Source organism: Streptomyces sp. NPDC055815 (assembly GCF_053616475.1).
Genome location: NZ_JBSHDU010000002.1, coordinates 29,146 through 142,087, shown reverse-complemented (window position 1 = coordinate 142,087; position 112,942 = coordinate 29,146). Strand labels below are relative to the sequence as shown.

The following is a 112,942-nucleotide window of genomic DNA, read 5'->3' as shown; positions in this document are numbered from 1 at the left end:
GCCGGCGGGCGGCGGGTCGGGGATGTACCGCAGGGCGTCCAGCCAGAAGGGCACCAGGCGCTGGGGGTCGGCGCAGTCGATGGTCAGTTGCAGCGTCAGCTCGGGTCGCTCGTCCATGGGACCGAGCCTCGCAGACGCCACTGACAACGGACCCGGGCCGTCGGCCGTTTCACGCCAACAGGCCTGATCCGGTCCGCTGTTCGGCCCCGGCTACCCGTGGGTCGCTTCCTGAGGGAGAATCACTGGGCCCGTGACGATCAAGGGGGAACCGATCATGGCCACCACCGGTACCGAAGCACCCCAGCTCGGGGGAAATCCGCTCCTCGGCTCCCTGCTCGACCTCAAGCAGGACTCCCTGGGCACCTTCCTGCGCGCCCGGCGCGAGCACGGCGACGTCGTGAAGATCACCGCGGGCCCGCCCGGGATCCGCGCCACGCTCTACGGCGTCTTCTCCGCCGAGGGCGCCCAGCAGGTCCTCGCCGGAGAATCCGCCAACTTCCGCAAGGACAACGCCTTCTACCAGGAGATCCGCGAGTCCTTCGGCAACGGCCTGCTGACCAGCCAGGACGAGGACTACCTCCGCCAGCGCCGGCTCGTCCAGCCCCTCTTCACCAAGCGCCGCGTCGACAGCTACGCCGCGGCCGTCGCCGCCGAGATCACCACGCTCATCGGCGAGTGGCAGGACGGCGGCGCCGAGACCGTCGACGTCCTCCACGAGATGACCCGCTTCGCCCTGCGCGCCGTCGCCCGCATCCTCTTCGGCACGGACGTCGACGCGGCCGTCGAGATCGTCGAGCGCAGCTTCCCCGAGCTCAACGGCTATGTGCTGAGCCGTGGCTACGCCCCGGTCAAGGTCCCGCGCCACTGGCCGACCCCCGGCAACCGCAAGGCCGCCGCCGTCCACCAGGCGCTCTACGAGGTCTGCGACCGCATCATCGCCGAGCGCCGCGCCTCGGGCCGGGCCTCCGCCGAGGGCGACGACCTCCTCACCCTGCTCGTCGAGGCGGAGAGCGCCGAGGACGGCAGCTTCGACGCCACCGAGCTGCGCGAGCAGGTCCTCATCTTCCTCCTGGCCGGGCACGAGACCACCGCCACGTCCCTCGGCTTCGCCCTCCACCTGCTCGCCAAGCACCCGGAGGTGCTGAAGCGGGCCCAGGAGGAGGTCGACCGGGTCCTCGGGGGCCGTACCCCCGGCGCCGCCGACCTCGACGCGCTGCCCTATGTGACCCGGGTCCTCAAGGAGACCATGCGGCTCTACCCGGCCGCCCCGGCCATCGGACGCCGCGCCGTCGCCGCCACCGTGGTCGACGGCGTCAGCATCCCGGCCGGCGCGGACGTCGTGGTCGCCTCCTGGGTCACCCACCGGCACCCCGCCTACTGGGAGGACCCGGAGCGCTTCGACCCGGACCGCTTCACGCCGGAGGCGGAGGCGGCGCGCCCCCGGTACGCCTGGTACCCCTTCGGTGGCGGCCCGCGCGCCTGCATCGGCCAGCACTTCTCGATGCTGGAGTCGGTGATCGCCCTGGCGATGATCCTCCAGAAGCACGGCCTCGGAGCCGTCGACACCGAGGTGCCCGTCGGCTCCGCGATCACCCTCTACGCCACGGGCCCGGCCCGCTGCCGCCTGCTGCCGCGCTGAGCGAGGCGGGAGCGGCCCGGCGCGGGGCCGCTCCCGCCGCCCGCTACGGCCCGGTCGCGACGACGACCGTCGCCCACCACTCCTCGGAGGTGACGACGCGCGGCTTCATACCGGCCGCGGACATCACCGCGAGGGCCGTCTCCGCCTGCCGCTCGCTCGTCTCCACCAGCACGTGCCCGCCCGGCGCCAGCCACTCCGGCGCCTCGGCGGCGACCCGCCGCATCACGTCGAGCCCGTCCGCGCCGCCGTCGAGCGTGACGTGCGGCTCGTGGTCGCGGGCCTCGGGCGGCAGCAGCCCTATCTCCCCGGTCGGTACGTACGGCACGTTGGCGACCAGGACCCCGACCCGGCCGCGCAGCTCCCGCGGCAGCGGTGCGAAGAGGTCCCCCTCGTAGACCCGGCCGCCGCGCGGCTCGACGTTCCGCCGGGCGCAGCGCACCGCCGCCGGCTCGATGTCCGAGGCGTGCACCTCCGCGCCCTCGACCTCGGTGAGCAGCACCGCGCCCGCCGCGCCGGAGCCGCAGCACAGGTCGACGCAGACGGCGCCGGGCCGGGCCAGCTCCACCGCCCGGCCGACGAGGAACTCCGTACGCCGCCGGGGCACGAAGACCCCGCCGTCGACCTCGATGCGGAGCCCGGCGAACTCGGCCCAGCCCACGACGTGCTCCAGGGGCAGGCCGGAGGCCCGCCGCTCGACCATGAGGTCGAGCTCGGCGGGCCCGGCCGCGGTCGCGAGGATCATCTCCGCCTCTTCCTCGGCGAAGACGCACCCGGCGGCCCGCAGCCGTTCGACGACGCGCGCGTCAGACAAGCTGGGCCTCGATCGCGGAGACGACCTCGGGGGCATCCGGCTCGGTGCGGGGACGGAAGCGGGTGACCTGCCCGTCGCGGCCGATCAGGAACTTCTCGAAGTTCCACTGCACGTCACCGGCCTCGCCCTCGGCGTCGGCGACCTTCACCAGCTCGGAATAGAGCGGGTGGCGGCCCTCCCCGTTCACGTCCGTCTTCTCCAGGAGCGGGAAGGAGACCCCGTACGTCGCCGAACAGAAGGTCGCGATCTCCTCGGCGCTGCCCGGCTCCTGCCCGGCGAACTGGTTGCAGGGCACCCCGAGCACGGTGAAGCCGCGCTCCCCGTACTCCTTCTGCAGCCGCTCCAGACCCGCGTACTGGGGGGTGAGCCCGCACTTGGAGGCGACGTTCACCACCAGCACGGCCCGGTCGCGGTAGTCGGCAAGGGAGACCGGCTCACCGGTCAGGGTCTTCAGCGGAATCTCGTACAGGCTCATGGACTGCTCCTCGTCGGAATAGGGTTTGATCTCAGCATGGGAGACGAACCACTGGCAATCGCGATCGATTCCACACCCGGGACAGGACCGCGCCGCGTGTACTGCCGCCTCTGCGGCCGCCCCCTGACCGGCGCGGACTCCCGCCGCACGGGCCTGGGCCCCACGTGTGACGCGAAACTCCACCCGGCGCCCCCGGACATCCGCACCCGCCGCCACGAGGTGGCCCAGGACACCCTCCCGGGCCTGGACCCGTCGACCGACTGAGGCGGGGACCCGCCCCGCACGATGCCTACCCTTCGGCCCGCGGGCCTTCCACGAGGGGGGCCAGGCCGTCGAGGAGTGCCTTGAGGCCGAACGCGAAGAGCGCTTCGAGACGCAGGTCGTAGCCGTCCTCGAAGGCGCCGAGCATCCTGCTGAAGGCCGGGAAGCGGCCGGATTCCATCAGTTCCCGGAGTGCGGGGGCGCGACTGTCCATCCACTGCTCCTCGGACTGGCCCGTGGCGGCCTCGGCGTGCGCCTCCTTCTCCAGGTGCACGGCCAGGCCCTGGACATGGCTGTAGAGCAGGACGTGGATGTCGAACTGCGTCGTGGGGTCGAGCCCGTGGTTGTCGAGGGCGTCCAGCATCCACTCGCCGTGGACGATCAGGCCGGGTACGAGCAACGGCCGCGTCAGGGTGTCGAGGTGCGCCAGCCAGGGGTGTCTCCGGTACAGGCTCCACAGGGTCCGGGCACCCAGCTCGATGCGGCCGCGCCAGTCCTCGGGGGCGTCCGCGGGGTAGGACTCCTCGCCGAACGCGGCGTCGGCCATGTGCAGGACGAGGTCTTCCTTGCTCGGGACGTACCGGTAGATCGACATGGCCGCGACGCCGAGGCGGGCCGCGACACCGCGCATGGAGAGCGCCGCGAGCCCTTCGGCGTCGGCGATCCCGACGGCGGTACGAACGATCCGGTCGAGGCTCAGCTCCTGCTCGGGGTCCGGGGCGGTCGAGGGGCGCCTGCGGGCCGGCGCGGCGGGGGCGGTCCCGGCGACGACCGTGCCGATCCGGGGCCGGGCCTCGACGAGCCCCTCCAGACGCAGGGTGGTCAGGGCCTTGGTGGCGGTGGCGAGGGCGACCCCCCACTCCTCGGCGATCTGCCGGGTCGAGGGAACCCGGTCCCCGGGGGTGAGTTCACCGTCCGCGATGCGCCGCCGGATCGCGGTGACGATGCGCAGATACGGCGGATCACCGGCTGCTCCTGTGGTCTTCGTCACGGCCTGCCGCCCTTCCCGTCTGTACTAGTGCAGAGGCTAGCAGTGGCGATGTCGAAAGAGGCGGCACTGTCCTAGTGCAGCCCCCGTACGCGGCCCATTGAAGCGGCTGCACGTACGGCGTACGTTCAGGGCGCGTACACCGTACAGACCAGCGGAGGAGCCTCTCATGCGGACCGTACTCATCTCCGGCGGCGGCATCGCGGGCCCCGTCCTCGCCCACGGGCTGCGCCGCCACGGCTTCGCGCCCACCGTCGTCGAACGAGCTCCCGGACGACGCCCCGGCGGCCAGGCCGTGGACATCCGCGGCGTCGCGCTCGACGTCGTGGAGCGGATGGGCCTGCTGGACCGGCTGAGCCGCGAACGGACCCGGATGCGCGGCATGTCGATCCTCGACGCCGACGGCCACGAGGTCGACCGCTCCACGGAGGCGACCTTCAGCAGCGGACGGCTCGACAGCGACGACATCGAGGTGCTGCGCGAGGATCTGGTGCGGCTGGTCCACGAGCACACGCAGACGGGTGTCGAGTACCTCTTCGGTGACAGCATCACCGGGCTCGACGAGGGCGAGACCGGCGTCCACGTCGACTTCGCGCACGGGCCGTCCCGCACTTTCGACCTCGTGGTCGGGGCCGACGGCCTCCACTCCACCGTACGGCGCCTGACGTTCGGTCCGGAGGAGCGGTTCGCCCACCATCTGGGGAGCTACCTCTCGGTGTTCGGCGCGGACAACTTCCTCGGCCTGGACAACTGGCAGATGTGGCTGATGAACGACGACGCGGGCTTCGGCATCATGCCCGTACGCGGCAACACCGAACTCAGGATCGCCTTCGGCTTCCGGTCCGCCCCGCTCGCCCGTGACCGCCGCGACGCCGGCGCCCTCCGGCAGCTGGTCGTGGACAGGCTCGCGTCCCTGCGCTGGGAAGGGGCCCGGCTGGCCGAAGCCGCCCGGAGGGCGCCCGACTTCTACTGCGACGCCATGGCCCAGATCCGCATGGACACCTGGTCGCGGGGCCGGGTGACCCTGCTCGGCGACGCGGGCTACTGCCCTTCCCCGCTGTCGGGGCAGGGCACCAGCCTCGCTCTCGTCGGCGCCCACGTGCTGGCCGACTGCCTCGCCCGCGCCCACGGCGACCACCGCACCGCGTATGCCCGCTACGAGCGGCGGATGCGCCCCTTCGTCACACTCAACCAGGCCCTGGCCACCGAGAATCCCGGCGGCCCCGCCTCGGAGGAATCCGTCGAGCGCGCCAAGAACGCACTCTCCCTGGACGACTGAGCCCCGACCCGGACAGGCGGGGCCCGGCGCGGCGCGCGACGTTATCAGCCGTCAAAACCGGTGGGCCAGCGGTTTCGTGGCCCGTCAGGATGTCCGGCGATGAGACCGAAACCCGAGCGACCGGAGTCCTGAGCATGTCCACCCTGCGCGTCACCGCCGAAGTCCTCACCGTTCATCCGCATCCCAACGCCGACGCCCTCGAGCTCGCCCAGATCGGGCTCTACCGGGCCGTCGTCGCCAAGGGCGTCTACGAGACGGGTGATGTCGCCGTCTACATCCCCGAGCAGGCCGTGCTGCCCCTCGCGCTCGTCGAGGAGCTGGGGCTCACCGGGCGGCTCGCCGGGGGGAACGCGGACCGGGTGAAGGCGGTGCGGCTGCGCGGGGAGTTGTCGCAGGGGCTCGTGTGCCGGCCCGCCGCGCTCGCCGGGATCGACCTCGCGCGGGCCGCCGCCGAGGGGACCGACTTCGCGGAGACGCTCGGGATCACCAAGTGGGTGCCGCCGATACCGCCCACGATGGACGGCGAGGTCGAGGTCGCGCCCGATCTGCTGCCCTGGGTCGACATCGAGAACCTGCAGCGCTACCCGGACGTGTTCGAGCCCGGCGAGCCCGTCGTCCTGACGGAGAAGCTCCACGGCACCGCCTGCCTGCTGACCTTCCACGCCGAGGACGGGCGAGTCCAGGTCACGTCCAAGGGCTTCGGGGCGAAGGGGCTCGCCCTGCGGGAGGACCCGCGCAATCTGTACTGGCGCGCCGTCCACGGTCACGGGCTCGCCGGCGTCGCCGAGCGGCTCGCCAAGAAGCTCGGCGCCCGCCGCGTGGGGCTCTTCGGCGAGGTGTACGGCTCCGGGGTGCAGGACCTCGCCTACGGCGCCGACGCCCGCTCCGAGACCGTCGGGTACGCCCTCTTCGACGTGTCCGCCGAGATCGACGGGCAGGTGCGGTGGCTGGACCCCGAGGCGGTGATCGACGCCGGTGAGGTGGCGTTCGTACCGCGGCTGCACTCCGGGCCGTACGACCTCGGCACCGTCCTCGCGCACGCCACCGGCCGCGAGACCGTCTCCGGCCGGGAGACGCACCTGCGGGAGGGCGTCGTCATCAGGCCGGCGACCGAGCGGTACAGCCCGGTCACCGGCGGCCGGGCCATCGCCAAGGCCGTCAGCCCGGCCTACCTGACCCGCAAGGGCGGTACCGAGTTCGAGTGAGCGCAGCAGCTACAGCTTCCTGAACAGGCCCTCCTGGACCACCGACACGAGCAGCCTGCCCTCGCGGTCGTAGATGCGGCCGCGGGCCAGGCCCCGGCCGCCCGTCGCGATCGGGGACTCCTGGTCGTACAGGAACCACTCGTCCGCCCGGAACGGCCGGTGGAACCACATCGCGTGGTCCAGGGAGGCCATGTCGAAGCCCCGCGGGCCCCAGAGCGGTTCGACCGGGATCCGGACCGCGTCCAGGAGCGTCATGTCCGAGGCGTACGTCAGCGCGCACGTGTGGACCAGCGGATCGTCGCCCAGCGGGCCCACCGCCCGCATCCACACCGCGGAGCGCGGGTCCGCGCCCTTGACCTCGTCATGGGTCCACCGCAGCCGGTCCACGTACCGGATGTCGAAGGGCTGCCGGCGGGCCATCCGCTCCAGGGCCTCCGGCAGCGTGCCCAGGTGCTCCCGGATCTCGTCCGCCAGGTTCGGCAGGGTGTCCGGGTCGGTCAGGTGCCGCGGCGGCAGCTGGTGCTCGAAGGCGCCCTCCTCCGGCTTGTGGAAGGAGGCCGTGAGGTTGAAGATCGTCCGGCCTTCCTGGATGGCCGTGACCCGCCGGGTGGTGAACGACCGGCCGTCGCGCACCCGCTCCACCTGGTACACGATCGGCACCCCGGGCCGCCCCGGCCGCAGGAAGTAGGCGTGCAGCGAGTGCACCGGCCGGTCGCCCTCCGTGGTGCGGCCGGCCGCCACCAGGGCCTGTCCGGCGACCTGCCCGCCGAAGACCCGCTGCAGCGACTCCTGCGGGCTGCGCCCACGGAAGATGTTCACCTCGATCTGCTCCAGGTCGAGCAGGTCCACGAGCCTCTCGGCGGGGTTCGTCATCCCGGTCCTCCTCCTACAGCTGTCCGACGGACGTCACGCGGACCACGGCCCGGCCCTCCTCGTCGGAGGCCGCGAGATCCACCTCCGCGCTGATGCCCCAGTCATGGTCGCCGTTCGGGTCGGCGAAGGTCTGCCGGACGCGCCACAGCCCGTGCGCCGCGTCCTCCTCGATCGAGAGCAGCTTCGGGCCGCGCGCGTCCGGACCCGTACCGAGGTCGTCGTACTCGTCCCAGTACGCGTCCATCGCCTCGCCCCACGCGTCCGCGTCCCAGCCGGCCTCCGCGTCCAGCTCGCCGAGCGCGTCGACGTTGTCGAGGGCGGCCAGCTCCACCCGGCGGAACATCGCGTTGCGCACCAGGACCCGGAAGGCGCGGGCGTTCGCCGTGACCGGCTTGACCTGATCGGCCTTCTCCTGGGCCTCCTCGGCCGTCTGGATCTCCGGGTTGGCGAGCTGCTCCCACTCGTCGAGCAGCGAGGAGTCCACCTGGCGCACCATCTCGCCCAGCCAGGCGATCAGGTCCTCCAGGTCCTCGGTCTTCAGGTCGTCCGGGATGGTGTGGTCGAGCGCCTTGTACGCGCTCGCCAGGTACCGGAGCACGATGCCCTCGGTCCGCGCCAGCTCGTACCAGGAGGTGAACTCCGTGAACGTCAGGGCCCGTTCGTACATGTCGCGGATGACCGACTTCGGCGACACCGGGTGGTCGCCGACCCACGGGTGCGACTTCCGGTAGACGTTGTACGCGTGCCAGAGCAGCTCCTCCAGCGGCTTCGGGTACGAGATGTCCTGGAGCCGCTCCATGCGCTCCTCGTACTCGACGCCGTCCGCCTTCATCTGCCCGACGGCCTCCCCGCGCGCCTTGTTCTGCATGGCGGCGAGGATCTGGCGCGGGTCGTCGAGCGTCGACTCGACGACGGACACCATGTCCAGGGCGTACGAGGGGGACTCCGGGTCCAGCAGGTCGAAGGCGGCCAGGGCGAACGTCGACAGCGGCTGGTTGAGCGCGAAGTCCTGCTGGAGGTCGACGGTCAGCCGGATCGTGCGGCCCTCGGCGTCCGGCTCGTCCAGCTGCTCCACCACACCGCCGTCGAGGAGCGAGCGGTAGATCGCGATGGCCCGGCGGATGTGCCGCAGCTGCGCCTTGCGCGGCTCGTGGTTGTCCTCCAGGAGCTTGCGCATCGCCTCGAAGGCGTTGCCAGGACGGGCGATCACCGAGAGCAGCATGATGTTGGTGACCTTGAAGCGGGAGGTCAGTGGCTCCGGCTCGGCCTCGATCAGCTTCTCGAACGTCGTGTCGCTCCAGGCGACGAAGCCCTCGGGGGCCTTCTTGCGGACCACCTTGCGGCGCTTCTTCGGGTCGTCTCCGGCCTTCGCGAGCGCCTTCTCGTTCTCGATGACGTGCTCGGGGGCCTGCGCCACCACGAAACCGGCGGTGTCGAAGCCGGCCCGGCCGGCCCGGCCCGCGATCTGGTGGAACTCACGGGCCCGCAGGGTCCGCACCCGGTTGCCGTCGTACTTGGTGAGGGCGGTGAAGAGCACCGTGCGGATCGGCACGTTCACGCCGACGCCGAGGGTGTCCGTCCCGCAGATCACCTTCAGCAGACCCGCCTGGGCGAGCTTCTCCACGAGCCGCCGGTACTTCGGCAGCATGCCGGCGTGGTGCACGCCGATGCCGTGCCGGACGTACCGCGAGAGGTTCTGGCCGAACTTGGTGGTGAACCGGAAGTTGCCGATGAGCTCGGCGATCTGGTCCTTCTCCTCGCGCGTGCACATGTTGATGCTCATCAGCGACTGCGCGCGCTCGACGGCCTGCGCCTGCGTGAAGTGCACGATGTAGACGGGCGCCTGCTTGGTCTCCAGGAGCTCGGTCAGGGTGTCCGTGATGGGCGTCAGCCGGTACTCGTACGACAGCGGTACGGGCCGGGTCGCCGAGCGGACCACGGAGGTCGGCCGCCCGGTGCGCCGGGTCAGGTCCTTCTCGAACATCGACACGTCGCCGAGCGTCGCCGACATCAGGACGAACTGCGCCTGGGGGAGTTCCAGGAGGGGGATCTGCCAGGCCCAGCCGCGGTCCTGCTCGGCGTAGAAGTGGAACTCGTCCATGACGACCTGGCCGATGTCGGCGTACTTGCCGTCGCGCAGCGCGATCGAGGCGAGCACCTCGGCCGTGCAGCAGATCACCGGGGCGTCCGCGTTCACGGAGGCGTCGCCGGTCAGCATGCCGACGTTCTCGGTGCCGAAGAGCTTGCACAGGTCGAAGAACTTCTCCGACACCAGCGCCTTGATCGGCGCCGTGTAGAAGGTCACCTGGTCATTGGCGAGCGCGGTGAAGTGCGCACCCGCCGCGACCAGCGACTTTCCCGATCCGGTGGGTGTGGACAAGATCACGTTGGCCCTGGAGACGACCTCGATCAGCGCCTCTTCCTGGGCCGGGTAGAGCGTGATGCCCCGGTCCTCGGCCCAGGAGGAGAAGGCCTCGAAGAGGGCGTCGGGGTCGGCGGTCGGCGGCAGCTGATCGATAAGGGTCACGCCCCCATCTTGCCCGCATTCCGCTCGGATGAGGGAACCGGCCATCAGCAGTCTTGATCACGGACGATAGGCTCGTCCGTCGACCGGCCGTCAACTCGGCGCCGGCAGGGGAGAAACGGGGCGCACCAACCATGATGGGACCGGCGCATTCGCTGTCCGGAGCGGCGGCATGGCTCGGCGTCGGAGCGGCCGCGGCCGCCTTCGACCACCCGATGCCCTGGCCGGTTCTCGTCGTCGGCGCGCTCATCTGCGCGGGCGCGGCCCTCGCCCCCGACCTCGACCACAAGTCGGCGACCATCTCCCGCGCCTTCGGGCCGGTCTCCCGGGGCCTCTGCGAGATCGTCGACAAGCTGTCGTACGCCGTCTACAAGGCCACCCGCTCGTCCTCGGACCCCCGCAGGTCCGGCGGGCACCGGACCCTCACGCACACCTGGCTGTGGGCGGTCCTGATCGGTGCCGGGGCCTCCGTGGCGGCGGTCACCGGCGGCCGCTGGGCCGTGCTCGCGATCCTCTTCGTGCACCTGGTCCTCGCCGTGGAAGGCCTGCTGTGGCGGGCCGCCCGGATGTCCAGCGACGTCCTGGTCTGGCTGCTCGGCGCCACCAGCGCCTGGATCCTCGCGGGCGTCCTCGACAAGGCGGGCAACGGCTCGGACTGGTTCTTCACGGGCCAGGAGTACCTGTGGCTGGGCCTGCCGATCGTCCTCGGCGCCCTCGTGCACGACATCGGCGACGCCCTGACCGTCTCCGGCTGCCCGATCCTGTGGCCCATCCCGGTGGGCCGCAAGCGCTGGTACCCGATCGGCCCGCCCAAGGGCATGCGCTTCCGGGCCGGCAGCTGGGTCGAGCTCAAGGTCCTGATGCCCGCGTTCATGCTCTTGGGCGGCGTCGGCGGAGCCTCGGCGCTCGGCTTCTTCTAGGCCGTCTCTTCCGGATCTTGTCTGACCCGCGACGCCTGGCACCGCACCTCGCCGCGTTGTCGGGCCCGCCAAAGTACGTCCAGTAATAGGGCGACCCTCCGCCTTGCGATGCACGGCACCAGACGCCGCGGGCTTGACCGGCAAGATCCGAAAGAGACGGCCTAGCCCGGGACCCCGAGGGTCGTCACCAGCCGGGCCAGCTCCTCCTGGAAGAGCTTGTCCGGGCTGGCCGTCTGGCGGCCGAGATGCCCGTACACCTCCAGGGCCACGAGCCCGTGCAGGTGTCCCCAGAGCCGCAGGGCCAGGGCGACGCCCGCGGGCGGCAGCTCGGGGAAGGCCGGGCGGACCTTGTCGAGGAGTCCGGCGTCGAAGTCGGACCAGGTGAACGCGCTGTCCCGGTACAGGGGTTCGGCGTGCGGCCAGGCCGCCGCCGCGAGGCCGGCGAGTCCGGTGCACACCCGGCGGGCCGCGTCCGGGGCGGGACCCGCCTCGGGGGCGCGGTAGCCGGGCACGGGGTCGCCGTAGACGAGCCGGAAACCCTCGGGGTTGGTGAGGGCCCAGGTGCGGAAGGCGCGGGCCCAGGCCAGGATCCGGGCGGCCGGGTCCTCGGCGGGGGCCTGGGCCCAGGCCGCCTCGACGGAGTCGGCGAGCGCGGAGTACACGTCGTCGATGAGTGCGGTGACCAGGTCGTCGCGCGTGGCGAAGTAGCCGTAGATCGCGTTGGCCGTCATGCCCATCTCGCGGGCGATGGCCCGCAGGGTGATGGCGTCGGGGCCGCCCGAGGCCATCAGGCGCAGGGCCGTGTCCTTGATCTCGGCGGTGGTCTCGGCCCGCAGCCGCTCCCGGCGTCCCCGCCCGGCCGGAGCCGTTCCTGTCCGTGCTTCTGAAGTCCCGGTCATCCGGGCAGCCTACCTCTTCGGTGAGAGGTGTATGGAAACTGCACGCCGTGAACTTCACGGCGTATAGTTTTCTCACGGCGTCACGCCAGTGATGTGACCACCAGTGATGTGACCACAGGGGAGAGCCATGCACATCGGAGTCATCGGAGCCACCGGAACCCTCGGCAGCCGCGTCGTCGCGGAAGCCCTGGAGCGCGGGCACCACATCAGGGCCTTCAGCCGCGACGCCACGGGGGCGGCGGCGGGGGAGACCCGCGAGAACATCACCTGGGCGAGCCTCGACGTGTTCGACGCGGAGGGCATCGCCGCCGTCCTGCCCGGACTCGACGTGCTCGTCAGCGCGTTCCAGCCCGGGAACGCCGCACTGGACCTCACGGACACCGTGCGGCGCTCCATCGCCGACCCCGGCGTCTACGCCGAGGCGGCACGGGCCCTGCTCAAGGCCCTGGAGAGCCACCCCAGGACCCGGCTCATCGTGATCGGCGGCGCGGGCAGCCTGGAGGCCGAGCCCGGAGTGGTGCTCGCCGACGAGGAGGAACGCCTCCACGAGGCCCTCGACGCGATCGGCCTGCCCCGTGCGTACGCGGCGGCGGTACGCGGCCACCGCGACGCCCTGAACGTGCTGCGCACCTCGAACCGGAGGTGGACCTACTTCAGCCCCGCCGAGGACATCGCGCCCGGCGAGCGCACCGGCCGCTTCCGCGTCGGCGAGGACCAGCCGGTCCGGGACGCCGAGGGCCGCAGCCGCGTCTCGGCGGAGGACGCGGCCGTGGCCCTCCTCGACGAGGCGGAGCTGCCCCGCTTCGTCCAGCGCCGCTTCACGATCGGCTACTGAACGCGGCGGGACCGGTTGCGCTTCGCGGGCGCCCACCGAACGCCGCCGGCCGGGCCGTCGAGTGACGGCCCGGCCCGGGTCCGGTGCGGCGTGCGGGCATCAGCCGTGCCAGGACCGCCACAGCGCCGCGTACGCCCCGTCCGCCGCGACCAGCTCCTCGTGGCTGCCCCACTCGCTGATCCGCCCCGCCTCGACCACCGCGATCAGATCGGCGTCGTGCGCGGTGTGCAGCCGGTGTGCGATCGCCACCACCGTCCGGCCGTCCAGGACCCGGCCGAGCGAGCGCTCCAGGTGCCGGGCCGCGCGCGGGTCGAGCAGCGAGGTCGCCTCGTCGAGGACCAGGGTGTGCGGGTCCGCGAGGACGAGCCGGGCCAGCGCGATCTGCTGGGCCTGCGCCGGGGTGAGCGAGCGGCCGCCCGAGCCGACCTCCGTGGCCAGGCCCTCGTCGAGGGCCCGGGCCCAGCCCTCCGCGTCCACCGCCGCGAGCGCCGCCCACAGGTCGGCGTCCGTGGCCCCCGCCCTGGCCAGGAGCAGGTTGTCGCGGAGGGAGCCCACGAAGACGTGGTGCTCCTGGTTGACCAGGGCCACGTGCTCGCGGACCCGCTCGGCGGGCATCCGGGCCAGCTCGGCGGCGCCGAGGGTGACCGAGCCCGCCCTCGGGGCGTAGATCCCCGCGAGCAGCCGGCCCAGGGTGGACTTGCCCGCGCCCGACGGCCCGACCAGGGCGAGCCGGGTGCCGGGTGCCAGCGTCAGCGACACCTCGTGCAGGACGTCGACGCCCTCGCGGTAGCCGAACCGGACCTCGTCCGCCTCCACCGCCCGGCCCTCGGGCCGCAGCTCCCGGTCGCCCGCGTCCGGCTCGATCTCCCGGACGCCGACGAGCCGGGCCAGCGACACCTGCGCGACCTGGAGTTCGTCGTACCAGCGCAGCACGATCCCGATCGGGTCCACCAGCATCTGCGCGAGGAGCGCACCCGTCGTCAGCTGCCCCACGTCGATCCAGCCCTGGAGCACGAACACCCCGCCGAGCAGCAGGACCGCGCACAGCACCGTCGTGTGCGTCAGGTTGATGACGGGGAAGAGCACCGAGCGCAGGAAGAGCGTGTACCGCTCCCAGGCCACCCACTCCGAGATCCGCCGGTCCGACAGCGCGATCCGCCGCTTGCCGAGGCGGTGCGCCTCGACCGTACGGCCCGCGTCGACCGTCTCGGCGAGCGCGGCGGCGACCGCCGCGTACCCCGCGGACTCCGAGCGGTACGCGGACGGCGCCCGCTTGAAGTACCACCGGCAGCCCACGATGAGCACCGGCGCCGCGAGCAGCGCGGCGAGCGCGAGCGGCGGCGCGGTCACCGCGAGGCCGCCGAGCAGCAGCCCCGCCCAGACGACCCCGATGGCCAGCTGGGGCACGGCCTCGCGCATCGCGTTGGCGAGCCGGTCGATGTCCGTGGTGATCCGGGAGAGCAGATCGCCCGTCCCGGCCCGTTCGAGCACGCCGGGCGGCAGGCCCACGGCGCGGACGAGGAAGTCCTCGCGCAGGTCCGCGAGCATCTCCTCGCCGAGCATCGCCCCGCGCAGCCGTACGAGCCGTACGAACGCGGTCTGGACGAGCAGCGCGAGCGCGAACAGCCCGACCGTACGCTCCAGATGGAGGTCACGGGCCCCGTCCGCGAGGCCGTCCACCACCGAGCCGAGCAGGTACGGGCCGGCCATCGAGGCGATCACGGCGACCGCGTTCACCCCGATGAGCAGCGCGAACGCCCGACGGTGCCGGCGCAGCAGCTCGCGGACGTAGCCGCGGACGGTGGCCGCCCCGGCGACGGGCAGCGTCGTCGCCGTCTTCGGGGCCGCCGGGTCGTACTCCGGCGGCGCCAGGCCGATCATGCCGATTCCCCTTCCAGTGCTTCGAGTTCGCCCGCGCCCCGGGAGGCGGTGGCGAGCTCCTCGTCGGTCTCGCGGGTGACGACCGCGCGGTAGCGCGGCTCCATGGCGAGCAGTGCGCGGTGGCTGCCGACGGCGACCGCCTGGCCCTCGTGGACCAGCACGACCCGGTCGGCGCGGTCCAGGAGCAGCGGCGAGGAGGACAGCACCACCGTGGTCCTGGTCCTCCGCAGCTCCGCGATCCAGGTGGCGACGGCTGCCTCGGTGTGCGCGTCGACCGCCGAGGTCGGCTCGTCGAGGACGAGCACCTCCGGGTCGGCGAACAGGGACCGGGCCAGGGCGAGCCGCTGGCGCTGGCCGCCGGAGAGCGAGCGGCCCCGCTCGGTGATGCGGGTGAGCATCGGGTCTCCGTCGGTGGCGACGGAGGCCTGCGCGAGCGCGTCGAGGACGTCGTCGCACTGGGCGGCGGCGAGCGCGTGCTCGGCGTGGACCTTGCCCGACGTGGGTACGTCGAGCAGCTCGCGGAGGGTGCCCGAGAGCAGCACCGGCTCCTTGTCCTGGACGAGGACGACGGTACGGGCGTCCTCCAGCGGCAGTTCGTCGAGCGGCACCCCGCCGTAGAGCACCGAGGTGTGGTCGTCGGCCGGCTCCGTCGGGTGGCCGCCGAGCCGGTCCGCGAGCCGCCCGGCCACGTCCGGATCGCCGCAGACCACGGCCGTGAACAGCCTGGCGGGGGCGCGCAGCCCGGTCAGCGGGTCGTACAGGTCGCCGCCGGCCATGAGCTCCCGGACCTCGGGGACCGTGCTGGTCGTGCGGGTCAGCGAGAGGACCCGGGCGGCCCGTTTCGCGGACGGCCGCGAGAAGGAGTAGGCCTGGGCGATCTCCTCGAAGTTCCGCAGCGCGTGATGGGTGAGGGCCACCGCGCTGTAGACCGTGACGAGTTCGCCGACCTCGATCCGCCCGTCGAGCGCCAGCTTCGTCCCGTACCCCACCACGGCGATGAGCAGCAGGCCCGGCAGGACGATCTGGATGGCGGCGATCAGCGCCCACATCCGCGCGCTGTGCACGGCGGCCCCGCGGACCTCCTGGGAGGCGGCGCGGTAGCGGCCGAGGAAGAGGTCCTCGCCGCCGATGCCGCGCAGCACCCGGAGCCCGGCGACCGTGTCCGAGGCCAGTTCGGTGGCCTTGCCGGCCTTCTCGCGCTGGACGTCCGCCCGGCGGGTCGCGCGGGGGAGCAGCGGCAGCACGGCGAGGGCCAGGACGGGGACGCCGGCGGCGACCACGACGCCGAGGGCCGGCTGGTAGACGACGAGGCCGACGCAGACGACGACCAGGGTGACGGCGGCCGCGGCGAACCGGGACAGCGCCTCGACGAACCAGCCGATCCGCTCGACGTCGCCGGTCGACACGGCGACGACTTCTCCGGCGGCGACCCGCCGGGTCAGGACGGAGCCCAGTTCGGCGGTCTTGCGGGAGAGGAGCTGCTGCACCCGGGCGGCGGCGGTGATCCAGTTGGTGACGGCGGTGCGGTGGAGCATCACGTCTCCGGCCGCGATCGCCGACCCGAGGGCCAGGAGCAGCACCCCGGCGAGCGCGAGCCGTCCGCCGTCGCGGTCCACGACCGCCTGGACGGCGAGGCCGACGCCCAGCGGCAGACCGGCGATGCCCAGGTGGTGCAGCAGCCCCCAGAGCAGGGACTTCACCTGCCCGCCGAGCTGTTGTCGGCCGAGCCAGAGGAGGAACCGGGTGCCCGAGCGGACATCGGGGACCCCCGGGTCGGCGAAGGGAAGATCTCGAATCTGCATGGCTGCCCAGGATCTCCGGGTCTGTCGGGGGGATCGCGTGCCGGTGTGCCACGGCGGTGTGCGACCACGATGGGGAAACCGTGCAAGGTTCGCTTTTTCCCCCGGGGGCGGCAATCGATTTTCCCCAAGAGGGAACAGATCGCGCCATGTCCGCTCATCGTCCTCTGGACCGCACGGCACGGGCGCGCTTCACTACCGGCCCATGAGATCACTCAAGATCACGAGCGTGATCGGCGCTCTGGTGCTCGCCGCCGGAGCGCTGTTCACCGCCCACCCGGCCGCCGCCGACGGTCCGAACGGCCCGACGCCGCCCGCCGAGTTCACCACCGACTGGCACGACCCGGTCACCGCCGCCCCGCCCGTCGACACCCCCGGAACCCGCAGCTGCGAGGTCACCCTCGCCGCCGCGCAGTTCCGCGACTTCACCCCGTACCGGGGGAGCTACACCCCGCCGAAGGAGTGCGGCACGGGCAAGCACTGGAACAAGGTCGTCCTGCGCCTCGACGGACAGGTCAAGGGCCGCCAGTACGACCGTCTGGGCTACCTCACCCTCGGCGGCGTCGAGATCCTCCGCACCTCCACCCCCGAACCCTCTCCCGACGGCATCAGCTGGTCCGTCGAGAAGGACGTCACCCGCTACCGCGACACCCTCAGCCGCCCGCAGCCCGTCGAGATGCTCATCGGCAACGTCGTGAACGAGACGTACACCGGGGTCATCGACGTCCGCGTCACCCTCACCTTCCACACCGCCGAAGGCCGGGTGAAGCCGGCCGTCGGCACCCCCGACCGCGTCGTCCCGCTCACCGGCGCCACCCTCACCACCCCGCGCAACGCCGAACGCGTCCTCGCCGAGGTGTACGCCACCGGATCCGGCGGCGGCTGCGAGGAGTTCTGGTACCTCACCGTCCCGGACGCGGCCCCCTACTCCTGCAAGGCCACCGACGGGCCCTACCGGGAGGTGCGGATCTCCGTCGACGGGAAGCTCGCCGGCATCGCGGCCCCCTTCCCGCACGTGTGGACCGGCGGCTGGTCCAACCCCTTCCTCTGGTACGTGACGCCCGCGCCGCGCGCCTTCGACGTGCAGCCGATCGTCTACGACCTCACGCCGTTCGCGGCGCGGCTCAACGACGGCGCGGCGCACCGCGTCGAGGTCTCCGTCGCCGGCGTCCCCGCGGGCCAGTCCGGCTGGAGCATCCCCACCAACGTGCTCCTCTGGCAGGACGAGGGCAGCGAGGTCGTCACCGGCGGCCTGGACCGGCACGAGCTCGGCACCTCCCGCAACTCCGCGGTGTACACCGCCGGTTCGCCCGACGTCCTGGAGACCACGGGCGGCGACACGCTCACCGTCGCCGGGCATCTGAACACCTCGCACGGCCGCGTCGCCACCACCGTCACCCGTACCGTCGACCACCGCTCCACGCACGGCTGGGGCGCCGACGAGAACCCGGACGCGCTCACCGCCCGCTGGACCGACGACGAGACCGTGACCGTCGGCCGGACCGCGACCCGCACCCGGCGCACGTACACCATGGACGGCGAGATCTCCGTGGACGGCGGGAACCGCCTGCGGACCGTCCTCACCGTCGGCGACCGCGCCGCCGTCGACGTCGTCCGCGACGGCAAGCGGCTGTCCTGGTCGCGTCTTGACGACACGTACACCGGCGACGCCTCCTTCACCCTCGGCGTCCCGCGCGACCAGCGGCACGCGGTCGGCACCAGCACCGAGCGCTACCGCCTGTACGGCTCCGGCGGCTGCTACGACCGGAGCCTGACCACCGTCCAGGGCACCGTCACCCAGGACCTGCGGCGCTGCTGAGACACCCGGCCGCCCCGCCCCCCCGCGGCGAGGGGACGGGGCGGCACGGCACCGTCAGCGGGGCTTCGCCGAGTCCACGCCCGAACGGGCCTTCTGCCACTCCCCGCGGGTGAAGTCGGGGATCTCCTGCGGTGCGCCGTCCGCCTTGAGCGACGCGTGGCTGAGCGGCACGGGAGCCGACCAGACGGCCGCGTCGTACACGTCGAAGTCCGGCGGCAGGCCCAGCTGGAGGCACTGCATCAGCCGGAGGACCATGAGGTAGTCCATGCCGCCGTGGCCGCCCGGCGGATCGGCGTGCTCCTTCCACAGCCAGTGGTCGAACTCGGCCGCGTACGCCGAGAAGTCGCCCCACACGTCGTCCTTGTGGTCCGGCTCCAGATAGATCCGGGCCGGGTAGTCCTCGAAGACCCCGCGCGTCCCGCCCAGGCTGTTGATCCTGCTGTACGGGTGCGGGGTGGACACGTCGTGTTCGAGCCGGATCAGCCGCCCCTTGGACGTCCGGACCATGCTGACCGTCCGGTCGCTCTCGACGTACGTCTCCTTCCAGCTCGGGTCGCCGGGCGGCATGTGCGCCGCGCGGTACTCGGCGAGACCGAGCGCCGGGGTGCCGAAGCTGCTGATGCTCACCGCCCGGTCGCCGCGGTTGACGTCCATGTAGTTGGCGACCGGACCGAAGCCGTGGTTCGGGTACAGGTCCCCGCGCCGCCGCGTGTGCCACAGCCGGCGCCACGGCCCCTGGTAGTACGTCGGCGAGAACAACAGGGCGCGCAGGTCGTGGTTGTACGCCCCCGCGCCGTGCAGCAGCTCCCCGAACCTGCCGGCGTGCGCCATCCGCAGCACCCGCATCTCGTTCCGCCCGTAGCAGCAGTTCTCCAGCTGCATGCAGTGGCGGCGGGTCTGCTCCGACAGGTCGACCAGCTCCCACAGCTCGGCGAGTTCCATCGCGACCGGACACTCCACGCCGACGTGCTTGCCGCCCAGCATCGCCGCCCTGGCGATCGCGAAGTGGCTCTCCCAGGGCGTGGCCACGTAGACGAAGTCGAGGTCGGTGCGGGTGCAGAGCTTCTCGTAGTCGTCCTCGCCGTGGGTGTACAGGGCGGGGGCCGGCCGGCCGGCGGCGGTGACGGCCGCAGCGGCCTTCTCGGCCTTCTCGCGCACCGGGTCGCAGACGGCGACCACCCGGACCCAGGGGAGGGCGAGGAAGTTGCCGATCATGCTCGCGCCGCGGTTGCCGAGCCCGACGATGCCGATCCGGACGGTGGAACGGCCCTCGAACGGCACCCCGGCCATGGTGGCGCCCCGGCGCTCCGGCACGGCGGGGGTCTCCGGAGCGGGGGCGGTGGAAGCCCGGGCGGTCCCTCCGCTCGCGGCGGTGACGCCGAGCCCGGCCCCGGCCGCGCCCGCGGTGGTTCTGAGGACCGTGCGACGGCTCGGGGGGCGCGGTGTCTGGTCGTCCATGGAACCTCCCTGCTGACGGGTGGTTGGACTGTACTGTTCCGGTTCCCGCGTCGAGCCGCACCGGCAGCCGATGATCACTCGAACATACGAAGGGCCCCTCACCGCTCGGGGTGAGGGGCCCTGCCGGACCGGCTGACGGACGGTCAGGGCCGGGTCGCGCGCTCCAGGGCGAGGAGCACCGATCCGTAGCTCCGGCCCGTCGCCCGGTCCATCCCGATCTCGCACATCCGGTTGGCCGAGAGGTGCGCGTCGAACGGCCGGGCCGTGACCTCCGCCGCCTCTCGGGCCGTCGCCGAGGCCGTCAGCTCCGGATGCAGCATGCCCCGGTCGCCGGCGAAGGCGCAGCAGCCCGCGTCGGCGGGGACGACGACCTCCTCCGCGTAGGCCCCGGCGAGCTCGGTGAGCTTCTCCTCGTCGCCCAGGTGCCGCATCGAGCAGGTCGGATGGACCACGGCCGAGGCGACGCGGCGCCGCACGTCGAGCCGGGGGAGCAGCTCGTCCGCCGCCCACACGAGCGAGTCGAGCACGGTCAGTTCGGCGTGCAGCTCCCGGTTGTCCTCCGTCAGGTACGGCACCACCTCGTGCGCGATCCCCAGGGTGCACGAGGAGGCGTCCACCACGAGCGGCAGTCTTCCGCCGGCCGTCCAGCCCCAGGCGGCCTCGACGATCCGGTTCGCCATCACCTCGTTGCCCCGCTCGTACCCCTTGGAGTGCCAGATCGTCGCGCAGCACGTCCCGGCCACGTCGTCCGGGATCCACACCGGCCGCCCGGCCCGGGCGGACACCGCGACGACGGCCTCCGGGAGCGAGGGCCCCCGCTCGCCGTCCGGGTTGCCGAAGACGCGGTTCACGCAGGCCGGGTAGTACACGGCGACCGCCGCCGGACGGTGGGTGCGGGGCAGCCGCCGCGCCGCCGCGCCCGGGATCTCCGGCAGCCACTCCGGTACGAGGTCGGGGCGTACGGCCTTGCGCGCGAGACCGGTCACCGATTCCAGGACCCGGTCGCCGATCCGGTCCGCGGCGGCGACCGCGAGCCGCGCCGAGGCCTCCACCGCGCGGAAGTTCCGGGCGGCCAGGGCGGCGATCCGCTCCTCGCGCGGCGAGTGCCGCTCGTGCCGGAACTCCTTCATCAGCGCCCCCGTGTCGATCCCGACCGGGCAGGCCAGCTTGCAGGTGGAGTCGCCGGCGCAGGTGTCGACGGCGTCGTAGCCGTACGACTCCAGGAGTCGGGCCTCGACGGGGGAGCCGTCGGACTGGCGCATCATCTCCCGGCGCAGCACGATCCGCTGGCGCGGAGTGGTCGTCAGATCGTGGCTGGGGCAGGTCGGTTCGCAGAAGCCGCACTCGATGCACGGGTCGGCGATCCGCTCCACCGCCGGGATCGTCTTCAGGCCGCGCAGATGGGCCTGCGGGTCGCGGTCGAGGACGATCCGCGGGGCGAGCACACCGTCCGGGTCGATCGCCTCCTTGACCCGCCACATCAGCTCGGTCGCCCGCGCCCCCCACTCCAGCTCCAGGAAGGGCGCGATATTGCGTCCGGTGGCGTGCTCCGCCTTCAGCGAGCCGTCGAAGCGCTCCACGGTCAGCTTGCAGAACTCGTCCATGAAGGCCGCGTACCGCTGGACGTCGGCGGGGTCGGCCGCGTCGAAGGCGAGCAGGAAGTGCAGGTTGCCGTGGGCCGCGTGGCCCGCCACCGCCGCGTCGAAACCGTGCCGGGCCTGGAGCCCGAGCAGCGCCTCGCAGGCCTCCGCGAGCCGCTCCGGCGGCACCGCGAAGTCCTCGGTGATCAGGGTCGTACCGGAGGGCCGGGAGCCGCCGACCGCCGTCACGAAGGCCTTGCGGGCCTTCCAGTAGCCGGAGATCCGCTTCGGGTCGCGGGTGAACGCGTTCTCCACGGACGCCACCGGGGCGACCGGCGCGAGCCCGTCGAGCACGGCCTCCGCCGCCCGCTCGTACGCGTCGAGGGCCGCCGGGTCCGGGGCCCGGAACTCGACCAGGAGCGCCGCCGTGTCCTTCGGCAGCTCCGCCCAGTCGGCGGGCACCCCCGCCACGCTCACCGAGGCCCGCAGCGTGTTGCCGTCCATCAGCTCGACGGCGAGCGCCCCGGCCTCGTTGAACAGGGGCACGGCCGCGGCGGCGGCCGGCAGCGAGGGGAAGAACAGCAGGGCCGTCGAGACCTCGCGGTCCAGCGGCAGGGTGTCGAAGACGACCTCCGAGATGAAGCCGAAGGTGCCCTCGGAGCCGACCATCAGACCCCGCAGGATCCGCACCGGGCTGTCGCCGTCGAGGAAGGCGTCGAGCCGGTAGCCGTTGGTGTTCTTGATGGTGTGCTTGGCGCGGATCCGCGCGGTCAGCTCGGCGTCCGCCTCGATCTCCGCCTTCAGTGCCATCAGCTCCGCGCACAGCCTCGGCTCGGCGCGCGCCAGCTCCTCGTCGGCGTCAGGGTCCGCCGTGTCGACCACGGTCCCGCTCGGCAGGACGACGGTGAGGGAGGCGACCGTCCGGTACGAGTTCCGGGTGGTGCCGGCCGTCATGCCCGAGGCGTTGTTGGCGACGACCCCGCCGATCGTGCAGGCGACCGCGCTGGCCGGATCGGGCCCCAGGACCCGCCCGTGCGGGGCGAGGGCGGCATTGGCCCGCACCACCGTGGTGCCGGGCCGGATCCGGGCCCGGGCGCCGCCGTCCAGGACCTCGACGCCCACCCAGTGGCGGCGCACGTCGACGAGGATGTCCTCGCCCTGCGCCTGCCCGTTGAGACTGGTCCCGGCCGCCCGGAAGACCACCTCGCGGCCCTTGCCGTGGGCGTACGACAGGACGGCGGAGATGTCGTCGATGTCCTCGGCGACCACGACGACCTGCGGGACGAAGCGGTACGGGCTCGCGTCGGAGGCGTAGCGCACCAGGTCGGAGATCTTCGACAGGACCTTCCCTGGCCCGAGGAGCTCGGTGAGCTCCTCGCGCAGCCGCCGCGGCGTGCCCCGGGCCTGGAGATCCGGCACGCGGTCCGGGGCGGGGGTCCGCTTCGTACCGGGACGGAGTGCCCGCGGGTCGGGCTCGAGCAGCGGCATGTCACGGCTCCCCTTCGGCGCGTCCCCGCACCCGACGGGTCAGCAGCCGCGCTCCGGGCCGGGGTCGACCAGGGCGGACAGCAGACCTTCGAGCACCTCGCGCTGATCGACGGTCAATGGAGCAAGGATGTCCTCTGCGGCGGCCCGGCGCGCGCTGCGCAGCTCACGCAGCGTGGCGCGGCCCGCGTCGGTGAGCTCGATCCGGACCACCCGGCGGTTGTTCGGGTCGGGCACCCGGCGCACCCGGTCGCCCGCCTCCAGTCCGTCGACGAGACTGGTCACGGCCCTCGGGACGACCTCCAGACGGGCCGCGAGATCGGCCATCCTGGGCGGCTCGCCGAAGTGCGCGACGGTGCGCAGGAGCCGGGACTGCGCGGGTGTGATGCCGACCGGCTCCAGATGGCGCTTCTGGATGCGGTGCAGGCGCCGGGTGAGCCGCAGCAGCTGCTCGGCGAGGAGGCCGTCGGTGTCGGTCCCGCTCGGCCGGTCGGTCCCGCTCGGTCGCTCGGAGCCGCGCGGACGGTCGGAGGTGCTCATACGGGAACAATATCAGGACCATGTTCATTGTGAGTATAGGTAACAGTGAGCTATGCTCCGATGGAATCGTCTACCTTCGAAGGAGCCCATGCGCCCCCACGACCAGTCCGACTGGACGCCCCCGCCCCGCGACTCCGGCCAGCCCAAGGAGCCCGCCCAGGTGCGGCGGATCCTTCGGCTCTTCCGCCCCTACCGCGCGCGCCTCGCGCTCGTCGGCCTCCTGGTCGGCGCCGCCTCGCTCGTCTCGGTCGCCTCGCCGTTCCTCCTCCGGGAGATCCTGGACACCGCCATCCCCCAGGGCCGCACCGGGCTGCTCAGCCTGCTCGCCCTCGGCATGATCGCCACCGCCGTCCTGACCAGCGTCTTCGGCGTGCTCCAGACCCTCATCTCGACCACCGTCGGCCAGCGCGTCATGCACGACCTGCGCACCGGGGTCTACGAGCAGCTCCAGCGGATGCCGCTCGCCTTCTTCACGCGCACGCGTACCGGCGAGGTGCAGTCCCGCATCGCCAACGACATCGGCGGCATGCAGGCGACCGTGACCTCCACGGCCACCTCCCTCGTCTCCAACCTCACCGCCGTCGTCGCGACCGTCGTCGCCATGCTCGCCCTCGACTGGCGCCTCACCCTCGTCTCGCTGCTCCTGCTGCCCGTCTTCGTCTGGATCAGCCGGCGCGTCGGCCGCGAGCGCAAGACGATCACCACCCAGCGCCAGAAGCAGATGGCGGCCATGGCCGCGACCGTCACCGAGTCCCTCTCGGTCAGCGGCATCCTCCTCGGCCGCACCATGGGCCGCGCCGACTCGCTGACCAAGTCCTTCGCCGAGGAGTCCGAGCGCCTCGTCGACCTCGAAGTGCGCTCCTCCATGGCGGGGCGGTGGCGGATGTCGACCATCGGCATCGTCATGGCCGCGATGCCCGCCCTGATCTACTGGGCCGCCGGCATCGCCCTCGGCTCGGGCGGCTCGGAGATCTCGCTCGGCACGCTCGTCGCCTTCGTCTCGCTCCAGCAGGGCCTCTTCCGGCCCGCCGTCAGCCTGCTCTCCACCGGCGTGCAGGTGCAGACCTCCCTCGCGCTCTTCCAGCGCATCTTCGAATACCTCGACCTGCCCGTCGACATCACCGAGCCCGACGAGCCGGTCCGGCTGCCGAAGATCCGCGGCGAGGTCTCCTTCGAGAAGGTCGAGTTCCACTACGACCCCGAGGGACAGGGCCGCCCGACGCTTGACGGCATCGACGTGACCGTCCCCGCCGGCGGCAGCCTGGCCGTCGTCGGCCCCACCGGCTCCGGCAAGTCCACCCTCAGCTACCTCGTTCCCCGGCTGTACGACGTCACCGGCGGCCGCGTCACCCTCGACGGGGTCGACGTGCGCGACCTGGACTTCGACACCCTCGCCCGCGCCGTCGGCGTCGTCTCCCAGGAGACCTACCTCTTCCACGCCTCCGTCGCGGACAACCTCCGCTTCGCCAAGCCGGACGCCACCGACGAGGAGATCGAGGCCGCCGCGCGCGCCGCCCAGATCCACGACCACATCGCCTCGCTGCCCGACGGGTACGACACCCTCGTCGGCGAGCGCGGCTACCGCTTCTCGGGCGGCGAGAAGCAGCGCCTCGCCATCGCGCGCACCATCCTGCGAGACCCTCCGGTCCTGATCCTCGACGAGGCGACCAGCGCCCTCGACACCCGGACCGAGCACGCGGTGCAGCGGGCCATCGACGCCCTGTCGGCCGGCCGCACCACGATCACCATCGCCCACCGGCTCTCCACCGTCCGCGACGCCGACCAGATCGTCGTCCTGGAGGGCGGCAGGATCGCCGAGCGCGGGACGCACGAGGAGCTCCTCGCCCGGGACGGGCGGTACGCGGCCCTGGTCCGCCGGGACGCCCGTACCGAACAGGCGAACGTGGGAGCGGTTGTTCCCCAGAACGTGTGATCGTTCCGGGATTCGTTGCCCGACTCCCGTGCGGCATCGGAAGATTACGGAGTGCGAGCGAAGGGCTGCAGACCGCGACCGCACCGTCCCACTGATGTACCTGCACAAGGAGAAGCACCACCATGAACGTCATCACCGATCTGCTCGCCGGCGTCCTCCACTTCCTGGGCTGGCTCGTCTGACGAACGCAGTGCCCGGCGCCGTCGGTCCCCCGTCCCAGGGGGCCGGCGGCGCCGCCGCGTGCGCGGTTCCCCGGATTCGCGCACGGACCGGGTTAGCGTGCGCCCATGACGTACCGGCCGTCCTCCCCGTACGCACCCCCGCGCCGCCCCCGCCGTCCCTCCCTGCCCCGGCCTCCCCGCCGCACACGCCTGCCACGGACTCCCCGTCGGGCGCGTCTCACCCGGCGCGGGCGGCTCGCGCTGCTGCTCGGAGCCGTCCTCACCGTGGCCGGCGCCGTCACCGTCCCCCTCCTGCTCAGCCAGGACGAACCCGCCGTCGAACAGCCCCGCAGCCTCCTCGTCCCGGAGGGCTGGCGGGCCGGCCAGGTCTACACGGCCGTCGACCGGGCACTCCATCTGCCCGAGGGCACCACGCGCAAGGCCGCGACCGGGCCCGGCGTCCTCCCGTTGCCCGCCGCGGCCCGCGGCAACCCCGAGGGCTACCTCTTCCCCGCGACCTACCCCGTGCTCTCGACCACCACCCCGACGGCACTGCTGCGCTTCATGGTGGACACCGCCGGCAAGCGCTACGGCGCGGGGCGGATCGTCGAGGGCGCGCGGGCGCGCGGACTCAGCGTGTACGAGACGGTCGTCGCGGCCAGCATCGTGCAGGCCGAGGCCGACAACCCCGAGGACATGGCGAAGGTCGCCCGCGTCGTCCACAACCGGCTCGACCAGGGCATGCCGCTCCAGATGGACTCGACCCTCAACTACGCCCTCGGCCGGACCACGGTCGACACCAGCCTCGCGGACACGAAGTCCCGGAGCCCGTACAACACGTACGCCCGCAAGGGCCTGCCGCCGACGCCCATCGGCAACCCGGGGGACGAGGCGATGGACGCGGTGATCCGCCCGGCGGACGGCGACTGGCTCTACTTCGTCACGGTCGCCCCGGGCGACACCCGCTTCACCGCCGACTACGCGGCCCACCAGGCGAACGTGGCCGAGTTCAACGCCAACCGGAGCGCGGGACAGCGCTGAACAGGCAGGTCAGACGGCCGGAGCAGGGGCGGCCTGGTCGAGGTCGTGGCCGAGGAGGCGGCGGATGTCGGAGACGGCCGCGCGGCCGGCCCGGTTGGCGCCGATCGTCGAGGCCGAGGGGCCGTAGCCGACGAGGTGGACGCGCTCGTCCCGTACCGCGCGTGTGCCCTCCACCTGGATGCCGCCGCCCGGCTCCCGCAGCCGCAGCGGCGCCAGATGGTCGATCGCCGCCCGGAAACCGGTCGCCCACAGGATGACGTCCACATCGACCGTCCGGCCGTCGTCCCAGGCCACCCCCGTCGGGGTGATCCGGTCGAACATCGGCAGCCGGTCCAGGATCCCGCGCGCCCTGGCCGCCCGGATCGCGTCGTTGAGGGGGAGCCCGGTGACGGAGACGACGCTCTGCGGCGGCAGCCCGCGCCGCACCCGCTCCTCCACGAGGGCGACCGCCGCGCGGCCCTCCACCTCGCCGAAGGGCCCCTCGCGGTAGACGGGCTCGCGCCGGGTCACCCAGGTCGTCTCCGCGGCCACCTCGGCGATCTCCATGAGGTGCTGGGTGCCGGAGGCCCCGCCGCCGACGACGAGCACCCGCTTCCCGGCGAACACCTCGGGCCCCGGGTACCGGGCGGTGTGCAGCTGGCGGCCCCGGAAGGTCCCCTGGCCGGGGTAGCGCGGCCAGAACGGCCGGTCCCAGGTGCCGGTCGCGTTGATCAGGGCCCGCGTCGCGTAGACGCCCTCCGAGGTCTCGACCCGCAGCCGCCCGTCCTCGCCCTCCCGGACGGCGGTCACGTCGACGGGCCGGTGGACCCGCAGGTCGAAGGTCCGCTCGTACGTGTCGAAGTACGCGCCGATCACCTCCGAGGAGGGCCGCGCGGGATCGGCACCGGTCAGCTCCATGCCGGGCAGCGCGTGCATCCCGTGGACCTTGCCGTACGTGAGGGACGGCCACCGGAACTGCCAGGCGCCGCCCGGTTCGGGGGCGTGGTCCAGGACGACGAAGTCCCGGTCCGGCTCCAGGCCGGTGCGCCGCAGGTGGAAGGCGGCGGAGAGCCCCGCCTGTCCGGCGCCGATGACGACGACGTCGACCGTCCTGACCTCTTCGAACCCGAAATCGTTCACGCTTCCACCAACCGGGGCGGGGGTGAGGTTCTTCCCACCCCCGCCGGCCGGAGGCCTACCGCCCGCCCGGCACGAGCAGCGGCGCGCCGCCCGGGGCCGAGGCCGGGCGGCCGTTCGCGGCCGGGACGCCGAGCAGCGGGGAGGCGGGCGCCGAGGGCAGCAGCCCGCGCGCCGCGAGCTCGGGCGTCACGCCCTCGCCGAACCAGTACGCCTCCTCCAGGTGCGGGTACCCGGACAGGACGAAGTGCTCCACGCCCAGATCGTGGTACTCCTCGATCCGGTCGGCGACATCGGCGTGGCTGCCGACCAGCGCGGTCCCGGCCCCGCCCCGTACCAGACCGACGCCCGCCCACAGGTTCGGCGAGATCTCCAGCCGGTCGCGGTCGAGCGAGCCGCCGCCGTGCAGCGCGATCATCCGCTGCTGGCCGACCGATTCGCTCCGGCCGAGGAGTTCCTGCGCCGCGGCGACGGTCTCCGCGTCGAGATCGGACAGCAGCCGGTCGGCCGTCGCCCAGGCCTCGCGCGCCGAGTCGCGGGAGATCGTGTGCAGCCGGATCCCGAACCGGACCGTGCGGCCGCGCTCCTCCGCGAGCCGCCGGATCCAGTCGATCTTCTCCTTCACCTGCCACGGCGGCTCCCCCCACGTCAGGTACACGTCCGCGTGCTGCGCCGCGACCGGGCCGGCCGCCGCGGACGATCCGCCGAAGAAGATCTCGGGCAGCGGGTCGGGCGGCAGGGCGGTGAGCCCGCCCTCGATCCGGAAGTGCTCGCCGTCGAAGTCGTACGGCCGCCCGCCCCACACGCCCCGCACCACCGAGAGGAACTCGGCCGTGCGCGCGTACCGCCGGTCGTGGTCGAGGTGGTCGCCGAAGCGCCGCTGCTCGGCCGAGTCGCCGCCGGTCACGACGTTGAGCAGGAGCCGGCCCCGGGTGATCCGCTGGTACGTGGACGCCATCTGGGCCGCGAGCACCGGGGAGATCACCCCCGGCCGGAACGCCACCAGGAACTTCAGCCGTTCGGTGTGCTGGGCCAGGGCGACCGTCGTCAGCCAGGCGTCCTCGCACCACGTGCCGGTCGGCGTCAGCACGGCCTCGAAGCCCAACTGCTCGGCCGCCTTGGCGATCTGGACGAGGTAGTCGATGTCGGGGGCGCGGACCCCGGACACGGCCCGGTCCCGGGTGATCCCGCCGTCCGTGTAGGCGTGCCGGTCGACGAGGGTCCGGCCGTCGCCGCCGGTCGGCAGGAACCAGTGCAGATGGACGGTCATCAGGAGGCCTTTCCGTAGCTGCGCGCCGGGGTCGTGGACGGCGGCAGGTCCTTGTTGAAGCGGGTGTCGACGTAGTCGGCGAAGCGGAACGTGTGCGGGATCAGCTTCAGTTCGGCGAAGGTGTCGGCGATCTGCTGCTCGGAGGCGATCGCCGCGTCGTCGAGGGCCACGGGGACACGGGTGCCGTTGCTGCGCTTCACGGCGGCCAGGGCCACCTCGTACGGCAGACCGGTCTCCTTCGCCCAGACCTTCGCCCACTCCTCGGGGTGGTCGAACACCCAGCCCTGGGCGCGGCGCAGCCGCTCGACGAAGTCGCCGATCGCCCGCGCCTTCTCCCTGTCGGCGAGGGCCGAGGGGGCGGCGACCTGGAAGCCGAGGCCGTTGACGAGGCCGCGCCCGTCGGTCAGCACCCGGCCCTTGCCGCTGAGCAGGACCTGGGAGGTGTACGGGTCCCAGACCGCCCAGGCGTCGACCTTGCCGCTGGTGAACGCGGCCAGGGCGTCGGCCGGCTGGAGGAGGCTGAGCCGGACGTCGGACAGCCGCAGGCCCGCCTCCCGGAGCGAGGCGATCAGCTGGAAGTGGGCGGAGCTCCCCTGGGCGACGGCGACCTTCTTGCCCTTCAGGTCCCGCGCGGTGCGCAGCGGGGAGTCCTTCGGGACGAGGATCGCCTCGCCCGCGGAGTCGCCGTGGGTCGACGCGACCACGGTGATCTTCGAGCCGGCTCCGGCGGCGAAGACGGGCGGGGTGTTGCCGACGGAGCCGACGTCGACGGCCTTGGCGTTGATCGCTTCGAGGAGCGGTGGGCCGGAGGTGAACGTCGACCACTTCACCCGGTACGGGAGGTCGTCGAGCTCACCGGCGGCACGCAGCAGGGCCTCGTGGCCGCCCTTCTGGTCGCCGACGTTCAGGACGAGGGAGCCCTTGCCGTCGGAGTTCGAGGCCTCGCCCGTGGCGGAGGCGCCGGAGCAGGCGGAGGCGAGCAGGGCGAGCGGCACGAGCAGCGCGGCGGCGGACAGTCGGATGGACTTCATGGATGTCTCCTCGGGGACGGTGGGGATGCAGGGGTCAGGCGGCCGCGTGCCCCGCGAACTCCGCGTCGGACACGCCGAGTTCGGCGAGCAGCTGGGTGCGGAGCGCGGCGAGTGCGGGATCGCCGGGGGAGCGGGGCCGGTCGAGGTCGACGGCGGTGTCGTAGGCGATCACGCCGTCCCGCATGACCAGGGCGCGGTCGGCGAGCAGCAGCGCCTCGTCCACGTCGTGCGTGACGAGCAGGACCGTGCAGCCGCGCCGCTGCCACAGCTCGGCCACGAGCCGCTGGGCCTTGATCCGCGTCAGCGCGTCGAGCGCGCCGAACGGCTCGTCGAGCAGCAGCAGGTCCGGATCCCGTACCAACGCCCTGGCCAGCGATGCGCGTTGGGCCTCACCGCCCGACAGGGTCTTCGGCCAGGCTCCCGAGCGGTGGTCGAGCCCCACCTCCGCGAGCGCCTTCTCCGCCACCGCCCGGCCGGGCTTCCCCGGCAGCCCGAGCAGGACGTTCCGCCAGACCCGCTTCCAGGGCATCAGGCGCGGCGCCTGGAAGGCCACCGCGCGGCGGCGCGGCACGAGGACGGTGCCGGAGATCTCCCGGTCGAGCCCCGCGAGGATCCGCAGGAGCGTCGACTTGCCGCAGCCGCTGTGTCCCAGGAGTGCCGTGAACTGCCCGGCGCGGAGGGTCAGATCGAGCCCGTCGACGACGGGACGCCCGTCGAAGGAGCGGGTGAGGCCCTGGACGGTCACTGCCCCGTGAAGGTCGGTCGCCATTGCAGCAGCAGCCTTTCGAGAGTACGGACGACGGCGTCGGCCAGCAGGCCGAGGAAGGCGTAGACGACGAGGCAGACGACGATCACGTCCGTGCGGAAGAACTCCCGCGCCTGGTTCATGAGGAAGCCGATCCCGGCGTCGGCGTTGATCGACTCGCCGAAGACGAGGGCGAGCCAGGCCGTCGCCAGGGAGTACCGAAGGCCGGTCATCGCCCCGGGCAGCGCGCCCGGCAGGACGACGTGCCGGACCAGACCCCACCGGCCGAGCCCCAGGGACTCGCCGGCCTCGACGAGCTGGGCGTCGACGCCGCGGATCCCGGCGTACACGTTCAGATAGAGGTGGAAGGCGACGCCGAGGGCGATGAGCGCCACCTTGGGGGCCTCCCCGATGCCCAGCCAGATGATGAACAGCGGGATGAGCCCCACCCACGGGACCGTCCGCAGCATCTGTACGGGAGCGTCGACGAGGTCCTCGCCGAGCCGTGAGAGCCCCGACACCAGGGCGAGCGCGATCCCCACCACCCCGCCGAGCAGCAGCCCCGCGGCGACCCGCCGCAGTGAGACGCCCATCGCGGTCGGCAGCGTCCCGTCCCGGGCCAGTTCGCCGGCGGCCCTGGCGATGGTCCCCGGGGAGGCCAGCACGTCCGCCGGGAGCACCCCGGCCGCACTGCTCGCCTGCCAGAGGACGAGCAGCAGGACGGGCCCCACGGCCCGGCGCAGCCAGCGCGGAACGGCCGGGCCGCGACCCGGCCCCCGGGCGGGGGTCAGGGACTCGACGTCCGGCAAAGGCGATATGTCGGGCGGGGCGGAGGGAGGGGCATGGTCGACCGTCATGACGGACTCCGGGGAGAGGGAGGTGAAGGTACGCGTCAGCGCCCGTGGGCGCGGAGCGGACACGCGCGCACGGCGATCAGGGCCTCAGCGGAGGCGGGGGTGCAGGTGAAAGGGCGTCAGCGGCCGCGGCGACACGCGGCGGAGGCCACCCGCAGCAGGTCGATGTGACCGCGCGTGGTGAGCAGGGCTGTACGCAACATGGCGCGAAGGTAGCGGCCGCCACGCGCCCGGTCAACGGTGTCTCGGACGCTGGACGCGCGAGCCTCGCGCCCGGAACCGACGTGGGGCCGTGCTCCGCACGTCCTCGCCCGCGGAACCGACGTGGGGCCGTGCCCCACACGTCCTCGCCCGCGGAACCGACGTGCGACCGTGCCCCGTACGTGATCACCACGCTCTAGTCTCCAGCTGACCAGAGGCGTTTCACGACGGGGGACAGAACATGACGTACGGGCGCGCGGTGATACCCGCATTGATCGGCGGGCTGCTGCTCACCGCACTCCTGTGGTGGGCAGGGGCCACCGCGGACGCGCTGCACCTGCCCGGCAGCGGCGACCAACTGGGCGGCGCCGAGCGGGTCGCCGAGCTCCGGAGCTGGCTGACCCCGTGGGCGTACGACCCGCCGGCCTTCCTCGACGCCGGCGCGATGGCGTCCGGCTACGTAGGGGACACCATGGGTGACGACAACCGCTCCTCCTACAACGGCCTGTACACGACCGGGCTCCAGATCCGGTACGGCGCCGTCCTCGTCGCCTACGTCCTCGGCGCCCTGCTCCTGGTCCGCAGGCTGCCGCCGGTGCGCGGGCGCACCACCGCCGCGTTCCTGGCGCTGTGGGCCTGGGGCGCGGTGGCCGGGGCCCTGGCGCTCGCCGTGTCCGCCCCGTGGCTCATCGCCTCGACGGGGCACGGCAGTTACCGCTTCCTGCCCCAGCTGGCGAGCGTGATCGCCTCCGGACGCCAGCTCCCCGTGGCCGTCGGGCTCTTCGCGGCGGGGGCGACCGTCCTCGTCGCACGGATCACCGCCAAGGGCGCGGATCCCCTGCCGCGCGCGGACGTCCCGGCACGCGCCGCGAGGCTGGCCGCCACCGCGGGCACGGCCGTGATCGCGCTGTCCGTCGTGCTGCTCTCGTACCACTCGGCCGCCGCCGCCCTCCAGGAGCTCTCCCCGGACGGCGGGTTCCTCTCCGAGCCGGGCGACCTGCTGCGCCAGTGGCTGCTGCTCGGCGCCTGGTCCGGCCCGGAGGGCGGCCCGCTCGGCGAGTGGCTCCTCTACCGCGCCTCCGACGTCCTCCTCCTCGTCGTCGTGTGGTGGGCCCTGCGCGCGCTCCCCGGGCTCCTCACCCGGGCCACGCTCCCCGCCATGGCGGCCGGCGCGGTCTGCGCCACCGTCCTCGGCCTCCTCGCGAGCCAGCTCCTCCGGATCGCCGTCGTGCAGGCGGGCCCCCAGCAGGGCATGCTCTACCTCTCCGCCGGCATCGGGAACGGCGTCCCGGCCGCCCTCACCTTCGGCCTCGCCGCGGGCGCCGTCGCCACCGCGGTCCTCCGGCTCACGCTGCGGGGCGCGCCGCACGCCGCGGCCTAAGCTGCCGTACGGCACAGGTCCCGACCCAGGAGCGCACCCCATGAACGACCGCGACCGGCAGCACCCCTACCCCGACGCGTTCCGGCCGGACGAGGCGCCCGCGCCGCACGCGCTGCTCGCGCCGGTGACCTGGCTGCTCGGGACCTGGGCGGGGCGGGGGCGCGGCGGCTATCCCTCGCTCGCCGAGGAGTTCGCGTACGAGCAGGAGGTCACCTTCAGCCATGACGGGCGCCCCTTCCTGCACTACGAGGCCCGGGCCTGGCTCGTCGACGAGGCCGGCACCCCGCTGCGGCCCTCGGCCCGGGAGAGCGGCTGGTGGCGGCTGCAGCCCGAGGGCCGCGTCGAGGCGCTGATCACCCAGCCCACCGGCATCGCGGAGATCGCCGTCGGTCACGCGGACGGCACCACCGTCGACCTCACCACCCACGAGGTCGCCCTCGCCCCCACCGCCAAGCAGGTCGACGCCACCCGCCGCCGCTACACGCTCACCGGCGAGGACACCCTCGACTTCCTCCACGACCTGGCCGCCGTGGGCCGGCCGCTCCAGCACCACCTCGCCGTACGGCTGCGCCGCGAAAGCCGGAGCTGACGCCCGAACCTGCACAATACGGGGGTGAGCGATGACGACCCGTACCTGTGGCTGGAAGAGATCTCCGGCGAGGCCGCCCTCGCGTGGGTGGCCGAGCGGAACGCCGAGACGGCGGACGTGCTGGCCGCCGACGCCGGGTTCGCCCCGCTGAAGGCGCGCGTGAGGGAGGTGCTCGACGCCTCGGACCGCATCCCGTACACCACGCGGCGCGGCGCCCACCTCTACAACTTCTGGCGCGACGCCGAGCACGTGCGCGGCGTGTGGCGGCGTACGACCCTGGAGCAGTACCGCAAGGACGCGCCCGAGTGGGAGGTCCTCCTCGACGTCGACGCGCTCGCCGCCGCGGAGGGCGAGAAGTGGGTCTGGGACGGGGCGCGGGTGCGCCGCCCCGCCTACGACCGGGCCCTGGTGCGGCTGTCCCGGGACGGCGGCGACGCCGTCGTGGTCCGCGAATTCGACCTCGCCACAAGGGAGTTCGTCGAGGACGGCTTCCGGGTGCCGGAGGCGAAGACGCGGATCGGCTGGATCGACGACGACACCGTCTTCGTCGGCACGGACACCGGTCCGGGTTCGCTGACCGACTCCGGCTACCCGCGCACGGTCCGCCGCTGGCGGCGCGGCACGCCGATCGAGGAGTCCGAGCTCGTGTACGAGGCGGAGGACGGCGACGTGTCGGCCTGGGGGTACCGCGACGACACCCCCGGCTTCGAGCGGGACTTCGTCGGCCGCTCGCTGGACTTCTTCCGCAGCGAGACGTACCTCCTGGAGCCCGACGGCACGACCGTACGGATCGACGTCCCCGACGACGCCCTCGTCCACGCCCACCGCCGGCACCTGCTCGTCACCCTGAAGTCCGAGTGGCTCGGGCAGCCGACCGGCTCCCTCCTCGCGTTCGGCTTCGACGCCTTCCTCGCCGGCGACCGCACCCCCGAGGTGCTGTTCACCCCGGACGCGCGGACGGCGCTCTCCGGGCACTCCTGGACCCGGCACCATCTGATCCTGGAGACGATGCGGGACGTCAGCACCCGCATCGAGGTCCTCACCCCCGGCACCGACGGCGCCGGCTGGACGCGCACCCCGCTCGTCGGCGTCCCGGCGCTCTCCGCCGTCGGTGTCGTGGACACCGACCCGGACGTCTCCGACGAGTACTTCCTCGACGTGTCCGGCTTCCTCCAGCCGTCCAGCCTCCACCGCGGGCACATCGGCGGCGACACGGAGGTCCTCAAGCAGGCACCCGACCGCTTCGACACCGCCGGGCTCACGGTCGAGCAGTACTTCGCGACCTCGGCCGACGGCACCCGCGTGCCGTACTTCGTCATCGGCCCCGACCACGCCGTCACCGGCCCCGGACCCACCCTGCTCTACGGCTACGGCGGCTTCGAGGTCTCCCTCACCCCCTACTACGGCGCCGTCACCGGCCGCGCCTGGCTGGAGGGCGGCGGCACGTACGTCCTCGCGAACATCCGCGGCGGCGGCGAGTACGGACCGGACTGGCACCAGGCCGCGCTCCGCGCGGACCGGCCGCGGGCCTTCGAGGACTTCGCGGCCGTCGCCCGCGACCTCGTCGCCCGGGGCATCACCACCCCGGACCGGCTCGGCGCCTCCGGCGGCAGCAACGGCGGCCTGCTCATGGGCGCGATGCTCACCCGCTACCCGGACCTCTTCGGGGCGATCGTGGCGCAGGTCCCGCTGCTCGACATGACCCGCTTCCACAAGCTCCTCGCGGGCGCGTCCTGGATCGCCGAGTACGGCGACCCGGACGACCCGGCCGACCTCGCCCACCTGCGCGAGCTGTCCCCGTACCACCGGCTCACGGCCGACCGGAAGTATCCGCCGGTGCTCCTGATGACCTCCACCCGCGACGACCGCGTCCACCCCGGCCACGCCCGCAAGACGGCGGCCCGGCTGCGGGAACTCGGCCACCCGGTCCTGTTCCACGAGAACACCGGAGGCGGCCACGCGGGCGCCGGCGACAACGAACAGGCCGCCCACAACAGCGCCCTCGTGCACACCTTCCTCAGGCGACACCTGACCTGAGGCCCTACAGCCACCCCTGGCGCTGCGCCTGCAGCGCCATCTGGAAGCGGCTCGTGGCGCCCAGCCGGGCCATCAGGACCTGGATCCGGCGGAAGAGCGTACGGCGACTGACCCCGATCTCCCGGGCGATGACGTCGTCGCTCGCGCCGCCCGCGAGGAGCCAGAGGAGCCGGCGGTCGGCGGGCAGCAGTCCGGCGGGCAGCACGCCCGCCGGACGGGCCGTGCGGCCGTGGAACGGCAGAGCACTCCGCCAGGTCTGCTCGAACAGGGCCACGAGCGCGGAGAGGAGCCCGCAGGGCTGCACGACCAGCATCGTGTTGTGCACGTCGGCCTCCCTGATCGACAGCGACACCAGCGCGTACGCCTCGTCGATGATCATCAGCTTGACCGGGAGCTGCGGCAGCACCCGGGCCTGCTCGCCCGCCTCGATGCACGGCTCGATGACCGTCCGCATCTTGTCCGGGTGCTCCAGGGACGCCTGGGAGTAGATGACCCGCTGCGTCACCCCCCGCGCCAGCGTCGCGAGCGCGTCGTCCGTCGAACCCGGGATGGGCGTGTACGGAGGAGTGTCGAACTGCCGGATCTGCTCACGGGCGCTCGCCCAGGCCTGCCGGCTCCGGGGGCCGATCGCGTCACCGGTCACGACCTCCACCAGATCGTCGTTGTACGCGGCGAGCCGCTGCCGCCGGAACGACTCGAAGGCACCCCCCACGGTGATCCGCGACTCGTCGAGCTCGGCCGCCCGGTGCCGGCCCAGAATCTCCAGACCCGCCGCCGGAGGCACCGGCGCCACCAGGTCGGGGCCCTGCGCCGCCGGGCTCGCCAGGCCCGCGTCGACCAGCTCCCCGTACGCCGCCGACAGCTCCGCGCCGCCGATGCCGGCCGCGGCACCGATGGCGTCGAGGGGCGCGGGGCCGAGGTCCAGGAGCCGGACGTAGACCCGCCGGGCCTCGTCCCCGATCCCCAGGAGCCGGAGCGCCTCACCGAGCTTCTCGTTCGCCATGGAGCGCATTATCGGCCCGCCCCGGACGCTCCCGCCGCCCGGGGTGTGGCCGATCCGTGCCACTGGCCGATCCGGGCACCCGGCGGGCCGACGGCGCAGTACCGTCCGGGTGCCGCCGAGACCCGGCGGCCCAGAAAGAATCCGGAAGAAGGTGCAGGACGTGGCGAAGGGTCGCAAGAACGGCCTCTACAACGGCGTCTCCGAGGAGCTCTCCGCTCTGATGCGGACGGGGTGGGCGGACACCGAGCGGCACGATCTCGAACCGGCCGAGCAGGCCCCGTACGCGGCCGCCCGCCGCGCCGCGCTCTCCGCGCTCTTCCCCGGCGAGCGCCTCATCGTCCCCTCGGGCAACCTCAAGGTCCGCTCCAACGACGACACCTACCCGTTCCGCCCGTACTCCGGCTATGTGCACATGACCGGCGACCAGGCCCGCGACGGCGCGCTCGTCCTCGAACCCCGCGCCGACGGCGGCCACGACGCCTACTGCTACCAGCTGCCCCGCGACAGCCGCGACAACGACGAGTTCTGGATCGGCTACACCGCCGAGCTGTGGATGGGCCGCCGCCGCTCCCTCGCCGAGGCCGAGACCGTCCTCGGACTGCCCTGCCGCGACGTCCGCACCATCACCGAGGACCTGGCCGCCGGCTCCGGCCTGCCGACCCGCATCGTCCGCGGCATCGACCAGGCCCTCGAAGCCGCCGTCACCACCGACGAGGACGGCGACGCCGAGCTGGAGGGGGCGCTCAGCGACCTCCGCCTCGTCAAGGACGCGTGGGAGCTCGGCGAGATGCGCAAGGCGGTGGACTCCACCGTCCGCGGCTTCACCGACTGCGTCGCCGAGCTCTCCCGGGCGATCGCCTCCTCCGAGCGGTGGATCGAGGGCACCTTCTTCCGCCGGGCCCGCCTGGAGGGCAACCACGTCGGCTACGGCTCGATCTGCGCCGCCGGCGACCACGCCACGATCATGCACTGGACCGACAACGACGGCCCGGTGCGCCCCGGCGAGCTGCTCCTCCTCGACGCCGGCGTCGAGACGCACTCCCTCTACACCGCCGACGTCACCCGCACCCTGCCCATCAGCGGCACCTTCAGCCCCGTCCAACGGCAGGTGTACGACGCGGTGTACGAGGCCCAGGAGGCCGGCATGGCCGCGGTGAAGCCGGGCGCCCCGTACCGCGACTTCCACGAGGCCTCCCAGCGCCACCTGACGGCCCGCCTCGTCGAGTGGGGCTTCATCGAGGGCCCCGTCGACCGCGCCTACGAGCTCGGCCTCCAGCGCCGCTTCACCATGGCCGGCACCGGCCACATGCTCGGCCTGGACGTCCACGACTGCGCCCAGGCCCGCACGGAGGAGTACGTCGACGGCGTCCTCGAACCGGGCATGGTGCTCACCGTCGAGCCCGGCCTGTACTTCCAGCCGGACGACCTGACCGTGCCCGAGGAGTGGCGCGGCATCGGCGTCCGCATCGAGGACGACCTCGTCGTCACCGAGGACGGCCACGAGAACCTGTCGGCCGGACTGCCGCGCTCCGCCACCGAGGTCGAGGCGTGGATGGCCCGGTTCGCGGGCTGAGCGTCCGTCGCGCCCACGCGGGGCCGGCCACGCGCACGCGTGGGGCCGGCCCCGCGTGTCGTGAGGGGGGACGGAGTCCGTACACATGTCTGTCTCTCGTGCGTCCGAACGAGAGAAACAGGCTCGGATGTTCACCGATTCAGGTGACAGCGGACGAGGCGAAACGTCCCTCCCCTCGGCGGGGCGGCCACGCTCGACGTGACACATGGAGCCACCCTGTGGAGCGTCCGATGCAGTTGATCCCCCGTCATGACCCGTACCTCGCCGTCCGCTCGACCGGCGGTCACACGGTCGCCGCCCTCCGGGGCGAGCTCGACCTCGTCCTGGTGCGGCACCTGCGGCCCGAGCTCGACGCCCTCGTCCGGGAGTCCGAAGCCCTGACCGTCGACATCCGGCGCCTCACCTTCTGCGACGCCACCGGGCTCGGACTCCTCGCCCACTGCGCCGGGCGCGTGCACCGGCGCGGTGCGCGCTGGCGGCTCGTCTGCGACCAGCCGTGGATCCTCCGGCTCATCCGGCTGACCGAACTGAACGACGTCCTCCGGCCCGAGGCGGGACCACCGGATCTCCTCGATGAACCGGATCTCCTCGACGAGCCGGATCTCCTCGACGATGCGGATGTCCTCGATCAGCCGGACGCGGTCGGCCGACTGGACCCGGTCGGGCGGTCGGGCCCGGTCGGGCGGCTGGATCCTGTCGAGCGGCTGGATCCGGTGGGCCTTGCGGCCCCGGTCGGTCAGTCGGCCCCGCCCGCCGCGATCGTTCCGCTTCCCGTCGAGCCCGGGGTGACCAGACCCGTCTCGTAGGCGGCGATCACCGCCTGGGCCCGGTCCCGCAGGCGCAGCTTCTGGAGGATGCGGGCGACGTGGGTCTTCACCGTCGCCTCGCTCAGCCGGAAGCGCGCCGCCAGTTCGGCGTTGGTGTGGCCGCGCGCCAGGGCCTCCAGGACCTCCAGCTCGCGCGGCGTGAGCGTGGCCAGTTCGCGGTGCGGGGCCGCCGTCCGCGGCCCCGTCCCCGCACCGGACGTGGCGAAGCGCTCGACCAGGCGCCGCGTGATCGCGGGGGCGAGCAGCGCGTCCCCGGAGCGGACGAGCCGGACCGCCGCCGTCAGGTGCTCGGGGGTGACGTCCTTGAGCAGGAAGCCGCTCGCGCCCGCCGCCAGCGCCGCGTACACGTACTGGTCGAGGTCGTACGTGGTGAGGACGACGATCCTCGGCGGTGTCGCCGTCTCGTCGGCGAGGATGCGGCGCGTGGCCTCCAGGCCGTCCGTGCCGGGCATCCGGATGTCCATCAGGACCACGTCCGGCCGGGTCCTGCGGACCGCCGACACGGCGGCGTCCCCGTCGGCGGCCTCCGCGACCACGTCGATGCCGTCGGCGGCCAGGATCATCCGGAAACCGGTCCGCACCAGCGCCTGGTCGTCGACGATCACCACGCGCGGAGCGTCGGCCACGGTCACGGAACCTCCCACGGAATCACCGCACGGACCCGGTACCCGCCGTGCGGGCGGCTGCCCGCGTCGAGCGTACCGCCGTACACCGCGAGCCGTTCCCGCAGTCCGAGCAGCCCGTGGCCGCCGCCCGGCTCCGCCGTCCGCAGCCGCCGGCCGCCCGTGTCCGACACCTCCACGCACAGCCGGTCCGCCGCGTACTCCACCGTCACCGACACCCGCGCGCCCGCCGCGTGCTTCACCGCGTTCGTCAGCGCCTCCTGCACCACCCGGTACGCGGCCAGGTCCACACCCGCCGACAGCTCCACCGGGACGCCGCGCACCGCCACCTCCACCGGCACCCCCGAGGAACGCACCCGGTCCGTCAGCTCCGTCAGCCGGTCCAGACCCGGCTGCGGGGCGAGCGCCACGTCCGCCGCCGGATCGGGACCGTCCGCGGCCATCGTCAGCAGCCCCATCACGTGCCGCAGTTCCGACATCGCCGTCCGGCCGGCCGCCTCCACGGCGAGCATCGCCTCCCTGGCCAGGTCGGGGGAGGTGGCGAGGACCGTGCGCGCCGCACCTGCCTGAATCGTCATCATGCTCACGTTGTGGGTGACCACGTCGTGCAGCTCCCGCGCGATCCGGGACCGCTCCGCCTCCACCGCCCGGCGCAGCGCCGCCTCCTGCTCCTCCCGCAGCGCCCGCTCCCGCTGCCGCCACAGATGGACGCCGTGCGAGGCGAGCGCGAGCGGCAACAGGACGAGGACGGGCACCAGGTCGCTGTCGACGGCCGGGACCAGCGGGAACACCGCGTACAGCAGGGCGCCGGCCAGGAGCGAGGCGACCACCGACTTGCGGTGCGGGCTGTACATGGCCGCGCTGTAGGCCGCGACGAGCCCCGAGGCGAAGGTCATCCGCGTGGCGTCGTCGGCGGCGTCCCCCAGGTGCAGGACCACCGTGGCGGCCATCACGACCCAGTAGACGGACAGCGGGAAGCGGCGCCGCAGCACCAGGGGCAGCGCGGTCAGCACCGCCGCCGCCAGCTCCCAGGCGTCCACCGGCGGCAGCACGTGCTCCACGGCGGGCACCGGGCGCGGGCCGTCCGGAGACCCCGGTAGGTCCGGCGGCGCGGGCGGGGTCGGGAGCTGCCCCGGCACCCGGATCTTGCTTCCGGCCAGGTCGGGCCGGAGCTCCACGTACGAGCGGTTCATGTTCCCGACGAGGGTGGCGACCGTGAGCGACAGGGCGAGGAGCCCGTCGGCCAGCCACGACCAGCGCGACAGCGGGGGCGGCGCGCCGATGGTCCGCGACCCGCGCACCCGGGCCATGAAGTCCTCGTACCTGATCACCGCTGCAGTCTGCCAAGCGCGCGCGTGGACGCGAATCGCCCCGGAGGACCAGGGTCCCGTCCCCACGGTGTACATCGCGCGGATGACCCGCCCGCGCCTCCGCCGCACACGGTACGGATCTTCGCCACCACGGCCGACGCGCCCGGCGAGGGCCGCTCCTAGCGTCGGTGCGAACCCGCCCGCCCCCCAGCCCTGGAGGCACCGTGACGCCACTCGAAGCCGAGCCGCTCATCGACCTGAGCGAGGTCGGCAGGACGTACGACGAGGGGCCCGCCGCGCTCGCCGGGCTGAACCTGCGCGTGGCGCGCGGGGAGGCGCTCGCCGTGCTCGGCCCCTCCGGCAGCGGCAAGTCGACCCTCCTCAACCTCCTCGCCGGCCTCGACCGGCCCAGCACCGGCCGGGTGACCGTCGACGGGCTCCGCGTCGACGCGCTGAGCGAGGCGGCCTCCGCCCGCTACCGGCGCGACCGCATCGGCATGGTCTTCCAGTTCTTCCACCTCCTCGACGACCTCACCGTCCTCGACAACGTGCTGCTGCCCGCCCAGCTCGCCGGCGCGGCCCGCGGCCGGGCGGCGGCACGCGCCGCCGAACTCCTCGAACGGCTCGGCGTCGCCCGCCACGCGCGCGTGCACCCCGGGCGCCTCTCCGGCGGCGAGCGGCAGCGCGTCGCCGTCGCCCGCGCCCTGATGAACCGGCCGCCGCTGCTCCTCGCCGACGAACCCACCGGAGCGCTCGACACCGCGTCCGGCGCGGACGTCCGCGACCTCCTGCGCGGACTCAACGCCGAGGGGCAGACGATCGTCCTCGTCACCCACGACCTCGCGCTCGCCGAGGCCTGTGCGACGCGCACGATCGAACTCGTCGACGGCCGCATCACCCGCGACGTCCCGGCGGTGGCCCGATGAGCCCGCGCTCCGTCCCCGGGAGCCCGAGCGGAGCGCGGCCCGTCACCACGACCCGCGGAGCCGCGGGGCGCGGGGGAGGGGCCCTCGGCCGGGTCGTACGGGCCGGGGTCGGGCGGCGACGTACGCAGACCGCCGTCATGGTCCTGACCACGCTGCTCGCCGTCGCCTCCGCCGTCCTCGCGCTCGGTCTCCTCGTCGCCTCGGGCGCGCCCTTCGACCGGGCCTTCGCCCGGCAGCACGGCGCCCATCTGACCGTGCGGTTCGACGGTTCCGCCGTCACCCCGGAGCGGCTCGCCGCCACCGCCCGGGCGTCCGGAGTGGCCGCCGCCGCGGGCCCGTTCACCGTCACCTCCGTGCGCCTGAGCGCCGACCGGGCGGCCCCGCCGGGCTTCGCACCGCCCCCGCTGACGGTCGTCGGCCGGGCCTCCGCCGCCGGGCCCGTGGACGCGGTGACGCTGACGGAGGGCCGGTGGGCCACGGCTCCCGGGGAGATCGTCCTGGAGCGGGGATCCGAACTGCCGAACGCGGGCCCGGGGGCCCGAATGACCGCCGGCGGCGTCACCCTCACCGTGGTCGGCATCGCCGAGTCGGCCGGCGAGAGCGCCGACGCCTGGGTCGTACCCCGGCAGCTCACCGCGCTCGCCGGAGGACGGCCGCCCGCGCTCCAGATGCTGTACCGGCTCACCGCCGCCGACACCGCCGCCGACGTGACGGCCGGACAGAAGGCCGTCACCGCCGCCGTACCGGCCGGGGCGGTCACGGGCGCGCGCTCGTACCTCGACGTGCGGGAGACCGCCCGCGCGTCCGCGGCCGCCTTCGTGCCCTTCGTCACCGCGTTCGCGCTCCTCGGGCTCGCGATGTCGGTGCTCGTCATCGGCATCGTGGTGAGCGGCGCCGTCGGCGCCGCGACCCGCCGGATCGGGATCCTCAAGTCCCTCGGCTTCACCCCGTTCCAGGTGGGACGCGCGTACGTGGCGCAGGCATTGATCCCGGGCACCGCCGGGGCCGTGCTCGGCGTCGCCCTCGGGAACGTGCTCGCCGTGCCCCTCATGGCGGAGGTCGCCGAGGTGTACGGGACGAGCGAGATCCTCATCCCCCTCTGGGTGGACCTCCTCGTCCCGGCCGGCGGGCTCGCCCTGGTGGCCGCCACCGCCTTCGGGCCAGCCCTGCGCGCGGCCCGGCTGCCCACCGCGTCGGTCCTCCGCCTCGGCCCCGCCACGGGCGGCGGCCGTGCTCGGGCGATCCGCGGCCTGTTCGGGCGGCTGCCCCTGCCCCGGCCGGTCACCCTGGGACTCGCCGCGCCCTTCGCCCGCCCCGCACGGGCGGCGAGCACGGCCGCGGCGGTGACCTTCGGAGCCCTCGCGGTGACCCTCGCCGTGGGCCTCGGCAGCACGCTCGTCGCCGTCAAGGCCGACGGGGACCCGGACCGCGGCGGCGACGTCACCGTCCACACGGTCTCCCGGCCCCGGGAGAACCCCGGCGGCCCGGCGCCGCTGCCGGGCAGGCCCGCCGACCCGGCCGCCGTGGCGGCGGCGATCGCCGGACTCCCCGGGACCGGCTCGGTGTACCGCACGGCCCGCACCGAGCTGGACGTGGCCGGGCTCAAGGGCGGCGCGCCCCTCGTCGCCTACGAGGGGGACACCGCCGGCAGCCGCCACACGATGGTCTCCGGGCGCTGGTTCGGGGCCCCGGGGGAGGCCGTCGCGGCCACCCGGTTCCTGCGGGCCACCGGGCTCCGCATCGGGGACACGCTCACCCTCTCCGAGCAGGGCCGCACGGCCCGGGTCCGGCTCGTCGGCGAGGTCTTCGACCTGGGCGACGACGGCATGACCCTGCGCACCGCGGCGGCGTCCGTGGCCGCGCTGGGCGCCCGCTACCAGCCCGCCGACTTCGCGGTGACCGTCACCGGGGGCACGGACGCGGCGCGCTACGCGGAGCGCCTCGACGCCGCCGTGGCACCGCTCGGGGCGGAGGCCGCCGTCACCGAGGGCGGCAAGTCGAGCGTCATCCGGGCGATGCAGGCCCTGATCGTCATGCTCACCCTGATGCTGGTCGCCGTCGCCTCCCTCGGCGTCCTGAACACGGTGGTCCTCGACACCCGCGACCGCGTCCGTGACCTGGGCGTCTTCAAGGCCCTGGGGATGACCCCGCGTCAGACGGTCGCGCAGGTCCTCACCTCCGTCGCGGCCATCGGCCTCGTGTCGGGTCTCGTCGGCGTGCCGCTCGGCGTGGCCCTGCACGGCCGGGTGATGCCGGCGATGGGCCGCGCGGTGGGCACCACGATCCCGCCCGCCGACATCGACGTGTACGGCACGCCGCTGCTCGTGCTCCTCGCGACGGCCGGCGTGGTGATCGCGACGGCCGGCGCCCTGCTCCCGGCGGGCTGGGCGGCCCGTACGGCCACGGCGCGGGCGCTGCGGGCGGAGTAGGGGTGGGCGCCTTCCCCCGGGGCCGGAGCCGGACCCGCGGCCGGGGGCGGGTCCGGGAGCGCCGCCGTCCCGCCTCCCCGGCCGTCCCGCCACCCCTGCGCGATACCGTCGCCGCATGTCTGAAGTCCGGTTGACCACGCCCTCCTTCCTCGTGCTCGGCATCATCGACAAACTGGGCGAGGCCAGTCCGTACGACGTGAAGGTGGAGGCCGCTCGGACGGTGGCCCCGTTCTGGTCGATGCCGCACGCGCAGGTGTACGCGCAGTGCGACCGGCTCCTCGAGGCGGGGCTGCTCTCGGAGGTGCGGCAGCCCGGCGGCCGCAACCGGCGCCTGATGAGGCTCACGGAGGAGGGGACGGCCGCGCTGCGCGGCTGGCTGGCCGACCCCGCCTTCGTCCCGGTCGAGGCCCGTGAGCGGGGCATCCTCAAGCTGTGGTTCGGCGCCAGCCCGCGCGTCCACGCCCCGGTCCAGATCGACGAGCACCGCAAGACCCTGGACGCGTACGAGGGCCTCGCGGACGAGGTCGGCGAGCTGCTGACGCGCGGGCAGCGCGAGGCGCTGGAGTTCGGCATCCGCTATGAGCGGATGATGGTCGATTTCTGGCAGTGGGTGGAGAGCCGCGAGCCCTGAGTCCGTCAACGACGGCTTGTTACCGACCGGTTGACCCCGGCCGGCTCTCGCCCTACCTTCCTCCATAGTCCAGAAAGGACTATCGGTGAAGGGGGAACCGCCATGGCGCGCACGACCGGCACGAGAGGGGGGTGGGGGAGGGCGGCCACCCTCGCGGTGACCGTGGTCTGCCTGGCGTACGCGCCGATCGCCATGACCGAACTCTGGCCGTACGCGCGACCGGGAGCGCCCGCCGTCGGCGAGTGGCTGCTCGGCCGGTCCGTCTCCCCGGAGTTCGTCGCCGAGGCCGTGCGCGACCGGATGGGACCGTACGGCCGCAGCCTGGTTCCCCTGATCGTGCACTCGGTCCTCGGCGGCCTCCTCATGCTGCTCGGCCCCGTGCAGCTGCTCTCCGCGGTCCGGCGCCGCATCCGGCTGCACCGGATCACCGGCACCGTCTTCGCCGTCACGGTGTACGTGTCGATGGCGGGCGCCGCCCTCTATCTGGTGCGCACCCCGCCCGCGGAGGCCTTCAGCGGCGCCGCGTTCTGGATCGTGCTCGCCACGATCCTGGTCGGCACCGTCGGCAGCGTGACTTTCGGGATCCTCGCCGCCGTCCGCGGCTTCCCGGACCTCCACCAGCGCTGGCTGCTGCTCTGCTACGGCTTCCTGATGACCGCCCCGCTGCTGCGGCTCGAATGGGGACTCCTGCCCGCGCTCTACCCCGGGCTCGACCTGCGCGACATCAACCGCGTCGCGATCATGCACCTCGGCGCGCTCGTCTCCTTCGGCGCGCTGCTCGCCTCCCGCGCCCTCGACCGGCGCGCCACCGCCCCCGGCCTGACCGGCACCTGGTGCCCGCTGCCGGTGCGGGTGGCCGCCCATCTCGCGGGCGCGGCGGGCCTGGTGTGGATCACGGTGGCGTTCCTCGACCAGGGAACCGCCGGGCGGCGCCTGCTCCTCGCGTACCTCGTCCCGTACGCCGTGACGTACGCCGTCATCGCCGTCCGGGCGGCCCGCGCCGGGTCCCGGGGCGCGGACTGGGCGCGCGAGGAGTGGTCGCTGCACCTCGCCGCCCTCTGCCTGGCCCCCGCCTTCTCGGCGTTGACCGTGCCCGTACTGGAACGGACCCTGGGCCTCGACCGGATGACGGCGCTCGTCGCGGGCGTCGGCATCGGCTGCGGCATCCTCGCCTACGCGGCCGTCACCGTGGTGAGCCTGCGGATCCTGTACGCCCGCGAAGTCCTCAAGCGGCAGCGGGAGTTCGCGGACCTGCCGACGGCTCCGGCGCAGGCCGAGCCCGCCCTGGAAGGAGGCCGGGGATGAGCACCGCAACCCCCGAAGGCCGCGCGCTCTCGCCCGCCGTCGTGGTCCTGAGCGGCGTCGTCGGCGGCATCAGCGCCGCCGTCGGCACCCTGCTCGCCGTGGCGGGCCTCACCGGGCACGCGGCCGGCGCCTGGGTGTCGCCCGAGGCGCTCAGCCCCGGTCTCGTCGGGGCGGCCATGGCGGGCGTGGCGCCCGCACTGTTCACCGTCGGCCGGGCCCGCGTCTGGGAGGAGGTCCGGTGCCTGGTGCTGCCGCTCGCGATCGTCCTCGTCGGTCTCTTCACGGTGACCCTGCTGAACGCCGGAAGCCTCCAGGCCGTACGCGGCGGCCCGCTGTTCCTCGCCCTGTTCAGCCTCGGCTGGGTCGCCGTCCTCGGCGTCCTCGCCCTCGCCGCCGTGGGCTGCCTGGCGGCGCAGTACCGCAGACGGCCCGCCGGCGCGGAGTCGGCGGACCGGCGCCCGGTGGCCCCGCTGCCCGCCTGGTCGAAACCGCCGCTCGCCGTGCTCGGCTCGGGCTGGCTCGGTATCGGCGCGGGCCTGCTGTTCTTCCCGGCGTTCTGGGGCGCCCTGCTCCCGTGGACGGTGAACCGCGCCGACGCGCAGGGCCTCGGCGTGTGGGCGCTCGCGCTCGGCGTCGGCGTCCTCGGCTCCCTGGTGGAGGACGACCTGGCCCGTATCCGCCCCGCGCTCAGGGTCGTCCCCGTGGTGGCCCTGGCCCTCGCCGTGGTCCTCGCCGCCCGCGCCGGCACGGTCGACTGGGCCTCGGGCCCGGGAGCCGCGCTCGTCACCCTGGTCGCCGGACTGTTCGCCACGGGCGCCTCGGGCCACTGGCTGCTGACCCGAGCCGTCCGGCGCGGCGGGGACGGAGAGCTCTAGCCGACGGACTGGTGGGACTTCCACTCGTGGGCGAGCTGACCGAGCAGGACCTCGTCGAGGAACTCGCCGAGGACCCAGGCCGAGGAGCGCAGCACGCCCTCGCGCACGAAGCCGTTGCGCTCGGCGGAGCGCAGCATCGCGTGGTTGTCCTCGAGCGTCTCGATCTGCAGCCGGTGCAGCATTCGGAGACCCGCACGGTCGCTCACGGCCGCCAGCGGGGTGCCTCGTCGTCGGGGGTGTCCGGGCTCGCGAAGTGGAAGGGCACGGCGAGGTGTTCGGCCAGGGCCCGGCCGGCCGCGGCGGCGGCCGTGGCCTCCGGGTGGCGCGCCTGCTCGCCCCGCGCGTCGCCCAGGTACCGTACGGCCGTCTCCCGGTAGATCGTGGCGAGGTGATGCTGCCCCGCGGGCTCGGCGCTGATCGCCAGGAGGATCACGAACCAGTCGTGCACGGTGTCGCCGTCCCAGATCGCCTCGATCGCGACCACGGATCCCGGGCAGCCGGAGGCCCGCGCGGCCAGGGACTCCAGGTCGAGCGGGCTCAGCGGGGTGCGCGCGATCCGGTCGCCGTGGTGGAGATACCGCTCGTGGACCACCGTCTCCGCCTCGTGGAGCCCCAGACCGCGGCCCCGGCAGGTCTCCCAGACGGTACGCACCGCGCGCAACCGGGCGTCCTGGAGGACGTACCCGTCGACCTCGGCGCGGATGCCCTCCGGCAGCAGCGCCCACCACGCGGACGGCGTCGACTCGGTCATGCGGACCTCCCCCTGGTTCCCTGGTCGGTGAGCATACCCGCAGGTCCGGGGCGTTCGAGCCTCGTTGGGGCGCGGTCGAAATCCCGTGGCGGGCAAGGCCGGTGGGAGTGATGATGGCCGGATGACCGAGCGCGCGCAGCCCGTGGATGCCCTGATCGTCGTCGATGTGCAGTCGGCCTTCGTCACCGGCGAAGGGGCCGTGCCCGACGCCGCACGGCTCGTCGACCGGACGACCGACCTGATCGCCCGGGCCCGGCGGGACGGGGCGTTCATCGCCCACCTGCAGAACGACGGGCCGCCCGGTGCCGAGGACGAACCGCACACGCCCGGCTGGGAACTCCACCACCCCGTGACGCCCGGTCCCACCGAGGTGGTGATCCGCAAGCCGCACGACGACGGCTTCGAGGAGACCGCCCTGGGCGTGGCGCTCGGCGAGGCGGGGGTGCGGGCGATCGCCGTCTGCGGGGTGATGTCGGAGATGTGCGTGCAGGCCACGGCCCGTACGGCCCTGGAGCTCGGCTACCGGGTCGTCGTCCCGCACGACGCCCACGCCACCCAGGACATCCCGGCGGCGCCGGGCATCAGCGAGACCGTCCCGGCCGCGACGGTCTCCCGCGTCGCGGCGTACGCCCTGGGCAGCGACGCGGAGACCACCGTCCCGACCGCCGAGGTCACGTTCACGGCCCCCGGGGCGCCCTGAGGCCGCCGCCCGGCGACCAGAAAGTCTCGCGGCCTCCGTGTGCTGCGTACGGGAACTGCGGAATCCGTGAATTGCATAATTCTGCAATTACATACATCCTGGACCCGCTGCGCCCGCAGGTAGCCGCGGGCGCAGCACCCCGCCCACCCCGCCCGGAGGAGGTCCCGTGCCGGTCCCGCTGTACCAGGCCAAGGCCGAGTTCTTCCGGATGCTGGGACACCCCGTCCGCATCCGGGTCCTCGAGCTGCTCCAGGACGGCCCGATGCCGGTGCGCGAGCTGCTCGCGCGGATCGAGGTCGAGCCCTCGGCGCTCTCCCAGCAGCTCGCCGTGCTGCGCCGGTCCGGGATCGTGACGTCCACCCGCGAGGGATCGACCGTCGTCTACACGCTCGCGGGTGGTGACGTCGCCCAGCTGATGCAGGCCGCCCGGCGGATCCTCACCGAGATGCTCGCCGGGCAGGGCCAGCTCCTCGCCGAACTCCGCGAGAGCGAGAGTGCGAGCGAGACCGGTGTGGGCGTGGCCCGGTGACAAAGGTCCTGGCCCGCGCCTGGGGCCGGGTCCGCGCCCTGCTGCCCGTCCGCGCCGACCTCGTCGCCATGACCCGCACCCCGCGACGCGACCTGGTCGCCGGGCTGACCGTCGCCGTCGTCGCACTCCCGCTCGCGCTCGGCTTCGGGGTCTCCTCGGGCCTGGGCGCCGAGGCGGGGCTCGTGACGGCCGTCGTGGCCGGGGCGCTCGCCGCGCTCTTCGGCGGCTCGAACCTCCAGGTCTCCGGGCCCACCGGCGCCATGACGGTGGTCCTCGTCCCGATCGTGGCCGCGTACGGCCCCGCCGGCGTCCTCACCGTCGGCCTGCTCGCCGGCCTCATGCTCATCGCGCTCGCCCTGGCCCGCGCCGGACGCGCCATGCGATACGTCCCCGCCCCCGTGGTGGAGGGTTTCACCCTGGGCATCGCCTGCGTGATCTTCCTCCAGCAGGTGCCGAACGCCCTCGGCGTCGCCAAGCCCGAGGGCGAACGCGTCCTCGCCGTCGCCTGGCGTGCCGTGGAGGCCTTCGCCGCCGCCCCGAACTGGACCGCGCTCGGACTCTCCGCGGGCGTCGCGGCGGTCATGCTGGCCGGCGCGCGACTCCGGCCCGGCCTGCCGTTCTCCATCCTCGCGGTGATCGCCGCGACCCTCGTCGTCCGGCTCCTCGACCTGCGGGACGCCACCCCCATCGGGGACCTCCCCGCCGGTCTCCCCGCTCCCTCCCTCGCCTTCCTCGACCTCTCCGCGCTGTCCTCGCTGCTCGCCCCCGCCGTCGCGGTGGCCGCGCTCGCCGCGCTCGAATCCCTCCTCTCCGCCACGGTCGCCGACGGCATGACGGTGGGCCAACAGCACGACCCGGACCGGGAACTGTTCGGCCAGGGCGTCGCCAACCTGGCCGCGCCCCTGTTCGGCGGCGTACCGGCGACCGCCGCCATCGCCCGTACGGCGGTGAACGTGCGGACCGGCGCCGCCTCCCGGCTCGCCGCGCTCACCCACGCCGCCGTCCTCGCGCTGGTCGTCCTCGCCGCCGCGCCGCTCGTCTCCGAGATCCCGCTCGCGGCGCTCGCCGGGGTCCTGCTCGCCACCGCGATCCGGATGGTCGAGGTCGGCTCGCTGCGCGCGATGGCCCGGGCCACCCGCTCCGACGGCGCCGTCCTCGTCCTCACGGCCGTCGCCACGCTCGCCCTCGACCTCGTGTACGCGGTGATCATCGGCCTGGTCGTCGCGGGCGCCCTCGCCCTGCGCGCCGTCGCCCGGCAGGCCCGGCTCGACCGGGTGGACCTGCGGTCCGAACTGCCGGGCGAGCACGGAGACGAGGAACACGCCCTGCTCGCGGAGCACATCGTCGCGTACCGCGTCGACGGGCCGCTGTTCTTCGCCGCGGCCCACCGCTTCCTCCTGGAACTGTCGGAGGTGTCGGACGTCCGGGTCGTGGTCCTGCGCCTGTCCCGGGTCACGACCATCGACGCCACGGGCGCCCTCGTCCTGAAGGACGTCGTGGAACGGCTCGAACGCCGCGGCGTCGCCGTGCTCGTCTCCGGGGTGCGGGACGGCCAGCGGCGGACCCTCGACTCGGTGGGCGCCCTGGACGTCCCGCGCCGCGCCGGACACGAGTACGTCACGACCCGCGAGGCGATCGCCGGGGCGCGCGCCCATCTCCAGCGCGCCGGTCTGCTGCCCGCCCGCGCTTCCGCCGCGACCCCCGTACGAGAGGGATGACGACGCACATGACCATCGAATGGCGCTACACCGTCAAGCAGGAGCTCGGGGTGCTGTCCCTGGCCGGGTTCCTCGGGGCCGACGCCGTGGGCCGGTTCACCGGGGCCGTGGGCTGGGCGGTCGCGCGCGGCACCGGACCGGTCGTCCTCGACCTCACCCGGCTGCGCGGCTGGTCGGTGGGCGGACAGCTCGCCGTCGCCGAGGCGGCCGTACGGCTGCGGGCCGTCGGCCGGAGTCTCGAACTGGCCGCGATCCCCGCCGACGGCTCCCTCGTGCCCGCGGGCGACGAGCCCGCCGTGCCCGTCCACCGCGACCTGGCCGCCGCGCTCGCCGCCCACCGGGGCGCGGGCACCGAACAGCGCGCCTGGCACAGCGACGCCTGGCCGAGCACCTGACCCGAGGGTTTCCCTCCGCCCGGGTTCGTCCCACCTGCCCCGAGGGGCGAGGATGGGGGCATGGTGCGGAATGCTGGGTCGACGCGAGGCGCGGGGTGGGTGCGATGAGTACGCCGCTCTACCAACTGAAGGCGGAGTTCTTCAAGACGCTGGGACATCCCGTCCGCATCCGCGTTTTGGAGCTGCTGAGCGAGCGCGAGCACGGGGTCGCCGAGATGCTGCGCGACACCGGCGTCGAAGCGGCGTACCTCTCCCAGCAGTTGGCCGTGCTGCGCCGGGCCAACCTGGTCGTCGCCCGGCGCGAGGGCGTGGCCGTCTACTACGCGCTGACGAGCCCGCAGGTCGCGGAGCTGCTGCGGGTCGCCCGTACCATCCTCTCCGGCGTGCTCGCGGGCCAGGCGGAACTCCTCGCCGACCTCCGGTCGGCCGGCCCGGCCCGCACGTCGGAGGACGCCGCTCGGTGACTACCCCGTGGTGTCAGTCCTCGGACTCCGGCTGGATGCCCGCGAGGAGGTTGAAGGCGCCCGTCAGGAGGTTGAGGGTGACCACGCCGACCACCTCGGCGATCACCCGGTCGCTCCAGCCGTGCGCCCGTACCTCGGCGACGTCCTCGTCGGAGAGCGCGCCCGGTTCGGCGAGGACCCGTAGGGCGAGGCCGATGAGGGCGGCCTCGCGCGGGTCGGTCGACGTGCCCTGACGGGCGAGTTCGATGTCGGTCTCGGTCAGTCCCGCCGCGCGGCCGGCCGCGCGGTGCGCCTCGCGGCAGGTGCCGCAGCCGATCCACTCCTGGACGGCGAGCGACAGCTTCTCGCTCAGGGCGCGCGGGATCTTCACCCGTTTCATGGCGCGCGACAGGCTGAGGTAGCCGTCGAGCAGCGCGGGTGAGTGCGCCATCGTGGACACCATCTCGCCGACGGAACCGTGCCGTTCGACGATGTCGGTGAGCAGTTCGCCTGCGCGGCCGGGTGCCTGCTCGGGGGCGAGCGCGGTCAGTCTTCTCGTCGTCATGGAACCCCTCCGGATCACTCTGCATACCCTCGGGGGGTATAACGCGGGAGGGTGGGGAGAGGTTCCCGAGCCGCCCGGGGCACGCGTGTCAGGGCGACAACGTCAGCCGCGCCGGGCCGTGGAAGACCCAGTCCGGCGCGTACTCCACCTCCACCGCCGGCCGGGCGCCGCGGCCGAGCGCGGGCAGCCGGTCCAGGAGGACGCCGAGCCCGATCTCCGCCTCCGCGCGGGCCAGCGCCGCGCCCACGCAGTAGTGGATGCCCAGACCGAAGGCGCAGTGCCGCCCGCCGTCCCGGTGGATGTCGAGCCGGTCGGGGTCGGGGAACCGCGCCGGGTCCCGGTGCGCCGAGCCCAGGACGAGCAGCAGCCGGTCGCCCCGGCGTACGGCCCGGCCCGCCAGCTCGGCGTCCCGGTGCGCCCACCGGGTGACCATCTGGACCGGCGGGTCGTGGCGCAGGAACTCGTCCACCGCCCGGGGCAACAGACCGGGGTCCGCGCGGAGTTCGTCCCGTACCTCCGGATGGGCGAGGAGCGCGAGCACCGCCTTGCCGATCAGCCCCGTCGTCGTCTCGTGCCCCGCCGTCAGCAGATGCACACAGGTCGCCGTCAGCGCCGTCGTCCCCAGGGCCGGGTCCGCCGCCCCGGCCCGGGCCAGGGCGGACAGCAGGTCCCCGCGGTCCTCCGTACGCCGTGCGGCCAGCTCCCTCCCGAAGTACGCGTCCAGCTCCACCGCCGCCCGGTCGGCCCGGTCGAGGGCCGCCGGCGAGCGGTCGCCCCGCGTCCCGCCGGCCCGCTGGAGGGCGAGCGCCTCCGCCCGGAACCACGGCCACCGCGCCCCCTCCACCCCCAGCAGCCCCGCGACGACGAGCAGCGGATACGGCGCGGCGAACCCCTCGACGAGCTCCAGCGTGCGCCGCCCCGCCAGCGGCCCGGCGAGCTGCTCGGCGATCTCCCGTACGCGCGGCCGCAGGGCCCCGACGGCGCTCGTGCCCAACGGCGGGGCCACCAGGGCGCGCAGCCGGGTGTGCCGGGGCGGGTCGAGGAAGACGAGCCAGTTCCCGACGATCCGCCGCAGCGTCGCGTACCCCTCGGGCACCGGCGCCGCGCGCGCGGCCGACGGATCCGTCCGCCCGAAGCCCCGGTCGGTCAGGACCCGCGCCACCTCCGCGTGCCCGAACAGATACCAGGTCGTCGGGCCGGACCCCGGGCGCACCGCGTGCACCGGGTCCGTCTCCCGGTAGCGCCGGTAGACGGGGTACGGATCGGCGAGGTCGAGCCGCGCAGGAGCGAACTCCTCCGGAGGCCCGATGCCCCCCGGGGGCCTGCTCATGTCCCCGCCCCGCGCACCAGGTCCGCGAGCCGCCCGGGATCGGCCGGCGGTGCCGTCCCGCGCCAGGCCACGTGACCGTCGGGCCGTACGAGGACGAACGGCACCCCGTACCGCCGTGCCACCTCCTCGTCGCGGCAGCGCACCACACCGAGCGGGACCCGGCGCCCGGCGAACGCGCGGACCAGCCCGTCCGGCGTGCCCGAGAGGCCGAGGCACAGCAGGACGAACCCCGGTCCGAACAGGTCGAGGGTCGACCGGCCCGGCCCGAGCGGGACGTGCGGCGCCCGCGCCCCCGGGAGGGCCGTACGGTTCCACCACGGCTCCCCGCCGGGCTCGGGATCCGCGCCGCCGGCCGTCTCCGTCTTCCCGTCCGCGATCACCGGCGAGGCGTACCGGTACGCGAAGTGGGCTTCGGGCGCGTCGAATTCGCGGCCAGGACCGGACGCGGCGATCTCCCGGCCGAGCGCGGCGCGGGCCCGTTCCCCCTCGGGCGTCGCCTCGCACAAGGCGGCGGAGAGGTGCCGGTCGACGGTCCGCCGCAGGTTGCGGTGGCTCTCCTCCAGGCTGCCGACGGCCACCGGGCGCCGTTCGCTCTCGTACGAGTCGAGGAGTGCGGGACCGGCCCAGCCGGCCAGCTCCGCCGCCAGCTTCCACCCCAGGTCCGCCGCGTCGCCCACCCCCGCGGCCAGCCCGAGCCCGCCCGAGGGCGAGAGGGTGTGCGCGGCGTCCCCGGCGAGCAGCACCCGCCCGTCGCGGTAGCGCGAGGCCACCCGGTGGGTCAGGTGCCAGACGCCGTCCGACACCACCTCGACCGGCACCCGGGGCGGCAGGACCCGCCGGAGGAGGTCCAGGGCGTCGGCGGGCCCGGCGGGGCCGGTCAGCCGGTACAGGCCGCGGCCGTCCATCGCCCGCAGCGGGTAGCGCAGCCCGCCGGGTTCGGTGACGAAGTGGACGAGCGCCGCGCGCGGGCCGAGGAAGCCCGCGAGACCGGGCGCCCTGAAGAGGATGTTGCGCAGGGCGCGGGCCGCGTGCCGCTCGGGCGCGTCGATCCCGCAGGCCTTGCGGACGTGCGACGAGGCCCCGTCGCAGCCCACCAGGTACCGGGCGTGCACCACGCTCCGTAACCCTGCGGCGTCCTCGGTCACCCCGCTCACCCGGTCGGCGCGCTGCTCGAACCCGACGAGCCGGGTGCCGAGCCGGACCGGGCCCGCCGGAGCCGTACAGAGCCGCGCGGTGAGGAGCGGCACGAGCCAGTGCTGCGGGCAGATCGCCTCGGGCTCCGGCGTGTACGGGGGAAGGGGCCGGTCGCCCGCCGTGCCGCGCCGCAGCCGGTGGAGCTCGTGACCGCCGACCGAGGTCACCCACGCGATGTCCAGGGTGTGCTCGGCCGGCCAGCCCCCGCCCCGGATCGCGTCGGCGACCCCCCAGCGCCGGAAGGCCTCCATCGCGCGCGGTCCGACCGTGGAGAACTTCGGGTGCGCGTCCCGGCCGTCCCCGGCCTCCACGAGGACGAAGTCCACGCCCCGATGGGCGAGATCGAGCGCCAGCGCGAGGCCGACCGGCCCGCCGCCCACGATCAGCACCTCGGTCTCCAGGGCCCGCTGTCCGTTCGTCACGGCCTCAGTTCCTCCCTCGTGCTCGAAGCCCCTCGTGCTCGAACCGCTCCGCGTACCAGGCCATCAGCTCCGGCACCCGGTCCGGCACGCCCTCGCAGGCGCGGGCCATCGCCGCGAGATGCCGGAAGCGCATCGCGAAACCGCGCCGGGCCACATCGGGACGCGCGAGGTACACCGGCGGCTCCTCCAGTTCGAAGGACGGCCCCGCCGTCCGCCCCCGCCACCCCGACTCCAGCGGCATCAGCTGCTCGGCGAGCGGGCGCATCATCCCCGTCATCACGTCGATGGCGGCGTTCATCAGCTTCGAGCGCCGCAGACTCGCGTCCGGGCTCTCCCCGAAGTGCTGGACGATCAGCTGGAGCATCATGAAGTAGCAGCGGTTGAAGAGCCGCATCACCTCGCGCGCGTGCGGATCGCTCACCGCCGCCCGTCCGGGACGGCCCGGGTCGAGCGTCGGATTGCGCAGCGAGGGGTACGCCGGCTGCCACGGCGTCCCCGCCCCGTGCGGGCCGTCGGCGCGTTCCGTCATCAGCAGGTCCGCGAGCCGGACGAAGGTCTCGTGGTGGGACTCCGTACCGGCCTTCTCCGCGTCCAGGACACCGCCCTCGCCCTGCTCGGTCACGAAGTCGACGGCGAACAGCGCGCTCGCCAGGTCGTCCACCTCCAACTGGTAGTCCGGATGCAGGGCGTTGACCGTCTCGCCGACGAACAGGTGGTGCTCGCCGCCGCCGCGCCCCCGCTCCACGAGGAACAGGTCGGGGACCCGGGTCAGGCCCTCCCGGATGCCCGCGTACAGCTCGCTCGGCGAACCGAACGGGCTGTGCCCGTCGGCGGCCCCCGTACCTCCCGCGAGGCGCTCGGGCCGCTCGATCGCGATGAACCGCTGGAGACTGCCCAGGTGCAGCGGCTCCAGCGCGAAGTCCAGCGGCAGCGGCAGCCGGCCCGGCGTGCCGAAGTCGATCTCCGGGACGTGGAACGGCTCGCCCATCGCCATCAGGATGTTGTTGACGACCAGGAAGTGGATCATCTCCTCCCGGGCCACGTCGAAGAGGCTGTCCCGCACCCCCTTGGCCAGGGTCTCCCCGCCGTCCCCGCACGCGAGCCGCAGCTGGCGCGGCGTCCACACCCCGCTGCGCACGTACGCGAACCCCGTGCCGTGCGTGGGCACCGAGTACCCCGCGTACAGGTACTGGAGGGAGGTCGCGAGCTCGACGGTGACGGCCTGCCAGAGCGCCGCCCGCAGCTGCGCCCGCGTGGTGATCTGCGGGTACGCGCGGACCGGCGACGGGACCGCCGCGGGAGGCACGGCCGCCGCCGCGCTCCGCGCCCGCAGGTACGCGAGCAGGAGGCGCGCCTTCGGCAGGGACAGGTCGCGGGTCGGCGGCATGTAGTACGTGCGGTCCTTGTTGGCCGGATCGCACATCTGCCAGATGAGCTTCGCGTACGTCTCGACCTTGCAGCGGTCCGCGAGGCTGAACACCTCGTCGCGCATGAACGGGAACAGCTGCTCGTAGTACGCGAACACCTCGCGGTGCAGCAGGTCGAAGGTCACGTCCCGCTGCAGGACGGCGTCCAGATGCCAGTCGTCGGGCAGGACCCGCACCGCCGCCGAACCCGCCCACGGCCAGAACCCCAGGGCGTCCTCGTGGTCGTAGCAGGCCCAGGCCGAGCCGGGGGCCGCCGGATCGACCGGCGGCACTTCCTCGGGACCGGCCGCGAGCAGCAGCCTGGCCGTGCCGGCCCGTGCCCCGGAGACCGTGAACCAGCCGCGCCCGCGCGCGTCCGTCGCGAGCCGGCAGGAGGCGTCCGCGCCCTCCGGCTTCTCCCCGGCGACCCGGCCCGCCCGGAGCCGAACGATCTCCACGTCCCCGCAGCGGGCGTCCGGAGCCGAGGCCGCCGGGTCGAGGGGCAGGGCGCGGGGGTTGGGGTACTGACGGACGACGACCGCGTCGAGAGCCGCCGGCCTGCCCCGTACGAAGGTACGGACCGGGACCTCCACCGCATGCTCGTCGCCCCGCTCCGGGTCCGGGTGCTCCAGGATCAGGCAGGCCTCGTCGGTCAGGACGAGCTCCTCGCGCTCCCGCAGCAGCACGGTGCCGCTTCCGCCCGGGGCCACCACGACCAGCCCCTCCGACCCGGCCCTCCGCACCCCCTCCGCCGACGCCGCCGGCACGGTCGTCACCGCGCCGCCGGGGATCCCGTCCGGCAACACGGCGACAGGCAGGTCCGAGCGGGCCGTCCGCAGCTCGACGGGCCCTGAACCAGTGCTTGCGAAAGGCGAGTTGAAAGACACCTCCGTCGGGGACACCCGTACCGCGCACGGCCCCGTGCGGCTGCCCGCCCCGTACGGGGCGAGCAGCCGGCCCGCCGGGTGCGTGCGCGGCTCGTCCGGGTGCCAGGGCGCGACGACACCCCGCAGGGACCACCGCCCGGGCGCGTCCTCCCCGGCCCCGGGGGACTCCTCCAGGGTGAACTGGACGAGCAGACCGCCGCCTCCGGGCGCCTCCGCCGCCGCCCTCAGGGCGCGGACGGCGGGGGAGTCCGCCGAGCCCGCCGGCCAGTCGAGCCCCTCGCCGGCCTCGACCACGCACTGGTGGAGCGTGCGGCGCACCGGGGAGAAGCCGTGCCAGCGGGGCGGCATGAAGCCGGTCAGGTCCCCGGCGCACACATAACCCGTGTCGTGCGAGCGCCCGTCACGGCCGAAGGCGAACCGGCCGCCCATCAGCGTCGTGGTCCACGCGGACGCGGGGTCGACGTCGAAGACCCGGGCCCGGTTCACCGTCGTCCCCAGGTACGGGTTGTAGTGCCCCCACAGGTCGACGGCCCGCCCCACCACCGGGTCCGAGGCCTCCACGGCTCCGGCCGTCCGCTGCACCCCGGTCACCCGGGCCTCCACGACGAGATGGCCGTTCCCCGAGAAGTGCCCGCCGCACGCCCCCTGTCCGGCCAGGTGCGCGTGGTACTCCCCGGCGGGCCCGTCCACCCCGAACGGGACCGGCGCGCCGCCCTCCGTGGCCCGCAGCGCGGTGTTCCCCGCCAGGTCCACCAGACCGCCGCGCGGGCCCGTGGGGAGCAGGGTCAGGGCCGTACCGGCGAAGTACAGCCGGGGGAGGTCGAACACGCTCATGCCGCCGCCCCCAGTCCGGCCCGCGGCGCCACGCCCCGGCCCGGCGCGTGCCTCGCGATGAGGGACACGGCCTCCAGGGCCGACTCCACCGCGCCCTCGATCCAGGCCGGTTCGGTCGCGCAGTGCTCCCCGGCGAAGAACATCCGGTGCTGCGGCCGCACGGCCCGCCGCCGCTGCTCCTCGCAGGCGGCCGCCGACCGCCCCCAGCGGATGGTGCAGCCGCCCGCCGTCCAGGGATGCTCGCCCCAGGCCAGGCTGGCGACACCCCGCACCATCCCGGGCCGCAGCAGCTGCGGATGCAGCCGCCCCAGCTCCCCGACCACCGTCCGGTGCCGCAGCGCGGGGGACATCCGGCCCAGGTGCTCGGCGTCCTCGCCGATCGTGTAGCTCGCGAGCAGCGCCGCGCCCCGCGCCGGATCCGCCGTCCCCACGGGTTCCGCCGGCGGGTAGTACGTCTGCCGGATGCGGCCCCCGCTGAACGAGGCGCCGCCCCGGATGCCCTCGCGCTCCCAGAACGGCTCGCGGCAGTGCACCGCCACCTTGGTCGCCGGGCAGTAGTCCACCTCCCGCACCACCGCGAGCTTGTCCTCGTCGAAGCCGGTCAGGGTCATCCCGCGCAGTACGGAGAACGGCACCGTGCACAGCACGTAGTCGCACCGCCGGACAGCGGCCGGCGCCCCGCCGCCACCGAGCCGCACGCGCACGTGGTCGGCGGCCACCTCGAAGCCCGACACCCGCTGGCCCAGCCAGATCGGCCCCCGGATCCGCGCGGCGAGCCGCTGGACGAGCTGGTCCATGCCACAGGCCAGCCGGACCAGTTCGGGGCTCGTCTCGGTGAGGATGTCGTCGAGGAAGCCGTTGAGCCGCGAGCCGCAGCCCGCCCGGATCCCCGGGTGCGCCGCGAACAGCCCGTGCACGTCGATCCGGTCCTTGGCGTGGCCGAGCAGATACGGGGAGAGGTCGACGTCCTCGACGGGGTCGAGCAGGTCCCGGGCCAGGTCGGCACGGAGCCCGGACCGCAGCCCCGGCGGTGCGACGGCGTCGACGACGGCCGTCAGCCACGCGCCGAACACCACGGTCTCCTCGCGGTAGCGGTGACCCGGCAGCGAGGCCAGGACATCGGCGATCAGCGCCCGGGGCGCGTCCCGGAGCCGTACGGGTCCGGTGCTCGTCGCGAGGTACGCGTTCTCCTCGGCGAGCAGGGTGGTGAACGGCCGGACCTGATCGCCGAGGCCGAGGTGCTCGACGTAGTGCATCGTCCGGCGGTGCCCGGTGGGGATCCGCATCGCGCCGAGCTCCACGAACGGCGCGCCCTCCGCCGGGCCGAAACGATGGGTGCGGACGCGGCCGCCGAGCCGCCGGCTGCCTTCCAGGACCTCGGTCCGGAAGCCGAGCCGCTCCAGCTCGTAGGCGGCGACGAGGCCGGCCATGCCCGCGCCGACGACGGTGACCGTGCTGTTGGCGCGGGTGCGCCGCCGGGCGCGCGGCACAGGACGGGGCTGCACGGCGGTGGTGGTCTGCATGACGGTCCGACTCCCCATCGGTTCAGTGCGCACGGTGTGGGCGGATCTGCCGGGGCCCCGGGGCGGCTCCGCGGCGGTCGGGGGCGAGCGCCGCGAGGTAGTCGCGGAGCAGGGCGGTGCGGGCGAGAGGGGCGACGAGTCCCACGTATCCGTCGGGCCGGACGAGACACAGGTCGTCCGGGTGGCACAGCCGTCCGGCCTCGATGCGGTCCCGGGGCGTCACGGGCAGGATCCGGACCGGCACGGGAAACCGGAGGCAGGTCGCGCACAGGGCGTCGAGCAGCCCGGGTTCCGCCCGCACGGCGTGCAGGAGCAGCGTCCACCGCTCGTACGCGAGGAGGGTGTGCAGCCGACAGGCGACGGGACTTCCGGCGGTGGTCACCCTCGCGTCCGGCACGCGGTCGCCCGCGCGCGGGCCGCGCCGGCGATGCCCGGCGGGGTGGTGCCAGGAGAGGGCGCCGCCCCGGTGGTTGCGGCGCAGGTCGCTCAGGCGCAGGTCGAGCCGGCGCTGGAAGCCGCGCCGGGCCAGCGCCGCGGGCACGGTGGCCGTGAACGCCCGGTGGCCCAGCGGCGGCAGCGGCAGCTCCATGACGTTGAACCGCATCTCGCGGATGTACCGCACCGCCATCCGCCGCTGCTCCTCGCCGTACGTGTCCAGGAGCCGCTCGTCCGCCTGCCCCCGGTGCACGGCGGCCAGCTTCCAGGCGAGGTTGTGGGCGCCGAGGATGCCGATGTTCATGCCGTGGCCGCCGACCGGCGCCCAGGCGTGCGCCGCGTCCCCGGCGAGCAGTCCGCGGCCGTGGCGGAGCCGGGCGGCGACCCGGTCGCTGAACCGGGCCCGGTTCAGCCAGAGCGGCTCCGTCGTGTCCAGACGGAGGCCGGGCATCCGGGCGGTGTCGGCGACCAGGTCGCGCAGTTCGGCCACGGTGGGCGCGGGGGTCAGGCCGGGGTCGGGATCGTCGCGGAAGCAGAAGAAGCGGAAACCGCCGCCGGGCAGCGGGAAGACCAGCAGCGAGCGGTGCGGGGCCAGGAAGATGTGCCCGCGTCCTGGCCGCTCGCCGAGCGGCCAGGTGGGGCGGGCGTTGCCCTGGACGACCTGGAGGCCGGTGCGGCGACGGCCCTCGAAGGCGATGCCGAGCCGGTCCCTGACGACGCTCGCCGTGCCCTCGCAGCCGACGATCCAGGGCGCGGCCGCGGACTCGACGCCGCCGTCCCCGTGGCGCAGCGTGAACGCGGCCCGGTCCTCGTGGAGTTCGACGTCGGTCACCTCGGTGTCCCACTCGACGCGAGTGCCGAGCCGGGCGAGTTCCTCGCAGAGGAGCCGTTCGATGTCGTGCTGTTCGATGTTGAGCGGGCGGGCGTGGGCGGAGAGTGCCCAGCCGGTGGTGAGTTCGCCGAGGAACCGGTCGCGCGCGTGGATCGTGACCGCGTCCAGCTCCACCCCGTGACTCCGCAGCAGCCCACCGACCCCCAGGGCGTCGAGCGCCTCACGGGCCCGCGCCCAGAGGACCAGGGCGCGGGCCTCGTGCTTGGCGGCCGGCGCCTTGTCGACGATCCGTACCCGCAGCCCCAGCCGGCGCAGGGCGATCGCGAGCGTCAGTCCGACCGGTCCGGCCCCGACGACGCACACGTCCACGTCCTTGCCTGTGTCCACTCGGCCCCCGCTTTCCGCTCGCCGCTCCCTGGTGATCAGAGTGCGGGCGGAAGATCGGCTTCGACAGGGCGTGCGGCGGGGCGCTGGAGTCACTGCGACCAGGCAGGATGACTACCTGTGCATCATCTGGTCCGTTTGGGTGACGAGAGGTGGAATTCGGTCGTCCGCGGGGTCGCGGAGGGAGTGTTTGGCGCGTTCGTCACTTTTCCGCGCAGGATCGCTCGCTTTCCGAGCGGGTTCACGCGCTCCTGGCACACGCCCGGTCGCCGGCCGACCGCTTCCGGAACGCCTTCGCGCCCTCGCCCGGTGGCCAGTTCACGACAGCGCGGACGCACCGCCTCGCGTCCGGGCGAAGCGCCCCGGGGTGGTGCCCACGATCCGCTTGAACGAGCGGTTCAGATGCGACTGGTCGTAGAAGCCGGTCGCGGCCGCCACCTCGACCGGCGGCTGCCCGTCCAGCAGCAGCCGCCGCGCCCAGTCGATCCGCCGGGCCGTCAGGTACTGGTGCGGTGCGATGCCGAAGGCCCCGCTGAACGCCCGTACGAGATGCGCCGGATGGGCGTGCAGCAGCAGGGCGGCCTCGTCGAGCGTCACGCCCTCGACCAGGCGCGCGTCCAGGAGCTCCCGCAGGCCGTGCGCCACCCCGGCATCGGCCGCACGCGCGGGCGTGATCAACCGGGGCCGCAAATGGCCGCGCAGCCGCTCGCCGATGAGGGCGAGACGGCTCTGCGCCTCCAGCTCGTCACCCGGCTCCGCGAGCGCGGTGTGCAACTGCCCGACGCGCCGCCGCAGCAGCGGGTCGACCAGATCGGGCGCGTCGACCGCGGGACCGATGAAGCTCTCGTCCAGCTGCGTCAGATCCAGGTACAGGACCCGCTTGCGGAAGCCGTCCGAGGTGGCGGGCGAGCCGTTGTGCGGGACCTGCGGCGGAAGCAGGGACACCGTGTCGCCCGGAGTGCCGCGCTCGTGCCGGTCGAGGTCGTACCGGACCGCGCCGTCGTCCACGATGAGCAGCGTCCACACGTCGTGCACGTGCATCGGGTACGCGTGCTCGGTGAACCGGGCGTGGAACACCTCCACGACACCCGGCACGCGCGGGCGCCACGCCGAGACCTCCTGACGGGTCGCCGTGTGGGCCACCATGCAAGAAATGTACAAGACCGCGCCGAGGGGCCGGCGGCAGTCTCGGAGCATGACGACGACCGACCACACCCCCGTACGTTTCGACACCAAGATCGCCGTGCTGCTGCGCGAGGACCTGGAGACCTGGCAGCGGCTGAACGTCACCGCGTTCCTGGTCAGCGGCCTCGGCACGGAGCTCCCCGAGGTGATCGGCGAACGGTACGCCGACGCGGACGACACCCCGTACCTGCCGATGTTCCGCCAGCCCGTCCTGGTCTTCGAGGGGACCAAGGAGACGCTGACCGCCGCGCACGGCCGGGCCCTCTCCCGAGGGCTGCCCCGCGCCGTGTTCACGACGGACCTCTTCACCACCGGCAACGACGGGGACAACCGCGCGGCCGTACGGGCCGTGGGCGCGGGACAGCTCGATCTTGCGGGGATCGCCGTGTACGGGCCGCGCAACGCCGTGGACAAGGTGCTCAAGGGCGCCAGGATGCATCCCTGAGCGGCCGGCCGGCGCTTGGGGCCGTCACCCGGCCGCGCGCCGCGCGCACTCCAGGAGCCACGGCGCGGGCCATCACGGAACAGACCCGCGCCTTCAAGGACCTCGCCACCGGCTGAGGCCGATGTCGGTGGCGTGCCGTACAACTGGGAGCGGGGGCAGGAGCAGGACAGGGGGACGGTGACATGGACGCTTTCGCGGACTTGGGTCCTGGCCGGGCGGGGTGAACCGGTGGCCGCGGCCCGGGAGTTCACCGAGGCCGCTCGGGACTGCGCGGGCTCCGGGGCGGTCCTGCGCGAGGCCCACAGCCTGCTCCTCGCCGCACCACAGCTCCAGGCCTCGGGCGACGCCCGGCAGTCCGCCGCCGTCCGGAGCCGGGGCCGGCGCCCGCATGCTGGTGGACCTGGCCGACCGCACTCCCGCACCGCCCCGGGGTGGCGCCACCGGCGGGCGGCTCGCCGTCCTCACCCCGCGCGAGCGGGAGATATCGGCCCTGGTGGCCGAGGGGCTCACCAACCAGGCCGTGGCCGACCGGCTCTGCCTGAGCCCGCGCACGGTCGAGAGCCATGTCGCCCGCGTCTACCGCAAGACGGGCGTGGAGACCCGCGCCGGTCTTGCCTCGCTGGTCGTCAGGGACGGGACGCCGGCCGGTCAGTCCTTGCGGGGATAGGTGGCGGTCACCCGGCCCTTGGCGTCGGCGGTCAGATAGGCGACGCCGTAGGTGTCGGACAGGTGGACGCTCAGGCCCGCCTCGCTCCCGAGGAGCGTCGAACCCGGGGTGAGGACGAGGTAGCGGCTCGTCGGCCGGTCGACGCCCAGCTCCTTGTCGGCGCGCTTCATGAGCGCCGGCAGCGTCTCCCAGGCGAACGCGTCCAGGTCGGCGGGGACCGCGCCCGGGAAGGCGGTGCCGCCGGGACCCTGCCGGACGGCCACGTCGCCGCCCCGGTACACGTACCGGTCGTACCGTTTCGTGCTGCCCTTGACCAGCGATTGGGCCACCGCGTAGTCCGGGTGGACGACGAACCCGGTGACCTTCGCCCCGCCGGAGGCCGCCTTGACCGCGGCCACGGCGGTCCGTACCCCGTCGGCCGTGAGCAGATCGAGCTTCTCGGGAGCCGCCGCCCCGGCCGGAGCCGACGATGTCGGCGTCCGCCGCGTGGGTGGGGCGGCGCTCGGCCCGCTCCCCGGGTCGGCCGGCCGCCACTCCCCGCTCATGACAGCCACGGGAAGCCCGACGGCCAGCACGACCACGACTGCCGCCCCGAGGAACCGGCCGAGACGCCCGCGCCGCCGCCGTCCGGCCACGGAGGCCGGTGCCGCCGCCACCGGCGCGGTCCCCGCGGGAGCGCCGTCCGCCGGGCTCTCCGGTGTGACGGCCGGCGGTGCCAGCCGGAACGAGGTCGTCCCTCCGTCCTCGGCGGCGGGCGCCCCGGCGGCGGCCACCGGCCCCGCCGCCCCGACCGCCGCCAGCGCGCGGTCGAGTTCCTCCGCGTCGGGACGGGCGGCCGGGTCCCGTACCAGCAGCCGGGTCAGTACGTCGGTCAGCGCACCGGCCCGCAGGGGAGCGGGCACGTCGTCGGAGAGGACGGCCGCCAGGGTGGCCAGGGTGTTCTCCCGGCGCAGCGGATGGTGGCCCTCCACCGCCACGTACAACAGCATGGCGAGCGACCACAGATCGGCGGCGGGTCCGCTCGTGCCGCCCCGGATCCGTTCCGGCGCCATGTAGTCCGGCGAGCCGATGATCGAACCCGAGGTCGTCAGGACGGTGGACTCGCGGATCGCCGCGATGCCGAAGTCGGTGAGCACCGGTCGCCCGTCCGGTCGCAGCAGGACGTTCGCGGGCTTCACGTCGCGGTGCTCGATGTCCCGCTCGTGGGCCGCGCGCAGGGCGGACAGCAGGTCGCGGCCGAGCGCGGCGGCCTCGCCCGGGGTCATCGTGCCCCGGTCGAGGCGGTCCTGGAGGGAGCCGCCGGTGACCAGCTCCATCACGAGCCACGGGTAGGTGCCCTCGCCCGCGTCCACGATGTGATGGATCGTCACCACGTTGGGGTGGTCGATCCTCGCCAGGGCACGCGCCTCGCGCAGCACGCGCGCCCGCAGGGTCCTCGCCCCCTCGACGTCGTGCTCGGCCATCGCCGGGTCCGGCGGACGCACCTCCTTGACCGCCACGTCACGGTGGAGGGCCAGGTCGCGGGCGCGCCACACCGTGCCCATCCCGCCGCCGCCCAGCCGCTCCACCAGTTCGAAACGGCCGTCGATCACTCTGCTCACACGCACCCCTGTACTCGGGTCACACCCTGTTCCTCGGGGCGCGGACGGCCGCCCGCCCCGGTCCCGACCCCGCCCACCTCGCCGTACACGCCCCCGTGGTCACCGAGTGTGACGGAGCCGCCCGCGCGCCGCCAGGCGCTGGCCGCCCGTTTCCGTACGCACAGAGGTCGGACCGACTCTCGCAGCCCCGGGCCGCCCCGCACATCCGTAGAACTACGGAACCGAACGGCCGCACTGCGCAGCGCCCGCCGACGGCTCCTCGGCTAGGGTGATTCGGTAGGGATTGCGCCCCCTGGGGCCAGGCCGATGCGTAGGTCGATGCGTTGGAGACTCACCAGTCGTCGAGCAGGGTTCCGCAGCCGCCCCGGGCGGCCGTCGGTGATGCGGGCGTGCTCCGCGAGCTGCTCCCGATCGCCCTCTGGCGGGAGGACGCCGAGGGTCGCATCGTCGAGTGGTCGCTCGCCGCGCAGGACCTCCTCGGCCACCGGCCCGAGCACGTCCTCGGCAGGCTCGCGACCCCGCTCCTCGTCCCCGACGCGAACCGTGAGCTCGCCGACCGGCTCACCGACCGCGTCCAGGCGGGCGAGACCATGGTCGGCACGCTGCCCGTCCGCCACCGCGACGGCCACACCGTCACCATGGAGATGTGGATCGTCCCCGCCGCCGACCCGGAAGGACGCCCGGGCGCGATGCTCATCGCCGTGGAGACCTCCGAGGTCCTGCGGATGCGGGAGAACCTGGCGGCGATGGAGAGCCTCTTCACCCAGTCGCCCATAGGGCTCGCCCTGCTCGGCCCCGACCTGCGCTTCCTGCGCGTCAACGACGCCCTCGCCCGGATGAACGGCGTGTCGGCCGCCCGGCACGTGGGCCACCGGCTCACCGAGGTCGTGCCCGGCGTCAACGCCGCCTCGCTCGAGTCCCTCATGCGCCAGGTCCTGGAGAGCGGTACGGCCGTGGTGGACGCCCGCCGGGTCGGCCGCACCCCCGCCGACCCCGACCGCGACCACATCTGGTCCTGCTCCTACGCCCCGCTCGTCGACCGGGCCGAGCGCCGGCCGCTCGGTCTGATCGCCTCCCTCGTGGACATCACCGAGAGCCAGGAGGCGCACATCGAGGTCGAGCGGGCCCGGCACCGCTTCGCCCTGCTCGCCGAGGCCGGGGCGAGGATCGGCACCACCCTGGACCTGAAGCAGACGGCCGAGGAGGCCGTCGCCTTCCTCGTACCCCAGCTGGCCGACTCGGCCGACGTGCAGATGCTGGAGTCCGTCCTCGAACCCGACGATCCGGCGGCCTCCACCCGGGGGGTGCTGCGGCGCCTCGCGGCCCGCTTCCCCGACCCGACCGCGCCCACGTCCCTCCTCGCCCCGGGCCAGACCTTCCAGATCCCCCTCGACTCCGTGTACGAGCAGGTGGTCGTCCACGGGCGGCCCACGAACCTCTACACCTCCGACATCCCGAAGCTCTTCACCGATCCGCGCACCGAGTCGCTCCGCACCTACTTCGCCACCCGCATCGGCTCGGCCCGGCTCGTCCCCCTGGTGGCCCGGGGGCAGGTGCTCGGGGCGATCACGGTGACCCGGCTCCGTACCCGTGAGCCCTTCGACGCGCAGGACTGCGTCCTCATCGACGAGGTCGTCGCCCGCGCCGCCCTCAACATCGACAACGCCCGGCTCTACACCACCCAGCGGGAGGCCGCCCTCACCCTCCAGCGCAGCCTCACCAACAACGAGCTCCCGGACGTCACCGGCCTCGAACTCACCGGCCGCTATCTCCCCGCGAGCTCCCACGACGTCGGCGGCGACTGGTTCGACGTCATCGCGCTGCCCGGCGGCCGCACGGGCCTCGTCATCGGCGACGTCATGGGCCACGGCATCCACGCGGCCGCCGTCATGGGCCAACTGCGCACCGCCGTACGGACCCTGGCCCGCCACGACATCGCACCGGCCCGCATGCTGAGTTCCCTGGACGCCGTCGTGGCCGACCTCGGCGAGGACGAGATGGCCACCTGTGTGTACGCGGTCCACGACCCGGCCGACGGAGGCTGGGTCATCGCCCGCGCGGGCCATCCGCCGCCCGCCGTCGCCACCCCGGACGGCACCATCACCTTCCTCGACGGGCCGCCCGGGACGCCGCTCGGCACCGGGGCGCACGACTTCGGAGCGGAGGAGGTCGTCCTGCCCGGGGGCGGACTCCTCGTCCTCTACACGGACGGTCTCATCGAGGCCCGCGACCGGGACCTCGACCAGGGCATGCGGCAGCTCGCCGAGGCGCTCCGGCCGCTGGACCGGCCCCTGGACACCCTGTGCGACGAGGTCATCGGGCGGCTCCTGCCGGGGGCCGCCCAGGACGACGTGGCGATGCTCCTGGCCCGTACGACCCGCTGAACCCCCTTACGGGAGCAGCCGGTGGAGGTCCCGGAGGAGGGCGATCTCCGCGCCGTGGTGCAGAAGTTCCTGGTTGACCCACCAGACGATCTCCAGGAAGGGGTTCTCCGCGTCGCTGCCGTGCGGGTAGGTGCAGTGGCCGACCGTGTCGAGCGCCTTGTCGTCGACGGACAGCAGCGCCTCGCGCCAGGCGTCGGCGGCGGCGTCGAAGGCGGCGAGGGCGGAGGCGACGTCCCCGCTGACCGCGTAGTCGTCACGGGTCAGGCTGCGGCTGCCGTTCGTGTGGTCGGCGCGCAGCGCGAGCATCTCGGAGAGATGGCTGAGCCGCCAGGCGATCGTCGTGAACGGCGGCGGCGTGGGGTGCGGCGGGAGCGTCGTGTCCCGGCCCCACTCCCCGGCGCCGACCAGGAGGGTCGCGCGCGCCCCCGGGCCGTCGGCGTGCCGCCGGACGGACCAGCAGCCGGGCGCCGGCTCCCACAGGTACTCGGCGTCGGTCATCGGACCGACCTCGACGTCCGTACCGTTGCCGCTGTCCATCACCGGTCCCGCCATGCGGTCGGCGAGCCGCTTCCGGGCGAAGTCGAACTGGTCGAGAAGGGGGACGAGGCGCTCGGGCAGGGACACGGGACGCTCCGGATCACACGGGGACAGGGCGGTCGAACCCTGCCACAGGCGTCTGTGGGGCGCACGCGAATATCGGCCCGGATCAGGCCTGTTGACTCCCCGTCACGGGAGCGTGGAGGGGAGTCGCCGATAGGACGGTGTGGGGGCTGCCCGTCCCCCCGGATTCGGGCAGACCCCACCGCCGACTCCGGGCCCGCGGACCCCGGGGCTCCCGGAGTTCCGCGTCCCGGAGGGTTCAGGTCCGGTCGATGTGCACGCTGGTCGACTTCACGCGGGCGGTCGCCTGCATGCCGACCTCGAGGCCCAGCTCCTCCACCGCCTCGCGGGTGAGCAGTGAGACGAGCCGGTGCGGACCGGCCTGGATCTCGACCTGGGCGGCGACGTCGCCGAGCTTGACGGCGGTCACGATCCCGGGGAAGGCGTTGCGGGCGGAGGTGTAGGGCTCCTCCTCGTCCCCGTGGGCGCCCTGACCGACCTCGACGGAGAAGGCGGCGAGGTCGCGGCCGTCGATGAGGCGCCGGCCGTTCTCGTCGCGGTGGGTCGTGACCCGGCCCGCGTCGGCCCAGCGGCGTGCCGTGTCGGGGCTGACGCCGAGCAGGCGTGCGGCCTGACCGATGGTGTAGGACTGCATGGCGATCACGTTAGGTGGAAGGGGATCTCATCTGCAAGCGATCACCGTCAGGCTCATGGCATCTGCCAGCCGACTTGGAGGAACCGACCAACGGACGTGGTGTCTCGGGCCGTTCGCGATCGCCGCGCGACCGCCTGGACCGGCGGACAAGGTCGCTCAGGCCGCCGTTCCCCATCGCGGTCCGACCGCCTCTGACCACGGACGCGGTCGCTCAGGCCGCCGTTCCCCATCGCCGTTCGACCGCCTCTGACCACGGACGCGGTCGCTCAGGCCGTTCCCGAACGCCGTCCGACCGCCTCGACCAGCGGCAGCAGCCGGTGTGCCACCCGCTCGCGCAGTGCGATCTCGGTCCGGGTGCGGACCACTCCCGGCAGCTGGATCAGCCGCTGGATGACGTCCTCCAGATGCCCGGCGTCCCGGGCCACCACCCGGGTCAGGAGATCGCCGCCGCCGGTGATGGAGAAGGCCTCCACGATCTCCGGCACCGCCGCGAGCGCGTCGCCGACCTCGTCCAGATGACCCTGGGTCACCTCGACGTGCACGAAGGCGAGCACCGGATGCCCGAGGGCGGCGGGGGAGAGGACCGGCCCGGTCGCCGTGATCACCCCGTCCCGCTCCAGCCGGTCGATCCTCGCCTGCACGGTGCCCCGCGCCACGCCCAGGATCCGCGCGTACTCGCGCACGCTCGTCCTCGGCTGCTCGATCAGCAGCCGCAGGATCCGCGTGTCGAGTCCGTCCACCGCCATGCTCCGTCGCCCTCCTTCGCCCCGGCTCGTCCGATTTCCGACTCTACCCATGCCGCCCACGCGCACCCCGCTTCCGTGGCATGTCCGGAACTGCCTGTTCGGCGCACCTGAAACGCCCGCATTCCCCGGCCGACGGGGAGGGTGATCCCGTACGGTCGGTGCCTCGGGGCTCGGGAGGCAAGGGGGAGCGGGGGGATGGGAATGGGCGCGCCACGGCTGCGGCCACTGCGGGACGACGATCCGGTACGGCTGGGCCCGTACCGGCTGATCGCCCGGGTGGGGGCCGGCGGCATGGGCCGGGTCTACCTCGGCCGTACGGTCAGCGGTCGTCTCGTGGCCCTCAAGACCCTCCTCGCGGAGGGCGAGGTCTCGGAGACGGACCGGCGGCGGTTCGCCCGCGAGGTGGCGCTGGCCCGCCGCGTCAACGGGCTGTTCACCGTGACCGTACTGGACGCGGACGCCGAGTCGGAGCGGCCCTGGATGGCCACCGAGTACGTCCCCGCCCTCTCCCTCGCCGAGCTGGTCCGGGAGGTCGGCGCGCTGCCACCGGACGCCGTGCGCTGGATCGCCGCCGGAATGGCCGAGGCGCTGGTGGACCTCCACGGGGCGGGGATCGTGCACCGGGACGTCAAACCGGGGAACGTGCTCCTGCCCCTGTCCGGTCCCCGGCTCATCGACTTCGGCATCTCCCACGCGCTCGACCTGACCCGTACCTCCCTGACCCTGGGCACGATCGCGTTCACCTCGCCCGAGCAGGCACGCGGAGAGGCCTCCACCCCGGCCTCCGACGTGTACTCGACCGGCACGACGCTCTTCCACCTCGCGACGGCCCGGCCCCCGTACGCACCGGATTCGGACGCCTTCCGGCTCCTCGCACACGTCCAGCGGGCCGAGGTCGCGCTCGACGGTCTGCCGCGCGGACTCGACGACCTGATCCGGCCACTTCTGAAGCGGGACCCGTCGTCCCGGCCGACACCCCGGGACATCCTCGCCGCCTTCGAGCGCGGGCCCGTCGGCGGCAGCGAACTGCTTCCGGCGGCGTGGACGGACCTGATCCGGGCGAGCCACGAGTACGTACCACCACCGGAGGCCCCCGACCGCCCGGCCCGGACCTCGGCCGGGAGCGCCGCCCCCGCAGCCCCTGACCCCGCAGCCCCTGACCCCGCAGCCCCGGACCCCTCAGCCCCGGACCCCTCAGCCCCGGACCCTGTGGCCCCGGACCTAGCAGCCCCGGACCCCGTGGCCCCCCGCCCCGCGGGCGTCGTACCGGCGCTCCACTCCGCCCCGACACGGACCGCCCGCCCGAAACCGGCTCCGGCTCCGGATCCGGTCCCGCGCCCGGTGTCCACCACGGCGGCGGGTGGCCGAGGGTCCGGCCGGCGCGTCAGGGTCCTGGTCGCGGCGGCGCTCGCCGTCGCGGTGTCGACGGGCGGATACCTGGTCCACGACCGCATGTCCGACGGCGGGCAGGCGGCGGCGGTCTGTCTGGCCAACACCCGCGTCGGACCGGGAGACTACAAGCCCGTGAATCCCGTCGAGGTGGACTGCGACGCGCCCACCGCGACGATGGCGGTCGTGGCGCACACGGCCGCCGGCGGTCCCTGCCCGAAGAATCCGCAGCCCAGCGAACACTGGCCCGGATCCACCCTCTGCGTCGGACCGAAGGTCGTCAGAGGCGACTGCCTGGACGAGACCAGGTACGACTCGGGATACCTTCCGTCGTCCGTGCTGTGGGCGGAGGGCTCCTGCGCGGGCCCCTCCACCAAGTTGAGGGTCTCCGCGGTCCATGCCTGGGACGGAAGAGGGGTGAAGGAGTCCGCCTGCGGCGCGGGACACTCGAACGGATCCGACGGCCTCCTGTGGACGGACAGCACGGGCTACGTGTACTGCCTGGAGAAGTGGTAGGCGGGGCCTGCTGCGTTCGCGGGACGGCCGGATCTGGGAGAGGCTCGTCGGCATCGGCTGAGGCGCGGCCGTGCACGTCCGGCGGGAGCGACGACGAGTGGACGCATACCGTGAGCAGGAGCAGGCGGGTACGCCCCCGCCCGGGGGCGGCGAACCCTGGGGCGCGGAGACCGCGTGGGGCGACGCCGTCCTCGACGCCGTCTTCACCCAGGCCGACATCGGACTCCACGTCCTGGACACGGATCTCCGCATCGTCCGGGTGAACGCCGTCGTCGCGGGGATCCACGGCTTCCCCGCCGACCGGGTCCTCGGCATGCCCGCGGTCGAGGCGTACGCCTCGTACGCCGGTGTGCACATCGACGAAGCCGTCCTGCGCGAGGTCCTCGCGACGGGCCGCCCCGCGACCGACCGGCTCGTCTCCGGGCACCCGCCCGGCGCCGAGCACACCGAGCACGTCTACTCCGCCTCCGCGCACCGCCTCCAGGACGGCGCGGGCCGGGTGCTCGGCGTGGTCGTCACCAGCACCGACGTCACCGACCGCGAACGGGCGCAGGCCCGGCTGCGGCTCCTGCACGACGCCCACGAGCGCATCGGCACCGGCCTCGACGTGGAACGCACCGCCCGGGAACTCGTCGACGTGACCGTGCCCGCGTTCGCCGACTCCGTCGTGGTCGCCCTCACCGACGCCGTCTTCCGGGGCCAGGACCCGGCCCTCCAGTACCGGGACACGGTCCCGCTGCTGCGCTGCGCCGCCACCGGCAGGACGGAGCACGGACCGGAGGTCCCGGAGGCCGGCGCCGTCCTGCTGCCGGGGATCTTCGGGGACCGGCTGCCGACCGCGGAAGGCCCGTTCCCGCCGGCGGGGACGGGCGACGGCCCGGCCACGCGCCTCGTCGTACCGCTCACCGTACGGGGGCAGATCTTCGGCGCGGTCGCCTTCCGACGCCTCGACGACGGGGAGCCGTACGGCCCCGACGACCGCGCCCTCGCCGACGCCCTGGCGTCCCGTACGGCGAACTGCCTGGAGAACGCGCTCCGGTACACCCGCGAACACATCGTCATGACCGCCCTGCAGAGCTGGCCGCCGCCCAGGGAGGAGGCGACCCAGAGCGCCGTCGACGTCGCCCGCCGCCACCGGCCGGGCGGCAGTGGCGCCGGCTCCTGGTGCGACGTGATCCCCCTGCCGGGCGCGCGCGTGGCCCTCGTCGTGGGGCAGGTCGAGTCCCCTGGGCCCGGAGCCGTCGCCACGATGAGCAGGCTGCGGACCGCCGTCCACAGCCTGACCACGCTGGACCTCGACCCGCACGAACTCCTCGCCCGCCTCCACGCGACCACGCTCAGCCTCGCCGCGGAGGGCGAGGGGACGCCCGGGACCCGAACCGCCGCGCCGCCGACCCCGGCGGGAGCGCCCGGGGCAACGCCGCTCACCCACGGGGGCGCCCCGGACACGGCGCCGCTCACCCACGGGGGCACCTCAGATACCGCGCCGCTCACCCACGGGGGCACCCCGGACACCGTGCCGCTCACCCACGGCGGCGCCCCGCTGACCGTGTCCGCCGCCGCCCCCGGCGCGCAGCTCGCCGTGCCCGCCCCCGTCGACCCGCACCCCACCGCCGGATGCACGATCGCCGTCCACGACCCCGTCGACGGGCGGCTCGACATCGCGCGTGCCGGTGCCTCGCTGCTCGTCGTCGTCCACCCCGACGGCTCGGCGGACAGCCGGCCGCTCGACGAGGGGCCCCTGCTGGGCGGCGAAGGCCCGCCGTTCGCCTGCGCGACGCTCTTCCCTCCCGAGGGCAGCACCCTCTGTCTGGCCTCGGCCGGCGAAGGGCCGCGGGCGGAGGACCTGATGGCGGCCCTCGCGCACCCGGAGCGCGACCCGGAGGCGATGGCCGACGACGTGGAACGGCTCCTCGCCCCCGACCGGGTCCTGCTCCTCGCCCGTACCCGCCATCTGCCGCCGGACGAACTGGCCGCGTGGGAGGTCCCGTACGACCTGTCCGCCGTCGGTACGGCGCGGGCCCAGGTCGAGGACCGGCTGAGGCGCTGGAAGCATCCCGCCGACCCGTTCACGGTGACGCTCGTCGTCAGCGAACTCGTCACCAACGCCCTTCGCTACGGCGCCGCCCCCGTCACCCTCCGCCTCATCGCCGACGGCCCGTCCCTCACCTGCGAGGTGACCGACGCGGGACAGGCCGCTCCCCACCTCCGCCACGCCAAAGCCGTCGACGAGGGCGGCCGCGGCCTCCTCATCTGCGCCTCCCTCGCGGACAACTGGGGCGTGCGGTACACCGACGAGGGCAAGACCGTCTGGGCCGAGCTGGGCGGCGACGGAGCCTAGAGCCGGTCCGGCGGAGCAGGGCCGGGTCCGCGGCGGTCGCCGTCCCCCGGCCGGCCCGCGCCACGTCTACAGCGCGGATGCCACCGTCAGGCCCTCCAGTACCGCCTCCTCCACCGTGCGCGGGCTGACGCGGTCGCCCACCGCGAAGACACGGTCGGGCGCGAGGCCCAGGGCGAGCGGGTCCGGGTCGGTGACCGGGAGGTGGCCCTGGGCCAGGACGACCCCGGACGTGCCCTCCAGGACCACCGGGTCCTCGGTCAGGGTGTGCTGGAGGTAGACGGTGTCGTCGTCCGCGCCGTAGAGCCGGACGTTGGGCACGATCTCGACCCGGGCACGCACGGCCTGGGCCAGCATCGCGGCGCGTACGTACTGCTGCAGGTGCTCGCCGGCCGCGAAGCCGGTCACGCAGAGGGTCACCTTCCGGCCCTGGCCGGCCAGGAGGAGGGCGACGCCGAGGCCGATCCAGTCGCCGCGCCAGTCCGCCACCACGATCCGCCCCCGGCGGCCGCGGGGGAGCTCGGCGTCGCCGCGGATCACCGACCAGGCGTCGAGCACCACCGGGTCGTCCATCAGCTCCAGGCGCGGTCGGCGGGGCCGGGCCCCGGTCGCGAGGATCACGGCGTCCGGGGCCGCGGCGGCGAGCTCCGCGACGTCGATCCGCGAGCCCGTCACGACGCGGACTCCGGCGCGGTGCGCCTCGCCCTCCAGGTTGGTGACCACCCCGCCGAACTCGGCCCGCCCCGGAAGCCGTTCGGCAAGCAGCACCTGGCCGCCCACACGGCGGCCCGCCTCGTGCAGTTCCACGTCGTGGCCGCGTGCGGCCGCCACGGCAGCGGCCTTCAGGCCGGCCGGCCCGCCGCCGACCACCAGCACCTTCTTGCGCCGTGTCACGAGCGGCAGGACCCCGAAGCGACGCTCCCGCCCCGTCTCCGGGTGCTGGATGCAGGAGATGGGGTGGCCGAGCTGGAAGTGGCCGATGCAGGCCTGGTTGCAGCCGATACACGCACGGATCTCCTCGGTACGGCCTTCGGCGGTCTTGGCCGGCAGCTCCGGGTCGCAGATCAGCGCCCTGGTCATCGCGCAGGCGTCGGCCTGCCCGTCCGCGAGGATCTGCTCCGCCTCCTGCGGCTGGTTGATCCGGCCGGCCACCATCACCGGGACGCCGACCACCGCGCGTACCTTCGCGGCCAGCGGGGCGGTGTAGCCGACGGGCCGGAACATGGACGGAGCGATGTGCTCGGCCCCGGACAGGCTCGACGAACTGCCCGCGCACACCGAGACGTAGTCGAGGAGTCCTTCGGCGTCGAGCCGGGCGACGGTGTCCAGGACCAGCTCGGTGTCCAGGCCGTCGTGGCTCAGTTCGTCGCCCGAGACGCGCAGGCCGACGGCGAAGTCCGGCCGTGCCTCCGCCCGTGCGCTGCGCAGCGCCTCGCGCAGGAACCGCAGCCGCCCCTCGCGGTCGCCGCCCCAGCCGTCGGTCCGGACGTTGACGTGGGGGCTGAGGAACTGCGCCGGCAGATACCCGTGGCTGGCGACGACCTCCACGCCGTCGAGCCCGGCCTCGCGCAGCCGGCGGGCCGCCTGTCCGTAGCCGTCGACGACCTCGTGGATCTCCGCCTCGGTCATGGCGCGCGGCATGACGTGGAAGCGCTCGCTCGGCGTGGCCGAGGGCGCCCACGCCACCGGAGCCGTGCCGTCCGCGGACTCCAGGATCTCCCGGCCGGGGTGGAACAGCTGGCCGAAGACCTTCGTACCGTGCCGGTGCACCGCCGCCGCGAGCCGGGCATAGCCGGCCACGCACGCGTCGTCGGTGGCCATCAGCACGTGCGTGGTGTAGCGGGCGGACTCGTGCACGCCGGAGACCTGGAGCACGATCAGGCCGACACCACCCGCGGCGCGCGCCTCGTGATAGGCGATCAGGTCCTCGGTGACCGCGCCGTCCTCGGCCAGGACCGTGTCGTGGCCGGAGGACAGGATCCGGTTGGGTACGGTGACGCCGCCGATCCTCAGGGGGCTGAACAGGTGCGGGAAACGCGTCGTCATGGGACGTCCTTTCTCGGGCCCGGACGGGCGGCGGCCCGGAGCGGGCCGCCGCTCCCCGTCAGCGGAGCGTGAGGTGCGGTTCGAACGCGTCGAGCAGCAGGTCCCGCATCCGGGCCGGAGTCATCTCCCCGTTCCCCGCGAGGACCTGGATGGCGAGGCCGTCCGCGAGGGCGGTGAACCGGCTGGTCAGCGCCTCCGGGTCGGCGTCCGTGGCCATCCCCTCGTCCTGACAGGCGTGCACCAGGTCGAGCACGGTCCGCCGCCAGCGGGCGTAGATCTCGCGCTGGCCCTCCCGCAGGGCGGGGTCGAGGATCGCCTCGTTCCACGACTGCACCCACACCGACCATTCGTCGTTGTCGTCCTCGCCGCTGATCAGCTGGACGTCGATCAGCCGCCGCAGTTTCTCGACCGGCCCGTCCGCGTCCCGGAACTCGGCTTCGAGGCGCTGGTGGAGCCGTTCGGCGTAGTGGTGCAGGGCGGCGCGCAGCGCGTCGCCCTTCGTGGGGAAGTGGTAGTGGATCGTGCCGGTGCTGGTCCCGCAGGCGCGGGCGATGTCCGCGACCCGCACCTGATGGAAGCCGCGGCGGGCGATGAGCCGCGCGGTCTCCTCCAGGATCTGGGCCCGGCGGACCTCCGCGTCGACGGCTTCGGCGCGGCGTCGCCCTTCGGGCACCGCCGGGTCGTCCGGGGCGGTGGGCGGCCGTCCCTCCCCGGTCCGCAGATACCGCAGGGACACCTTCCCGGTCCGCGCGATGGCGGCGAGCTCACCGGCCGAGAGGCGGCGGCTGCCGTTGAGGGCCTTGGACAGCGCGGTGGGCTCCATGCCGATGCGGGCGGCGAACTCCCGCTGGCTGACCGCCGCCGACCGCACCACCAGGCGTGCCCGATCGGCCACGGCCCGGGCGTCGTCGCTCGGCGCCTGCCGGATCACTGTCATCGCGCCACCCCCTCCGCCCCGCTCGCCTCGTTCAACCTGCCCACAGCGCTCGCCTCGCCCAACCCGCCCACAGCGCTCGCCCCCTCCGCCCCGGCCAGGCCGGCGAGGACTTCGTCGGCGGCCCGGTATCCCGACGACACCGCGCCGTCGATGTAGCCGTTCCACTCCGACGCGGTCTCCGTTCCCGCCCAGTGCAGGGGCCCGGTCGGCTCCCGCCAGCCGCGTTCGCCGTGCCCGCTCCATCCGCCGGGCGTCGTGTAGGCCTCGTATCCGCCGCGGGCGAAGGGGTCCTGGGGCCAGATCTTCTCCGTGTAGTCGCGCGGCCGTCCGGCCCGGGGGCCGACCACGGAGACGAGGCCGGCCAGTGCGGCGGCCCTGCGGCCGGTCTCGTCCAGGGCGGTGAAGCCGTCCACGCGGTCGCCGTACACGAATCCGACGAGCACGCCGTGCGAACCGTCCTCCGGGGAGTTGTCGAACACGACGCCGATCGGCCCGTCGTCGTACAGGGTCGCGACCCCGGACAGCCCCTCCTCGCGCCAGAACGGGGTGTCGTAGACCGCGTGGATCTTGGCGACCCGCCCCATCGGGCTGTGCGAGAGCCAGCCGTCCCGGGCGGCGGGCAGGGGCGGCGCGAAGCCCACGGCCCGTACGGCGTGCGGGGGCAGGGCCACGATCGCCCGGCGGGCCCGGAGCACGGTGGTCGCGGTGCGGACGTGGACGCCGTCGGCGTCGTACGCGAGCGAGAGCGCCTGCTCGCCGAGGCGGACGCGGTCGCCGAGCAGGGTCGCGACCGCGCGGGCCGGTCCGGCGGCGCCCGTGCGGAACCGGCTGTCCTGGGCGCAGCCGCGGGTCTCCATCAGCTGCTCGAAGCCACCGGCCGCGGCGATGTAGAAGAGCACGTGGAAGAGCGAGATCTCGTCGGGCTCCGCGCACCACAGCCCTTGGACGGCGAGGGCCAGGCGGCGCAGGGCGTCCACGTCGTCGGTCTCGGAGCGGAAGAAGGACCGGGCCGTCCGCGCGTCCCATTCCTCGAAGCGGGCCGTGCGCCAGGGCCGGACGGTGTCGACGGTGCGGGCGAACGTGTCGAGGAGCTCGGTGACGCGGACGTACTCCGTGATGCCGGGTCCGTCGGCGGGGGCGGCGCCGGTGTACGGGACCCTCGTGCCGTCGTGCCAGACCTCGATGTGGCTGCCCTTCTCCCAGGTGGGGAAGGTGGGACAGCCGAAGCGCGCGGCGAGTTCGACGAGGCGGGTCTGGGTGGGGCCGACCCACTGGCCGCCGTGGTCGAGGGGTCCGCCGCCCGGTCGGATCTCGGTCAGGACCCGGCCGCCGACCCGGTCGGCGGCCTCGATCAGGGTGAAGTCGACGGCGTGGTCGTGGAGTCGGAGCGCCGCGGCAAGCCCGGCGTACCCTCCGCCCACGACGACGACATCGGATTCGATCAGACGCGTTCCGCTCTGTCTCTCCATGGCCCGAGAGGATGCGGCAACACTGACGGGCCCGTCAATGGTTGCGGCAGGGACGGATCTGGCCCTATCGGTCGGCCGTCAACGTCGCGCGGTCGATGCCCAGTTCGGTCACGAGCGCGTCGTCCACCCATTCCAGCATCGTGGCGCGGCTGAGCGGGCCCTTGTACGAGGTCATCTGCACGGCCAGTCCGTCGAGCAGCGCGGTCAGGCGCCAGGCCACGTCCTCGGGGCGGTCGCAGACGAACTCGCCGGCTGTCACGCCCTGTGCGACGACGTCGGCGATCGCGGCCTTCCACTGCTGGTCGAGGTCGTGGGCGACCTTCCTGAGGGCGGGTTCGCGCAACGCGGCCGCCCAGCCCTCGATCCAGAGCCGCCAGCCCTTGGCCTGGCCCGTCGGCGCGTACCAGCGCACGGCCGAGCGCAGCCGGAGCACGGCGCTGGTGCGGGGCTTGTCGAGGAGTCGGCGCAGGTGGGCGAGGTCTCCCTCGGCGGCGTGGGCGAAGGCCTCGGCGACGAGGAGTTCCTTGGTGGAGAAGTGGTAGAGCACCAGGGAGCTGCTGACCCCGAGCGCCGAGGCGACGTCCGCGATGCGTACGCCGCTGACGCCGCGGGCTTCGATCTGCTCGACGGCGACGCGCAGGATCTCCGCGCGCCGTTCCTCCACGCTCAACCGGACTCTGGCCACGGCTTTACCCTACACAGCTCTTGACAGTGCGATGTGGCCGGGCTCACAGTGCTGGCTACTGACTGGCCGTTCAGTCAGATGATGTGCCGCTCCGTACGTGACCCTCCCCCGTGCCGCCGTAGGAGTCCGCCCGTGACCCAAGCACCCGTCACCTCCAGCAGGGCCGAAGAGCCCGCACCCGAGACCCCCGACCTCTCCGAGGGCTGGGGCGAACAGCGCGGCCGGCTCCGCAAGGAGCTACGCCGCTTCGACGTCCTGCTGTTCCTCATATGCACCCTCGTCGGACTCGACACGATCGGGTCGGTCGCGGCGCAGGGCCCGCAGGGACTGACCTGGATGGCCATCCTCGCGCTGCTCTTCTTCCTCCCCTACGGACTCCTCGTCGCCGAACTCGGCTCCGCCTTCCCCGTCCAGGGCGGCCCGTACGTCTGGACCCGGCTCGCCTTCGGCCGGCTCACCGCGGGCCTCAACCAGATCCTCTACTGGATCTCCAACCCGGTGTGGGTGGGCGGCAGTCTGTGCATCATCGCCCTCACCACCTGGGAGGAGTTCTTCACGCCGCTGCCCGGTCTGTGGAAGTACGCCGCCGGTCTCGTCTTCATCTGGGGCGGCGCGCTCGCCGTCGTCCAGTCCGTCCGGGTCGGCAAGTGGGTGCCGATCGCGGGTGCCGTCGCGCGGATCGTGCTGCTCGGCTTCTTCCTCGTCTCGGTGGTCGTCTTCGCCGTGCGCAACGGCGTGCACGCCCTGCCCGCGAGCGAGTTCTCACCGACCTACGCCGGGTTCGTGGCGCTCGTCCCCGTCCTGATCTTCAACTACGTCGGCTTCGAACTGCCCAGCTCCGCGGCCGAGGAGATGCGCAACCCGCGCCGCGACATCCCGCTCTCCATCCTCCGCTCCGGCGTCGCCTCGCTGCTGCTCTACGGCGGGCCCATCCTCGGCATCATGTTCGTCCTGCCCAGCGAGCGGATCGGCAGCCTCGGCGGCTTCATCGACGCCTGCAAGGCCGTCTTCACCGTCTACGGGGGCTCCATCGCCGCGGACGGCACGGTCACCCTCACCGGTGCGGGCGCGGTCTTCGGCGGCATCGCCGCCGCGGGGCTCATCATCGGCCTGCTGACCTCCGGCGTCACCTGGGCGATGGGCGCGCACCGCGCCCAGGCCGTCGCCTGCGCCGACGGCGCCGGGCCGGCCTGGCTCGGCACGATCTCCGAGAAGCACGGCACCCCGGTGCGGGTGAACCTGCTCTCGGCGGTCCTCGCGTCGATCCTCCTCGTGGCCGCCCTCAACCTCACCGAGGGCGACGGCGAGAAGTACTTCGCGGCGGGCCTCGGCCTGACGATCTGCACGACCTTCATCTCGTACGTCATCACCTTCCCGAGCCTGGTGGTGCTGCGCCGCAAGTACCCGGACACCCCCCGCCCGTACGCCGTCCCGGGCGGCCGCCTCGGCGTCTGGACGGTCACCGCGCTCTCCACCGGCCTGGTCGCCTTCACCGTGGTCGTGCTGATCTGGCCGGGCTTCGGCATCGGCTGGTTCGGCACGGAGGGTTCCCCCGCGGACTCCCTGCCCGAGGCCTTCGCCGGCCAGCGCCTCGCGTACACGCTGAGCCAGGTCGTGCCGCTGCTGATCATCGCGGTCATCGGCCTCGTCTTCTACGCGGCGGGCGCGAAGACCCGCCGTACGAAGAGCTGAGTCCGGACCGTACGCGACGAGGGGCGGGCCCGCGGGCCCGCCCCTCACCACGTACCGTCCGCCGCGCTACCCGGCCGACCGCCCGTACACCTGCTTGCCCAGCCACTGGCCGCCGTCCACCGTGAGGCACTCGCCGGTCAGGTACGACGCCCCGTCGCCGAGCAGGAACAGGGACGCCTCCGCGATCTCGGCGGGGTCGGCGAAGCGGCCCGCCGGGACCGTGGCCAGAACCTCCTCGCGCGCCTCGTCGGTGGCCCACAGGGCCGCGCCGGCGCCCTCCGTCTCCGTCGGGCCGGGGGCGATGCAGTTCAGGCGGATGCCCAGCGGGGCGAGTTCCACCGCCAGGGTCCGCGTCATCGCCAGGACACCGGCCTTCGCGGCGGCCGAGTGGACGGTGCCCGGATGGCCGTGCCAGGCGTACGTGGCGATCACGGACAGGATCGAGCCGCCGGTGCCTTGTTCGCGCAGCCTGCGGGCGACGGCACGGGTGCAGTAGTACGAGCCGTTGAGGACGATGTCGACGACGGCGCGCCAGCCGCCCGGGGACAGGTCGATGCCGGGGACGACGAAGTTTCCGGCGGCGTTGTTGACCAGCCCGTCCAGCCGGCCGAACCGCTCGACCGCCGCGGCCACCAGCGCGTCCACCGCCTCCGGGTCCCGCACGTCCGTCGGCACCGCGAGGGCCTCCCCGCCGGCCTTCTCGATCAGGGCGACCGTCTCGTCGAGCCGCTCCGGGGTGCGGCCGGCGACGGCGACCCGGGCGCCCGCCCCCGTCAGGGCGAGCGCGACGGCGCGGCCGATACCGCTGCCGCCGCCGGTCACGAGGTACGTCCGTCCGTCGAAACGGGTCATGAGAGCACTCCATGGGCGTCGAGGGCGACCGCGCCGCCCGGGTGGACGAGCAGCGGATTGACTTCGAGCTCGATGAGCTCGGGGTGCTCGGACGCGGCCCGCGCCAGGGCGCACAGGGCGTCCGCGGCGGCATCCAGGTCGACGGCGGGCGCACCCCGCCAGCCGGTGAGCAGCGGTGCGTGCCGCAGGGACAGCAGCAGCGCGCGCGCCCGTTCCTGGGTGAGCGGGGCGAGGGCGAGCGCGGTGTCGGCGAGCAGTTCGGCGGTGACCCCGCCGAGGCCGACCATGGCCACGGGGCCGAACGCCGGGTCGTACCGCACTCCGGCGATGAGCTCCACGGAATGCGGGTGCACGGCCATGGCCTCCACCGCGTACCGGGTGGCGCCGGTGGCGTCCCGCATCCGGGCGAAGGCGGCGCGCAGCGCGGCCTCGTCGCCGATGCCGAGGGCCACCCCGCCCGCCTCGGTCTTGTGGGCGAGGCCCATCGCCTTGAGGGCGAGCGGGTATCCGGTGCGGCGGGCGGCCTCGGCCGCCCCGTCGGCCGTGCTGACGAACGCGGCGGTGGGGAAGTCGAGTCCATGGGACCGGAGCAGGGCCCGGACGCTCTCGTACCCCCCGTCCGCGACCGGACGGGACGGGGACGGCACCCGCGGGGGTGGCACGTACGGTGTCGCGCGGACCGGCCGGGCCGCGTGGGCCAGGGCGGTCGCGGCCTGCTCGATGCGCTCGTAGACGGGTACGCCGTGCGCGCGCAGCACGGTCAGGGCCGGGGTGTCGCGGGCCATGGTGTGGACGACGAGCAGCCGGCCGGCCTTCCGCGCGGCCTCGCCCAGCTCCTCGGCGACCTCGCACTCCTCGCGGGCCTGGCCGGGGTTGGCGGTGGCGTAGTCGCCGAAGTAGCCGGTGAGGACCGTGGCGTCGGTGTCCCCGCCGTCGAGCAGGGCCCGGGTGATCCGCGCGTAGGTGCGGAGGTTCGCCTCCCCGGCGCCCGCGAGGTCGACGGGGTTGCCGCAGCCGCCCCGGCCGGGGAGGTGCGCGGAGACGGCGGCCCGGGTGGCCTCGTCGAGCACGGGGACGTCGAGCCCGCGGGCGACGAGTGCGTCGGCGGCGAGCGCGCCCTGGCCTCCACTGTCGCCGACGACGGCGATGCGCGGCGCTCCGGGGGCCACGGGGGCACTGTCGGCGACGGCCGAGCTCCGGCCCGCGCCGACGCTCCCGCGCTCGCCCGTGTCCCTGCCTGTGGCAGTGCCCGTGTCCGTGCCTGTGGCCGTGCCCGTGCCTGTGGCCGTGCCCGTGCCTGTGGCCGTGCCCGTGTCCGTGCCTGTGGCCGTGCCCGCGCCCCTGCCCGTGCCTGTTGCCGTGCCCGTACCCACGCCCGCGGCCACGGTCCGGTTCCGTCCGGGGAACGACGCCCGGCCCCGGCGTGCCGTCGCCGTCAACAGCACCGCCGTGTCGACCAGTTCGCCCGCCGACTCCAGCAGGATCGCGCCCGTGTCGCGGCAGACGGCGTCCACCACCGCCCGGGCGCTCACCAGCGCTCCCGTGTGGGAGGCCGCCGCGCGGCCGGAGGCCTCGCTGCGGCCGAGGGTCAGCAGCAGGACGGGCTTGCCGGCCGCGTGGGCGGCGGCCAGGGTGCGGGCCAGGCGCCGCCCGTCCCGGAAGTCCTCCACGTACGCGGCGACGACACGCGTCGCGTCGTGGGCGATCAGCGCGTCGAGGGCGTCCGCCGCGTCGATGTCGCGCTGGTTGCCGAGCGAGACGAACCGGGAGAACCCCTGCCCCGCCCGGGCCAGGAGCCTGCCGATCTCGAGGGCGAGGTTCCCGCTCTGCGACACAAGACCGACCGCCCCCGCAGGGAAGTCGCCCCAGCTCAGCCGCAGTTCGGTGGTGGTGTCGACGACGCCCATGCAGTTGGGGCCGAGCAGCCGGCCGCCGTGCGAGGTGACGAGCGCGGCGAGTTCCCGTTCCTCCTGCGGACCGGAGCCGCCGGACGTGATCACGGTGAAGCACCGCGCGCCCGCCGCGAGCCCCTGGACGACGACGGTCCGCACTTGCGGCGGCGGCACCGCGACGACGACCTGCTCGGGGACGGTGGTCAGGGACCCGAGGTCCGGCAGGAAGGGGACGCCGTCGAGGGCGCCGCCCCGCTGGTTGACGAGGTGGACGGTGCGCCGGGAGCGTCCGGCGAGGGCGCCGGCGGCCAGCCAGTAACCCCACTTGGCGGGATCGGCGGAGGCCCCGACGACGGCGACGGAACGCGGATCGAAGAGGGCGTCCAGGCTCATGCGTACCAGCCGAAGCGTGCGGCGATCACCGGCAGCCGGTCCGCGACGACGCCGTGCGCCGCCGCGCGCGGGGTGGTCCCGTCGCGCTCGGCCCGGGCCAGGACCTGCTCGACCAGCGCGCGCATGGAGCGCCGGATGTGGGCGAACGCCTCGTCCGGGTCCGCGCCGATGTCGCCGAAGAGGGTCCACCACCACCAGGCGTTGGTGGCCGAGTTGACGACCACGTCCGGCAGGACGGTGATGCCGCGCGCGGCCAGCCGTTCCTCGGCCTCGGGCAGGACCGGCATGTTGGCCGCCTCGGCGATCCAGCGGGCCGTGATCCCGGCCTGGTTGCCGGCGTCGACCGCGTACGAGACGGCGGCCGGGACGAGGACGTCGGCGTCGGCGGACAGCCAGGCGTCGCCGGGGAGTTCGCGGTCGTCCGCGCGCAGCGCGGCGCGGTCCACGGTCCCGTACGCGTCCCGGGCGGCAAGGAGGGCTTCCACGTCCAGGCCGTCCGGATTGAGGACCGTCCCCTTGACGTCGGCCACGGCGACGATCTTCAGCCCGGCCCGGGCGAGGAAGCGGGCGGTCGCCCCGCCCATCGTCCCGAAGCCCTGCACCGAGACCCGCGTCCCCGCGTGGGGGACACCGGCCCGGTCGAGGGCCGTCAGGACCGACTCGGCGACGCCGCAGCCGCCCGCCAGCTCGTCGAGCCCGATGCCGTCCACGTCCACGGCGAACGCGTCGGCCAGCCGGCGCCGGGCCGCGGCCTCGTCGTCGAGCAGCGGGTACACGGCCTGGATCGAGGAGACCAGACCGGCCTCGGCGGCCGCGCGGTCGACGAGGTCCTGGGTGAGGCCGAGGTCCTCGCCGGTGGTCCAGAAGCGCTCGATGTGCGGGCGCATGGCACGGAGGTAGCGGACCAGCACCCCGTACGCCTCGGGGTCGCGCGGGTCGCAGTCGATGCCGCCCTTGGCGCCGCCGAGCGGGATGTAGCGGCCCTCGGGGTTGTAGTGCAGGGCCTCCTTCATCGTCATGCCGCGGGCCAGGCCCGCGACCTCGTCGAGGGTGCAGCCCTCCCGCATCCGCAGCCCGCCGCTGGAGACGCCGCGCACGAGCCGGTCGATCACCAGGTGGCCCTGGCGGCCGGTCACATGGTCCGTCCAGGTGAGGGAGATGAGAGGGGGGTTCGTGAGGGCGGTCGCGGTCTCGGACGTCATCGGGAGGACTCCTCAGGAACTTCGGGAACTTCGGGAACGACGGCAACTTCGGGCACGGTCAGGACGGTGGGTCCGGGAGTGGTCAGCGCGAGGGCCAGGGCGTCGGCGAGCTCCTCCGGCGAACGCACGGTCGCACCGTGCCCGCCGTAGGCGCGGGCGAGCGCGGGGAGGTCGACGGCGGGCAGGTCCACCGCCAGGGGGGTGTCCCCGCGGGCCGCCATCTCCTCGCGGATCTCGCCGTAGCCGCCGTTGTCGAAGACGACGACGGGAAGCGGGAGCCGGAGCTGCGCCGCGGTGGCGAGCTCCTGCACGGAGAACTGCAGGCCGCCGTCGCCGCTGAGGGCGACGACCTGCCGCTCGGGGCACGCGGTCTTCGCGCCGATCGCGGCGGGCAGGGCGTAGCCGAGGGTGCCGAAACCGGTGGGGTGCAGATAGCGGCCCCCGGGGCCGAGGGGCAGATGGGGCAGGGCGCCGTAGTAGCAGCACTGGGCGCTGTCGGAGGTGAGGACGGCGTCCTCGGCGAGGACGCGGCGCACGGCCCGGAGGTACGGCAGCCAGCGCGCGTCGCGGGCACGGGTCTCGTCGTCCCGGGCGGCCCGGAGGGCACGGACGTCGCCGGGGTCCGCAGGGACGTGGGCGAGGTCCGCCGCTTCCGCTGGGACGTCCCCGCCTCCTCCTCGGCACTCGGCGAGCAGCGCCGTGAGCAGGACCCGCGCGTCGCCCACCAGGGGCACGTCCGCCGGGAGCCCCGCGTACATCTGGGCGGGGTCCACGTCGACCCGGATCAAGGTGCCCCTCAGGGCCGGCGGCGGACCCCAGAGGTCGGACTCGGCCAGCTCCGTGCCGACGGCGAGGACCACGTCGCGGTCGGCCAGCCACTTCTGCACGGCCGGACTGTGCAGCGACACGCCCAGCGAGAGCGGGTGGCGCTCGTCGAGGACGCCCTTGCCGTTGGCGGTGGTCACCGCCGGCGCGCCCAGCCGCTCGGCGAGCGCCGCGCACTCCGCGGCCGCCGCCCGGGCCCCTCCGCCGAGGACCAGGGCGGGCCGCCGGGCCGCGCGCAGGACTGCGGCCGCCTGATCCACCGCCGCCGGGTCGGGCGCGGGGGGTCCGGTGAGCGGCGCACGCCGTACGGGCCCGGCCGGCTCGACGGTCTCCAGCAGGTCGAGCGGCACCTCGATGTGCACCGGACGGGGCCGGCCCGTACGGAAGAGGGTGAAGGCCCGTGCCACCGCCGAGCCGATCTCGTCCACCGACGACACCCGGTGGCTGAAGGCGGCGACGCCGCGCAGCGCCTCGGTCTGGCTGCGCATCTCGTGGAGGAGCCCGGTGGACTGCCGGGGGTGCCGCAGCGGCATGCCGGGGGAGACGACGAGCAGCGGCACGCTGTCGGAATAGGCCTGGCCGACGGCGGCGGCGATGTTCAGCAGCGCGGGGCCGGTGGTGGTGATCGCGACACCGGGCCGGCCGGAGACCCGGGCGTACGCGTCGGCGGCGTATCCCGCACCCTGCTCATGGCGGGGCGTCACATGACGTATGCCGTACCCCGGGAGGTGGCGGTAGATCTCCAGGTTGTGCGTGCCGGGGATCCCGAAGGCGTCGGTGACACCGTGCGAGGCGAGGGCACGGACGACGGCCTCGCCGCCGGTGAAGGCCCCGCCGCGGGGGAGGGGCGCGCCGGGGGCGAGGGATTCTCCGCCGGTGAAGGCCCCGCCCTCCATGGGTGAGGTCGTCATCACAGGCCCCGCGAGATCACGAGCCGCATGATGTCCGAGGTGCCCTCCTCGATCTCCTCCAGCTTCGCGTCCCGCATCCACTGCTCCACCGGGTACTCGCGCGAGTAGCCCCAGCCGCCGAGGGTCTGCACGGCGGCCCACGTGCAGTACGCGGCCGTCTCCGAGGCGGTCAGCTTGGCCATGGCGGCCTCGGTCGTCGCGGACAGGCCCGCGTCCAGGCGCTTGGCCGCGCGCCAGGTCATCAGACGGGCCTGCTCGATCCGGGTCCGCATGTCGGCCAGCCGGAACGCCACCGCCTGGTGCTCGATGATCGGCTTGCCGAACTGCTGCCGGGTGCGCGCGTAGTCGCGTGCGTACTCGTACGCGGCCCGTGCCACGCCGGTCGCCGCCGCGCCGAGCACGACCCGCGAGATGTCGAAGGTCCGCATGAGGCCCTGGAAGCCCTGTCCCTCCTCGCCGAGGCGGTTCTCCTCGGGCACGAAGGCGTCGGCGAAGAAGATCTCCCGGCAGACGATGGCGCGCTGGCCCATCTTGCGCATGGGTTCGCCGAAGGTGACGCCGGGGGTGTCCTTGCGCAGCAGGAAGGCGGTCACGCCCCGGGAGCGCTGCGTGGGATCGGTCTTGGCGAAGACGACGTACTGCTCGGCCTCTCCCGCGTTCGAGATCCAGGCCTTCTGGCCGTTCAGGAGGTAGCCGCCGTCGGTGCGGGTGGCCGTCGTCACGATGGACGCGGCGTCGGAGCCGGAGCCGGGTTCGGTGGTGGCGAGGGCGGTCATCGGGGTGTCGGCGCCGGTCAGCGGGGTGAGCCAGGTCCGCTTCTGCTCCTCGGTGCCGAGTGCCAGCAGCGGGTCGGCGAAGAAGCCGTTGGAGCAGAGCAGGTTTCCGATGCCGAGGTCGCCGACGCACAGCTCCTCCTGCACGAGGCACTGGGTGAAGACATCGGTGAAGCCGCCGCCGCCGTACTCCTCGGGAAGCATGAAGCCGGTGATGCCGACCTTGGCGGCTTTGTGCCACAGGTCCCACGGTGTCTCGACGTCGGCCTCGTCCACGGCGCGCGCCCGCGGGCGGATCTCGTCCCGGGCGAAGGTCCGGGTGAGTTCGACGATGCCACGCTGCTCGGGGGTGAACGGAACCAGCTCGGTGGGGAGCTCGGACATGGTGCCTCCAGGGGTGGCAACAGGGTCGTTAACTGAACCGTCAGTCAGTATCGAGAGGCGTTCGCGGCGCTGTCAACGCCCCGGATCCCTCCACTTCCGACCCCGTCTCCGGCCACCGCCCGCGGGGCGTCGTGACGGTCGGCGGCAGGGAAGGGGAGAGTGGCGTGGGCCAATGGCTCCGTCCGGTCACTCGGACCACCGTGGCAGTGGGTCAATGGCCCACCGTTTCGGCGCCGAGTTGAGCCGCCGGGGCCCCTTCTGTCTATCCTTGTAGCCATCACACACCTTCGGCGCCGCGCAGCGCCGTCCGGCGACGAGGCCGGACCGGCCCGCGGTGCTTTCGTCGTGTCCGAGCCCCCACCACCCCAGGGGAGCCTCGTGCGCGGTGAGGACAGATCAAGGGGGGCGGGCTTGACCGCCGTGCAGAAGTACTTCATGGCTCCGGATCCGGGGCTCGTCCGGCTCAGGATCTCGCTCCGTGCCGTCCTCGGCGTCGGCCTCGCGGTCGCCCTGGCCGAGCTGCTCGGTCTGTCCCTCGTCGCGTCCATCACCGCCGGCCTCGCCGCGCTGCTCGCCCTCTTCACGGTCGGCGACCCCACCGTGCGCCGTCAGGTCGTCACCACCGCCCTGCTGCCGACGGTCGGCTTCCCCGTCCTCGCCCTCGCGGCCGTCCTGCACGACGCGCCGCTCCTGCGGGACGCGACCTGGCTGCTCGTGATCTTCGCGGGCGTGTACGCGCGCCGCTGGGGACCGCGCGGACACGCGCTCGGCATCTTCGCCTTCATGCAGTTCTTCGTGACCCAGTTCCTGCACGCCCTGCCCGCCCAGCTCCCCCAGCTGTACGCGGCCACCGGCATCGCCCTGGGTGCGGCCGGGGTCGTGCGCTTCGTGCTGTGGCCCATCGAGCGCCGGGTCCCGCCGCCGGCGGTGCCCGCCGCCCTGCCCGGGACGGGACTCGCCCGGGCCACCACCCGCCAGGCCGTCCAGGTCGCCGTCGCCTCCGGGGCGGCGCTCGTCATCGGGCAGTTCCTCTCGGAGCAGCGCTGGTACTGGGCCGTCGGCACCGTCTGGTGGATCTTCGTCAACACGGCCTCGCGCGGCGAGACGCTCGTCCGGGGCTTCCGTCGCGTCCTCGGCACCGTCACCGGCATCGCCGGCGGATTCCTCGTCGCCATCCCGCTGGGCGGCGCGCCCGTCGTCACCGCGTTGCTGGTCGCGGTGTGCGTGTTCGGGATCTTCTACACCGCCGCCGTGTCGTACAGCTGGATGATCCTGGCCGTCACGGTGATGGCGAGCCTCCTGTACGGGCTCCTCGGCGTGCTGGACGGTGCGCTGCTCCTCCTGCGCGTGGCCGAGACCGGCGTCGGGGCCGTGTGTGCCGGTCTTGCCGTGACCTTCGTCCTGCCCGTCCGGACGCACACGACGAACGACGCGTGGATCCAGCGGGCGCTCCTCTGCGTCCGCTCCGCCACCTCGGCGTCCGTCAGGCGCCTCGCGGGCGACGACGCCGCCGACCCGACGCCGCACGCCGCCGAGCTGGAGGCGCTCCTCGGGCGCGTGCGGCTCTCGCTGGCCCCGCTGGTGCACCCGCTGACCCCCTTCCGGGGGAGGAAGCAGCGAGCGCGCCAGGTCCTCGTGCTCCTCGACGAGGCGGCCACCGAGGTGCGGGGTCTCGTCTCCGTGGCCTCCGACCCGGACGCCAGCCACGACGCCCGCCTGGCCGCCGCCTGCTGGCGCGTCGAGGCCGCCGTGGAAGCCCTCACGTCGCGCGAAGGGGCCGCCGTGGAGGCGGACGCCCACCACCGGGCCGAGGGCGATGCCCACACGGGTGCGCCGGCTCTGGCCCACGCGAGGGGGCTCGCCCGTGTGCTGACCGAGCTGGACGCTCCGCTGCGGACCCCGCCCGGCGCCTGGGTGGTCCGTTCCTGAGAGGGACCGACTCCCTCACCACTTTGGTCTAGACCGCCTGCTACCGTCGGCCCGACGAGACGACGGCCGGTCGACCGCGACCGGCCCCGGGGACAGGGGAGGCGCCGTGGGCGGCACAGGGACGGATCAGGGCCGGAGCGGGGCGCGGGCGTACATCGGCTCCTTCACCTCGGCGGGCGGCCGCGGCGTCCTCGCCGCCGACGTGGACCGGGAGACGGGCGCCCTGACCGTCACCGGCGGCAGCGACGCCGTCGCCGACCCCTCCTTCCTCGCCCTCGCCGGGCCCGTGCTCCACGCCGTGTCCGAGACCGAGGCGGGAGCCGTCGCCGCCTTCGACATCACCGGACCCGCGCCCCGCCCGCTCGGCGCCCCCGTCCCCGTCGACGGCGCCGGCCCCACCCACCTGGCGCTCGCCGCCGGGCACCTCCTCACCGCCAACTACACCTCCGGCAGCGTCACCGCTCTGCCCCTGGCCGAGGACTGCACCGCCCGCCCCGCCGCCACCGTCCTGCGGCACGCGGGCAGCGGCCCCGTCGCCGACCGGCAGGGCGGCCCGCACGCCCACCAGGTCCTCCCCGACCCCAGCGGCGACTGGGTCGTCAGCGTGGACCTCGGCACCGACTCCGTACGGATCTGCGCCCTCGACCCCGCGACCGGGCGGCTCACGCTGCACGGCGAGACCGCGCTGCGCCCCGGCACCGGACCGCGCCACCTGGCCTTCCATCCGGCCGGCACGCACGCGTACGTCCTGAACGAGCTGGAGCCCACCCTCACCGTCTGCCGCTGGGACGCCGCCGAGGGCCTGCTCGAACCCCTCGGCGAGACCCCCGTCGTCCCCGAGGGCACCACCGGCCCCAGCTACCCCTCCGAGGTGGTCGTCGCCCCCGACGGCCGCTTCCTCTGGGCCGCCGTGCGCGGCGACGACACCCTCGCCGTGCTCGCCCTCGGCGAGGACGGCGCCGAGGCCCGTCTGGTCGCCACCGTGCCCTGCGGCGGCACCTGGCCCCGCGACCTCACCCTCGACCCCTCGGGCCGGCGCCTGTACGCGGCGAACGAGCGCTCCGGCGACGTCACCTGGTTCACCCTCGACCCGGAGACCGGCATCCCGTCCCGCGCGGGTGCGATCGAGGCCCCCGCCGCCTCCTGCGTGATCTTCGGCTGAACCGGGCACTGAGCGGGGCCGCGGAGCCGGGCACTCGGCAGGGCACGGAGCCGGGCGCTCAGCAGGGCACGGAGCCGGACACGACGAAGGGCCCGCACCGGACGAATCCGGAGCGGGCCCTTCCGTACGTGTCAGAGCGAAGGCGCGCCCTGCGGCTGCTGCGGCGGAATGCCCAGCGCGGTCGTGTACTGCGAGAGCACCAGCTTGCCGATGGCCGGGTAGGCACCCAGCGGCTCGGCGGCCGCGCACCCGGCCTCCTTCGACGCCTCGTCGAGGAGACCCTCGGCCAGCTCGGGGCCGATCAGGTACGGGGCGAGGGCCAGCTGCTCCGCACCGGCGGCGCGCAGCTGCTCGGCCACGGAGGCGATGGAACCCTCCTGGTCGAGCGCGGCGGCCATCACCGGGACGGCGAGGCGCGCGGCGAGCAGCATGCCGGTGATCCCGGCGGCCTGCACGGCCTCCTCGCCACCGACCGTCGCCAGGATGATGCCGTCGGCGGCCGTCGCGACCGTGAACAGCCTCGCCCGGTCGGCGCGGGCCAGACCGGCCTCGGAGAGACGCACGTGCAGCGCCTCGGCGAGCAGCGGGTGCGGGCCGAGGACGTCGGTCAGCTCGGCGGTGTTGCCGCCGTCCATCAGCGCCTGGCGGACCTGGCGCATCTGGGCGCTGTCCGGGCCCGCGAGCAGCGGGACGACGACCGCGGCGGGGCCCGTCGGGGCGGTGGCCTCACGGCCGGCGGCCAGGGCCAGCTGGTACCGCTCGGTGCGCAGCGTCTCGGTCGCCGTGAGGACGGTCGCCAGCGAGGGGTACTCGGCGTCGTCACCCTCCAGGAAGCCGATCGCGGCCTCCAGGCCGGGCAGCTCGGAGCGGGCGATGCTCACGACCTCTTCGGCCAGCGAGCGTATGGCGGCGGACGGCGCGCCGGGCACGGCGAGAACCAGTGCGGGAGCGCCCTCGGGCGCCGCCGCGGGTTCGGGGCGACGGTGCCGCCCGGACTGGCGGGGTCGAGGCATTCGTACAGGCAGGCCGGAAGCAGGCCCAGTGGGGGAGCTCATGGCGCCGCATGCTACTGGTTTCGCCCGCCGCGCCGTTGGCTGAGGTGCGGTCACGCGCCTTCTGCCCCTCTATGTCCGCTCTGGGGTCCGGCTTCCGTTCCGCCGCCCTTGCTCGTCCGCCCCGGCTCCGATTCCGCTTCCCTTCCTCCGCAGCGCCGACCGGTCCCGGCCCCGCCCCGATGCACCGCCTCCCACCTGGGCGGACGGCCCCGCCTAGGCAGGCCCGCGGCCGAACAGGCAGAGCAGCGAGGGGTGTTCCGGCAGGCGCAGCGTGTCCGCGGCGAGTGCGCGGGCGAGAGCGACCGCCCCGTCGAGCGGATCCCCCACCGGCTGCACCGTCCGGGCCTGCGGCAGCAGCTCGCCGAGGGCGGACCGGAGCGGTGCGAGCAGGGGCTCGCCCAACCTGAAGAGCCCGCCGGTGAGGGCCACCTGGGCACCCGGCTCCACCGGGCACACGGCCTCGGCCGCCTCGGCGATGTGCGTCCCGGCCCGCGCGAGGATGCCGGCCGCCACGGGATCCGCCTCGGCGCAGTCCCTCACCGCGGGCGCGAAGGAGGCGAGCGCCGCGGGACGGTCCGTACGCGGGTAGAGCACGCCCGGCAGTCCGGCCGCCGGCCCGAAGAGCTTCTCGGCCCGGGCCAGGAGCGCCGCCGAACCGCCGCGCCGCCCGTCGTGCGCGCGCATCGCCGCCTCCAGGCCCGCCCGGCCGATCCAGGCGCCGCTGCCGCAGTCGCCGAGCAGATGCCCCCAGCCGTCGGCCCGCCGCCAGGACGTCAGATCCGTGCCGAGCGCGATCAGCCCCGTACCGCCCGCGACGACGACGCCGGGCCGCTGCCCGAGCGCCCCGGCGTACGCGGTGACCGCGTCGGCCGCGAGGGCGACCCGGCGCACCCCCCAGGCCTCGGCGAAGGCACCCGGGAGCACGGCCCGCAGCTCGTCCCCGAGGGTCGCCATCCCGGCGGCGCCCACGCCCACGGCGACGACCGGCCGCGAGCGGTAGGTCTTCCTGAGGGCCCGGACCGCGGGCAGGACCTGCTCCAGGAAGTGCTCGGCGGAGATCCCGTCGGAACCGGTGCGCACCGGTTCGCGTGAGGTCCGACTGTCGAGGAGTTCCCCGCCCGCGGCCTCGGCCAAGGCCACGCGAAGCCCCGACCCACCGGAGTCGACGCCGACGACAAGGCCCTCGGAGAGTTCGTTCATCAGATACCTCCGAAGATGTCCCGGCCTTGGGGTCGGATGGGAATCGGACTTCTGCGGACCAGGGGAGCAATGGTCATTTCGGCGTCAGGGCGGGGCATTATATGCCGCATGCGGTCGTGGGCCATTCGCTCGACATGACTTGCTCTCAATTGCCGGTCGGCCTGGGTAGGTTGCTTCCCACGATGGTGGAAGCGCAGACGGGGTATACCGGGCATGCGCGGTGGAACTTCCGGCTGCGCGTGTCGTCCACGGCTCGCTTTGCCCTGATGCCGATGCTCGCAGGCGCACCGCATGGCTGCGTGACGGTTCCTCGGTTCCTCATCAGCAGGTCGTACGTGACTTCGGCAAGGCCCGCGCCAAGGCGCAGAAGGACATCAGAGACCGGTTGCCCATGAACCGGCGCGCAGGGGTGCCCAGGTGGAAAAGGAGGCGCGAGGCGCTGCCGAGCCTCAACTGCACCCGACGCGGTTTCCGTTTGAAGGATGGCCGTCTGCACCTGGCGGGTGGCATCGTCTTGACCGTGGTGTGGTCGCGGGACCTGCCGGAGCCGGCAAAGGGCAAGCCCGGCTCGAACGGCTACAAGACCGCCAGGCGGCAGGCCGCGAAGCTGCACAAGAAGATCGCCCGGCAACGGCAGGACACGGCCCGCAAGTGGGCCAAGAGTGTCGTTCGCGACCATGACGCCCTCGCCGTCGAGGACTTCCGTCCGAAGTTCCTCGCGAAGACCACCATGGCCAAAAAGGCGGCGGACGCCGCGATCGGCGCCACCAAGGCGGCGCTGGTCGAGCAGGCCCACAAGCACGGCCGCGCCGTGTACCTGGTACACCCCGCGCACACCACGATGGACTGCGCGCAGTGCGGAGCGAGAACCAAGCACGCACTCCCTCTTTCCGAGCGAACGTATACCTGCACCGCGTGCGGAGCCGTGTCCCCCAGGGACAAGAACTCCGCCCGCGTGATGCTGGTCCGGGCCGGTCTCGACCCGGCTGGTGCTGATCGTGGAAGTCCGGGCGTGGCGCTGCCTCGCCCGGCAGCGTGAGCCAGAAATCCCCGTATCGGCCTGGAGGTGAGGAATCCCTCCCTCCAGGGAGGGGAGGATTCAATGTAGGCCGGTAGAGTGACGGACCGTGACAGCGCGACCCTTGAACGAACTGGTGGAGCCCGGCTGGGCGGAGGCTCTGAGCCCCGTCGCGGGGCGTGTCGCCGCGATGGGTGACTTTCTGCGGGCCGAGATCGCCGCGGGCCGGACGTACCTGCCCTCCGGGCCGAACGTGCTGCGGGCCTTCCAGCAGCCCTTCGACGAGGTGCGGGTGCTGATCGTGGGTCAGGACCCGTATCACACACCGGGGATGCCGATGGGGCTCAGCTTCTCGGTCGCCCCGGAGGTCCGCTCGCTGCCGCCCAGCCTGGAGAACATCTTCCGTGAGCTGCACACCGACCTCGGCCTGCCCCGGCCGTCGAACGGCGACCTGACGCCGTGGACCCGGCAGGGCGTCCTCCTGCTCAACAGGGCGCTGACCACGGCCCCGCGCAAGGCCGGCGCGCACCGGGGCAAGGGCTGGGAAGAGGTCACCGAGCAGGCCATCCGCGCGCTGGCCGCCCGCGGCAAGCCCCTGGTGTCGATCCTCTGGGGCAGCGACGCCCGCAGGGCCCGCCCGCTCCTCGGCAACCTGCCGGCGGTCGAGTCCGCGCACCCGTCCCCGATGTCGGCGGACCGCGGCTTCTTCGGCTCCCGCCCCTTCAGCCGGGCGAACGAGATGCTCCTCGGCATGGGCGCCCAGCCGGTGGACTGGCGCCTGCCCTGAGCCCGGAGGGGCGCCGGACGGACCGGCGCCCCAGCGGTGGCAGCTCCACTGGTCGGCGACGGCCCCGTTGTAGGTCGCACCTCTGATTCCGTCAGATCACCGCGGCTCGCACGCACAGCACGTCCGGCAGGTGCTCCGCGAGCAGCTGCCAGCTGTCCCCGTCGTCGGCACTCGCGTACAGCTCGCCGTTCCGGTTGCCGAAGTAGACGCCCGCCGGGTCCGCGTCGTCCGTGCACAGCGCGTCCCGCAGCACCGTGCCGTAGTGGTCGCTCTCGGGCAGGCCCCGGGACAGCGGCTCCCAGCTCCCGCCCGCGTCCGTCGTGCGGTACACGCGGCAGCGGTGGCCCGCCGGCACCCGGTCGGAGTCGGCGGTGATCGGGAAGACGTAGGCGGTGTCGGGGCGGTGCGGGTGCGCGGCGATCGCGAACCCGAAGTCGGACGGCAGCCCTGCGCCGATGTCGGTCCAGTTCGCGCCCGCGTCGTCGCTCCGGAAGACCCCCCAGTGGTTCTGGAGGTACAGCCGGTCCCGGTCGCCCGCGTCCTGGGCGATCTTGTGCACGCACTGCCCGAACTCCGGGTTCGGCTCCGGCAGGAACACGGCGGACACCCCCTGGTTGGAAGGCGCCCACGCGGCCCCGCCGTCCCGCGAGCGGAACACCCCGGCGGTCGACACCGCCACCGTCAGGGCCTCCGGGTCGCGCGGGTCGGTGACGACCGTGTGCACGGCCTCGCCGCCTCCGCCGGGCACCCACTTCGAGCGCGTCGGGTGCTCCCAGAGCGGGCGGACGAGCTCGAAGGACTCGCCGCCGTCCGCCGAGCGGAAGAGCGCGGCCGGCTCCGTCCCCGCGTACACGACGTCGGGGGAGTGCTCCGGGGCCGGGTGCAACTGCCAGACGCGCTCCAGGGAGGCTCCGGTGTCCTCGGGGAACTTCACCGCCGGCCGGGCCGGTTCGGTCCAGCTCTTGCCGAGGTCGTCGGAGTGGAAGACGGAGGGGCCCCAGTGGGCACTGTCCCCGCCCACGAGCAGTCGCGGGGCCGGCCGCCGGGTGTCGATGGCGACGGAGTAGACCGCCTGCGCGGGGAAGGCGGGATCGTCGAACTCCCACCGTCCGTCGTGTCGCCGGCCGATGAAGAGACCCTTGCGGGTGCCTACGGTGAGGAGTACGTCGGGCATGGCTGCCACCTCCAGGACGCCGTTGTCGCGGATACGGGCCAGTCTGCACCCGCCCACTGACAACGGCCCCCGCAGACACCCCGGCCCGGCACCGGAGGCCTCGCAGGCCCGGCCCGGACCGGAGGATCCCGGTCAGATCGCCCAGGCGTACTGCGACGGCGCCGGGGTCGTCGCGCCCAGTTCGCGGGCGGCGCGGCGCGGCCAGGAGGCGTCGCGCAGCAGCTCGCGGCCGAGGAGGACCGCGTCGGCCTCGCCGTTGGCGAGGATCTTCTCGGCCTGCTCGCTCTCGGTGATCAGGCCGACCGCGGCGACCGGCAGCCCGGTCTCCGCCTTGACGCGGGCGGCGAAGGGCACCTGGTAGCCGGGGCCCACCGGGATCCGGGCCGGTCCGCCGTTGCCGCCGCTGGAGACGTCGAGGAGGTCGACGCCGTGCTCGCGCAGCGGCGCGGCGAAGCGTACGGTCTCGTCGACCGTCCAGCCCTGCTCCTCCAGCCAGTCGGTGGCGGAGATCCTGAAGAGGACGGGCAGCTCCTCGGGCCAGACGGCCCGTACGGCGTCGACGACCTCCAGGGCGAGGCGGGTCCGGTTCTCGAAGGAGCCGCCGTACGCGTCCGTGCGGTGGTTGCTGTGCGGGGAGAGGAACTCGCCGATGAGGTAGCCGTGCGCGCCGTGTACCTCGATGACCTCGAACCCGGCCGCGAGCGCGCGCCGGGCCGCGTCCGCGAACTGTCCGGTGATCTCCCGGATCCGGTCCACGGTCAGCTCGGTCGGCACCGGGTAGCCCTCGGCGAACTCGACCGGGCTGGGGCCGACGGGCTGCCAGCCCTCGCTCGGACCGACCGGGCCGCGGCCCTCCCAGGGGCGGTTGGTGGAGGCCTTGCGTCCGGCGTGGCCGATCTGGATGCCGGGCACGGTGCCGTGCTCCTTGAGGAAGCCGGAGATCCGCCGCAGTCCCTCGACCTGGGTGTCGTTCCAGAGCCCGAGGTCCGCCGGGCTGATGCGGCCCTCGGGGGCGACGGCGGTCGCCTCGACGAGGATCAGTCCGGCGCCGCCGGTGGCACGGGCCGCGTAGTGGGCGAAGTGCCAGTCGCCGGCCACACCCGCGTTCGGTCCGCTCGGCTCCGCCGAGTACTGGCACATGGGCGCCATCCAGACCCGGTTGGGCACGGTCACGGACCGCAGGGTGAAGGGCTCGAACAGGGCGACGCTCATGACGGACTCCGTTTCGGGATGCCTCGAAGGTGCTCGTACGATACTCATCGTAGTACGGCACCTGTCAAACTACGAGGCCTCTCGTACAATGGACCGCATCCCGGATGAAGTGGAGCCGCCGCCATGACGACCACCACCAGCCCGCGCGTCCTCGAACACCCCACGCGCGACCAGATCCGCCTCGAAGAGGTGCTGCACGCCCTCTCGGACGCCGTGCGCCTCCGGATCGTGCAGGAGTTGGCCCGCGAGGAGACGGAACTCAGCTGCTCGTACTTCGACCTCCCGGTGACCAAGTCCACGACCACGCACCACTTCCGGGTGCTCCGCGAGAGCGGCGTCATCCAGCAGATGTACCGGGGCACGGCCAAGCTCAACTGCCTGCGCAGGAGCGACCTCGACGCCCTCTTCCCCGGCCTCCTCGACTCCGTCCTGGCGGCGGCCGGCGCCCAGGCGGGACGCGAGGGAGAGACGGCGCCCTGACGACCGCCCTCCCGGGCCGGGCGCGTGGGAGAGACGCGCCCTGACGACCGCCCTCCCGGGCCGGGCGCGTGGGAGAGACGGCGGCCTCGCGGCCCCCCTCCCTCCCGCGGCGCCTACAGCGAGCGCATCCGGTTGATCTCCGAGGTCTGCTGGGCGATCACGTCGTTCGCCATCTCCTCCACGAGGACGTTGTTCCCCTCGCTCAGCACCTCGGCGGCCATCGTCACGGCCCCTTCGTGGTGCGCGATCATCAGCTTCAGGAAGAGCTCGTCGAAGGCCTTCCCCTGTGCGTTCCGCAGCTGCGTCAGCTGCTCCTCGGTCGCCATGCCCGGCATCGCGTGATGGTCGTGCGCGCCCTGCTTGCGCGGACCGCCGTTGTTTTTCAGCCAACCTTCCATCGAGGCGATCTCCGGCCGCTGCGCCGCCGCGATGCGCTCGGCGACCTTCTTCACCTGGGGCGAGGACGCCCGCTGCGGGGCCAGCGCCGTCATCGTCAGGGCCTGCTCGTGGTGGACGATCATCATCTGCGCGTACCGGAAGTCCGCCCCGTTCGGGCTCTCGTCGGGCAGCAGCCGGGCCGCCTCCTCGGGGGATATCCGCCGGGCCGGTTCACCGGGCTTCCCCGGCGCCACCACCGCGGGCCCCGTCGAGGCCCCGGCCTGCGGCGCGCCCTTCTCGGAGCCCGACTCGCAGGCGCCCAGGGCGAGTACGGCGACGGCGGACAGGGCCGCGGCGACGACGGCACGCTGACGGCGGATCAACAACGCGACCTCCAGGTGTTTTTGCGGGAACAGTGACCGTTCCTAGCACTTTCTCGCAGCGGCCGATCAAAAACCTTCATTACGTCTGTGTTGCCATCTGTTGAGATGTGCATGGCACGGAAGATACTGCCGTGGTCCAACACCCGTTCAAAGCTGAACGGATACCAGGGAGGACGGAGTGACTTCGTTGCGTACCCCGCATGCCACGTCCGACGCGCGCGACCCGCGTGCCCGGTTCAGACGTCTGGGCGTGGCATCCGCCGCCGCCGGGCTGCTGGCCACACTGCTCGCCGCAGGTCCCGCGGCCGCCACCCCCGACCCCGGAGACGCCGCCCCAGCGCAGGGTGCCGTCTCGTCCCAGCAGGCCGCCGAGGCGCGCTCCGCCATCCAGAGCGGCGAGATACCCGGCGTGGACGAGATCGTCCACAGCGCCAACATCGAGCACCTCGCGAACGTCCCGAAGGACGCCCTCAAGAGCCTCAACACGGACCTCGCCTTCCAGGGCAAGTACGCGTTCGCCGGCAACTACGACGGCTTCCGGATCTACGACATCAGCAACCCGAAGGAACCGAAGACCGTCACACAGGTCCTCTGCCCGGGCTCCCAGAACGACATCTCCGTCTCCGGGAACCTGCTCTTCCTCTCCACCGACTCCTCCCGGAGCGACAACTCGTGCGCCAGCACGACGCAGCCCGCCTCGGTCAAGGAATCCTGGGAGGGCATGAAGATCTTCGACATCAGCGACATCGCCAACCCGAAGTACGTCGCCGCCGTCGAGACCGCCTGCGGTTCCCACACCCACACGATCCTGCCCAAGGGCAAGAACGTGTACATCTACGTCTCCTCCTACTCGCCCAACGCGGCCTTCCCGGACTGCCAGCCCCCGCACGACGGCATCTCCGTGATCAAGGTCCCGCGCAAGGCCCCCGAGCAGGCGGCCGTCGTCAACTTCCCCGTCCTCTTCCCGGGCGAGGGCCCGGACGGCGGCGGCAACCCGGGCGGGCCCACCAACCCGGGCGTCTCCAAGACCACCGGCTGCCACGACATCACCGTGCTGCCGGGCAAGGACCTCGCGGCCGGCGCCTGCATGGGTGACGGCATCCTCTTCGACATCGAGGACCCGGAGCACCCGCGGGTCATCGACCAGGTCCAGGACAATGTCAACTTCGCGTTCTGGCACTCCGCGACCTTCAACCAGAAGGCCAACAAGGTCGTCTTCACCGACGAGCTCGGCGGTGGCAGCGGCGCGACCTGCAACGCCGTGGTCGGCCCGAACCGGGGCGCCGACGGCATCTACGACATCGTCGGCAAGGGCGACCAGCGCAAGCTCGTCTTCCGCAGCTACTTCAAGATCCCGCGCCACCAGGCCGACACCGAGAACTGCGTCGCCCACAACGGCTCGCTGATCCCGGTCAAGGGCAAGGACCTGATGGTCCAGGCCTGGTACCAGGGCGGTGTCTCCGTCTGGGACTTCACCGACTCCAGCGCCCCGAAGGAGATCGCCTACTTCGAGCGCGGCCCGCTGTCCGCCACCACCATCTCGACGGGCGGCTCCTGGTCCGCGTACTACTACAACGGCCACATCTACTCGAACGACATCGCGAAGGGCTTCGACGTCCTGAAGCTCTCCGACCGTCGCACGGACCCGGCGAAGCGGATCCGGATGGACGCGCTCAACGTCCAGACCCAGCCGGACTACTTCGACGACTTCTAGAACCGGTCACCCTCCGGGGCTGATCACCGCTTCACGACCGCGGCGCGCCGTCGGGCGGACCCCCGTCCGGCGGCGCGCCCGCCTCCCAGTCGAGGCCGTACCGGTGGAACAGCTCCGACCGCAGGCGCACGAGCGGCATCGGGGCCCCCGGCAGCAGCACCGCCACCACCGCGCCCATCAGCAGGGCGCGCAGCAGCGGATAGTCCGTGTCCACGTCCGCGGAGCCGTACCGCGTGACCGTGTCCCGCAGCAGGAAGGCCAGCCGCTGCTGCTCCTCGCACTGCACGAACCCGTCGGCCTGCAGGATGCCGGCCATGTGCGTCCGCATCAGGGTGGGCCGCGTCACCGCGAGCCCCAGGATGGCGTCGATCGCGCGGGCGAGACGCTCACGGCCGTCCTCCGTCCGCGGCTCCCGTTCGAGCGCCTCCTCCAGGGTCAGGTGCATCAGCCGGTGCACCGCCGCCTGGAGCAGTACGTGCTTGCCGGGGAAGTAGTACGAGATCAGCCCCCGCGCCGTACCGGCCCGCTCCGCTATGTCGCCGAGCGTGGTCGCCTCGTAGCCGTGGGCGTCGACGAGGTCCACGGTGGCCTGGAGAATCCGCTCCCGCGACCGGCGCCGAAGCTCTTCATTGACCGATGGGCTACGCGGGGACATGCTGGACTCCTGCGTTGACTGGCTGCCGGCCAATATACTCGGCGCATCCCGTCGGCATGCCCGCGTGGCATACCGCCGGGGATGCCGTCTGTTCTGGGCGACACGGGGGATCGTCCAGAACAGGCGGCTTCATCTTCTTTCTCCCATTCTGCTCCCGCCGCCCTCGCCCTCGGGGGAGTCGCGGGAGGCTCCGCGCCGCTCGCTCCACCGGTACGTGAGGACCGCCGCGGCCACACAGCACCAGCCGAGCAGCCAGCCCTCGACGACGTCCGAGGGCCAGTGCACGCCCAGGTAGACCCGCGTCCAGCCGACCCCGAGCACCGAGACGACGGCGGCGCCCGCCAGGGTCCCCCAGCCGCGCGACTCCTCCCGCCAGTGCAGGGCGAGGACCCACAGCAGCAGCCCGCAGGTGACCGTCGCCGTCATGGCGTGCCCCGACGGGAAGGCCGCGTACCGCGCGGCGTCGACGGGGTCCGTCCAGTACGGACGGTCCCGCCCCACCAGTTCCTTGAGTCCTTGCTGGAGCCCGACGGCCAGCAGGCTCGTCCCGGCCACCCACAGTGCCGCCCGCCGCTCCCGCCGCCACCACAGCAGCACCGCGGCGGCGGCGGCCAGGGCGCGCATCGTCCATGGGTCCCACACCCAGTCGGTGAAGATCCGGTTGACGCGGGTGAACCCGGGGTGGGCGACCGCGCTGCGGTGCAGGGCCTCGGCGACCGACCGGTCGAAGGAGAGCAGTGGTGCCCACTCCACGGCGACGAGCACGAGCAGAGTCAGGGCCAGGACCCCGGAGACCAGGGCGGAGGTGCGCATGCGCCGATCCTGCCCGACGATCGACCCCGGGCCGCCCTCCGGCCGACCGACGCGCGTCGCCACCGGGGCCGCGGGCGCCGCGGGCCGAGCCGTCGTGCCCCTGTCCGTCGCGGGCGCCGTGGACTCAGGCGCCGTGTCCCTGTCCGTCGCGGGCGCCGTGGACTCGGCCGTCGTGCCCCCGTCCGTCGCGCGTGCCGTCACCGGCCCCTACCCCAGCGCGCGCAGCGCCGGGACGAAGGCCACGAGGACGGGGATCACGGGCACCAGGGACGCGGCCGCCGTCAGTCGCAGCCGGCGGCCGGCGGTGAGCCGGGGCGCGGCGGTGAGCAGCCGGTTCACCCGCTGGGGCAGATCGGCGGCGGGGGCCGGGCCGGGACCGAACACCCCCCGGTCCTCGTTCAGTTCGACCAGCGCCAGCGCGATCGTCAGCCGTCCGAAGCGGCGCGAGGCCACGTCGTCGGCGGCCAGCTCCACCAGGCGGTGCATCTCCTCGCGGAAGGCCGCGAAGACCGGGATCCCGGGGAACCCGGCGGCCAGCGCCCCTGAACTGTGCAGCAGCCAGTCGTGCCGGGCCCGGGCGTGGCCCTGCTCGTGCGCCAGGACCGCGTCCAGCTGACGCCCCTTCAACCGCCGGAGCGCCGCGGTCGTGATGACCAGCCGCGGTGTGGAGCCGGGCATCCACCAGGCGCCCGCCCGCTCGCCCTCCAGGACGACGAGCCGCTCGCTGCCCGGCAGTTCCCCGGGCAGCAGCGGGGCGCGGACGAGGAGCTCGCAGCGGCGCTGCCGGCGCCGGGCGCGGGCCCGGCCGATCTCCCGGCCCAGCATCGCCCCGGACCAGAGCCCGCCGGCCGCCAGGACCACGGCGAGCACCGCGGACCAGGGCCCGGAGGTGCCGAGTTCGTACGCGTCGACCACCGCGCGCGGGGCGCCCGCGAAGACCGGCCCCCGGACGGCCTGCCAGGCCCCGGACGCGCTGAACGTCATGGAGAGCGCGAAGCTCAGCAGCACGGCGGCCACCACGCACTGCCAGACCCACAGGGCCACCACGGGTTCTCGCTCCACCCAGTCGGCCCGGGACAGCAGCCGGGGGGCCGCGAGGGCGGTCAGGACGCCGAGCAGGAACAGTGCGAGGGAGACCCACATGGCGTCAGCCTATGAGCGCGGTACGCGCCGGGGTATGGGCGCGGACGGCAAGTGACGTACGCCACGGTTTGGTTGGCCGGAACGCGCCGGCGAACGGGCCGGATCTCTTCAGCGCCCCCTCAAATGGTCACCGACACCAGCACCCCCTCAAAAGGTCACCGACACCAGCACCCCCTCAGAAGGTCACCAGCATCAGCACCCCCTCACAGGGCCACCAGCATCGCCAGCATCGCGAGCGCCATCGAGAGGCGGCAGGCCAGCGTCAGCTCCGGCCGGGTCGCCCAGGCGGGACCCGGCCCGCCGGCCGTCGCCGCCACCGGGACGAGCCGCGCCCCGGAGCGGAGCACGTACGCCACGTAATAGAGGAGCAGCCCGCCCGTCAGCACGGGTATGCCCCCCGCGGGCCCCGTCGTGTGCCCCGCGTGCGCCCCCGCCGTGGCGGGCGCCGCCATCGTCACCGTCATGTAGACCATGGCGAGCGAGCCCACCAGATGGTGCAGATGGTGTCCGCCGCGCCGCACCGCGAGCAGGCCGTGCAGCGCCGCCGCGCCGAACACCGCCGCGTACCCCGCCAGGACCCACTCCGGCGGGGTCAGGACCGCGGCGGGCAGCGCCATGGCCGCCATCCCGAAGCCCATCAGCGCCTCGCCGCCCGCGGCCTTCCGCTCCTCGCCGGCGCAGGCCCGCATCCGCAGCAGGCAGTACACGCCCGTCGCCGCGCACAGCGCGACCATCAGCCACCCGGACAGAGCCGGTCCGTGCACGGCACACCTCCCCCCTCCATGCCGTCTCCTCCAGGAAGGAATGCCCGCCCCCGGGATGCCGCACGCGGGCGCACGGGCGCGCACAGGTGTACGAGGGGAGCGAAAGCCGCGCGCGTTAGGCTCGGGACGATCGCGCACGCCGATCGTCAGCGCCCGAGGGGAGCCCCGAAACATGGACACCGCGACGTCCCAGGAGACCGGCCGGATCAGCTACCGCGAAGCGGTCCTCGACGACGTGCCCGCGCTCGTCCCGCTCGTCGAGTCGGCCTACCGGGGCGACTCCAGCCGGGGCGGCTGGACCACGGAGGCGGACATCCTGCAGGGGCAGCGCACCGACCCCGAGGGCGTGGCCGCGGTCATCACCACCCCCGGCAGCCGGCTCCTGGTCGTGGAGCGCGACGGCGAGCTCGTCGCCTGCTGCCAGCTGGAGCACCGGGGCGAGGCCGCCTACTTCGGCATGTTCGCGGTCCGTCCGGAGCTGCAGGGCGCGGGTCTGGGCAAGCAGATCATCGCGGAGGCGGAGCGCCGGGTCCGCGAGCTGTGGGACGCGCGCGAGATGCACATGACGGTGATCTCCGTGCGCGAGGAGCTGATCGCCTGGTACGAGCGGCGCGGCTACCGGCGCACGGGCCGGATGACCCCGTTCCCGTACGGCGACGAGCGCTTCGGCCTGCCCCAGCGCGACGACCTGGAGTTCGAGCTGCTGATCAAGCCGCTGGGCTGACTCGTACGGCGGAAGAGTGGCTTCAACCCTGACGGACAGGAAAAACTTCTGCCGTCAGGGGGGTCGCACAGGATAATTTCTCTTGCCTCCCCTTGTGGGAACCGAGCGTCGATGGTTACGTTGTCTTGACGCAAGGTTCTCCTGTGGAGGAAGAGGCATGACGGAAATTCTTGTGCAGGACGTGACCGGTGGGGCGATAGCCACCGACGCCCGCGTGATCGACCACCCGGCCTGGGCCGAGCTCAAGAATGCCGTGGAGGAGATCCGCCCCTGGCAGAGCGCCGACGGTTCCATCGACTTCGAGGCCGAGGGCGCCCCCGCCCGCGCGCTCGTCGAGCTCGCCGTGGACCGCCTGGCCGCGGCCGTCGAGCAGCTCTCCCCGCTCGTCCCGCACGACGGCGCCTACCACCGCGCCCTCGTCGCGGACCTGCGCAAGTGGGTCGAGAGCGGCTTCACCGTGCCGGACTTCCTCGACTCCCTCATGGAGTTCCACCCGGCCGCCGGCCGCGCCGACGGGCTCCAGCACCTCGTGCTCTTCCCGATGTACACGCAGAACGGCAACCTCGACCGCAACTTCGAGGCCGTCGTGCTCCGCATGGTCTGGCCCGAGTGGCTCTCCGAGCTGGAGCGCACCCGCTACGACAACCCGGGCTTCTGCGGCATCACCTTCGAGGACTTCACCGCCGGTTACGACACCAACTCGGCCGTCCTCTTCCCGGAGACCGTCGCCGTCCGCGAGGTCCCCGAGCGCTTCACCTGGGGCGGCATCTTCTGCGACCGCGAGGCCGCGCGCTTCCGCAAGGTCACCGAGGCCGCCGTCGACACCCTCGGCGTGAAGCTGCCCGAGGACATCGCCGTCATGCTCGGCGACCAGAAGCGCTGCGAGCAGGCCTTCGCCCTCTGGGACCTGGTCCACGACCGCGCCCACAGCCGCGGCGACCTGCCCTTCGACCCCTTCATGATCAAGCAGCGCCAGCCCTTCTGGATGTACGGCCTCGAGGAGCTCCGCTGCGACCTCACCGCCTTCAAGGAGGCCGTGAAGCTGGAGTCCGAGGGCAACGGGCACGGCCGTGACGTGCAGTACGCCGTCCTCTTCGACCGGATGTTCCGCTTCCCGCTCACCGGCGACCGCACCCGCAACTACGACGGTCTGGGCGGCCAGCTCCTCTTCGCGTACCTCCACAAGAACGACGTGGTGCGCTGGACGGACAACGTCCTCACCATCGACTGGGACCGCGCCCCCGAGGTCACCAACCGCCTCTGCACCGAGATCGAGACCCTCTACCGTGAGGGCATCGACCGCCCGAAGCTGGTCCACTGGTTCAAGGCGTACGAGTTCGTCAGCACCTACCTCGCCCCCCACCCGGGATCGAAGTGGGCCAAGGGCCCCGACGCCCTCGACCTCTCCCTGCCGCCGCGCAAGCTCGTCGACGACGTGCTTCCGGACGAGTTTCCGCTGAGCATGTTCTTTGAGGCCCTCGCCAAGAAGCTGAAGGGCGTGATCGCCGACACCAAGGGGATCACCGCCGCCGACGTCCCGAGCACCGAGCGGGCCGCCGCGTGAGCGACCTCACCGAGAACACCGAGGAGGCGTCGCCCATGATCTCCAACGGAAACGGCGGACCGCTCGACGGCGCCGTCATCGCGGTCGCCGGTGCGGCCGGCCCGGCCGGCCGCGCGACGCTGCTGCGCCTCGCCGAGGCGGGCGCGACGGTCGTCGGCTCCGACGCCGACCCGGCGCGCCTCGCGGAGGCCGTCGACGCCGCCCGCTACGCCCACGGCGGAGCCAAGGTCATCGGCGACACGGTCGACCTGCTCGACCTGGACGCCACCCGTGACTGGGCCGCGAAGACCGAGAAGGAGTTCGGCCGGATCGACGGCCTGGTCCACCTCGTCGGCGGCTGGCGCGGCAGCGCCTCCTTCACGGAGACCGACCTCAAGGACTGGGACTTCCTGGAGAAGCTCCTCATCCGCACGGTCCAGCACACCTCGCTCGCCTTCCACGACGGGCTGCTGCGGGCCGGCGGACGCGGCCGGTACGCCCTGATCAGCCAGTCCGGCGCGCACAAGCCGGTCGCCAACAACGCCGCGTACAACGCCGGCAAGGCGGCGGCCGAGGCGTGGACCCTCGCCATGGCGGACTCCTTCCGCAAGCTGGGGGGCGACGAAGGCCCGCAGGCCGCTGCTGCCATCCTGGTGATCAAGGCATTGGTGCACGACGCGATGCGCGCCGAACGCCCCAACGCGAAGTTCGCGGGCTTCACCGACGTCAAGGACCTGGCCGACGAGATCGCCGGGCTCTGGGACAAGCCCGCCCAGGAAGTGAATGGACAGCGTCTGTGGCTGACCCCCAAGCCGTGACCGCGGCACTCGGCCCCAGGACCGACGCACGTCGTCACCACGACCCGTCGGTCCGGGGCTTCGCCAGCGACAACTACGCCGGCGCCCACCCCGAGGTCCTCGCGGCCCTCGCCCTCGCCAACGAAGGCCACCAGGTCGCCTACGGCGAGGACCAGTACACCGATCACCTCCAGCGGATCATGCACAGCCACTTCGGCCCCACCGCCGAAGCGTTCCCGGTCTTCAACGGGACCGGGGCGAACGTGACCGCACTCCAGGCGCTCACCGACCGCTGGGGCGCCGTCATCTGCGCCGAGACCGCCCACATCAACGTGGACGAGGGCGGCGCGCCGGAGCGGATGGGCGGCCTCAAGCTGCTCACCGTCCCGACCCCGGACGGCAAGCTCACCCCCGAGCTGATCGACCGGCAGGCCTGGGGCTGGGAGGACGAGCACCGGGCCATGCCCCAGGTCGTCTCGATCACCCAGAACACGGAGCTCGGCACCGTCTACACGGTGGACGAGATCCGCGCGATCGTGGAGCACGCCCACTCCAAGGGCATGAAGGTGCACCTCGACGGGGCCCGCATAGCCAACGCGGCCGCCTCGCTGGACGTACCGATGCGCGCGTTCACCAACGCGGTCGGCGTGGACGTGATCTCGTACGGCGGGACGAAGAACGGCATGCTCTTCGGCGAGGCCGTCGTCGTCCTGAACCCCGACGCGGTCAGCCACATGAAGCACCTGCGCAAGCTGTCCATGCAGCTCGCCTCGAAGATGCGCTTCGTGTCGGTGCAGCTGGAGGCCCTCCTCGCGAAGGACCTGTGGCTGCGCAACGCCCGCCACGCCAACGCGATGGCGCAGCGTCTCGCCGCCGGGGTGCGCGAGGTCGACGGGGTGGAGATCCTCTACCCGGTGCAGGCCAACGCGGTCTTCGCCCGCCTCCCGCACGAGGTGAGCCGCCGCCTGCAGGAACGGTTCCGCTTCTACTTCTGGGACGAGGCCGCCGGCGATGTCCGCTGGATGTGCGCCTTCGACACCACGGAGGACGATGTGGACGCCTTCCTCCAGGCCCTGAAGGAAGAGCTGGCCCGCTAGCCTCGCGTGAATGAATATACGGCCGGACGGAAAGTCATTGACTCCGTCCGGCCGTCTTCATAGGGTCGTCCCGTATGGAACTCATCCAGCGGAACCCCGACATCGAGGCATACCTCGCGGCGAGCGAGGCCATCGACCATGAGCACCCGCGCGTCAGGGAGGTGTCGGACCGCCTCGCCGACGAGCACCTCGACGCATACTCATACGCCGAAGCGGCCTACGCCTTCGTCCGCGACACCGTCCCGCACTCCATGGACTCCGGCGATCTTCGCGTCACCTGGCGCGCCTCCGACGTCCTGGAGCAGCGCAACGGCATCTGCTACGCCAAGTCGATCGCCTACGCGGCGCTGCTGCGGGCCCGCGGCATCCCCGCCGCCCTCTGCTATCAGCGGCTCACCGAGGACGACGGCTCGGACCCGGTGGTGCACGGCCTGGTCGCCGTCCTGCTGCCCGGCGAGCGCGCCTGGGCCCGGCAGGACGTGCGGGGGAACAAGCCGGGCGTCGACGCCCGGTTCTCGCTGGAGGGGGAGCGGCTGGCCTGGACCGTACGGCCGGAGCTCGGCGAACGGGACTACCCCGAGCTCCACGCCGAGCCGCACCCGGCCGTCCTGGGCGCGCTGAAGGCCGCCCCGGACCGCCCGTACCTCGACCGGACGCTGCCGGCCGCGCTCTGACCCCGCGGGGCGCGGGGAAGCGCTTCCGTCAGCCGGCTTCCTTGACCTGGGCCGGCGTCGGAGCCGTACCGCCGAGGTGCGCGGGGATCCACCAGGTGTCGCTCGCGTCCTTCGGCCGCACCGGGTAGGCGCGCTGCGCGGCCTCCAGGAGCTCCTGGACGCGCTCGCGCAGCCGCCGGGTGATCGCGCCCGCGTACTGGTCGGCGGGGGCCTCCACCGGCTCGCCGACGCGGATGGTCACCGGGATGTGGCTCCGCTTGAAGTTCCGCGGCTTGCCCTTCGTCCAGACCCGCTGGGTGCCCCACAGCGCCATCGGGATCAGCGGGACGCCCGCCTCCTGCGCCAGGCGCGCCGCGCCCGTCTTGAAGCTCTTCAGCGTGAAGGACTGCGAGATGGTCGCCTCGGGGAAGACGCCGATGATCTCCCCGGCCCGCAGCGACTCCAGGGCGTGCCGGTAGGCGTGCTCGCCCTGGGCGCGGTCCACCGGGATGTGCTTCATGCCGCGCATGAGGGGACCGGAGATCTTGTGCTTGAAGACCGAGTCCTTCGCCATGAAGCGCACCAGGCGCTTCTGCGGGAGGGCGGCGAGACCGGTGAAGATGAAGTCCAGATAGCTGATGTGGTTGCTCACGAGCACCGCGCCGCCGGTCCGCGGGATGTGCTCCGAACCCTGCGTGTCGATCTTCAGGTCGAGCGCCTTGAACATGGTCAGAGCGGCGCCGATGACCGGTCGATAGACGAGTTCTGCCATCGGAGAGGAACCTCTTCTTCATGTGCCCGGAGCGTGTTCTCCCGGCGAAGTTACGCGGCCGTAGGTTTTCGGCTTTGGGCAGATCGTGCCCCATGTGCGGCCCGGTGACCAGTCCAGACGGCTTCGTACGGGGAGATTCTCGTCACTCGCGGTGGTCGTGGCGGGAATCGATCGGCCCCGTGGGACGCTGCACGGGAGGAACGGGAGAGCGAAGGGGAGTGGGATGACCGAGGTCCTGGGGCCGGAGGCGCTCGGCGCCGCACTGGGGGAGCGGGCCACCCTCGTCCAGTTCTCGACGGCCTTCTGCCAGCCCTGCCGGGCCACCCGGCGCACCCTCGCCGAGGTCGCCGCGATGGTGCCGGGCGTGGGGCACGTGGAGATCGACGCCGAGGAGCGCCTCGATCTCGTGCGCGAGCTCGGCATCGCCCGTACCCCCACCGTCCTCGTCCTCGACGCCGCCGGTCGGGTCGTCCGCCGGGCCGCCGGACAGCCCCGCAGGGCGGACGTCATCGCCGCTCTGGGCCGGGCGGTCTGACGGACGGTCGGTACGGCCCCGGCCGCGCCGTCTGACGCCGTGACACTTCTCCCACATCCCGGTACGCACTTGACTGCACCGTCCAACGATCGTCACCCTGACGGAGTGCCCATAGAACTCCTTCTCTACGGCCGGGCCCACGTGGATCTGGCCCGCAACGCGAGCGCGCGCTGTCCGGGTGTCTGACCACCCCAGGACCCCCTTGTCGACGCCCTCGCAGAAGGACAACTCCATGACGGTTACGCCGGACCTCCAGCTCAGTACCGTTCCCACGATCGGCGCACCCCGGCAGGCCTCTCCCGATCTGCTCCGCTCCGTCTTCCGCCGGCACGCGGCCGGAGTGGCGGTCATCACCGCACACGGCGAACGCCCGGTCGGTTTCACCGCCACCTCCCTCAACTCGGTCGCCGCCGAGCCCCCGCTGATCTCCTTCGGCGTGGGCACGACGTCCTCCAGCTGGCCCGTGGTCTCCGAGGCCGAGTTCATCGGCGTGCACATACTCGGCGAGCACCAGCAGGAGCTCGCGGCCACCTTCGCGCGCAGCGGCGCCGACCGCTTCGGCGAGGGCACCCGCTGGAGCATCGGCCCCGAGGGCGTCCCCGTGCTCGACGGCGTCCTCGCCTGGCTCGTCTGCCGCGTGGTGGCCCGGGTGCCCGCCGGGGACCACCGGATCGTCATCGCCCAGGCGGTCGCCGGGGATCCGGACGGGGCGGGCCGGCCGCTCCTCTACCACCACGGCCGCTTCAACGCGCTGCGCGACTGAGAGTTCCCGTACGCGCCGCTCTCCGCGCGTTGGCAAGGTCACATGCCTGAGCGCTTGCTCAGCGGTAACGAACTGGGTGTACTGGCGAGTAATATTCGGGTCGGGGCGTCTGGCGCCCCGACCGGAAACCCGCCCTTCAGGCGCCTATGCTGCGAGCAACAAGGCAGCCCAGTTATGACCGATGCAGTAGGAGAGCCGGCGTGAGCTTGAGGATCGTTGTCTGTGTGAAGTACGTGCCCGACGCCACCGGCGACCGGCACTTCGCCGATGACCTGACCGTCGACCGCGACGACGTCGACGGCCTGCTGTCGGAGCTCGACGAGTACGCCGTCGAGCAGGCCCTGCAGATCGCCGAAGAGGCCGACGACGCCGAGGTCACCGTGCTCACGGTCGGCCCCGAGGACGCCAAGGACGCCCTGCGCAAGGCGCTCTCCATGGGCGCCGACAAGGCCGTCCACGTCGAGGACGACGACCTGCACGGCACCGACGTCATGGGCACCTCGCTGGTGCTCGCCAAGGCGATCGAGAAGGTCGGCTACGACGTCGTCATCGCCGGTATGGCCTCCACCGACGGCACCATGGGCGTCCTCCCCGCGATCCTCGCCGAGCGCCTGGGCGTCCCGCAGGTCACCCTGCTCTCCGAGGTCAAGATCGAGGACGGTGTCGTGACGGGCCGCCGCGACGGCGACACCGCCTCCGAGCAGCTGGAGGCCTCGCTTCCGGCCGTCGTCTCCGTGACGGACCAGTCGGGCGAGGCCCGCTACCCGTCCTTCAAGGGCATCATGGCCGCCAAGAAGAAGCCGGTGGAGTCCCTGGACCTCTCCGACCTCGACATCGAGGCCGAGGAGGTCGGCCTGGAGGGTGCCTGGACCGCCGTCGACTCCGCCGCCGAGCGCCCGGCGCGCACCGCGGGCACGATCGTCAAGGACGAGGGCGAGGGCGGCAAGCAGCTCGCCGAGTTCCTCGCGAGCCAGAAGTTCATCTAAGGCTCCCGCGAGCCGCTCAGACCGCCCCTTTCGTTCGCAGGAGATTGAAGTCCCATGGCTGAGATTCTCGTCTACGTCGACCACGTCGACGGAGCCGTCCGCAAGCCCACCCTGGAGCTGCTGACCCTCGCCCGCCGCCTCGGCGACCCGGTCGCCGTCGCCCTCGGCAACGGCGCCGCCGACACCGCCGCCGCGCTCGCCGAGCACGGTGCCGTGAAGGTCCTCACCGCCGACGCCCCCGAGTTCGCCGAGTACCTCGTCGTTCCCAAGGTCGAGGCTCTCCAGGCCGCGTACGAGGCCGTTTCCCCGGCCGCCGTGCTCGTCCCGTCCTCCGCCGAGGGCAAGGAGATCGCCGCCCGCCTCGCGGTGCGCATCGGCTCCGGCATCATCACCGACGCCGTGGACCTGGAGGCCGGTGACGAGGGCCCGGTCGCGACGCAGTCCGCGTTCGCCGCCTCCTTCACCACCAAGTCCCGTGTCTCCAAGGGCACCCCGGTCATCACGGTCAAGCCGAACTCGGCCCCCGTCGAGGCCGCCCCGGCCGCCGGCGCCGTCGAGGCGCTCGCCGTCTCCTTCTCGGAGAAGGCCCACGGCACCAAGGTCACCTCGCGCACCCCGCGCGAGTCGACCGGCCGCCCGGAGCTGACCGAGGCCGCGATCGTGGTCTCCGGCGGCCGCGGCGTCAACGGCGCCGAGAACTTCGCCGTCATCGAGGCGCTCGCCGACTCGCTCGGTGCCGCCGTCGGCGCCTCCCGCGCCGCCGTCGACGCCGGCTGGTACCCGCACTCCAACCAGGTCGGCCAGACCGGCAAGTCGGTCTCGCCGCAGCTGTACATCGCCTCCGGCATCTCCGGCGCGATCCAGCACCGCGCGGGCATGCAGACCTCGAAGACCATCGTCGCCATCAACAAGGACGCCGAGGCTCCGATCTTCGACCTCGTCGACTACGGCGTCGTCGGCGACCTCTTCGACGTCGTCCCGCAGCTCACCGAAGAGGTCAAGTCCCGCAAGGGCTGATGACCTGCGGTTCTGTCGGTCCCGGGGGGCGCCCGGCGGTGGGTGGCCGGGCGGGCCCCCGCCGGGTGGGGCCACCCAATACGCCGGGCCCCCCGCCCCGATAAAAAGCGAAAAGGGTTGT

Annotated in this window: 96 protein-coding genes and 1 pseudogene (1 of these 97 cut by a window edge); 45 read left to right on the top strand and 52 right to left on the bottom strand. The window is 73.6% G+C overall.

The features are described from left to right. Positions 1–117: the 5' portion of a VOC family protein gene (locus tag ACWGN5_RS02390; RefSeq protein WP_453510740.1), read on the bottom strand. 354 nt of this gene lie to the left of the window's left edge; only the first 117 of its 471 coding nucleotides appear in the window; its start codon is at positions 115–117; its stop codon lies beyond the left edge, outside the window. A gap of 157 nt (positions 118–274) precedes the next feature. On the opposite strand from ACWGN5_RS02390, the gene ACWGN5_RS02385 reads away from it, so the two are divergent. Next, the gene (locus ACWGN5_RS02385; RefSeq protein ID WP_453510739.1) at positions 275–1,639 is read left to right on the top strand and encodes a cytochrome P450; all 1,365 of its coding nucleotides are present in this window, start codon (positions 275–277) and stop codon (positions 1,637–1,639) included. A 43-nt stretch (positions 1,640–1,682) separates the two neighbouring features. On the opposite strand, the gene ACWGN5_RS02380 is transcribed toward ACWGN5_RS02385, so the two are convergent. Then, positions 1,683–2,486: a putative protein N(5)-glutamine methyltransferase gene (locus tag ACWGN5_RS02380; RefSeq protein WP_453510738.1), complete on the bottom strand. Its 804-nt coding sequence runs from the start codon at positions 2,484–2,486 to the stop codon at positions 1,683–1,685. Next, positions 2,443–2,925: a glutathione peroxidase gene (locus tag ACWGN5_RS02375; RefSeq protein ID WP_453510737.1), complete on the bottom strand. Its 483-nt coding sequence runs from the start codon at positions 2,923–2,925 to the stop codon at positions 2,443–2,445. Before ACWGN5_RS02375 ends, ACWGN5_RS02380 begins: the two co-directional genes overlap by 44 nt. Positions 2,926–2,961: 36 nt before the next feature. Here ACWGN5_RS02375 and ACWGN5_RS02370 point away from each other — a divergent pair, with 36 nt between their 5' ends. After that, positions 2,962–3,189, top strand: coding sequence for a DUF6011 domain-containing protein (locus ACWGN5_RS02370; protein ID WP_453510736.1), 228 nt, complete (start codon positions 2,962–2,964; stop codon positions 3,187–3,189). A gap of 25 nt (positions 3,190–3,214) precedes the next feature. Here the strand turns inward: ACWGN5_RS02370 and ACWGN5_RS02365 are convergent, their stop codons facing one another. Beyond that, positions 3,215–4,177: a GntR family transcriptional regulator gene (locus ACWGN5_RS02365; protein ID WP_453510735.1), complete on the bottom strand. Its 963-nt coding sequence runs from the start codon at positions 4,175–4,177 to the stop codon at positions 3,215–3,217. 166 nt (positions 4,178–4,343) lie between these two features. Between ACWGN5_RS02365 and ACWGN5_RS02360 the strand changes: the two genes are divergently transcribed. Together ACWGN5_RS02360 and ACWGN5_RS02355 are read left to right on the top strand one after the other, a co-directional pair. Beyond that, on the top strand, positions 4,344–5,453 hold the full coding sequence (locus ACWGN5_RS02360; protein ID WP_453510734.1) for an FAD-dependent monooxygenase: 1,110 nt from the start codon (positions 4,344–4,346) through the stop codon (positions 5,451–5,453). 134 nt (positions 5,454–5,587) lie between these two features. Further along, entirely contained in the window at positions 5,588–6,658 is a 1,071-nt protein-coding gene (locus ACWGN5_RS02355) for an RNA ligase (ATP) (protein ID WP_453510733.1), read from the top strand. Positions 6,659–6,667: 9 nt separating this feature from the next. On the opposite strand, the gene ACWGN5_RS02350 is transcribed toward ACWGN5_RS02355, so the two are convergent. After that, entirely contained in the window at positions 6,668–7,531 is an 864-nt protein-coding gene (locus ACWGN5_RS02350; protein ID WP_453510732.1) for an acyl-CoA thioesterase, read from the bottom strand. 13 nt (positions 7,532–7,544) lie between these two features. After that, positions 7,545–10,103: a DEAD/DEAH box helicase gene (locus ACWGN5_RS02345; RefSeq protein WP_453510731.1), complete on the bottom strand. Its 2,559-nt coding sequence runs from the start codon at positions 10,101–10,103 to the stop codon at positions 7,545–7,547. An 86-nt stretch (positions 10,104–10,189) separates the two neighbouring features. Here ACWGN5_RS02345 and ACWGN5_RS02340 point away from each other — a divergent pair, with 86 nt between their 5' ends. Next, entirely contained in the window at positions 10,190–10,975 is a 786-nt protein-coding gene (locus tag ACWGN5_RS02340; RefSeq protein WP_453510730.1) for a metal-dependent hydrolase, read from the top strand. Between the two features lie 161 nt (positions 10,976–11,136). On the opposite strand, the gene ACWGN5_RS02335 is transcribed toward ACWGN5_RS02340, so the two are convergent. Continuing rightward, positions 11,137–11,874 (bottom strand): TetR/AcrR family transcriptional regulator, encoded by a 738-nt coding sequence (locus ACWGN5_RS02335; RefSeq protein WP_453510729.1) that lies wholly within the window; start codon positions 11,872–11,874, stop codon positions 11,137–11,139. A gap of 127 nt (positions 11,875–12,001) precedes the next feature. Between ACWGN5_RS02335 and ACWGN5_RS02330 the strand changes: the two genes are divergently transcribed. Beyond that, positions 12,002–12,709, top strand: a complete 708-nt coding sequence (locus tag ACWGN5_RS02330; protein ID WP_453510728.1) for an NAD(P)-dependent oxidoreductase — start codon at positions 12,002–12,004, stop codon at positions 12,707–12,709. A 99-nt stretch (positions 12,710–12,808) separates the two neighbouring features. Here the strand turns inward: ACWGN5_RS02330 and ACWGN5_RS02325 are convergent, their stop codons facing one another. Together ACWGN5_RS02325 and ACWGN5_RS02320 are read right to left on the bottom strand one after the other, a co-directional pair. Beyond that, positions 12,809–14,590, bottom strand: a complete 1,782-nt coding sequence (locus ACWGN5_RS02325) for an ABC transporter ATP-binding protein (protein ID WP_453510727.1) — start codon at positions 14,588–14,590, stop codon at positions 12,809–12,811. Next, entirely contained in the window at positions 14,587–16,392 is a 1,806-nt protein-coding gene (locus ACWGN5_RS02320) for an ABC transporter transmembrane domain-containing protein (RefSeq protein WP_453510726.1), read from the bottom strand. Before ACWGN5_RS02320 ends, ACWGN5_RS02325 begins: the two co-directional genes overlap by 4 nt. A gap of 202 nt (positions 16,393–16,594) precedes the next feature. Between ACWGN5_RS02320 and ACWGN5_RS02315 the strand changes: the two genes are divergently transcribed. Then, positions 16,595–18,208: a peptide-N4-asparagine amidase gene (locus ACWGN5_RS02315; RefSeq protein ID WP_453510725.1), complete on the top strand. Its 1,614-nt coding sequence runs from the start codon at positions 16,595–16,597 to the stop codon at positions 18,206–18,208. A 54-nt stretch (positions 18,209–18,262) separates the two neighbouring features. On the opposite strand, the gene ACWGN5_RS02310 is transcribed toward ACWGN5_RS02315, so the two are convergent. The 3 genes from ACWGN5_RS02310 to ACWGN5_RS02300 form a co-directional block, all read right to left on the bottom strand. Then, complete coding sequence (locus ACWGN5_RS02310; RefSeq protein ID WP_453510724.1) at positions 18,263–19,666, bottom strand: Gfo/Idh/MocA family protein; 1,404 nt, start codon at positions 19,664–19,666, stop codon at positions 18,263–18,265. 143 nt (positions 19,667–19,809) lie between these two features. Next, positions 19,810–22,734 (bottom strand): FAD-binding and (Fe-S)-binding domain-containing protein, encoded by a 2,925-nt coding sequence (locus ACWGN5_RS02305; protein ID WP_453510723.1) that lies wholly within the window; start codon positions 22,732–22,734, stop codon positions 19,810–19,812. Positions 22,735–22,773: 39 nt separating this feature from the next. Then, positions 22,774–23,271 (bottom strand): MarR family winged helix-turn-helix transcriptional regulator, encoded by a 498-nt coding sequence (locus ACWGN5_RS02300; RefSeq protein WP_453510722.1) that lies wholly within the window; start codon positions 23,269–23,271, stop codon positions 22,774–22,776. A gap of 88 nt (positions 23,272–23,359) precedes the next feature. On the opposite strand from ACWGN5_RS02300, the gene ACWGN5_RS02295 reads away from it, so the two are divergent. Together ACWGN5_RS02295 and mltG are read left to right on the top strand one after the other, a co-directional pair. Then, complete coding sequence (locus ACWGN5_RS02295) at positions 23,360–25,204, top strand: ABC transporter ATP-binding protein (RefSeq protein ID WP_453510721.1); 1,845 nt, start codon at positions 23,360–23,362, stop codon at positions 25,202–25,204. A gap of 287 nt (positions 25,205–25,491) precedes the next feature. After that, positions 25,492–26,406 carry an endolytic transglycosylase MltG gene (gene mltG, locus ACWGN5_RS02290; protein ID WP_453510720.1) on the top strand — a complete coding sequence of 305 codons (915 nt, stop codon included), beginning with the start codon at positions 25,492–25,494 and terminating at the stop codon, positions 26,404–26,406. 9 nt (positions 26,407–26,415) lie between these two features. Here the strand turns inward: mltG and ACWGN5_RS02285 are convergent, their stop codons facing one another. From ACWGN5_RS02285 to ACWGN5_RS02265, 5 genes are read right to left on the bottom strand one after another with little or no spacing between them, the layout of a single operon-like run. Further along, the gene (locus ACWGN5_RS02285; RefSeq protein WP_453510719.1) at positions 26,416–27,525 is read right to left on the bottom strand and encodes an NAD(P)-binding domain-containing protein; all 1,110 of its coding nucleotides are present in this window, start codon (positions 27,523–27,525) and stop codon (positions 26,416–26,418) included. A 55-nt stretch (positions 27,526–27,580) separates the two neighbouring features. Beyond that, a complete protein-coding gene (locus tag ACWGN5_RS02280; protein ID WP_453510718.1) occupies positions 27,581–28,792 on the bottom strand; it encodes an LLM class flavin-dependent oxidoreductase in 1,212 nt (403 codons plus the stop codon). Beyond that, positions 28,792–29,823 (bottom strand): ABC transporter substrate-binding protein, encoded by a 1,032-nt coding sequence (locus ACWGN5_RS02275; protein ID WP_453510717.1) that lies wholly within the window; start codon positions 29,821–29,823, stop codon positions 28,792–28,794. Before ACWGN5_RS02275 ends, ACWGN5_RS02280 begins: the two co-directional genes overlap by 1 nt. Before the next feature lie 34 nt (positions 29,824–29,857). After that, the gene (locus ACWGN5_RS02270; RefSeq protein ID WP_453510716.1) at positions 29,858–30,592 is read right to left on the bottom strand and encodes an ABC transporter ATP-binding protein; all 735 of its coding nucleotides are present in this window, start codon (positions 30,590–30,592) and stop codon (positions 29,858–29,860) included. Continuing rightward, the gene (locus ACWGN5_RS02265; protein ID WP_453510715.1) at positions 30,565–31,425 is read right to left on the bottom strand and encodes an ABC transporter permease; all 861 of its coding nucleotides are present in this window, start codon (positions 31,423–31,425) and stop codon (positions 30,565–30,567) included. Before ACWGN5_RS02265 ends, ACWGN5_RS02270 begins: the two co-directional genes overlap by 28 nt. 439 nt (positions 31,426–31,864) lie before the next feature. Between ACWGN5_RS02265 and ACWGN5_RS02260 the strand changes: the two genes are divergently transcribed. From ACWGN5_RS02260 to ACWGN5_RS02250, 3 genes are read left to right on the top strand one after another with little or no spacing between them, the layout of a single operon-like run. Continuing rightward, on the top strand, positions 31,865–33,004 hold the full coding sequence (locus ACWGN5_RS02260) for a hypothetical protein (RefSeq protein WP_453510714.1): 1,140 nt from the start codon (positions 31,865–31,867) through the stop codon (positions 33,002–33,004). A gap of 40 nt (positions 33,005–33,044) precedes the next feature. After that, the gene (locus ACWGN5_RS02255) at positions 33,045–33,593 is read left to right on the top strand and encodes an FABP family protein (protein WP_453510713.1); all 549 of its coding nucleotides are present in this window, start codon (positions 33,045–33,047) and stop codon (positions 33,591–33,593) included. Positions 33,594–33,617: 24 nt separating this feature from the next. Next, complete coding sequence (locus ACWGN5_RS02250) at positions 33,618–35,630, top strand: prolyl oligopeptidase family serine peptidase (protein WP_453510712.1); 2,013 nt, start codon at positions 33,618–33,620, stop codon at positions 35,628–35,630. Between the two features lie 4 nt (positions 35,631–35,634). Here ACWGN5_RS02250 and ACWGN5_RS02245 read toward each other — a convergent pair whose 3' ends face one another. After that, a complete protein-coding gene (locus ACWGN5_RS02245; RefSeq protein WP_453510711.1) occupies positions 35,635–36,633 on the bottom strand; it encodes a LuxR family transcriptional regulator in 999 nt (332 codons plus the stop codon). A 160-nt stretch (positions 36,634–36,793) separates the two neighbouring features. Here ACWGN5_RS02245 and ACWGN5_RS02240 point away from each other — a divergent pair, with 160 nt between their 5' ends. Both ACWGN5_RS02240 and ACWGN5_RS02235 read left to right on the top strand, forming a co-directional pair. Continuing rightward, positions 36,794–38,206 (top strand): aminopeptidase P family protein, encoded by a 1,413-nt coding sequence (locus tag ACWGN5_RS02240; RefSeq protein ID WP_453510710.1) that lies wholly within the window; start codon positions 36,794–36,796, stop codon positions 38,204–38,206. A 230-nt stretch (positions 38,207–38,436) separates the two neighbouring features. Next, positions 38,437–39,012 (top strand): STAS domain-containing protein, encoded by a 576-nt coding sequence (locus tag ACWGN5_RS02235; RefSeq protein ID WP_453510709.1) that lies wholly within the window; start codon positions 38,437–38,439, stop codon positions 39,010–39,012. Here the strand turns inward: ACWGN5_RS02235 and ACWGN5_RS02230 are convergent. Both ACWGN5_RS02230 and ACWGN5_RS02225 read right to left on the bottom strand, forming a co-directional pair. Beyond that, positions 38,943–39,659 carry a response regulator gene (locus ACWGN5_RS02230; RefSeq protein WP_453510876.1) on the bottom strand — a complete coding sequence of 239 codons (717 nt, stop codon included), beginning with the start codon at positions 39,657–39,659 and terminating at the stop codon, positions 38,943–38,945. The genes ACWGN5_RS02235 and ACWGN5_RS02230 overlap by 70 nt on opposite strands. 2 nt (positions 39,660–39,661) lie before the next feature. Then, positions 39,662–40,987, bottom strand: a complete 1,326-nt coding sequence (locus ACWGN5_RS02225; protein WP_453510708.1) for a sensor histidine kinase — start codon at positions 40,985–40,987, stop codon at positions 39,662–39,664. A gap of 203 nt (positions 40,988–41,190) precedes the next feature. Here ACWGN5_RS02225 and ACWGN5_RS02220 point away from each other — a divergent pair, with 203 nt between their 5' ends. The 5 genes from ACWGN5_RS02220 (at position 41,191) to ACWGN5_RS02200 (ending at position 47,132) form a co-directional block, all read left to right on the top strand. Continuing rightward, on the top strand, positions 41,191–41,892 hold the full coding sequence (locus tag ACWGN5_RS02220) for an ABC transporter ATP-binding protein (protein ID WP_453510707.1): 702 nt from the start codon (positions 41,191–41,193) through the stop codon (positions 41,890–41,892). Then, positions 41,889–44,321, top strand: coding sequence for an ABC transporter permease (locus ACWGN5_RS02215; protein WP_453510706.1), 2,433 nt, complete (start codon positions 41,889–41,891; stop codon positions 44,319–44,321). Before ACWGN5_RS02220 ends, ACWGN5_RS02215 begins: the two co-directional genes overlap by 4 nt. A 115-nt stretch (positions 44,322–44,436) precedes the next feature. Then, positions 44,437–44,952, top strand: coding sequence for a helix-turn-helix transcriptional regulator (locus tag ACWGN5_RS02210; RefSeq protein WP_453510705.1), 516 nt, complete (start codon positions 44,437–44,439; stop codon positions 44,950–44,952). A gap of 102 nt (positions 44,953–45,054) precedes the next feature. Next, positions 45,055–46,257 carry a DUF2306 domain-containing protein gene (locus tag ACWGN5_RS02205; protein ID WP_453510704.1) on the top strand — a complete coding sequence of 401 codons (1,203 nt, stop codon included), beginning with the start codon at positions 45,055–45,057 and terminating at the stop codon, positions 46,255–46,257. After that, positions 46,254–47,132, top strand: a complete 879-nt coding sequence (locus ACWGN5_RS02200; RefSeq protein WP_453510703.1) for a hypothetical protein — start codon at positions 46,254–46,256, stop codon at positions 47,130–47,132. Before ACWGN5_RS02205 ends, ACWGN5_RS02200 begins: the two co-directional genes overlap by 4 nt. On the opposite strand, the pseudogene ACWGN5_RS02195 reads toward ACWGN5_RS02200, so the two are convergent. Together ACWGN5_RS02195 and ACWGN5_RS02190 are read right to left on the bottom strand one after the other, a co-directional pair. After that, positions 47,129–47,320, bottom strand: a pseudogene (locus tag ACWGN5_RS02195) (GNAT family N-acetyltransferase); the annotation flags it as partial. The gene ACWGN5_RS02200 and the pseudogene ACWGN5_RS02195 overlap by 4 nt on opposite strands. Before the next feature lie 14 nt (positions 47,321–47,334). Beyond that, a complete protein-coding gene (locus ACWGN5_RS02190; RefSeq protein ID WP_453510702.1) occupies positions 47,335–47,883 on the bottom strand; it encodes a hypothetical protein in 549 nt (182 codons plus the stop codon). Between the two features lie 121 nt (positions 47,884–48,004). On the opposite strand from ACWGN5_RS02190, the gene ACWGN5_RS02185 reads away from it, so the two are divergent. From ACWGN5_RS02185 to ACWGN5_RS02165, 5 genes are all read left to right on the top strand, one after another. Beyond that, positions 48,005–48,583, top strand: a complete 579-nt coding sequence (locus tag ACWGN5_RS02185) for an isochorismatase family protein (RefSeq protein ID WP_453510701.1) — start codon at positions 48,005–48,007, stop codon at positions 48,581–48,583. A 166-nt stretch (positions 48,584–48,749) separates the two neighbouring features. Beyond that, positions 48,750–49,112: an ArsR/SmtB family transcription factor gene (locus tag ACWGN5_RS02180; RefSeq protein WP_453510700.1), complete on the top strand. Its 363-nt coding sequence runs from the start codon at positions 48,750–48,752 to the stop codon at positions 49,110–49,112. Continuing rightward, positions 49,109–50,830: a SulP family inorganic anion transporter gene (locus tag ACWGN5_RS02175; protein WP_453510699.1), complete on the top strand. Its 1,722-nt coding sequence runs from the start codon at positions 49,109–49,111 to the stop codon at positions 50,828–50,830. Before ACWGN5_RS02180 ends, ACWGN5_RS02175 begins: the two co-directional genes overlap by 4 nt. Before the next feature lie 8 nt (positions 50,831–50,838). Then, positions 50,839–51,225 (top strand): anti-sigma factor antagonist, encoded by a 387-nt coding sequence (locus tag ACWGN5_RS02170; protein WP_453510698.1) that lies wholly within the window; start codon positions 50,839–50,841, stop codon positions 51,223–51,225. Positions 51,226–51,329: 104 nt separating this feature from the next. After that, entirely contained in the window at positions 51,330–51,689 is a 360-nt protein-coding gene (locus tag ACWGN5_RS02165; protein WP_453510697.1) for an ArsR/SmtB family transcription factor, read from the top strand. A 13-nt stretch (positions 51,690–51,702) separates the two neighbouring features. Here ACWGN5_RS02165 and ACWGN5_RS02160 read toward each other — a convergent pair whose 3' ends face one another. The 7 genes from ACWGN5_RS02160 to ACWGN5_RS02130 all read right to left on the bottom strand — a co-directional run bounded on the left by ACWGN5_RS02160 (position 51,703) and on the right by ACWGN5_RS02130 (position 62,626). Then, positions 51,703–52,233 (bottom strand): carboxymuconolactone decarboxylase family protein, encoded by a 531-nt coding sequence (locus ACWGN5_RS02160; RefSeq protein WP_453510696.1) that lies wholly within the window; start codon positions 52,231–52,233, stop codon positions 51,703–51,705. 88 nt (positions 52,234–52,321) lie between these two features. After that, complete coding sequence (locus tag ACWGN5_RS02155) at positions 52,322–53,563, bottom strand: cytochrome P450 (RefSeq protein ID WP_453510695.1); 1,242 nt, start codon at positions 53,561–53,563, stop codon at positions 52,322–52,324. Further along, the gene (locus ACWGN5_RS02150; RefSeq protein WP_453510694.1) at positions 53,560–55,179 is read right to left on the bottom strand and encodes an FAD-dependent monooxygenase; all 1,620 of its coding nucleotides are present in this window, start codon (positions 55,177–55,179) and stop codon (positions 53,560–53,562) included. The genes ACWGN5_RS02155 and ACWGN5_RS02150 overlap by 4 nt, the downstream gene beginning before the upstream one ends. A gap of 4 nt (positions 55,180–55,183) precedes the next feature. Then, positions 55,184–58,306, bottom strand: a complete 3,123-nt coding sequence (locus ACWGN5_RS02145) for a ferritin-like domain-containing protein (protein WP_453510693.1) — start codon at positions 58,304–58,306, stop codon at positions 55,184–55,186. Continuing rightward, on the bottom strand, positions 58,303–59,829 hold the full coding sequence (locus ACWGN5_RS02140; protein WP_453510692.1) for a flavin monoamine oxidase family protein: 1,527 nt from the start codon (positions 59,827–59,829) through the stop codon (positions 58,303–58,305). Before ACWGN5_RS02140 ends, ACWGN5_RS02145 begins: the two co-directional genes overlap by 4 nt. Positions 59,830–59,851: 22 nt before the next feature. Next, positions 59,852–61,483, bottom strand: coding sequence for an FAD-dependent monooxygenase (locus tag ACWGN5_RS02135; RefSeq protein WP_453510691.1), 1,632 nt, complete (start codon positions 61,481–61,483; stop codon positions 59,852–59,854). 315 nt (positions 61,484–61,798) lie between these two features. After that, entirely contained in the window at positions 61,799–62,626 is an 828-nt protein-coding gene (locus ACWGN5_RS02130; protein ID WP_453510690.1) for a helix-turn-helix domain-containing protein, read from the bottom strand. Here ACWGN5_RS02130 and ACWGN5_RS02125 point away from each other — a divergent pair. Both ACWGN5_RS02125 and ACWGN5_RS02120 read left to right on the top strand, forming a co-directional pair. Continuing rightward, entirely contained in the window at positions 62,625–63,110 is a 486-nt protein-coding gene (locus tag ACWGN5_RS02125; RefSeq protein ID WP_453510689.1) for a DUF2000 family protein, read from the top strand. The genes ACWGN5_RS02130 and ACWGN5_RS02125 overlap by 2 nt on opposite strands. 388 nt (positions 63,111–63,498) lie before the next feature. Further along, positions 63,499–63,777: a response regulator transcription factor gene (locus tag ACWGN5_RS02120; protein ID WP_453510688.1), complete on the top strand. Its 279-nt coding sequence runs from the start codon at positions 63,499–63,501 to the stop codon at positions 63,775–63,777. On the opposite strand, the gene ACWGN5_RS02115 is transcribed toward ACWGN5_RS02120, so the two are convergent. After that, positions 63,759–65,378 (bottom strand): serine/threonine-protein kinase, encoded by a 1,620-nt coding sequence (locus ACWGN5_RS02115; RefSeq protein WP_453510687.1) that lies wholly within the window; start codon positions 65,376–65,378, stop codon positions 63,759–63,761. The two genes, ACWGN5_RS02120 and ACWGN5_RS02115, sit on opposite strands and share 19 nt — an antisense overlap. A gap of 323 nt (positions 65,379–65,701) precedes the next feature. Between ACWGN5_RS02115 and ACWGN5_RS02110 the strand changes: the two genes are divergently transcribed. Next, positions 65,702–67,762, top strand: coding sequence for a SpoIIE family protein phosphatase (locus ACWGN5_RS02110; RefSeq protein ID WP_453510686.1), 2,061 nt, complete (start codon positions 65,702–65,704; stop codon positions 67,760–67,762). Positions 67,763–67,768: 6 nt separating this feature from the next. Here the strand turns inward: ACWGN5_RS02110 and ACWGN5_RS02105 are convergent, their stop codons facing one another. From ACWGN5_RS02105 to ACWGN5_RS02095, 3 genes are all read right to left on the bottom strand, one after another. Beyond that, complete coding sequence (locus ACWGN5_RS02105) at positions 67,769–68,386, bottom strand: DinB family protein (protein WP_453510685.1); 618 nt, start codon at positions 68,384–68,386, stop codon at positions 67,769–67,771. 235 nt (positions 68,387–68,621) lie between these two features. After that, positions 68,622–69,017 (bottom strand): TOBE domain-containing protein, encoded by a 396-nt coding sequence (locus ACWGN5_RS02100; RefSeq protein WP_453510684.1) that lies wholly within the window; start codon positions 69,015–69,017, stop codon positions 68,622–68,624. A gap of 266 nt (positions 69,018–69,283) precedes the next feature. Continuing rightward, a complete protein-coding gene (locus tag ACWGN5_RS02095; protein ID WP_453510683.1) occupies positions 69,284–69,763 on the bottom strand; it encodes an Lrp/AsnC family transcriptional regulator in 480 nt (159 codons plus the stop codon). Positions 69,764–69,964: 201 nt separating this feature from the next. Between ACWGN5_RS02095 and ACWGN5_RS02090 the strand changes: the two genes are divergently transcribed. Both ACWGN5_RS02090 and ACWGN5_RS02085 read left to right on the top strand, forming a co-directional pair. Then, a complete protein-coding gene (locus ACWGN5_RS02090; protein ID WP_453510682.1) occupies positions 69,965–71,668 on the top strand; it encodes a protein kinase domain-containing protein in 1,704 nt (567 codons plus the stop codon). A 97-nt stretch (positions 71,669–71,765) separates the two neighbouring features. After that, positions 71,766–74,009: a SpoIIE family protein phosphatase gene (locus tag ACWGN5_RS02085; RefSeq protein ID WP_453510681.1), complete on the top strand. Its 2,244-nt coding sequence runs from the start codon at positions 71,766–71,768 to the stop codon at positions 74,007–74,009. Positions 74,010–74,075: 66 nt separating this feature from the next. Here ACWGN5_RS02085 and ACWGN5_RS02080 read toward each other — a convergent pair whose 3' ends face one another. The 4 genes from ACWGN5_RS02080 to ACWGN5_RS02065 form a co-directional block, all read right to left on the bottom strand. Next, complete coding sequence (locus ACWGN5_RS02080; protein WP_453510680.1) at positions 74,076–76,052, bottom strand: oxidoreductase; 1,977 nt, start codon at positions 76,050–76,052, stop codon at positions 74,076–74,078. A gap of 58 nt (positions 76,053–76,110) precedes the next feature. Beyond that, complete coding sequence (locus ACWGN5_RS02075; protein ID WP_453510679.1) at positions 76,111–76,989, bottom strand: TetR family transcriptional regulator C-terminal domain-containing protein; 879 nt, start codon at positions 76,987–76,989, stop codon at positions 76,111–76,113. Next, positions 76,986–78,458, bottom strand: a complete 1,473-nt coding sequence (locus tag ACWGN5_RS02070) for a flavin monoamine oxidase family protein (protein WP_453510678.1) — start codon at positions 78,456–78,458, stop codon at positions 76,986–76,988. The genes ACWGN5_RS02075 and ACWGN5_RS02070 overlap by 4 nt, the downstream gene beginning before the upstream one ends. A gap of 64 nt (positions 78,459–78,522) precedes the next feature. After that, complete coding sequence (locus tag ACWGN5_RS02065; RefSeq protein WP_453510677.1) at positions 78,523–79,143, bottom strand: TetR/AcrR family transcriptional regulator; 621 nt, start codon at positions 79,141–79,143, stop codon at positions 78,523–78,525. 132 nt (positions 79,144–79,275) lie between these two features. Here ACWGN5_RS02065 and ACWGN5_RS02060 point away from each other — a divergent pair, with 132 nt between their 5' ends. After that, positions 79,276–80,835, top strand: a complete 1,560-nt coding sequence (locus ACWGN5_RS02060) for an APC family permease (protein WP_453510676.1) — start codon at positions 79,276–79,278, stop codon at positions 80,833–80,835. A gap of 66 nt (positions 80,836–80,901) precedes the next feature. On the opposite strand, the gene ACWGN5_RS02055 is transcribed toward ACWGN5_RS02060, so the two are convergent. The 5 genes from ACWGN5_RS02055 to ACWGN5_RS02035 are packed head-to-tail and all read right to left on the bottom strand — an operon-like array spanning position 80,902 to position 88,067. Then, complete coding sequence (locus ACWGN5_RS02055; protein WP_453510675.1) at positions 80,902–81,687, bottom strand: SDR family oxidoreductase; 786 nt, start codon at positions 81,685–81,687, stop codon at positions 80,902–80,904. Next, positions 81,684–83,972 (bottom strand): acetate--CoA ligase family protein, encoded by a 2,289-nt coding sequence (locus tag ACWGN5_RS02050; protein ID WP_453510674.1) that lies wholly within the window; start codon positions 83,970–83,972, stop codon positions 81,684–81,686. Before ACWGN5_RS02050 ends, ACWGN5_RS02055 begins: the two co-directional genes overlap by 4 nt. Beyond that, positions 83,969–85,174: a Glu/Leu/Phe/Val dehydrogenase dimerization domain-containing protein gene (locus ACWGN5_RS02045; protein ID WP_453510673.1), complete on the bottom strand. Its 1,206-nt coding sequence runs from the start codon at positions 85,172–85,174 to the stop codon at positions 83,969–83,971. Before ACWGN5_RS02045 ends, ACWGN5_RS02050 begins: the two co-directional genes overlap by 4 nt. After that, positions 85,171–86,910, bottom strand: coding sequence for a 5-guanidino-2-oxopentanoate decarboxylase (locus ACWGN5_RS02040; RefSeq protein WP_453510672.1), 1,740 nt, complete (start codon positions 86,908–86,910; stop codon positions 85,171–85,173). Before ACWGN5_RS02040 ends, ACWGN5_RS02045 begins: the two co-directional genes overlap by 4 nt. Continuing rightward, positions 86,910–88,067: an acyl-CoA dehydrogenase family protein gene (locus ACWGN5_RS02035; RefSeq protein ID WP_453510671.1), complete on the bottom strand. Its 1,158-nt coding sequence runs from the start codon at positions 88,065–88,067 to the stop codon at positions 86,910–86,912. The genes ACWGN5_RS02040 and ACWGN5_RS02035 overlap by 1 nt, the downstream gene beginning before the upstream one ends. 435 nt (positions 88,068–88,502) lie before the next feature. On the opposite strand from ACWGN5_RS02035, the gene ACWGN5_RS02030 reads away from it, so the two are divergent. Both ACWGN5_RS02030 and ACWGN5_RS02025 read left to right on the top strand, forming a co-directional pair. Continuing rightward, a complete protein-coding gene (locus ACWGN5_RS02030; RefSeq protein ID WP_453510875.1) occupies positions 88,503–89,996 on the top strand; it encodes an FUSC family protein in 1,494 nt (497 codons plus the stop codon). 106 nt (positions 89,997–90,102) lie between these two features. Next, on the top strand, positions 90,103–91,158 hold the full coding sequence (locus ACWGN5_RS02025) for a lactonase family protein (protein ID WP_453510670.1): 1,056 nt from the start codon (positions 90,103–90,105) through the stop codon (positions 91,156–91,158). A 131-nt stretch (positions 91,159–91,289) separates the two neighbouring features. On the opposite strand, the gene ACWGN5_RS02020 is transcribed toward ACWGN5_RS02025, so the two are convergent. Both ACWGN5_RS02020 and ACWGN5_RS02015 read right to left on the bottom strand, forming a co-directional pair. Then, positions 91,290–92,213 carry a sirohydrochlorin chelatase gene (locus ACWGN5_RS02020; protein WP_453510669.1) on the bottom strand — a complete coding sequence of 308 codons (924 nt, stop codon included), beginning with the start codon at positions 92,211–92,213 and terminating at the stop codon, positions 91,290–91,292. Between the two features lie 213 nt (positions 92,214–92,426). Beyond that, entirely contained in the window at positions 92,427–93,413 is a 987-nt protein-coding gene (locus tag ACWGN5_RS02015; RefSeq protein WP_453510668.1) for an N-acetylglucosamine kinase, read from the bottom strand. A gap of 220 nt (positions 93,414–93,633) precedes the next feature. Between ACWGN5_RS02015 and ACWGN5_RS02010 the strand changes: the two genes are divergently transcribed. Beyond that, positions 93,634–94,452, top strand: a complete 819-nt coding sequence (locus ACWGN5_RS02010; RefSeq protein WP_453510667.1) for an RNA-guided endonuclease InsQ/TnpB family protein — start codon at positions 93,634–93,636, stop codon at positions 94,450–94,452. Between the two features lie 88 nt (positions 94,453–94,540). Further along, entirely contained in the window at positions 94,541–95,218 is a 678-nt protein-coding gene (locus tag ACWGN5_RS02005; RefSeq protein ID WP_189803921.1) for a uracil-DNA glycosylase, read from the top strand. A gap of 91 nt (positions 95,219–95,309) precedes the next feature. On the opposite strand, the gene ACWGN5_RS02000 is transcribed toward ACWGN5_RS02005, so the two are convergent. Beyond that, a complete protein-coding gene (locus ACWGN5_RS02000; RefSeq protein WP_453510666.1) occupies positions 95,310–96,392 on the bottom strand; it encodes a WD40/YVTN/BNR-like repeat-containing protein in 1,083 nt (360 codons plus the stop codon). A 132-nt stretch (positions 96,393–96,524) separates the two neighbouring features. Further along, a complete protein-coding gene (locus tag ACWGN5_RS01995; RefSeq protein ID WP_453510665.1) occupies positions 96,525–97,604 on the bottom strand; it encodes an NADH:flavin oxidoreductase/NADH oxidase in 1,080 nt (359 codons plus the stop codon). Between the two features lie 123 nt (positions 97,605–97,727). Between ACWGN5_RS01995 and ACWGN5_RS01990 the strand changes: the two genes are divergently transcribed. Further along, a complete protein-coding gene (locus ACWGN5_RS01990) occupies positions 97,728–98,084 on the top strand; it encodes an ArsR/SmtB family transcription factor (RefSeq protein WP_453510664.1) in 357 nt (118 codons plus the stop codon). A 113-nt stretch (positions 98,085–98,197) separates the two neighbouring features. On the opposite strand, the gene ACWGN5_RS01985 is transcribed toward ACWGN5_RS01990, so the two are convergent. Continuing rightward, positions 98,198–98,845: a DUF305 domain-containing protein gene (locus tag ACWGN5_RS01985; protein WP_453510874.1), complete on the bottom strand. Its 648-nt coding sequence runs from the start codon at positions 98,843–98,845 to the stop codon at positions 98,198–98,200. A gap of 178 nt (positions 98,846–99,023) precedes the next feature. On the opposite strand from ACWGN5_RS01985, the gene ACWGN5_RS01980 reads away from it, so the two are divergent. After that, the gene (locus tag ACWGN5_RS01980) at positions 99,024–100,559 is read left to right on the top strand and encodes an LVIVD repeat-containing protein (protein WP_453510663.1); all 1,536 of its coding nucleotides are present in this window, start codon (positions 99,024–99,026) and stop codon (positions 100,557–100,559) included. A gap of 31 nt (positions 100,560–100,590) precedes the next feature. Here the strand turns inward: ACWGN5_RS01980 and ACWGN5_RS01975 are convergent, their stop codons facing one another. The 4 genes from ACWGN5_RS01975 to ACWGN5_RS01960 all read right to left on the bottom strand — a co-directional run bounded on the left by ACWGN5_RS01975 (position 100,591) and on the right by ACWGN5_RS01960 (position 103,934). Then, entirely contained in the window at positions 100,591–101,214 is a 624-nt protein-coding gene (locus ACWGN5_RS01975; protein WP_453510662.1) for a TetR/AcrR family transcriptional regulator, read from the bottom strand. A gap of 129 nt (positions 101,215–101,343) precedes the next feature. Further along, on the bottom strand, positions 101,344–102,027 hold the full coding sequence (locus tag ACWGN5_RS01970; protein WP_453510661.1) for a phosphatase PAP2 family protein: 684 nt from the start codon (positions 102,025–102,027) through the stop codon (positions 101,344–101,346). A 207-nt stretch (positions 102,028–102,234) separates the two neighbouring features. Next, the gene (locus ACWGN5_RS01965; protein ID WP_453510660.1) at positions 102,235–103,170 is read right to left on the bottom strand and encodes a M56 family metallopeptidase; all 936 of its coding nucleotides are present in this window, start codon (positions 103,168–103,170) and stop codon (positions 102,235–102,237) included. 203 nt (positions 103,171–103,373) lie between these two features. Then, the gene (locus tag ACWGN5_RS01960) at positions 103,374–103,934 is read right to left on the bottom strand and encodes a DUF5134 domain-containing protein (protein WP_453510659.1); all 561 of its coding nucleotides are present in this window, start codon (positions 103,932–103,934) and stop codon (positions 103,374–103,376) included. Between the two features lie 172 nt (positions 103,935–104,106). Here ACWGN5_RS01960 and ACWGN5_RS01955 point away from each other — a divergent pair, with 172 nt between their 5' ends. The 5 genes from ACWGN5_RS01955 to ACWGN5_RS01935 all read left to right on the top strand — a co-directional run bounded on the left by ACWGN5_RS01955 (position 104,107) and on the right by ACWGN5_RS01935 (position 108,769). Then, positions 104,107–104,658, top strand: coding sequence for a GNAT family N-acetyltransferase (locus tag ACWGN5_RS01955; protein ID WP_453510658.1), 552 nt, complete (start codon positions 104,107–104,109; stop codon positions 104,656–104,658). A gap of 157 nt (positions 104,659–104,815) precedes the next feature. Next, on the top strand, positions 104,816–106,222 hold the full coding sequence (locus ACWGN5_RS01950; RefSeq protein WP_453510657.1) for a DUF6421 family protein: 1,407 nt from the start codon (positions 104,816–104,818) through the stop codon (positions 106,220–106,222). A 35-nt stretch (positions 106,223–106,257) separates the two neighbouring features. After that, positions 106,258–107,019 (top strand): SDR family NAD(P)-dependent oxidoreductase, encoded by a 762-nt coding sequence (locus ACWGN5_RS01945; RefSeq protein WP_453510873.1) that lies wholly within the window; start codon positions 106,258–106,260, stop codon positions 107,017–107,019. Beyond that, the gene (locus tag ACWGN5_RS01940; RefSeq protein WP_369142810.1) at positions 107,016–108,095 is read left to right on the top strand and encodes a threonine aldolase family protein; all 1,080 of its coding nucleotides are present in this window, start codon (positions 107,016–107,018) and stop codon (positions 108,093–108,095) included. Before ACWGN5_RS01945 ends, ACWGN5_RS01940 begins: the two co-directional genes overlap by 4 nt. 74 nt (positions 108,096–108,169) lie before the next feature. Further along, positions 108,170–108,769 carry a transglutaminase-like domain-containing protein gene (locus ACWGN5_RS01935; RefSeq protein WP_453510656.1) on the top strand — a complete coding sequence of 200 codons (600 nt, stop codon included), beginning with the start codon at positions 108,170–108,172 and terminating at the stop codon, positions 108,767–108,769. A gap of 28 nt (positions 108,770–108,797) precedes the next feature. On the opposite strand, the gene ACWGN5_RS01930 is transcribed toward ACWGN5_RS01935, so the two are convergent. Then, positions 108,798–109,520 carry a lysophospholipid acyltransferase family protein gene (locus tag ACWGN5_RS01930; protein WP_453510655.1) on the bottom strand — a complete coding sequence of 241 codons (723 nt, stop codon included), beginning with the start codon at positions 109,518–109,520 and terminating at the stop codon, positions 108,798–108,800. Between the two features lie 223 nt (positions 109,521–109,743). Here ACWGN5_RS01930 and ACWGN5_RS01925 point away from each other — a divergent pair, with 223 nt between their 5' ends. The 4 genes from ACWGN5_RS01925 (at position 109,744) to ACWGN5_RS01910 (ending at position 112,821) form a co-directional block, all read left to right on the top strand. Then, complete coding sequence (locus ACWGN5_RS01925; protein ID WP_030686007.1) at positions 109,744–110,055, top strand: TlpA family protein disulfide reductase; 312 nt, start codon at positions 109,744–109,746, stop codon at positions 110,053–110,055. A 232-nt stretch (positions 110,056–110,287) separates the two neighbouring features. Then, on the top strand, positions 110,288–110,818 hold the full coding sequence (locus tag ACWGN5_RS01920; RefSeq protein ID WP_369142807.1) for a flavin reductase family protein: 531 nt from the start codon (positions 110,288–110,290) through the stop codon (positions 110,816–110,818). 200 nt (positions 110,819–111,018) lie between these two features. Continuing rightward, a complete protein-coding gene (locus ACWGN5_RS01915) occupies positions 111,019–111,804 on the top strand; it encodes an electron transfer flavoprotein subunit beta/FixA family protein (protein ID WP_369142806.1) in 786 nt (261 codons plus the stop codon). Between the two features lie 54 nt (positions 111,805–111,858). Beyond that, positions 111,859–112,821 (top strand): electron transfer flavoprotein subunit alpha/FixB family protein, encoded by a 963-nt coding sequence (locus tag ACWGN5_RS01910; RefSeq protein ID WP_382657994.1) that lies wholly within the window; start codon positions 111,859–111,861, stop codon positions 112,819–112,821. Positions 112,822–112,942: the final 121 nt, after the last annotated feature.

What these genes read in the sequence shown, in the direction of transcription:
- ACWGN5_RS02385 (WP_453510739.1), top strand. Translation starts at nt 275, where the DNA reads ATGGCCACCACCGGTACCGAAGCACCCCAGCTCGGGGGAAATCCGCTC.
- ACWGN5_RS02380 (WP_453510738.1), bottom strand. Translation starts at nt 2,486, where the DNA reads ATGCCCCCGAGGTCGTCTCCGCGATCGAGGCCCAGCTTGTCTGACGCG.
- ACWGN5_RS02375 (WP_453510737.1), bottom strand. Translation starts at nt 2,925, where the DNA reads ATGAGCCTGTACGAGATTCCGCTGAAGACCCTGACCGGTGAGCCGGTC.
- ACWGN5_RS02370 (WP_453510736.1), top strand. Translation starts at nt 2,962, where the DNA reads ATGGGAGACGAACCACTGGCAATCGCGATCGATTCCACACCCGGGACA.
- ACWGN5_RS02360 (WP_453510734.1), top strand. Translation starts at nt 4,344, where the DNA reads ATGCGGACCGTACTCATCTCCGGCGGCGGCATCGCGGGCCCCGTCCTC.
- ACWGN5_RS02355 (WP_453510733.1), top strand. Translation starts at nt 5,588, where the DNA reads ATGTCCACCCTGCGCGTCACCGCCGAAGTCCTCACCGTTCATCCGCAT.
- ACWGN5_RS02350 (WP_453510732.1), bottom strand. Translation starts at nt 7,531, where the DNA reads ATGACGAACCCCGCCGAGAGGCTCGTGGACCTGCTCGACCTGGAGCAG.
- ACWGN5_RS02345 (WP_453510731.1), bottom strand. Translation starts at nt 10,103, where the DNA reads ATGGCCGGTTCCCTCATCCGAGCGGAATGCGGGCAAGATGGGGGCGTG.
- ACWGN5_RS02340 (WP_453510730.1), top strand. Translation starts at nt 10,190, where the DNA reads ATGATGGGACCGGCGCATTCGCTGTCCGGAGCGGCGGCATGGCTCGGC.
- ACWGN5_RS02335 (WP_453510729.1), bottom strand. Translation starts at nt 11,874, where the DNA reads ATGACCGGGACTTCAGAAGCACGGACAGGAACGGCTCCGGCCGGGCGG.
- ACWGN5_RS02330 (WP_453510728.1), top strand. Translation starts at nt 12,002, where the DNA reads ATGCACATCGGAGTCATCGGAGCCACCGGAACCCTCGGCAGCCGCGTC.
- ACWGN5_RS02325 (WP_453510727.1), bottom strand. Translation starts at nt 14,590, where the DNA reads ATGATCGGCCTGGCGCCGCCGGAGTACGACCCGGCGGCCCCGAAGACG.
- ACWGN5_RS02320 (WP_453510726.1), bottom strand. Translation starts at nt 16,392, where the DNA reads ATGCAGATTCGAGATCTTCCCTTCGCCGACCCGGGGGTCCCCGATGTC.
- ACWGN5_RS02315 (WP_453510725.1), top strand. Translation starts at nt 16,595, where the DNA reads ATGAGATCACTCAAGATCACGAGCGTGATCGGCGCTCTGGTGCTCGCC.
- ACWGN5_RS02310 (WP_453510724.1), bottom strand. Translation starts at nt 19,666, where the DNA reads ATGGACGACCAGACACCGCGCCCCCCGAGCCGTCGCACGGTCCTCAGA.
- ACWGN5_RS02305 (WP_453510723.1), bottom strand. Translation starts at nt 22,734, where the DNA reads ATGCCGCTGCTCGAGCCCGACCCGCGGGCACTCCGTCCCGGTACGAAG.
- ACWGN5_RS02300 (WP_453510722.1), bottom strand. Translation starts at nt 23,271, where the DNA reads ATGAGCACCTCCGACCGTCCGCGCGGCTCCGAGCGACCGAGCGGGACC.
- ACWGN5_RS02295 (WP_453510721.1), top strand. Translation starts at nt 23,360, where the DNA reads ATGCGCCCCCACGACCAGTCCGACTGGACGCCCCCGCCCCGCGACTCC.
- mltG (WP_453510720.1), top strand. Translation starts at nt 25,492, where the DNA reads ATGACGTACCGGCCGTCCTCCCCGTACGCACCCCCGCGCCGCCCCCGC.
- ACWGN5_RS02280 (WP_453510718.1), bottom strand. Translation starts at nt 28,792, where the DNA reads ATGACCGTCCATCTGCACTGGTTCCTGCCGACCGGCGGCGACGGCCGG.
- ACWGN5_RS02275 (WP_453510717.1), bottom strand. Translation starts at nt 29,823, where the DNA reads ATGAAGTCCATCCGACTGTCCGCCGCCGCGCTGCTCGTGCCGCTCGCC.
- ACWGN5_RS02270 (WP_453510716.1), bottom strand. Translation starts at nt 30,592, where the DNA reads ATGGCGACCGACCTTCACGGGGCAGTGACCGTCCAGGGCCTCACCCGC.
- ACWGN5_RS02265 (WP_453510715.1), bottom strand. Translation starts at nt 31,425, where the DNA reads ATGACGGTCGACCATGCCCCTCCCTCCGCCCCGCCCGACATATCGCCT.
- ACWGN5_RS02260 (WP_453510714.1), top strand. Translation starts at nt 31,865, where the DNA reads ATGACGTACGGGCGCGCGGTGATACCCGCATTGATCGGCGGGCTGCTG.
- ACWGN5_RS02255 (WP_453510713.1), top strand. Translation starts at nt 33,045, where the DNA reads ATGAACGACCGCGACCGGCAGCACCCCTACCCCGACGCGTTCCGGCCG.
- ACWGN5_RS02245 (WP_453510711.1), bottom strand. Translation starts at nt 36,633, where the DNA reads ATGGCGAACGAGAAGCTCGGTGAGGCGCTCCGGCTCCTGGGGATCGGG.
- ACWGN5_RS02235 (WP_453510709.1), top strand. Translation starts at nt 38,437, where the DNA reads ATGCAGTTGATCCCCCGTCATGACCCGTACCTCGCCGTCCGCTCGACC.
- ACWGN5_RS02215 (WP_453510706.1), top strand. Translation starts at nt 41,889, where the DNA reads ATGAGCCCGCGCTCCGTCCCCGGGAGCCCGAGCGGAGCGCGGCCCGTC.
- ACWGN5_RS02210 (WP_453510705.1), top strand. Translation starts at nt 44,437, where the DNA reads ATGTCTGAAGTCCGGTTGACCACGCCCTCCTTCCTCGTGCTCGGCATC.
- ACWGN5_RS02205 (WP_453510704.1), top strand. Translation starts at nt 45,055, where the DNA reads ATGGCGCGCACGACCGGCACGAGAGGGGGGTGGGGGAGGGCGGCCACC.
- ACWGN5_RS02200 (WP_453510703.1), top strand. Translation starts at nt 46,254, where the DNA reads ATGAGCACCGCAACCCCCGAAGGCCGCGCGCTCTCGCCCGCCGTCGTG.
- ACWGN5_RS02190 (WP_453510702.1), bottom strand. Translation starts at nt 47,883, where the DNA reads ATGACCGAGTCGACGCCGTCCGCGTGGTGGGCGCTGCTGCCGGAGGGC.
- ACWGN5_RS02185 (WP_453510701.1), top strand. Translation starts at nt 48,005, where the DNA reads ATGACCGAGCGCGCGCAGCCCGTGGATGCCCTGATCGTCGTCGATGTG.
- ACWGN5_RS02170 (WP_453510698.1), top strand. Translation starts at nt 50,839, where the DNA reads ATGACCATCGAATGGCGCTACACCGTCAAGCAGGAGCTCGGGGTGCTG.
- ACWGN5_RS02165 (WP_453510697.1), top strand. Translation starts at nt 51,330, where the DNA reads ATGAGTACGCCGCTCTACCAACTGAAGGCGGAGTTCTTCAAGACGCTG.
- ACWGN5_RS02160 (WP_453510696.1), bottom strand. Translation starts at nt 52,233, where the DNA reads ATGACGACGAGAAGACTGACCGCGCTCGCCCCCGAGCAGGCACCCGGC.
- ACWGN5_RS02155 (WP_453510695.1), bottom strand. Translation starts at nt 53,563, where the DNA reads ATGAGCAGGCCCCCGGGGGGCATCGGGCCTCCGGAGGAGTTCGCTCCT.
- ACWGN5_RS02145 (WP_453510693.1), bottom strand. Translation starts at nt 58,306, where the DNA reads ATGAGCGTGTTCGACCTCCCCCGGCTGTACTTCGCCGGTACGGCCCTG.
- ACWGN5_RS02140 (WP_453510692.1), bottom strand. Translation starts at nt 59,829, where the DNA reads ATGCAGACCACCACCGCCGTGCAGCCCCGTCCTGTGCCGCGCGCCCGG.
- ACWGN5_RS02125 (WP_453510689.1), top strand. Translation starts at nt 62,625, where the DNA reads ATGCAAGAAATGTACAAGACCGCGCCGAGGGGCCGGCGGCAGTCTCGG.
- ACWGN5_RS02130 (WP_453510690.1), bottom strand. Translation starts at nt 62,626, where the DNA reads ATGGTGGCCCACACGGCGACCCGTCAGGAGGTCTCGGCGTGGCGCCCG.
- ACWGN5_RS02120 (WP_453510688.1), top strand. Translation starts at nt 63,499, where the DNA reads ATGCTGGTGGACCTGGCCGACCGCACTCCCGCACCGCCCCGGGGTGGC.
- ACWGN5_RS02100 (WP_453510684.1), bottom strand. Translation starts at nt 69,017, where the DNA reads ATGCAGTCCTACACCATCGGTCAGGCCGCACGCCTGCTCGGCGTCAGC.
- ACWGN5_RS02095 (WP_453510683.1), bottom strand. Translation starts at nt 69,763, where the DNA reads ATGGCGGTGGACGGACTCGACACGCGGATCCTGCGGCTGCTGATCGAG.
- ACWGN5_RS02090 (WP_453510682.1), top strand. Translation starts at nt 69,965, where the DNA reads ATGGGCGCGCCACGGCTGCGGCCACTGCGGGACGACGATCCGGTACGG.
- ACWGN5_RS02080 (WP_453510680.1), bottom strand. Translation starts at nt 76,052, where the DNA reads ATGACGACGCGTTTCCCGCACCTGTTCAGCCCCCTGAGGATCGGCGGC.
- ACWGN5_RS02075 (WP_453510679.1), bottom strand. Translation starts at nt 76,989, where the DNA reads ATGACAGTGATCCGGCAGGCGCCGAGCGACGACGCCCGGGCCGTGGCC.
- ACWGN5_RS02070 (WP_453510678.1), bottom strand. Translation starts at nt 78,458, where the DNA reads ATGGAGAGACAGAGCGGAACGCGTCTGATCGAATCCGATGTCGTCGTC.
- ACWGN5_RS02055 (WP_453510675.1), bottom strand. Translation starts at nt 81,687, where the DNA reads ATGACCCGTTTCGACGGACGGACGTACCTCGTGACCGGCGGCGGCAGC.
- ACWGN5_RS02050 (WP_453510674.1), bottom strand. Translation starts at nt 83,972, where the DNA reads ATGAGCCTGGACGCCCTCTTCGATCCGCGTTCCGTCGCCGTCGTCGGG.
- ACWGN5_RS02045 (WP_453510673.1), bottom strand. Translation starts at nt 85,174, where the DNA reads ATGACGTCCGAGACCGCGACCGCCCTCACGAACCCCCCTCTCATCTCC.
- ACWGN5_RS02040 (WP_453510672.1), bottom strand. Translation starts at nt 86,910, where the DNA reads ATGACGACCTCACCCATGGAGGGCGGGGCCTTCACCGGCGGAGAATCC.
- ACWGN5_RS02035 (WP_453510671.1), bottom strand. Translation starts at nt 88,067, where the DNA reads ATGTCCGAGCTCCCCACCGAGCTGGTTCCGTTCACCCCCGAGCAGCGT.
- ACWGN5_RS02030 (WP_453510875.1), top strand. Translation starts at nt 88,503, where the DNA reads ATGGCTCCGGATCCGGGGCTCGTCCGGCTCAGGATCTCGCTCCGTGCC.
- ACWGN5_RS02020 (WP_453510669.1), bottom strand. Translation starts at nt 92,213, where the DNA reads ATGAGCTCCCCCACTGGGCCTGCTTCCGGCCTGCCTGTACGAATGCCT.
- ACWGN5_RS02015 (WP_453510668.1), bottom strand. Translation starts at nt 93,413, where the DNA reads ATGAACGAACTCTCCGAGGGCCTTGTCGTCGGCGTCGACTCCGGTGGG.
- ACWGN5_RS02000 (WP_453510666.1), bottom strand. Translation starts at nt 96,392, where the DNA reads ATGCCCGACGTACTCCTCACCGTAGGCACCCGCAAGGGTCTCTTCATC.
- ACWGN5_RS01995 (WP_453510665.1), bottom strand. Translation starts at nt 97,604, where the DNA reads ATGAGCGTCGCCCTGTTCGAGCCCTTCACCCTGCGGTCCGTGACCGTG.
- ACWGN5_RS01990 (WP_453510664.1), top strand. Translation starts at nt 97,728, where the DNA reads ATGACGACCACCACCAGCCCGCGCGTCCTCGAACACCCCACGCGCGAC.
- ACWGN5_RS01975 (WP_453510662.1), bottom strand. Translation starts at nt 101,214, where the DNA reads ATGTCCCCGCGTAGCCCATCGGTCAATGAAGAGCTTCGGCGCCGGTCG.
- ACWGN5_RS01970 (WP_453510661.1), bottom strand. Translation starts at nt 102,027, where the DNA reads ATGCGCACCTCCGCCCTGGTCTCCGGGGTCCTGGCCCTGACTCTGCTC.
- ACWGN5_RS01965 (WP_453510660.1), bottom strand. Translation starts at nt 103,170, where the DNA reads ATGTGGGTCTCCCTCGCACTGTTCCTGCTCGGCGTCCTGACCGCCCTC.
- ACWGN5_RS01955 (WP_453510658.1), top strand. Translation starts at nt 104,107, where the DNA reads ATGGACACCGCGACGTCCCAGGAGACCGGCCGGATCAGCTACCGCGAA.
- ACWGN5_RS01950 (WP_453510657.1), top strand. Translation starts at nt 104,816, where the DNA reads ATGACGGAAATTCTTGTGCAGGACGTGACCGGTGGGGCGATAGCCACC.
- ACWGN5_RS01945 (WP_453510873.1), top strand. Translation starts at nt 106,258, where the DNA reads ATGATCTCCAACGGAAACGGCGGACCGCTCGACGGCGCCGTCATCGCG.
- ACWGN5_RS01935 (WP_453510656.1), top strand. Translation starts at nt 108,170, where the DNA reads ATGGAACTCATCCAGCGGAACCCCGACATCGAGGCATACCTCGCGGCG.
- ACWGN5_RS01930 (WP_453510655.1), bottom strand. Translation starts at nt 109,520, where the DNA reads ATGGCAGAACTCGTCTATCGACCGGTCATCGGCGCCGCTCTGACCATG.
- ACWGN5_RS01925 (WP_030686007.1), top strand. Translation starts at nt 109,744, where the DNA reads ATGACCGAGGTCCTGGGGCCGGAGGCGCTCGGCGCCGCACTGGGGGAG.
- ACWGN5_RS01920 (WP_369142807.1), top strand. Translation starts at nt 110,288, where the DNA reads ATGACGGTTACGCCGGACCTCCAGCTCAGTACCGTTCCCACGATCGGC.
- ACWGN5_RS01910 (WP_382657994.1), top strand. Translation starts at nt 111,859, where the DNA reads ATGGCTGAGATTCTCGTCTACGTCGACCACGTCGACGGAGCCGTCCGC.